Consider the following 115,343-nt stretch of genomic DNA (forward strand, 5'->3'; position numbering starts at 1 on the left):
TAATGAAAAGTGGTGAAAGCTCTGATGACCAAACGCTACCGTCTGCTTGCGCTTTTGTCGAGCATCGGCATGCTGCTGGTGCTTCTGAATGGGGCTCTAGTGACCAATACCGGCTCTGGCAGAGGGTGTGGAGACGACTGGCCGCTTTGTCATGGCAAATTTATACCGGCCTATACATTGGAATCCTTGATTGAATATACGCATCGCTTCGTCACAGGCATCGTCGGTTTGATCGTTGTCGCAGTCTTTGTGCTTACCGTCATGAAGTACCGTAAGTACAGAGAGGCTATGTATTATTCTGGCGGAACCTTGTTATTCACGATCGTCCAGGCGCTGCTCGGCGCAGCCGCTGTCAAGTGGCCGCAATCGCCCTACGTTATGGCGCTGCACTTTGGTATCTCGCTGCTGGCGTTTTCCTGCACGCTGATGCTGGTGCTGTGGACGAGAAGGCTGGAGGCGGGCAAGGCCGAACCGCAGCGCAATACGGTGCCGACTGCCATTTACAAGCTTTCCTTTGCTTTGTTTATCTACACTTACATTGTCGTCTACATCGGCGCTTATATCCGTCATACGAAGTCGGCAGGCGGCTGTATCGGCTGGCCGCTATGCAATGGCGAGATCATTCCGGAGCTGAGCGGTGCTACGGGCATTGTCTTTATGCATCGGGTGGCAGCGATTATTTTGGTGACCTGCGTGATTTTGCTGGATGTCTACATTCGCCGTCATACGACCCATCAGTCGATCCTCCGCATTAGCCGAATCAACGTCGTGCTGGTTGTGGTGCAGGTGTTCAGCGGCGCGCTGCTCACCTACTCCATTACGAATGAGAATGTATTTATTTTTACAGGTCTGTTGCACAACCTTATTATTTGCGGCTACTTTGCTTTTCTGGTCGACATCTGTATTCAGGCATGGCGCTCTCGAGCCGGGAGATTCAGCTCGTAAGTTGGCTCCTCTAACTGAATAGTGGTAAAATGGATGAAGCTGCGGTTATTTCAACTGAAATAATCCAGCTTCATCCTTGTTTCATTTGACGACAGCAGGCACGGCTTGCATCGAAGCATATAGATGATACCTAGACATGTGAAGGAAGGTGCTGGCAATGCTACGAATGATGTTTGGCGAGCCTCCACGCGAGCCGGAGGGCCGACTTGGAGAGACCCTTCAAATAATCAGGCGCTTTGTCTCGTTGCTGCAGGAGCGTAGTGCTGCAGGTTCAGGGCAGGAGATGCGCTACCGCAAATATGAGATTTATACGTTAGGGCTGCTCGCTTCACTGGATGAGCTGGAGGAGAGTCAATATGCGTCACATAAGTTTGCAGCACAGTTGACCACGCGCAGATTGTCTGCGATGTCGGAGGACGACCTGCTCAGTTACTATCGTCATGTCTATTTTGACAAAAATGCGTTCATCCGGGTGTTCTCTCTGCTGGATAAGCTGGGTACGTTAATGAACGATATGCTGCAACTGCGCACGGAGCGGATCAAGCCGCATTTTTCCTATTTTACCGTGCTGCGCAACATGAGGGAAAGAAATCTGCATCCCGCCTTATCCAAAACATTGAACGAGCTGAAGGAGCGCTATCGGGAGCCGATGTCCAGACTGCGCAAACGGCGCAATACCGAGATCCACTACATGAATTCCGAGCTGCAGGATGATCTGCGCCGGCTGCAGGGCATCGCTGGTCAGGATGCGGAACTGGAGAATATACAGGAGCAGCTAAACGATCTGGATCAAGGGTGCGAGATGGTAGTGGAGTCGCTGTATCATACCTTCCGTTACGCCTACGGGCAGCTTCGCTGACAGCTTGCGCTGCACGGAGCATAACGATACACGGTACACACTGGAGAGGAGAAGACCTGTGGAGTTGAAGGGGAAGACTGCATTAATTACGGGCAGCGCCAAGGGACTTGGAAAAAGCACGGCACTCATGCTGGCTCAGCATGGCTGTAACATTATACTCAATTATGTACACAGCCGTCAGGAAGCGCTTCAACTGAAGGAGCAGATTGAGGAGCTGGGGGTTCAGGCCACAGCACTGCAAGCCGATATATCAGACCCCCAGCAGGTGGAGCGGCTAGGGAAGCAGGCGGAGGATACGTTCGGCGGGATTGACATCCTGATTAATAACGCGGGGCCGTTCGTCCGTGAAAGAAGAGTGTTCCTTGAGTATCGTACTGAGGAAATCGTCAGTCTGCTCAATGGCAACCTGCTGGGTGTCATGCTGCTGGATCATCTTCTGCTGCCAGGCATGCGTGCGCGCCGCTGGGGGCGGATTATTCATTATGGCTTCGGTCATGCAGGCGAGGCGCGTGCCTGGCCGCATCGGGCGGTATACGCTGCTGCCAAGACGGGTCTAGTCTCCTTCACGAAGACACTGGCGGTGGAGGAGGCGGCGCATGGCATTACAGTGAATATGATCTGTCCGGGGGATATTCGCGGAGAGAACAAGGAGAAGCGGATCGATGATGTGGAGGGGCAACTGGATGAGGAATCGCCGCGCGGCCGACCGGGTACGGGCGAGGATGTCAGTCGGGCGATTCGGTTCCTGTGCGACGCCAAGTCGGACTTCATTACAGGCAATATCCTGGATGTAACGGGAGGGCTTGACCCGATCAAGCGAACACTCAAAGGATAGTGAATTGGAGGAGGAGGCGCCGGCCAGTCTGTGGTTGCAGGCTACCGGGTGCGCAGAGATGTCATCGGCAGACGATTGTGCAAAAAAAGAGTCTCGTCCCTAAGACGAGGCGCCTGTTGCGGCGCGACGTGCGGGACAAGACTCTTTGCTGATGTCTACGTATTAGAATACTTGAACGACCTCATGAATGCCTTCAACCTCTTCAACAAGGGCGCGCTCGATTCCAGCCTTCAGGGTAATCGTCGAGCTTGGGCAGCTACCGCAAGCGCCAACCAGCTTCAGCTTCACGATGCCGTCTTCTACGTCGACCAGCTCGACATCGCCGCCGTCGCGTTGCAGGAACGGGCGAAGCTTATCGAGCACATCCAGCACTTCATCATACATGGTGCTTTGTGCGTTATCGCTCATTGCCATTCACTCCTTTCTTTCTTTATTATAGTATAAAGCAACTCCATTGAAAATGGAACACAAGGTAAGGTGACGAGATGATTAAACCTATGATTGAATTTTGCGCTAGCAACATGCATCACGGCACCGACCGTATCATGCAGCTACTGGAGCAGAATCCCGAATACGAGGTAACGGAATACGGCTGTCTAGGCAACTGCGGCGAGTGCTACCTCTCCCCCTTTGCACTGGTTGAGGGAGAGATTGTTGCCGCGGACGATGTAGATGCGCTCTATGAGCAGATTATGCAGACGCTCAGGCGCCAGCAGGCGGACAGAGAAGCGCTGGACAAGCTCCTCGACGATCTGTAAGCTAACCGAGATGATGCTTGGATAACCATAGCACACCGCTCTTGAGTACACGCGGAACGTAGCCGATGATGGCGCGTTTGCCCATGAGGCCAAACCCGGACTTTTTGCCGAGAGAGCCGAGTACGCCCTTCAGCTTAATGCTGCCGAGCTTCGGCTCTTTGTTATGCCATGCGGCACGTACAACCTCGGCAATCTGCTTGCCTTGCGCCTCCGCCGCCTGGGCGCTTGGGGAGAAGGGCAGGCTAGCACAGTCCCCCACGACAAATACCTCAGGATGATCTGGAAGCTGATGAAGGTCATTAATGATGAGCCTCCCCTGATTATCCTTAGGCAGCTCCATTCGCTGCACGATCGGCACAGGCTGAATACCCGCTGTCCACACGGTTACATCGGTCAGGATCTCATGCCCCTGATCATACAGTACGCCTTGCTCCAGCCGATTCAGCGAGATGTGCCCCTGCATCTCAACATGATGATTGTTGAACCAGGAGGCGACGTACTTTTGCAGCTTGGTCGGAAAGGCAGATAATATATTCGGTCCCCGGTCCAAGATCCGAATGTTCAGATCAGGCCGGCTCTCCCGCAGCTCGGCTGCCACCTCTACGCCGCTCAAGCCGCCGCCAACAATCGTGACCTGACCGTAGGGCTTCACATCGCATAACTGGCGATACGTCTCGCGCGTAGCTGAGAAGGTCTGAATCGATGTCGAAAATTCGGCTGCGCCCTCGATGCCGTGATAGCGATCTGTACAGCCCAGCGCTATGGCAAGTCCGTCATATTCAATCGGGTCCTGCCCCTCCAGCTCGATGAGCCGACGCTCCAAGTCGACCTCGGTCACTTCACCATATACGAGCTTGAGCCTCTCATCCGACGGAAAGCTAACACGTAGCTCCAGATCGGACGCTGTGCCCGCAGCCAAGGCGTAATACTCCGTCTTCAAGCCTTGAAATGGCATGCGGTCAATCATGGTAATCGTCACATCATCAGGGATGTTGCTATCCTCCAGCAGGCTTTGAGCGATCGTCAGACCCCCGTAGCCGCCTCCTAAGATTACGAAACGTTTCATTTTGTATCCCAACCTTATCTGAAGCGCATGTTATAAGCGATACGTAACGGCTGTGGTTGCCGTAACAGGCTGAACGACATTTGCGTCATTAGTATGCGCCAAATTACTCGTACACTTTCACTTCATTATAAAAGGTATCTCGTTCCACAGGGATACGGCCAGCGCCCTTAATCAGCCAGACGAGATCCTCGCGAGTGATGCCCTCAGGGGTAAGCGCTCCTGCGGCATGGCTGATGCGTTCCTTGACGATCGTACCGTGTGCATCGCTAGCTCCCATCGTCAAGGACACCTGCGTCAGTTGGGTACCGATATTAATGAAGTACGCCTTGATGTGCTGGATGTTATCCAGCATGAGACGACTGATGGCGATCGTCTTCAGATCCTCGTAGGCCGAGTTGCGGCGGCGGATGCCGGCACGCGGATTAATCGGCTGCATGGATAGAGGGATGAATACCATGAAGCCATTCGTCTCATCCTGCAGCTCGCGAATCTGCATCATATGCTCAACCCGCTGCTGATGCGTCTCTATGGAGCCATACAGCATCGTGGTATGCGTGCGCAGACCCAGCTCATGTGCTGTACGGTGTACCTGCAGATATTCGCTGACATCGGCTTTGGTGACACGCATCTTCTTCCGATATTGATCCGACAAGATCTCTGCGCCGCCTCCGGTCAGCGTCCCAAGGCCTGCGCTCATTAGCTCCTGAAGCACTTCCTTATAGCTGAGTCCGCTAATCCGGGAGAAGAAATCGATCTCTGCCGCTGTATAAGCCTTCAGAGTCACCTCCGGGAATCGGTCGCGCAGCGCCTTCAGCGAATCAACATAATATTGAAACGGCACATGCGGATTATGTCCGCCTACGATATGGAATTCCCGTACACCGGGATGAAAATGCTGCTCGACATATTCGATCATTTCCTGTCCGCTCAGCGTATACGCGCCTTCATCGCCCTGATCCTTGCGGAAATTGCAGAACGCGCAATGCGCCTCGCAGACGTTGGTAAAATACAAGCTCATATTCTCGATAAAGTAGACCTTCTTGCCATTTTTGCGCAGGTTGGCCTCATTGGCCAGTTGGCCTACGCTAAGCAAATCATCGGTCTGGTACAGAAAGACGCCATCTTCGAGCGATAACCGCTCCCCATGGCGTACCTTCTCTGCAATCTCCTGCATTCGTTTCTCTGGTGTAGTCATGACAACATTCATGATGATAAACCTCCTTCGCTAATGCCTTGTTCATCAAGCCTTCAGCATGCATAATATTCGGTGGGCATGACAAGGCCGAGCTGATTCTGAAAGGAACAACCCGGCTATGTGAAAAAAGTAACAAATAATAATTGAAAGGAATGACTGTCCTCATTATAAACCCCTGTGCGGGCAGCGGCAACTGGAAAGTGGCAATTCGGTGTCGTTCGCTATGGTTGAGGGAAGTGAAAATGTGCAGTATACTAAAGGTAAGACAGTCAGGCTAGGAGGGAAATATCATGATTGAGATTAGCCCAGCGGCTACAGAGAAAATAAAAGAAATGTTGCTTGCAGAGGAGACGCCAGGCATGTTCCTGCGGGTCGGTGTCAAGGAGGGCGGATGCTCTGGATTTTCCTACGGCATGGGATTTGACGATGAGCAGCACGATAATGATAAAGAGATGCAGATTGACGGACTGAAGGTTGTTGTCGATGAAGACAGCCTCAAGTATCTGAACGGCCTGGAGATCGACTTCAAGGAGTCGGCGATGGGCGGAGGCTTCACCATCGAGAACCCGAACGCAACCGCAACATGCGGCTGTGGGTCCAGCTTCCGTACCGCTACAGCAGCGGGCAAGCCGAACCCGGAGCAGTGCTAAGCCATACACCTGTGGATTGGCTCATGTCATCATGAGCTGACTGCGGGTGTATTTTTTTAGCTCCAGCTCCAGAAGCCAATAGCCCGTTCGCCCTCCAATTGGGGGGGAACGGGCTCATGCCGGTTATTCTGCGGCAGAAGCTATGGGATGGCTTCCAGGCTGAGGCCTGTGGGCATAGGCGATGAGGATGATCTCTTCTCCGGTCGACTGTCGGCAATGCTCCTCGAACTGCCGCAACTGCAGCAGCAGATCGGGGGAGAGTTGGGCCGGGGAATACTCGCTGGATGCATTCATAGCAGATTAACGGCCCGCAGAGAGCTGCTCTTGGGCAATCTGCACCAAGCGACGGGTAATATATCCGCCAAGAGAGCCAGCATCACGTGTCGCCATATTGCCGTAGTATCCGTCTTGGGGAATCTGGATGCCTAGCTCCTGGGCAACCTCGTACTTCATTTGCTCCAGTGCTGCACGCGCTTGTGGAACGACCAGTTGGTTATTTCTCGCCATCATTGTACACCTCCTAATGGATTTACAGGTAGTATGCAACAGTATTGGATGTTTTATGCGAAAAAGGAACGCGCCCCTATTGCGGGCAATTCATATATTGAGGCGTCTGACAGGCGTCAATCATCCAAGAGATACCTGTCATGCGGACATACATATAGAAGTATATCCACAGGAGAGGAGAAGGTAAGAGATGGGCGAAGGTAATGGAAGGCAACTTGCCAGCAAGTGGGCCAAGACGGCTGCGCTGCTGTCCCATCCGCGCATTGCCCCGCATGTACCGGCTACCCGGATGTACAACAAGAGCAACCTGAGAAGCATGCTCGCCTCATATGGTATGGTTGTCATCAAGCCGGTGAGAGGGGCAGGAGGGCATGGGGTGATTAAGGTGAGCCGCACGGCGGGCGGCTATAGCTATACCTACTATGCGAACAAGAGAAGCTTCTCTACATTTGACGGTCTGGTCTCTGCTCTGTCCGGGCTGAAGAAAGGCAGAAGCTATTTGATTCAGCGAGGCATTCATCTAGCAACGATTAGCGGCAGGCCAATCGATTACCGTGTGAAGCATGTCAAGGCGGGAGAACATTGGGGCATCCGTTCCATGGTGGGACGATTAGCCAGGCATGGCCTGTTCGTTACCAACCTGTGCCGGGGTGGTTCACAGATGACGGCAGCCCAAGGCATTCGGCGCTCGCTGTCTGGGGGCATGGTGGTGCGCAAGAAGCAGGAGATGAGGGAGCTGACGCGAATCTCGACGCAGGTGCTGGAGAGTCGGTTTCCTGGCATCGGACAGCTCGGGTTTGATTATGGGCTCGACAAGAACGGGAAGATCTGGATTTTTGAAGTGAACACAAGGCCTCAATAATCGCTGAAAGCATAACTCTATAGATTAACGAATATGCATTTCTTTTTTTTATCACAGAACACATCTGGAAGGTTGTGTATAATTTTATCCACATTATCCTACTTTGTATTTCCTTGGTTTCTGAAGCGTGTCCACAAAGTATGCACATGATTTCCACATGATGATGTGGATAACGGAACGATTGTTCTTATATTAGGGGCATGTTAAGATGAGGAGGAAGAAATAGGGAAGGATGGTGTTTGGGATGGAGATCCTTTCAGATGAGCTGCTTGTAGACAGTTACAACTTGGCGCTTCAGTTAAATTTGGACCCCGAGTTTATTGGACTGCTCTTCGCAGAGATCAGAAAAAGAGAGATTGAGCCAACGAATCATCGACTAGGCGCATGACTGTCTGCTTCATTCACCCATTGACTCCCACTCATTGACCTGGAATTGTACTTCTAGCCCGCAATTTCTGCAATGGCAGCTATGCTCGCAGCAAGCTTCGTTGCAGGAAGAGGACAAGTGTCCGGTATTCTCACTTCGCGGCTGGTAGGGGGCATAGGGATCAGACTGATCCTGCACTCTGCCGTCGTCAATCAAGCTGGCCTCACAGACGGGACATACAGCGTTAAGCACACGAATACCATTACACACCGGACATAACACGGGTGGCACCCTCCTTTGGCTGTCAGATCAGCTCTGACGTAATATTGGCCAAGGGTAGGGTGCCCTGCTTTTGTTGCGGCCATGCGCATACATTGTGTGAACATTGTACGAGTGTGCCTGAGCAACGCATAAGCAGCTAACAGGCCGAGGCGTGATGCGATCTGTCAGCGTTAACGTTCACTGCATCTCAACACCATACCATATTTTACTTTTTTATTATGTGAAAAATATCACATACATATATATGAAACTGGTGTAGCATAGAGGTATCAAGAAGATCCAATACACGACTTCATCAGGCGCCCCAAGCATACGTTAAAAGAAGCTGCACTGCAGCATAATCAGACGGAATGAGGCTACCTGCATTGTCAAAGGAGGAGTAATCATGGCTGTTAAAGAGAGCAATCTGAATGCCCAACCTGCACAGGATGAGGTGAACCAGTTAGTCGCGCGAGCGAGAAAGGCGCAAGAGGCGTATCTCAAGCTCGATCAGGAACAGGTCAACCGAATTGTACAGGCAATGGCGCTGGCGGGACTGGATCGGCATATGTACTTGGCAAAGATGGCAGTAGAGGAAACAGGACGGGGTGTCTACGAGGACAAGATTACGAAAAACATCTTTGCGACGGAATATATATACCACCACATCAAGGGCAGCAAAACCGTCGGCGTAATTGAGGAAAATCCGTATGAAAGCTATCAACTGGTAGCGGAGCCGGTCGGCATCATCGCAGGGGTAACACCGGTTACGAATCCGACATCTACGACAATGTTCAAGACGCTGATCGCGACCAAAACCCGCAACCCGATCATCTTCGCCTTCCATCCATCCGCACAGAAGAGCAGTGCTGCTGCTGCACGGACGCTGCTGGAAGCCGCGGTTGCTAATGGCGCTCCTGCCCATTGCGTGCAGTGGATCGAGACGCCTTCGCTGGAGGCAACGCAACTGCTCATGAATCACCCGGATGTGGCGCTCGTGCTGGCCACAGGCGGAGCATCCATGGTGAAGTCGGCGTACAGCACAGGCAAGCCGGCGCTAGGCGTTGGCCCAGGCAACGTCCCTTGCTTCATCGAGCAATCGGCCAATCTGGGGCAGGCGGTAACGGATCTGATCTTGTCCAAAACGTTCGATAACGGCATGATCTGTGCATCCGAGCAGTCGGTTATCATCGAGGAACCGATCTATGATCAGGTGAAGAAGCTGATGAAGGAGAATGGCTGCTACTTCCTGAACAAGGCCGAGACTGAGCAAGTCTCCAAGCTGGTCATTAACAAGGAGAAATGCGCCGTCAATGCCGTCATTGTCGGACAGAGTGCCGTTAGCATCGCCGCTATGGCAGGTCTGCAAGTACCGGACAACACGAAAATCCTCGTTGCAGAGCTGCAGGGTGTCGGCGAAGCCTATCCATTGTCCGCAGAAAAGCTCAGTCCTGTACTGGCATGCTATAAGGTGAAGACAGCAGAGCAAGGAATCGAGCGCGCGGCGGAGGTTGTTGCCTTCGGAGGGCTGGGTCACTCCTCGGTCATCCATTCCAACAATCAGGACGTGATCGACAGCTTCGCCAAGCGGCTGCAGACCGGACGCGTTATCGTCAATGCTCCTTCCACTCATGGCGCGATCGGTGATCTGTATAATACGAACCTGCCGTCGCTGACGCTCGGCTGCGGCTCGTATGGACATAACTCGACGACCTCGAACGTATCGGCAGTCAACCTGCTCAACATCAAGCGTGTTGCCTTCAGAACCGTCAATATGCAATGGTTCAAGGTACCGCCTAAAGTATACTTCGAGAAGGATTCGACGCAATATCTGGAGAAGATGCCGGACATCTCGCGCGTGATGGTCGTCACCGACGAAACGATGGTGAAGCTGGGCTACGTCGAGAAGCTGGAATACTACTTGCGCAAGCGGACGAAGCCTGTATACATCGAGGTGTTCTCGGATGTAGAGCCCGACCCATCGGTTGACACTGTAGAGCGGGGACGGGCGATGATGGAGGCCTTCCAGCCAGACTGTATCATCGCACTCGGCGGCGGCTCGCCGATGGATGCGGCCAAGGCAATGTGGCTGTTCTACGAATACCCGGATACCAGCTTCCATTCGCTCAAGCAGAAGTTCCTGGATATTCGCAAGCGGGTGTACAAATATCCGCGCCTGGGTCGCAAAGCGAAATTCGTCGCCATTCCGACAACCTCGGGAACCGGCTCGGAGGTCACCTCGTTCGCGGTCATCACCGACAAGAACGAAGGCAATACCAAGTATCCGCTGGCTGACTATGAGCTGACGCCGGATGTGGCGATTATCGACCCGGCCTTCGTCTACAGCTTGCCGAAGACAGCGGTAGCCGATACTGGAATGGACGTTCTGACGCATGCGATTGAAGCCTATGTATCGGTAATGGCCAACGATTACACCGACGGTCTGGCGCTGCAGGCGATTCGTCTGGTGTTCCAGTACCTGGAGCCTTCGTACCATCAGGCCGATCCGCTGGCTCGCGAGAAGATGCATAATGCTTCGACGATTGCCGGTATGGCGTTCGCCAATGCCTTCCTGGGCATCAATCACTCGCTGGCTCATAAGTGGGGGGGTGAGTATCATACGGCGCATGGGCGCACCAATGCGATCCTTATGCCGCATGTCATCAAGTACAATGCACAGAAGCCGACGAAGTTCGCTTCGTTCCCGAAATATGCTCGCTTTATCGCCGATGAGCGTTATGCAGAGATTGCACGCATGTTGAATCTGCCGGCCAAAACAACGGAAGAGGGCGTGCGCAGCCTGATTGAAGCGATTCGCAAGCTGAACCGTTCGCTCGGCATCCCGGAGAGCTTCATCGAGCTGGGCTTTGACAAGACGGACTTCGAGGCGAAGGTGGACGGCTTGGCGGATCGGGCCTTTGAAGATCAATGTACGACTGCCAATCCCAAAATGCCGCTCGTTACAGAGCTGGCGGATGTATACCGCAACGCCTTCTACGGCAGGTTCTAAATCAGAAATAGCCAGGATGAGAGCCGCGAACAGGGGGGGGTGAACGTTTCCTCGCCTCTAGGGTCAGCGGCAAGCGACAATGATTCCGGTATTGCAACCTATAAGCAGGCGGGCGCTTGGGTCCGGTAAGCAGGCGTCCGCACCATCCAGCCGCAGCGCGGCAGCCGAGGGGAGTTCTAGCTGCCGCCAAGCGCTGGATCAGTACAGTTGCCGTCACAAGGTCAAACGAACACTTGGAGGTGCAAGACAATGGCAATGAAGGAACGGGAAGTGACAGAACGGGTCCAAGGACAGGAAGCCTGGCGCCGGTTCGCGGGAGAAGCATGGAGAAAGCATATCGATGTGAATGCATTTATCGAGCACAACATCACCCCGTATACGGGGGATGAAGCCTTCCTCGCCGAACCGACACGCAACACGCAGGAGCTGTGGAGCAAGGTAAGAGAGCTGATGCTGCAGGAGCAGCGCAACGGCGGTGTACTCGATATCGATGTGAATACGGTCTCCACGATTACCTCCCACGCTCCCGGCTACATCGACAAGGAGAAGGAGACGATCGTAGGTCTGCAGACCGATGCACCGCTGCGCAGGTCCGTGCAGCCGTTCGGCGGAATCCGCATGGCGGCCGATGCTTGCGAGGCTTACGGCTACAAGCTGCCGGAGGAGATGGAGCGGCTGTTCACCGAGGTACGCAAGACCCATAACCAGGGCGTGTTCGATGCGTATACGACCGAGATGCGCACCGCGCGCCGGGCGGGAATTGTGACCGGTCTGCCAGATGCATACGGCCGCGGCCGGATCATCGGCGACTACCGCAGAGTCGCGCTGTATGGCGTCGATCGACTCATTCAAGGCAAGAAGGAGGAGCAGCTCCAGCTTGAGGTAGACGTGATGAGCGAGGATGTCATCCGGCTGCGCGAGGAGCTGTCCGAGCAGATTCGCAGCTTGCAGGAGCTGAAGCGAATGGCGGCCTCCTACGGCTATGATATTTCCTTGCCTGCCACAACCGCCAAGGAAGCGATTCAATGGCTGTACTTCGCTTATCTGGCTGCAATTAAGGAACAGAACGGAGCCGCGATGAGTCTGGGCCGCGTATCCAGCTTCCTCGATATCTACATCGAGCGCGACAAAGCGGAGGGGACGCTTACCGAGGAGCAGGCACAGGAGATGGTGGATCATTTCATCATGAAGCTGCGGCTGGTCAAGTTTTTGCGGACACCGGACTACAACGAGCTGTTCAGCGGCGACCCGACCTGGGTAACCGAGTCCATCGGGGGCATGGGGCTGAATGGGAAGACAAGGGTAACACGCAACTCCTTCCGCTTCCTGCATACGCTGTATAACCTGGGCCCGGCGCCAGAGCCGAACCTGACGGTGCTATGGTCCAGCCAGTTGCCGGAGCAATTCAAGCGTTACTGTGCCAAGGTATCCGCAGAAACCAGCTCGATACAGTACGAAAATGATGATCTGATGCGCCCGCGCTTCGGCGACGACTACGGCATCGCCTGCTGTGTCTCCGCGATGCGGATCGGCAAGCAGATGCAGTTCTTCGGCGCTCGCGCCAACCTTGCCAAAGCGCTGCTCTACGCCATCAACGGCGGTGTAGACGAGAAGCTGGGCATACAAGTCGGGCCGCCGCTTGCACCGATTACATCCGAGGTGCTCGACTATGAAGAGGTAGCTGCCAAGTTCGAGATCGTGCAGGAATGGCTGGCCAGACTGTACATGAACACGCTCAACGTCATTCACTACATGCACGACAAGTATTCCTATGAACGGATCGAGATGGCGCTGCATGACCGCGATATTGTGCGCACGATGGCTTGCGGCATCGCTGGCCTGTCCGTAGCGGCAGACAGCCTGAGCGCCATCCGCTATGCGAAGGTGAAGCCGATCCGCAACGAGCAAGGCTTGGCGGTAGACTTCGAGATTGAGGGCGAATATCCGCAATACGGCAACAATAATGACCAGGTGGACAGCATCGCCGTTGGACTCGTAGAGGGCTTCATGAACAAGCTGCGCAAGCATAAGGCATACCGGGGAGCGATCCCGACGATGTCCGTGCTGACGATTACCTCGAACGTAGTCTATGGCAAGAAGACCGGCACAACGCCGGACGGACGCAAGGCAGGCGAGCCGTTCGCTCCGGGTGCGAACCCGATGCACGGCCGCGACCGCAAGGGAGCACTCGCATCGCTCAATTCCGTGGCGAAGCTGCCATATGACAGCAGCCTGGATGGCATCTCCAATACGTTCTCGATTGTGCCCAAGGCGCTTGGCAAGGAGGAGGAGGCTCGATTCTCCAACCTGGTGTCGATGCTGGACGGCTACACAACGAGCGGCGGCCACCATTTGAACATTAACGTGTTCGACCGGGAGCACTTGATTGATGCGATGGAGCATCCAGAGAAATATCCGCAGCTTACGATCCGCGTTTCGGGATATGCTGTAAACTTCAACAAGCTGACGCGCGAGCAGCAGTTGGATGTGATCAACCGTACCTTCCATGGTTCGGTGTAACGTAAGACCAATGATATAAGCAGCACGGACAGTCTGGCGGGTCGCCTTAGGATGGGCGCCCGCCAGCGCTGCAAGAGGGGGGCACAAGCCATGAAAGGACGAATCCATTCCATTGACACCTTCGGTACCGTTGACGGGCCGGGCATACGCTTTGTGTTGTTTATGCAGGGCTGTGCGCTGCAGTGCCAGTTCTGCCATAATCCTGACACATGGGATACAAGCATCGGCCGCCAGGTCACGGTAGACGAGATTGTCGCAGAGCTGGAGCCGTACCTGGTCTACTATCGTACCTCGGGGGGCGGTATTACCGTTACGGGCGGGGAGCCGACCCTTCAGGCCCCCTTTGTGGCAGAGCTGTTCAAGACGGTGAAGGAGCGCTTCGGCCTGCATACGGCGCTCGACAGCTCCGGGTTCTGCGAGCCGAGCCATGCGGAGGAGCTGATGAAATACACCGATCTGGTGTTGCTCGATCTGAAGCATATCGACAGTGCCAAGCATGAGGTACTGACGAGCCGGCCCAACGAGCGAATTCTGCGTTTTGCCAGATGGCTGGCGGAGAGGAATCAGCCGATGTGGATTCGCCATGTGCTGATTCCCGGCGTGACTGACAACTATAATGACTTGCATGCGCTGGGCCGCTTCATCTCCACGCTCGCCCCGGTGGAGCGCGTCGAGCTGTTGCCCTATCATAGAATGGGCGTATACAAATGGCAGCAGCTTGGTCGCGAGTATCCGCTGGAGGGCGTCCAGCCGCCGACGGTCAAGGAAGTGGAGCGAGCGCGGACGATCATCGACCGTGCGCGGGCGGAGGAGCCGCAGGCAGAGGGGAACGAGAGCGCTGAGCTGTGCGGCGGACAGACCGGAGAGGCGAGAGGATAGAGCCAGCATAGCCAGCATAGGCGAGAACGACAAAGAGAGGCGCAGTGAGTGCGCCTCTCTTTGTGCATTAGATGAGTGACTATATATTGCTCCATGGCACTTGTATTCCGGTCACCATTGCTCCGGTCATCCCTGCTGTTTCTGTGGAAGGAAGCTCATGCTGGTTATGGACGTCGCTTCGTCTGTGTGAGCCTTTGGGCCTAGCCTCTCCGAGGCGGCGTACAGACGCTAGCCAGACAGGCCGTCCATCAGCCTACAGCTTCATATTGCTGCTATGTCCTGGCGACAGCTTCGCGGACGGATCGATGTACACCTTCGCATTATTGATTGCTGTCGGCGCTTCTCCGAATCCGACAGCAATCAGCTTGAGCTTGCCGGGATAGGTCGTAATATCCCCCGCCGCAAAGATGCCAGGGATGCTCGTCTCCATGCGTGTATCGACAGCAATCGAGCCGCCCTGAATGTCGAGTCCCCATTCGGCAATGGGACCAAGCGAGGAGATAAAGCCGAAGTTGACCAAGACTGCATCAGCATTGATGATCTGCTCTTCACCCGTCTTGACATCGGCGATCGTGACGGCATGAATCCGTCTCTCTCCGTGCAACTGAGTGATCTCAGTCGGCGTCAGAATGCGAACGGATGATTGCAGCAGACGATGGACGCTATGCTCATGCGCCCGGAATTTGTCGCGGCGATGGATGAGGGTGACGCTTGCTGCGACAGGCTCAAGCATGAGCGCCCAGTCGACAGCAGAGTCGCCGCCGCCGCTGATCAGCACATGCTGACCCTTGAATTGATGCAGATCGCTGACGAAGTAATGCAGATTGCTGCCCTCGAAGGCTTCCGCTCCCTCCAGCTCCAGCCGACGCGGCTCAAAGGCGCCGACGCCCCCTGTAATGATAACAGCCCGAGCGAGATGAACCGCCTTGGAGGTGTGAATCTCGAAATGCCGTTCCCCTTGCTTGACCACATTGAGCACCTTTTCCCCCAGACATACCTCCTGTGTATGGGCGAAATGCTCCATCTGCGCCTTCAAATTGTTCACAAGCTCCTGGGCCGTCACCTTAGGGAAGCCTGCCACATCATAGATATATTTCTCGGGATATAGCGCAGCCAACTGGCCGCCGAGCTGCGGCATACTCTCGACAATTTTAATGGAAGCTTGCCTCATGCCCCCATAGAATGCTGCAAACATGCCAGCCGGCCCCCCGCCAATAATGGCAATGTCCACAAATTGATCGTTTGTTGCTTCCGTGTGATCCACGTAATGCACCTCCGTCAACATGATGTTATCCCCTCATTATAAGCTTACCAAAACTGAGATTGAAATAAAAATTTGTATGTTTTTCTAAAGTTTTTCGTACAAAATTCCCTTGAAAATTTATTGAAAAGCCGATATGATTTCAGTTGTATACGCGGAGAAGAGCCTGACGCAAAGGTCAAGAAGTATGAGGAGCAATATGGAGCGATTAACATAGACTAGAATAGAGAAAAATAAAGCTACAATCTGGTTTGTGTAATTTTTCACAAGGAATGGAAGGGATTAAGTAATGAGTAATATACCGAAGATTGTCATTCTTGGAGCAGGGTACGGCGGAATTCTCACTGCGCTTCGTCTGCAAAAAGAATTAAATTACAATGAAGCAGATGTGACCCTTGTTAACAAGCACGACTATCACTACATTACAACCCATCTGCATATGCCGGCTGCGGGAACGGATAATCCCGAGAACGCCAGAGTGAGCATTTCCAAGCTGATTGATGAATTCAAGATTGATTTTGTAAAATCGACTGTCGTACAAATTCGGCCGCAGGATAAAAAGGTGATTCTAGAGGATGGCACGCTGTCCTATGATTATTTGGTCATTGGCGTAGGTGGAGAGCCGGAAACATTCGGTATCCCGGGCATGATCGAATATGCGATGAACATTCGCAGCATCAACTCTGTCAGGCTGATTCGAGAACATATTGAGTATCAATTCGCACGCTACAAGCGCGAGCCGCATCGGTCGGATTATTTGACCTTCGTCGTAGGGGGCGCTGGCTTCACAGGCATCGAGTTCGTCGGTGAGCTGGCGGATCGTCTGCCAGAGCTATGCAAGCAGTTCGACGTTGATCCTTCAATCGTCAAGCTGTACAACATCGAAGCCGCTCCAACGGCTCTGCCGGGCTTTGATCCAGAGCTGGTGGAGTATGGTATGGAGGTGCTCCGCAAGAAGGGGGTCATCTTCAAGATCGGTACGGCGATCAAGGAGTGTACCCCAGACGGTGTCATCGTCGGCGAGGGCGAGGAGATCCGTTCGCAGACGATTATCTGGACAGGCGGCATTCGCGGTAACCGGCTGATCGAGGAGGCTGGCTTTGAGACGATGCGCGGCCGGGTGAAGGTGGACGAATATCTGCGCGCGCCTGGCACGGAGAATATCTACATTGTCGGAGACAATTCGCTCGTATTCAACCCGGAAGGGCGGCCATACCCGCCAACAGCACAGATTGCGATGCAGCAAGGGGTTATCTGCGCCCATAACCTGGTTGCTTCGATTCGCAAGCAGTCGCTGAAGACCTTCGAATTCAAGAACAAGGGGACAGTCGCTTCGCTTGGCAAGGGAGAAGCGATCGGCATCGCCTTCGGCAAGAAATATACAGGCCGCACCGCTGCCTGGCTGAAGAAGCTGATCGATCTGCGCTACCTGTTCATTATTGGCGGCATTCCGCTGGTGCTGCGCAAAGGAAAGTTCCTCTAATGAGGCATTGCAGTGTGCAGGTGCGCGGGCTGCTGACACGGGAGGAGCTTGATCGGTATAATGCGCTGATGGAGGTTGGCTCGTTCCTGGAATCACAGAACCGCTATGATCTGGCCTACACTGTTCAACAGGAGATCGATAGACTGATCGTGCCTGGTATTGAACGGTTGAAGGAGAAGGGGCGCGAGCGCGACCGGGCGACACAGCAATTTTTGGAAGAGATGAGAGGGGAAGCTGACTAACAGCTTCCTCTTTTCTGCTAGAGCAGACATTGTATTTGCGCGGCCCGCGCAAATACAATGTCTGCTGTTGAAACGATGTGAGCGGTGAGTACGTCTTATGTAGTATAAGGAGCATGAGAAGTGTCGTACTCTGGTACAAGGAGGAGTTGCAATGAGCAAGCAGCATGCGTTGATTATCGGAGCAGGGATCGGCGGCCTGAGTACCGCCGCCGCTCTGGAGCGGATCGGCTGGAGTGTCGCAATCTATGAACGGGCGCCTGCGTCGCCACGGAGTGGAGCGGGCATCGTGCTGGCGCCCAATGCGCTGGCTGTGCTGGAGCAGCTTGGAGCGGCGGGCAAGGTGCGAAATCGCGGGGCGAGGGTGGGATGCGCCGAGATTCTTCGTCAAGACGGCCGCCCGATTACGGCGGTGCCCGTGCAGCAGCAGGCGCAGCGCTACGGTACGTACAGCTATCTCATCCACAGGGAGACGCTGCAGAGCGTGCTGGCTGGTCAGCTTGAGCGAACGGCGGTGCATTACGGGAAGCAGCTTGTTGACCTGTACCAGCAGGAGGACGAGGTGACGGCCGTCTTCGCGGACGGCACGAGTGCCTGTGGACAACTGCTGATTGGAGCCGATGGTATCCATTCCACTGTGCGCCGCAAGCTGCCGACTACGGCGCTGCCTGCTGGCGGCGATGCGCTCCGGTATGCCGGCTTCACTGCGCTGCGCGGCATCTGCACGCTGGGGAATCTCCCCTACTCCTCCGAAGAGGGCGGGGGCTTCGAGGCTTGGGGCTCAGGCTTGCGCTTCGGGTTATCTCACCTGGGCGAAGGCAGAGTGTTCTGGTTCGCTGCACTGAATGCTGAGGCGGGCGGTCAACATTCGCCCGGCGCAGCGAAGGCGGCGCTGCTTGCACGGGTTCAGAATTGGTATGAGCCCGTTGCGCAGGCGGTATCAGCGACACCGGAGGCGGTGTTGCTGCAGCATGACATCTATGACCGTGCGCCGCTTCGCTGCTGGTCATTCGGCAGTGTAACCCTGCTCGGTGATGCCGCGCACCCGATGCTGCCCAATCTCGGACAGGGCGGGGCGCAAGCGCTGGAGGATGCCGCCCAGCTCGCCGCTTGTCTGCGCGAGCGTCCGGACGATGTACCCGCTGCGCTCGCAGCTTATGAGGCGGCACGCATTCCGCGTACCAGCCGAATCGTTCGGCAGTCGCGGCGTATGGGCAGGGTGGCGCAGCTAGAGAATCGATTAGCAGTATCCCTGCGCAATAGCGTACTGCGTGCGATGCCGAGCCCGCTCCAGCTTCAGCAGCTCGACTGGCTAATCGGCTATCGCCCGGCGGAGTTTCAGGATCATCCCCGCTAATGGGCCATCCGCCGGGGAGTCCAGGATCACCCCCGCTAATTGACTATCGTCCGGGGGAGTTCTACGCTACTCGGCTCGCTTCGTTCAAATTCAAGTAACGGGTGCCGTCACCCCTGAGGGGGAATCTCCGCCCGTTTGCCAAGAATTCTACAAGCTATAGCACAACAAAGCACCCTGGCTCGCAGGGTGCTTTGTTGTATAGAGTAGATGCCAGGATCGCTGTCAGGAATGACGTACCCTGCTTAACTCTGCTCACTCGGTATGGTTAGTTACACACGCAGCCACTGCGAGAGCTTGTCTGCGGTGAGCAGATTGCCGACATAGAAGTCCCCGAAGTCCCCGTAGCGCGCGCTCACTTCGTCAAAGCGCATCTCATAGACGAGCTTCTTGAATTGCAGCGCATCGTCAGCGAACAGCGTTACGCCCCACTCCCAATTATCGAAGCCGACCGAGCCGGTAATGATCTGCTTCACCTTGCCCGCATAAGAGCGGCCGATCATGCCATGGCTGCGCATCATAGTGCGGCGTTCTTCCATCGTAAGCATATACCAGTTATCAGCGCCATCGCGCCGCTTGTTCATCGGGTAGAAGCAGATATGCGCTGCTTTCGGCAGAATCGGCTTCAGTCGCGCCACCACCTCCGGGTTGTCCATCGGATTGCCTCCAGAGCCGGAAGCCAGGTAGTTGCTCAGCTCAACAACGCTAACATAGGAATAGACAGGATGTGTGAACTGGGCAATTGTTGACTTGTTGAAGGCGGTCTCCAGCTCGCTGAGCTCCTCCAGCGTCTCGCGCAGATGCATGAAGACGAAGTCGGCCTTCTGCCCTACGATGCTGTACACAGCCGTGCTCCCTTGCTTTTCCTGCTCGGTGGCGGCCCAACTGTTCAGGAATTGATGGAGCTCCTGCTCAGCGACGGCGCGTGTTTCCTCCGAGGCCAGTCTCCATGCCTCCCAGTTGATGGTGCGAAAATCATGAAGGGCATACCAGCCCTCTAATGTTTGTGCTGCTTCACTCATTGCATTCGCTCCCTTAACTATCTATAGTATGCTAACATTGTAGCGTATTCATGGAAATAAGAGCAAATGGCTTTCCTGTGACAATCGCCAAGCTATCAATTGACTTGCGGCTCTCCTTTTAATAAACTACATTATAGTAGCAAAATTTGTGCCAAGGTTTTGGGAAAGGGGAAGCCTCCATGCTCCAGATGATTATTGCCATGCTGCTGTTTTTTGTCATGATGTTCGGCATCGGCTTTATATTGAATATGCTTATGAAGACGACCTGGTTCCCGGTCTATCTGTTCCTGATCGTGCTGCTGCCGGTCGGCATCTACTATACATGGAACGACTCCATGGGATTTGTGGATAACCTGACCGCGTATACCTATGTCGACATTGCCCCGGCAATTACGGCTCTGATCGGGGCGTTGGTGAGCGGATACACGATTCGCGCACTGCGTCGCGGCGGCTACAAGATGTTCTAATCGGTGCAGCTAGGCTAGCGTGCTTGATAGCAGCATGTACGGTAAGGAACCACTGGCTTAAGTGAACTGCTCCCCCAATGTTAGTTGAGTCTGACAAAGGGGGCAATTCGCTTCTGGCTGGTGGTTTTTTGTTCATATCCCCTGTTTAAGTCTGCGATTGGTTGGTTTTTCTTTGGGCGAGCGCATCGAAAGGGCAGCCCATTTATGATAAACTAGATGGAAGGTGCATTGACAGAACGGATGAAGCAGGCAGCAAGGTCAAGAGGAAGAGAAAGAGGTGATGTGGTTGCGGATCGGCAATATACATGAGTTTACGGAGCATCACCGTTATTACATATATCGGGATTTTACGCTGGGCAGCATGAATATGAAGGTGCTTCAACTGATCTATCAGCCGATGGTGGGCGCAGTGGCGATCGGGCTCTATCAACTGCTCTATCATCAGGTGCCAGGGGAGCAGGTGGGGTATTCAGGATTGGAGCCGCAGCGCAGATTATTCCTCGGACTCGGGCTGGAGATGAACGAAGCCGGGCGCAGGCATCTGGCGCTCCAGGCCTCGAAGCTGGAGGCGGTTGGCCTGATGCAGACCTCGCGGCTGGCGCTGCCGCATGGCGAGGATGTGATCTATGAATACGAGCTGACAGCACCGCTCGGGCCAGAGGAGTTCTTCGAGAATCAGCATCTGGCGATGTACCTGCGGGACAAGATTGGCAAGTATGCGCTGATCTCGCTGCGGCAGCAATTTTTCGCACGCGAGCCGGATGAGCTGGCCTCCGCGCAACTGGAGAAGGAGAACATCTCGGTGCCGTTCTATGAGCTGTTCTCGCTCAATACGCAGGCGGTGGACAACGAGCTCGAGCAGGCGCTGTCCGAGGTCGCATCTACAAGGCCGAGCAGCACGCCGCCGCAGAGGGAGCATACCGCTACCGCAGGTATCCAGTACGGTGAGATTATATTGCGCTTTCCGCGCCATTCGGCAAATCGGCCTCATGTGGAACGGCTGCGCGGCGATGAGCGGCAGTTGGCTCGACTGAATTATGTCGCGTACAAGTTCAACCTGAGTGTGGTCGATCTGTGCCGACTGCTGGATGAGGACGGCATCTTCTCACGGTCGGGCGAGCTGATGGAGGAGGAGCTCCAGCTTCGCGCCAATCAGCTCTACCGTCAGGAGCGCAAGCGCGATGATGAGCGGAAGCGCAAGCTGGTCAAGATAACCGGGGCAGCAGCACAGGGCACAGACGCCGAAGAGGACGAGCTGCCACAGGAATATGCCGTGCTCGCGGAGGACTGGCTTGAGGTGCCGGTTCAACTGGCGGGACGCTGTGATAAGGCGCAATACAATATGCTGATGCGCAACGAGCCCTATACCCGTTTTCTGGCCCGGTTCTTCCCCGGCGCTATACCGGATTGGGTGGAGCGTGTGTTCGAGCGGATCGATATGAATTACAAGCTGCCGGAGGCTGTCATTAATGTGCTGATCCACTATGTGCTTGGCGCTGCTGACGAATCGCAGCGGGTAAGCAAAAGCTTCATCGATGCGGTGGCTGGCAATATGCTGGTCAAGCAGGTGGACACCTTTGAGAAGGCGGTCAGCTATGTGAGGGAGCAGAGCAAGGTGGAGGAGCGCCGCAAGCAGACCAGCCAGCGGACAGGCGCACCAGGGCGAGCTGGAGCGGGACGAGGCAGCCGTGGCAGCAGTCGCAAGCCGAGCCTCCCGATTATCGAGGATGTGCCGTCTGGCTCAGCAGCAACGCCGGAGGAGCTGGAGGAAATATTGAGGCTGGCCCGCAAGCTGGATGGCAAGAGGGAATAGGGGGTAGAGGATGATGGAATCGCTGAGCGATGTGCTCAAGCAATGGCATACAGGCAAGCAGATGAGAGGGCGCGCCAAGGAATTGCAGGATGAGCTGCTCGCGCATCCGCTCGTCGTCAAGCTGCAGCATAAATACCCTGAGCTGAATGAAGAGCTGATCCGGCTTAATCTGAACCGGGTCTATCAGTATACGAAGGAGCATGCGAATTGCTCGGACTGTCCGGGGCTGGAGCGCTGCCCCAATGACTTTGAAGGCCATTATACGATGCTGTCTGTCCAATCAGACAGCGACTTCCCGCAGTTGGTCGACCGCAAGGTGCCGTGCAAGAAGTTTCTGGCCAACCAGAGCGAGCGGCAGATTCGCAGCCGGGTCAAGAGCTTCTATGTGGACGAGCTGGCGCTCTCACGCGGCTACTCTGCGGAGGAGATTACCTTCAAGGATCTGGAGCGAGTGAAGGCGGTCAGACAGATTATGGAGTATATCGAGCAGACCCGACATGAGGGATTGCAGACTCGGGGGCTGTATCTGGCGGGCAAATTCGGCACCGGAAAAACGTTCTTGATGTGCTACATGCTCTATGAGCTCGCCAAGGCGGGCTACTCCGGGGTGATCGTCTACGTTCCTGAGTTTGTGGAGGATCTCAAGTCAATGTTCTCCGAGCCGCAGAAGCTCAAGGAGACGATTGAGCTGATGAAGTCCACCGACCTGCTCGTATTTGACGACATCGGCGCAGAGAATTTGAACCCATGGGTGCGCGATCATGTGATGGGAACGATCTTGAATTATCGCATGAATCGCAAGCCGACCTTCTACACCTCCAATCACGATCTGGACATGCTGGAGAAGCATTTCAGCTTTACGAGCAAGGACGGGGATGAGGCGCACAAGGGGCAGCGGCTGATGGATCGTGTTCGTCCGTTTGTCGATTATGTCGTGGTGAGCGGCGAGAACAAGCGCGGCAAGAGTTAAGATTCAGTGAGGGAACGCCCATTGCAGGTCAGCCAGCCATGTTCTAGGCTGTGTCCACCAGACTATAGGCAAAGAATCGCGCCATCCCCGGTCTCCAGCGAGCTGCAGGCCAGGGATGGCGCGATCTGTTGCAGGGCGATATAGCCGCTGCCTGGCCTTGACCAGGGTGTGTATGCAAACTCCGCAAGGAGCAAATGTTGCAGCGGCGTGCTAAGGATACAGATCATGCAAGGCCGCCAGCAACTGTGGACGGAGGCGCACATCCGGCCATAGCGCTTGTAATGTCGCTTGCGCCTCCTGCACCGTCGATGCGCCGCCAAGCCGGATGAGCGTCCCGATGGCGATACATCCGGTGCGGCTGCGCTCCTCGGAGCAATGAATGCCGATGCGATAGCCGCCTTCCGTAAGCTCGCAGATCCAGTCCACCGTCTCCTGAATAATCGTCTGCTGATGCTCCCCATCCTGCTCCAGCGGAATGCGCACATAATGGAGCGGATGCTCCTTGCCGGTAAGCACCTTCTCCGATCGCAAGTCCACAATAACGTGGCAGCCCTCCTTTTCGATCAGGGAGATCGTATCTCCGAGGCTGCCAATCCATACCTTCCCTTGTACAAGCTCCTTGTAGCTGTTAAATGCCGTATTGATCTCTGGCAAGCAGCCATCCCTCCATCGCTTCGCGGTGCATGATGCCGCGCTAGCATGATTTTGCAATGCCCATCATTACAAGTGTATTAATTTCCCTGAGCTTGCATGACCGCAACCTATTAGATTAGGTGATGATTTTAATCAGAAAAATTGAAATTTGTATTGACACTTCCCCCTGAATCCTGCTATTATCCATCCATAACCAACTAAACAGGTAGGGATATTAGATATTACGACCAGAGCAACTGGAGTAACACGGCCCATACAGACCTGATGATGAAGGTAACTAGTGGAGGGGGATTACAATATGAAACACAAGCTATCATTAACAGTACGATTGTTCACAGTTGCTCTGGCGTTGACTCTGGTCGTCACAGGTTGCGGCTCCGGCGGGGGCAATGGCAAAGGGGAGGGGGCAGCCTCGGCATCCACAGGTAAAGGTGCTTCCAATCAGCCAGCCGACGCGAGTCGTCCGGTCAAGCTGCTGAACGTATCCTACGATCCGACTCGGGAGCTGTATGAGCAATACAACAAAGCCTTCGCCGCCTATTGGAAAGACAAGACGGGACAGGAGGTCACGATCGACCAATCGCATGGCGGCTCAGGCAAGCAGGGGCGTGCGGTTATGGATGGCCTGAAGGCCGATGTGGTGACGCTGGCGCTGGGCTATGACATCGATGCCCTGGTGAAGCCAGGCCTGCTGGACGCAGACTGGCAGCAGCAATTCGAGCACAACAGCTCGCCCTACACCTCGGCAATCGTGTTCCTCGTTCGCAAGGGCAATCCAAAGGGAATTCATGACTGGGATGATCTCTTGAAGGACGGCGTGGAGGTCATTACGCCGAATCCGAAGACATCTGGCGGTGCACGCTGGAATTATCTGGCTGCCTGGGGCTATGCGCTCAAGCATAACAACAATGATGAGGGGAAAGCGTTGGAATTTTTGCAGAAGCTGTTCAAGCATGTACCGGTGCTTGATTCCGGTGCGCGCGGCGCGACGACCACGTTCGTTGAACGCAAAATCGGGGATGTGCTGCTGGCTTGGGAGAACGAGGCGCTGCTCTCGCTCAAGGAGTTCGATGATGGCGAGTTCGAGCTGGTGACGCCTTCCATCAGCATTCTTGCTGAACCTCCGGTGGCAGTTGTCGACAAGACGGTGGATGAGCGGGGCACCCGCGAGGTAGCCGAGGCCTACCTCCAGTATCTGTACAGCGAGGAAGGTCAGGAGCTGGCCGGGAAGAACTTTTATCGTCCAACGCTGCCCGCAGTAGCCGAGAAATACAAGGATCAGTTCAAGGAGCTGGAGCTGCTCCAGATTGACAAGGATTTTGGCGGCTGGAAGGCAGCACAGGAGAAGCACTTTAGCGATGGCGGCACATTTGACCAAATCTATACGCCAGGCTCCTAATCGTGCAGGCTGATACGAAAGGAGCTGACTTCTCATGAAAGGTTCCGTTATGAAGGTTAAGGCCAAAGCGAGCAGTGTGCTGCCAGGGTTTGGAATATCCTTGGGCTTTACCCTATTTTATCTCTGTCTCATGGTCATCATCCCGCTGTCCGCGATCTTCATCAAAACATCGGGCATGCCATGGAGCCAATTCTGGGATACAGTCACCCATCCGCGCGTGCTGGCATCCTACAGGGTCAGCTTCCTGACCGCATTCGCCGCAGCATCGATCAATGTCGTCTTCGGTCTGCTGGTTGCCTGGGTGCTGGTTCGCTACCGTTTCCCTGGCAAGCGAGTCGTCGACAGTTTGATCGATCTGCCCTTTGCGCTGCCGACCGCAGTAGCGGGGATTGCGCTCACAGCCATCTACGCGCCCACTGGCTGGATCGGGAAGTGGCTGGAGCCGCTGGGCATCAAGGTGGCATTTACACCGCTGGGCATTACGATCGCCCTCGTATTCATCGGCTTGCCGTTCGTTGTACGCACAGTGCAGCCTGTATTGCAGGATATGGAGAAGGATACGGAGGAAGCGGCCGTGATGCTTGGAGCGTATCGGCTGCGAACCTTCACCCGCGTCCTGCTGCCGGAGCTGATCCCGCCGCTGCTGACCGGATTTGCGATGGCGTTCGCGCGCGGGCTTGGCGAATACGGCTCGGTTGTCTTCATCTCCGGCAATATGCCGCTCAAGACCGAGATTGCGCCGCTGCTCATCATGACGAAGCTGGAGCAGTACGATTATATGGGGGCGACGGCCATCGCGCTCGTCATGCTGATCATCTCGTTTGTGATGCTGCTTATTATTAATGCGCTGCAATGGTGGTCTGGCCGCCGTGCAGTCGCAGCCTAGAGGAGGGGCTAGCATGGCTGGAGCGATTACCGCCCATCTCGATCATCAGGCGGCTCAGCGGCCACAGCATATTAACGAGTCTGGCCCGGTGAGGATCATCCTGATCAGCGTCGCCTTGCTATTTTTGACGCTCGTCGTGGTGCTGCCGTTGATGACGATCTTTGTGGAGGCGTTCAGGAAGGGCTTCGAGGTCTATCTGGCCTCGATTACGGATAAGGATGCGCTGGCAGCGCTGAGGCTGACGCTGCTGACAGCAGCGATCGCGGTGCCGCTCAACACGATATTCGGCGTAGCGGCAGCGTGGGCGATAACGAAGTTTCAGTTCCGGGGCAAAAATCTGCTCCTGACACTAATTGACCTGCCTTTTGCTATATCGCCTGTCATCTCGGGTCTGATCTTTGTGCTCTTGTTCGGCGCACAGGGCTTCTGGGGGCCTTGGCTTGATGAACGGGGGATTCAGATTATATTCGCCCTGCCGGGAATTGTGCTGGCGACGGTGTTCGTCACCTTCCCGTTCGTGGCGCGGGAGATCATCCCGTTAATGCAGGCGCAAGGGACACAGGAGGAGGAAGCGGCCGCGAGCCTTGGCGCGCGGGGCTGGCAGATATTCTGGCGCATCACGCTGCCTAATATCAAGTGGGGTCTGCTGTACGGGATCATTCTCTGCAACGCGCGGGCGATGGGCGAGTTCGGGGCGGTCTCTGTCGTCTCCGGACATATACGCGGACAGACGAACACATTGCCGCTGCAGGTAGAGATATTGTACAATGAATACCAGTTCGCCGCCGCCTTTGCCGTCGCCTCGCTGCTGCTGCTGCTGGCGTTTGTCACATTGCTCGTCAAATCCTTTGTGGAAGGGCGAAAAATAAATTCCTAGTATTTTGGTGTGAAAAGTGTTATATTGATAAAAAGAACATAACAGCAATCGGACATCGGACATTGTCGAAGGCTACAGTGCTCCGTATCAACCACTGATTTCAAGACATTCTCATTACAAATATAATGAAAGACTACAGGAGGCGGCGTTGCTGCATGGAGAGAACAATTACAATTAAAAGTGGACAATGGAATCTGGCAGCAACGCTGCATTATCCGGAGTTAACGCAGGACAGCCCGTCGCGTCTGCCGATCATCATTATATGCCATGGCTTCGTCGGCAGTCGGATCGGTACAGATCGGTTGTTTGTGAAGGCGGCGCGTACATTCAGCAAGGAAGGGTTCATCGTGCTTCGCTTCGATTATGCCGGCTGCGGCGAGAGCGATGGGGATTACGGCGAGACGGGTCTGGACTCGTTCATCGAACAGACACGCTATGTTCTGGACTACGCGCTCGATATGGACATTGTTGATCCAGAGCGGGTGATTCTGCTGGGACACAGTCTGGGAGGCGCGTCTGCGCTGCTGACAGGTGTCAAGGATAAGCGGGTCAAGACGCTGGTATTGTGGGCGCCAGTCGCTCATCCTTATACAGATATAGTGAAAATTACAGGCCGGGATGTGCATGATCAAGCGATGACACAGGGCGGAGCAGATTACCTGGGCTACACCTTCCGTCCGGTATTCTATGAATCACTGACCAAGCATCAGCCTTTGCGGGATTTGAAGGACTTCGGCGGAGATGTGCTGCTGGTGCATGGCACCTCCGATGATGTCATTCCGGTGGACTATACCTTCTTGTATCAGAAGCTGTTCTGGACTCGCCAGGATGGTCAATGCGACAAAGAGGTGATTCTCCAGGGAGATCATACCTTCTCCTCACAGGCGAGCGTAGCGGTTCTGTTCTCAAGCACGGTCAATTGGCTCAAGGATTTGGAGCGCAAAAAGCGGGATTGGAATGGCTGGGTCATATAAAATTTGTTACACTGAATAGTAAGGAGAGAGGAACCATGCCAAAGCCACTACAGATCGATTCATTGTGGACGGAGAGAATCTCTGATCAATTAAATGGTTTGGAATACGGATCGGTGCTGATCACTGTCCATGATGGAAGAATTGTGCAGATCGATCGTACAGAGCGCAAACGATTTGATCCATACTCAGAATCGCGCCGCGGTGCAGAGCAGCCTGTGAGATCGGTGACATAGCTGCAATGGGCGGAGCATTCAGGAGTACCCTCAGTAGTATCTTCAGGAGTGGGCAGGAACCGATGCAGTACCATTATTAATGAGGCAGGAGTGTGATCAGGGAATGGCCAAGATTGTAATCCTTACAGGGAGCCCATCCAGGAGCTCCAGACTATTCGGCATCGTAGACTATGCGACTCAAGCGCTGGAGCAGGCAGGCTTCGAGGTGTCTGCGATTCATGCAACGGATCTCCCGGCAGAGGATCTGCTGTTCGCGCGGTTCGACAGCCCCGCGATCCAGGGGATCGGAGCGGCAGTCGCTTCTGCGGATGCAGTGATCGTCGCATCGCCGGTCTATAAGGCTTCTTACACGGGATTGTTGAAGGCTGTGCTGGATTTGCTGCCGCAAAAAGGGCTTGTCGGCAAGCCGGTGCTGCCGCTGTTCATCGGCGGGACGATCGCTCATTTCTTGAGCATCGACTACGCCTTGAAGCCGGTGCTGTCTGCGCTGGGCGCGCGTCACTTGCTGACAGGCGTGTTCGCTGTCGATTCGCAGGTGGCGCGCAATGAGCAGGGCGAAGCCGTGCTGAACGAGGAGCTGCGCACCCGTCTGGATGTGGCATTGACAGAATACGCAGAGATTGTGAAGCTGCTTGCTGGCAGGGCGCAGCAGATCGAGAGCGGGAATATCTAATCGCAGTCGCCATAATAGAGTATGGGGCCAGCCACTTGGGCTGGCCTGTTTTTGTTGGTACTGCTTCGCTAACCGCAAATATCAGGGGAAGGGGTTGACTCTTGAGCGGAAGCACTTGATAATGACTAAGAACTAGGACGTCTGAAAACCTTGAACGGATGAATTATTGTTCCAGGAAAGGCGCTTTTGCGAAGGCGTACTGGGGCTACGTCAAGAAAAGGCAACGCAGCATGGGGCGAAAAGGCGGGGAGAGATGCCCCTGAACGTTTTTTTCGACACGCCCTAAATGACGACAAAAGAAGGCATGCGTGTATGGAACGACTCAAGATTGTAGACAGGCCGCTGGTATTGATGCTGGCGGTCACCTTTATTGCATATCAGCTCACTCATTGGACACTGCTCGGCTATGCTGTCGGCTGGCTGGCTCTGGCGGCAATCGGGGTGCTGCTGCGCCATCTGCGTGGAACAGCGCTCTACCTTAGCCTTGTGTTTATGATCGTAGGCACGGTCAGCCTGATACTTCAGCAAGCTCCGCTTGCCGCGTGGCTTCAGGCCGCATCGATGAATGCGACCTTGGTGACGCTGTTTGTCTTTGCACCGTTATTCGGTATCCCGGTTCGGTTGCCGGAATACTATGCTGCACTGGAGCGCTTCTATGAGCGGCGCTTGCGCAGCACGGGGAGTCTGTTGGTGGGCACCCAACTGCTGACACAGCTTCTTGGCGCTTTTATTAATGTGGGTTCTATCCCGGTCGTCTATTATCTTGTCTATGTGAAGCCGCGCGCCCCGGCGTTATCAAGCTTGCTTGCGGCGGCGATGAACAGAGGGTTTGGCGGAGCCATCTTGTGGTCGCCGTATTTTGCAGCGATGACGCTGGTTGCCAGCTCACTGCATGTAAGCTGGTCGGTGCTGCTGCCGCATCTATTAGTTCTGTCGCTGTTGAGCGTGGCTATTAGTCTGCTGGTGGATGCCCCCAAGCTGCGCCAGGCCTCGGACGCGATGCCGCATGTCACCAATGAAGAGGGCTTGCCGCAGTCTGATGCCGATACGATACGGCTCAGCCAGACTCCAGCGCCTCCACTGCCTGCGGAGCGGACCATCGCCGCAGGAGAGGACAAGCCAACAACGTCAGGCTTCCCTCCCGGGCTCGCCGCCTACCTCATACTGGCGATCGGTGTCATCCTGCTGCTGGAGCGGTTGGTGGATTTGCCAATGGTTATCATTACGTGCTTGGCGGCCTCGGTGTTCCCGTTGCTATGGTGTATGCTCAAGCGCGAGCTGCCAACCTTTCGGCAAGGCTTGACGAACCATTTCCGGGTTACCTTGGGTTCGCTGCAGAAGGAGATGACGCTGTTTTTGGCGGCGGGCTTTTTCAGTGGGGCGATTAGCGGCATCGGGTTCGGCCCGGCGATCCCGGAGCTGCTGGGACAACTGCCGCTGCCGGTCGCGTTTTCCTTCTCGTTGCTTACCGTTGCTGCTGTTGGCCTCACCTCGCTCATTGGCCTGCATCCCATCGTTACCGTGACGGTGCTTGTGACGAGTATCGACCCGGCAAGTGTGGGGCTAAACACAGTTTCCTTCGCGATCCTGCTGCTCGGCAGTTGGTCGCTATCCAATCCGGTATCCCCGGCTTCGGCGGTGAATAACCTGCTTGCCGGTCTGCTCAAGCAGCCAGTGTTCCGCTTGACGCGCGCCAATTATCGCTTTGCAGCGGTTATGGCGCTTGCATTGCTGCTCTATGTGCTGCTTGTAGCCATCTGAACAACCGTCCCCGGCCGTTGAGGGTATCCTGCCCTACATCGACCGGGGACGGTTGTTTTCGTTGACAGTCGCCATGCCTTACGGCATGGTGCGGTACGAACGGCCGTATGTGGCCGCCGAATCTTCGTGCTATGCGGCAGCGCTGTCCGCTGTGTCTGCGCGACTGTGTCTGCGCGCCAGCGTCTGTGCGCTGTGTCTGTACGCCAGCGTCTGTGCGCTGTGTCTGTACGCCAGCGTCTGTCCGCTGTGTCTGTACGACTGCGTCTGTGCGCTGTGTCTGTACGCCAGCGTCTGTCCGCTGTGTCTGTACGACTGCGTCTGTGTGCTGCGGCTAGGAGCCCGTGGAACGGTAATGCCGAACTCCGATATTCCATATGAGCAGGCAAGGGAGGATGAAGGCGATGCCAGCGGTCGGTGCAAGCATGTAGAGCCAGCTATCTTCGCCAGACTTGCCTAAGATGTAGAGCAGCGGCACGTAATTGACACAGCCAAACGGGATGACGAAGGTGAAGAAGCGCTTCACCCATGTCTCATAGATATGAAGCGGATACTGTGCCATCTCCCGCCCGCCATCGGTGAAGATGTTGGCGACCTCCAGACCTTGAACAGTCCAGAAGCATAGTGTCGCTGCAAGCATGAAGATTCCGGTAAAGATAAACACGCCGCTCGCGATCATGAAGCCGAGCGTGAGCGCCTTGGGAATCGTCCACGCCATCTCCAGGGAAGACACGGCATAGATGAGTACAAGCACGCTCTGCACGAGCCGTCCGACTCGCGTGAATTCGAAGCTGGAGCCCAGCACCTGCAGCACGGTGCCGCGCGGACGGACGAGCAGCCGGTCGAAGTCGCCTCGCCGGATCAGCCCGGAGAAGCTGTCGAAGCCGCGAGCGAAGCATTCGCTAATGGCAAACGACATATGAATGACGGCAAAGCATAGTGCAACCTCCGGGAAGCTCCAGCCCTTGATCTGGCCGAATCGCTCGAACAGGAAATACACCCCGGCGAAGATGGAAAACGGCACAAGAAATTGGCCTAGCGACAGCAGGAGGAAGGAAGCACGGTATTGTAGTTGTGATTTGAATAAGATAGTCATATATTTCCAATACAGTTGCATCGTCTATCCCCCCTGTACCACGACGCTGCGCAGCGCCAATTTCATGAGCCACTTGCCTAGCATAACGAGTACAGCCAGCCACACCAGTTGAATGCCGATCCCGGTCAGTGCATCCAGCGTCCCGATATGGCCGGAGTAGACGCGAAACGGGAAGTCTGCACTCCAGCGAAAGGGCAGTACATAGATGATCTGCTGCAGCCAGGCTGGCATGAGCGGCACCGGAATGACCATTCCCGCGCAAAATTCACCCAGCACGCCGAACATAAGAAGCGAACCGGCAGGCGACAAGGTAACGAAGACGCTGATATAGATCAGCATCGAGATAGCAACGATCAGAGCCAGGCCAATCAGCAGCGAGAGGAGGAACAAGGCCAGCGCTGCTCCATCTGGGGGCAGCATAAGGCGATAGCCCCCAGGCAGCAACATCGCGGCAACAAGTATCGGACCGCTGCGCAGAGCAGCTCCAGCCAAGCGCTGGGCGAGCAGCTTCGCGTACCAGAATCCGTAGATGCCGCTCGGGCGGCATAGCTCATACGCGATATTGCCTGTAGTAATCAGATCGAATAATTCGTTGTCGCGGAACCAGAGCATAATCAGGGCCAAAAATGCCTGCTGCAGCCAGATGTACGCGGTCAGCTCCTGAAGGGAGATCGGCTGGCTGCCCGCAGTCTGGTGATAGAAGGCCTGAAATACCATAAGGATGATAAAGCCCCAGAAAAACTGTGTCGCTATGCCTGCCAGCGCCGCTGTGCGGTATTGCAGTCCGGTGTAGAGCCGCAGCTTGAAGACGGACAGATACATTCTCATAGCAGCTCATGCTCCTTATAGAGCTGCATAATCAAGTCCTCGATCGGCTGGGCATCGATCGACACATCAAGCAGCTCGACCTGCTCGGATAATGCCGCCAGGATGGTCGAGATCGCGACCTGGCTCGTGTCCACCTGGAATTCGGCGCGCTCAGACGACCAGGAGAGCGTCGTGGCGCCAGCGATGATGGCCGGAGCGCTAGCAGGGCGGAACTCGGCGGTAATCGTCTTGATCGCACCGAATTGGCTGCGAAGCGCTTGCAAGCTTCCGTCATGCAGCAGACGCCCCTTGCCAATGAGCAGGATGCGCGAGGCAAGCGCTTCGATGTCGCTCATGTCATGGGTCGTCAGGATGACGGTGACGCCTCTCTCCTTGTTAATCATTCGGATGAACTCCCGCACAGCGAGCTTGGACATCGCATCGAGGCCGATCGTGGGTTCATCGAGGAACAGCACGCTGGGGCTATGCAGCAGCGAGGCGGCAATCTCGCAGCGCATCCGCTGGCCCAGACTGAGCTGGCGGACAGGTGTCCCCAGCATCGGCTCCAGCGCGAGCAGCTCTGTCAGCAGTGCCAGATTGCTGCGGTACTCTGTCTGTGGCACCGCATATATATCGCGCAGCAGCTCAAAGGAGTCGATGACCGGAACATCCCACCATAGCTGGGAGCGCTGTCCGAACACGACACCGATATGCTTGACATAGCTGACGCGCTGCTCCCATGGCGTATAGCCCATAATGGAGCAGGTGCCTTGATCGGGGACGAGTATGCCGCTCATTACCTTGATCGTGGTCGATTTGCCTGCCCCGTTCGGGCCGATGTAGCCGACGATCTCGCCCTGCGGGATGGTGAAGCTGATGTCCTTCAGGGCTTCAACGGTTTTGTAACGTGGATGAAATAACGACTTGAAGGCTTGCCCCAGGCCGGATGAGCGCTCCGCTACCCGGAAGGTCTTACTCAAGTCTTGTACAGTAATCACGATTGCTATCCTCCGTTTATGTAGTAGGAAGGAAGATATTATCATTGCTACCTGATCACTGTCAATACTTGATGCAAAAATACTTGTCAGCGCTCATTTTTTGCTTGAAAATAGAAAAATAGGATGACAGAGAACCAGGGGGATGAATCGTTGGCACTGCAAAAGATCGAGCTGTTCAGCAAGCTCTCGAATCTGGAGCTGGCTCGGCTGTTGGGCAAGCTGAACAAGGAACGCTATACACCCGGAGAGACGCTGTTCAATCAGGGTGACCCGGGAGACCGGATGTATATTATCATATCTGGCAGGATCGAGCTGTACGCGGCATCGGAAGGCGGAGAGCGCAGGCTGTTAGCCGTGCTTGGCGAGGGAGATGTGCTGGGCGAGATGGCACTGCTGACCGGAGAGACCCGTTCAGCAGCGGCTGTCGCCGCCCAGCCTACGGAGCTGTACAGCATTGATTCGCCTACACTGGATCAGTTGCTAACAGACCACCCGGCGATTTCCTCCTATTTCATCCACCAGCTATCGCAACGGTTGGTGTCGACCAATAACCGGCTGCAGGCTGCCAAGGAGGAGCAGGCTTCGAAGCTGCAGGAGCAATTGCTCCAACTCCCGAAGCAGGCGCGGGAGCTGGTTGTTCGCTGTGCGCTGCTCGGCAGCATGCCGGAAGCATTGGCACAGCATGCAGGCTTGCTGGCAGAGGGGGAACGCTTGCAGGAGGCGGCGCTGTGGCTTCCCTGGGTGAGTCTGGGCAGCGGGCAGAGTGATGCCCTTGAGAGTTCTCGTCTCGTGTTCGAGACGGAACGGCGCCAACTGGTGCTGGAGCTGGGCAAAAGCCTGTATGGGCATCAGCAACTGGAGGACTGGCTGCAGGAGGCCCGGACGTTCTATGCGCATGCAGGACTGTGGAAGGAGCTGCTGCTGCTGTATCTCGACCAGGAGGAATGGGCAGCGGCGCTTGAGCTTCTGGGTAGCCATGGCTTGGCCGCAGCACCGCTCCCACCCCAACCAGCTAAGGGGCAATCTGCCAGACTTGCCGGAGCAACGGCGATAGCACGGGGAGCGTCTGGTGCCCGCTCTGTTCCCTGGGACGATATATCGCTAAACGGGGCGGGTGTGGAGCGAGGAGCTGCCACGGAGCTGAAGCCGCCGAGGATGGAGCCTGGGGCGGAACCAGGGATGGAGCTAGAGCCGGAGCTGCTGCGGACGCTGGCTGCTCTCCCTGCCCAGCAGTATGCCGGCCGCTTGAGCAGCCTGGTAGCTGTGCTGCGCAGTGCGCTGGAGCATGACCCCGACCAGGGCGTATCGCTGCTCGAGCGGGTGCTGGAGTCTGGCGAGGCCGCCTTCGCACCGCCCGAACGCCTTGTACTCTACAGTCTGGGTGCGGAGCTGGCGCTCAAGGCGGGGCGAGAGCAACAGGCGCAGCGCTATCTTCAGCGCGGGGAGGCGGCTGCGGCGTCAGAGAGCGAGCTAACGAGCTATGGCCTATCCAGGCTGAAGCTCGCCATGCAGCGCAGCCAACTGCTGGGGGCGGGAGCCGGCAGGCTGCTCCAGGGTCATCGGCTGATGGAGACCTTCTTCGTGCTGCTGGCGTTGACCTGCATCGTGTTGTTCGTTTGGCTCGAGCCTGTTGGCGGACTGTCCCCGGAGGCGATGCGATTCATCGGGATAGCGATCGCTGCTGTCATTCTGTGGATCATTAATGTCATCCCCGACTATCTGGTGGCGCTCGGCATGGTGATGCTCTGGATAACCGGCGGTCTGGTGACGCCAGAAGCGGCATTGTCGGGCTTCGGCTCGACAACCTGGCTATACATGATCTTTATTATGGCGATGAGTGCGGTCATTACGAAGTCGGGGATTCTGTACCGGCTGGCGCTCAATGCGCTCAAGCGATTCCCTCCAGGATACCGGGGGCAGCTATGGGGCATTATTATCGGGGGCTTGGCGATGAATCCGCTTATTCCTTCGTCCTCCGTTAAGGTGTCGCTGGGTGTTCCGATCGCCCGCACCTTGTCGGAGTCGATGGGGCTTGCCGATCGCAGCAAAGGGGCGGCAGGCTTCGGCCTGGCGGCAATGATCTTCTACGGCTTTACCGCGCCGTTCGTATTGACAGGCTCTTATACGAATGTGATGGCCTACGGTCTGGCTGGCGGCAAGCACCCGGTGTCCTGGCTCGCCTGGCTGGTCTATGCTATTCCTGCTCTGGCCGTCTTCGCCGTGGTGATGATTGCACTGCTGCTGCGCATGTTTGGGCGCACAGAAGCGCTGCGTCCCATCTCGCCGGAGGTGCTCGATCAGCAGCTTGGGCTGCTTGGGCCCCTGTCGAAGCTGGAACGGATTGCGCTGTTGACCGTGGTATCCTGCATCTTGCTCATGATCGCTCAGCCGCTGCACGGCGTGGACAGCACCTGGATCATGCTGGGCGGCTTTGGCGTGCTGATCGTGACGGGCGCGCTGGATCGGCGGACGCTATCCACTGGCATAGACTGGACCTTTCTGCTCTTCCTTGGGGTAGCGTTCAGCTTCGCCGCTGCGGTAGAGCAGCTCGGTATAGCGGAGGCTATGTCGGGCTATCTGAGCGGTCATATGGGAGTGTTCGCTGCTTCACCGCTGCTTTTTTTGTTGGCAGTCATTGTACTGTCGTTCGCCGTGACGCTGGTGATTCGGGATGATCCAGCGGTCATATTGCTTATTACCGCGCTGCTGCCTATTTCGACGGGGCTGGGTATACATCCCTGGGTGCTTGTTTTCGTCATTTTGCTTGCGACCGATCCGTTCTTTTTCACCTACCAATCACCGACATATCTCACGGCCTATTACAGCTCGGAGGGCAAGGCATTCAGCCACCGGCAAGGCCAGCAGATTGCTCTGGCGTATGGGGCCGCAGTGTTGCTGGCGGTGATGGTCTCCATTCCGTTCTGGCATTGGCTGGGACTTATTCGATGACCTGCCCTGGCTGCTTCCCTGCTGAGGAAGGCCGTCGTCTGCTCGCGTGATAACAGCACAAAAAAGATGGAGCCACACGGCGCTAGGTGCGCCATGCGGCTCCATCTCTCTTAATAATGATGAGCGTGCTCCCAACATCAGCCGAGCGGGCGGATGATTAGGAAATGACAAACTTAATGATAACAGCCAGAGCAAATATAACGGTCATAAACCCGGCCATACCGACAAACCCCATCACAACATCCGTGAAGTCATGACGTGGTTCTTCATTAAAATGCTCGCGCGGATCTCTTACATTCTCCATCCTATATCCTCCTCAGTACGACAGGTGCAGCAGGGCACAGCATCAGATGGCCGCTATGCGACGATCAGAAGAGCCGTCTGCCTCTTAAACGCTGTCATCCATTGATCATGATCTCATATTTAGCTTATCCTAGTATACCCAACTTCATGAGCGCTTGTAAAGGAAAATAAGCTCTTGAATCCGCTCTAATTTGGGAGAGAGTGGCGGGGTACGCCCGACAAATAAAGGCGGGAGGTTGCAGGGCTGTGCTACAATAGAGGAAGCAGAGTCAAGCTCAGGGGGGAGAAGCATGCAAGAGCCAACGACAGAGCATGGCCGGGCGGCCGCAGAGGAGCTGATTCGCAGCAAGCTGGCGCTACTGCCTGACCAGCCGGGCTGCTACCTGATGAAGAATGGTGAGGGCACCATCATCTATGTTGGCAAGGCCAAGGTGCTGAAGAACCGGGTACGTTCTTACTTCAGCGGCAGTCATAATGGAAAAACGCAGCGTCTCGTTTCCGAGATTCGCGATTTTGAATATATTGTCACCAGCAGCAACATGGAGGCACTCATCCTGGAGTGCAACCTGATCAAGCAGTATCATCCACGCTATAATGTATTGCTCAAGGACGACAAGACCTTTCCTTATCTGAAGATTACGCATGAGCCGCATCCGAAGCTTGAAGTGACTCGCAGAGTGTTGAAGGACAAGGCCAAATATTTCGGCCCGTATCCGAACGGCTACGCCGCGCAACAGACCAAGAAGCTGCTCGATCGTCTCTATCCGCTACGCAAGTGCAATACACTGCCGGATAAGGTCTGTCTGTATTATCATATGGGACAGTGCGTCGCGCCTTGCGAATATGAGGTGGATCAAGCGGTCTATGATGAGCTGGCTCAAGGCATTGCACGCTTTCTGAACGGTGGGCATGGCGAGGTCAAGGAGCAACTGCGCGCAAAAATGGAGGAGGCGGCAGAGGCGCTGGAGTTCGAGCGGGCCAAGGAATACCGCGACCAGATGATGGCGATCGATGCCATGATGGAGAAGCAGAAGATTACGTTGACCGATACGCGCGATCGGGATGTGTTCGGGTACGCAGTGGACAAGGGCTGGATGTGTGTGCAGATTCTATATATGCGTCAGGGCAAAATGATTGAGCGGCATGCGACCACCTTCCCGTATTATGGGGAAGCGCATGATGACTTTATGACATTCGTCGCGCAGTATTACAGCGACAATCCGGCCTTGCCGCACGAAATTTTGCTGCCGCAGGCACCGAAGCTTCGGCAGCCGGAAGAAGCTGTGCTCCTAGCTGGCGAAGCGTCACCCGCAGAGGAATCGGCTGCCGCTTCGCCTTCCAACAGCGGCTCCTGGTCTGATGAAGCGGCTGCGGTTGCCGAGGACGCTGCGGTCAGCGCGGCGGAGGAGAGCGGACAGTTGCTTCAGAGCTGGCTGAAGGTCAAGGTGCTGCTGCCGCAGCGCGGACGCAAGCGCGAGGTCGTCGAGATGGCCAATGAGAACGCCCGCGTGGCGCTGGATGAGAAGTTCAAGCTGATTGAGCGCGATGAGGAGCGCAGTGTGCTCGCAGCAAGGGGGCTGGCGGCTTACCTGCAACTGCCGTCCGCCAGCCGGATCGAGGCGTTCGACAACTCCAACATCCAGGGCACAGACCCGGTGTCGGCCATGGTGGTGTTCGTGGACGGCAAGCCGGACAAGAAGGAGTACCGCAAGTACAAGGTGCGTACCGTCCAGGGGCCGGACGACTATGAGACGATGCGCGAGGTGATTCGCCGCCGTTACGAGCGGGTGTTGAAGGATGGGCTGCAACTGCCCGATCTGATCGTCGTGGACGGCGGCAAGGGTCAGATCTCCGCGGCTGTCGATGTGCTGGAAAATGAACTCGGACTCTATGTGCCGGTATGCGGCATCGTGAAGGATGCCCGTCACAAGACGGCGCAGCTTATGACGGGCGACCCGCCGGAGATTGTGCCGCTCCCGCGGGACAGCCAGGAATTTTATCTGCTGCAACGGATACAGGACGAGGTGCACCGCTTCGCGATTACATTCCACCGCGAGCAGCGGGGCAAGTCGATGGTTGCTTCCAGATTGGATGCCATCCCTGGAATTGGCGAGAAGCGCCGCAAGCTGCTGCTCAAGCATTTCGGCTCCATCAAGAAGATCAAGGAAGCCAGCATTGAAGATTTTCGTCCTCTATCGATAGGTGATAAGCTAGCTGCTACCATATTGGAGCAGCTCCATAATGAACCGTGACGTTCAGTCGAAGGGTCGCTCTCTGGCAACATAGGGGGCGGCCCTTCCTGTATCTGGTTATATCCGGAATTTCTCAATCAGTGTATGCACAGCATGGATAACGGCATCTGGGTGCTTTTGCGGAATCATATGGGCGGATTGAGGGAGCACGGTAAGCTCGGCATGAGGCAGCTCACGGTAGAGCCTGTAGCTATGCTCTCTTGTGGGGAAAGGGTCAAGCCCGCCGACTACAATCATCGTTGGAGTTTCCATGAAGGCGATGCGCGGCTCCATATACTCTGCTGCGGGAACAAATTGAAGCACATCTTCCCGATTCGCTCTGAATTGCGACGGCCGAGGCCAGAATGCACGAATTTCCTCTTCATAATCTGCAGGTACCTGCTCCGGGTCAAAGGTAGCCTTCATTACACTACGGGCCATAATCCGCCCCAGTGGCGCCAGAAGGATGTTCATGATGAAATCGCCAATCCAAGGTGTGGTCACTATCCTGGAGATCGGGTCGCCTTTTTCTGCGGGGTACCCCTCCTTATACATCCCGCCGGCTACGGTGACCAGCCCCGCCAAGTGATCAGGATATAACGAGGCATAGACCAATACTAACAATCCGCTCCAGGAATGACCAACAAGAATGGGCTTTTCTACACCGAGCGCCTGCAAGGCACGATGAAGCAGCTTGGCTTGATCGATCACGGTGAAGGGCTTCTTGCGATCTACCGGGCGTCCGCTGTAGCCATATCCAGGCCGATCGAAGGACAGCATACGGTACCCTTTGGCCATCCCAAGCTCCATAACTTGATTGTAATCATTTCCTCTAAGAACTCCGCCATGCAATAAAACGACCGGCCGCCCTGTGCCTCGCTCCATATAGTGTAAGGAAATGTTATCCACCTGTACAAATTTTCCCGCAGGGGGGAACTGAGCTTCTCCGATCTTAAAGGTCAATCGGTTGTATATATATAACACGACAATCAACCCGAGCACTAGCATGGCGTACATTATCATCCATCCCCTCGAAATATGATATTAACGAACTGATTAGTATGTTGTAGTGATAATACAAGGCTTCAATCCTGAAACAGATGAAGCCTTATATTCAATAGCGAATGTATAGCGCGCATCACCAAATATGGTCTTCTACATCTACGTGAAACGAAGCGTTGCCCATCAAGCAAGGACAGCGTCAGCCGTGTATCCTTAGCTCCTGAGTTACGGTATCGCCAAGCTGCTCCAGAGCAATCGAGCCGCATCATGGGCAAATAAGTCGAGCTTCATACCCCCAGGCGCCATGAGCCAGGATAGCACAAGACCGCTAAGGAGCGACTGAATGAACAGTGCCAGCGAATCAGCCCCCATATCCCTTCGAATCAACCCTTGCTCTTGCAGACCGCGAAACAAGCGTGTTATCTCCTCATAGAACGCTTCAAACAGTCTACGCAGCTTTTCCTTATCCTCCGAATTACGGCTGGAGGTATAGAAATCGACAAACAGTAAAGCTCCTCTAGGCATAATCATACAGCCCGCCAGGTGCTCCTGCAGCCAGGCAGCGAGCGCCTTCACACGATCCTCCGCTTGGATCATGCTCTGAATTTGCCGGGGGAGCGCAGCCGACTGCTGCTTCAGATTTCGCTCGCATATCGCTAAGTACAGGTCATTTTTGTTCGTAAAATGCCAGTACACCACACTTTTCGTCTGCCCGGCTTCAACAGCGACCTGTTCCAGTGTTGCGCCATAATATCCGTGTGTGGCGAATACCTTAATGGCCGCATCCATCACCCGAGTACGTGTATCCGCATGCAGCTTCCCTTGCTCAGGCTGCTTGCGGCTCAGAAGCTGCTGCAACGCTTGCTTATCGCCTACATAGCGTCTCACTGTGGTCCAATGGACGCCTGCTTCCTGGGCAATGCTGGAATAGCTGATCTGATCGATGGGATACCGCGCAGCAAGCTGCTCGGCTACCTGCATAATCTTGTCATAATTTTTCATACAGCGTACATCCCTTTAATTAATCTGTGTGAACTGATAGTTACAAACTTATAGGTATGTTATTATCATATTTCGGATGTATGATTTTGTCAAACTAGGGCGTGTCTGAACACTCTGAACGGATCAGATCTGGCCGAATTTTCGTTCCAGGCAAGGCGCTTTTTCGCGGGCGTACCGGGGGTACGTCAAGAAAGACGGAGCGCATGGCGTAGCCGCCACACGCTCACAGAGCTGTCAGCCTGGAAGGAGCCGCCGGTGGAGGGCGCGAAGCCCCCAGGCGATGCAGACCGGCAGTGCCAGATAGACCAGGGAGGCGATGATGTTTACGGCTGAGCCCAGGAACAGCAGCATGATGCACATCATAATCGTATTAAAGATGGCATGGGTGAACACGGCAGTCATGAAGCCGAACCGCATCAGAATATAGCTGAACAGCAGGCCGATAATCGTCAGCTCGATCAGTCGGGTGCTGGAAGGATACAGCGGGTAGGTTACATGGCCAAACGCCCAGATAATAGAGGGGATGAGCGAGGCGATGAACATATTTTTGACCCATTTGCGCAGCAGTCCGATACCGAACAGACGGTAGACAGCCTCTTCCGAGATAGCGGCACACCAGGCGACAACAGGAAATAACCAGGGCATGCTCATGTTGTAGGGGGATTGTGTAACATCAGAGGCAGACCATACGCCAAGCAGCCATTGTAGCACGAGCAATATGATGGTCTGTACCCCCAGCAGCATCAGCGCCAGCAGGTAGCCTTGCTGCATGCTGCGCCACACCTGCTGTTCGAAGCCCTCCTCGCTGAAGCGAAGCCATAGCTTGTAGCCCATCTGCCGCCACAGCCCGTCCCCGGCGATCAGGGCGAAGTAGATGGAGGCTGCCAGCATCATCGTCAGCAAGCTGGTAACAATCAGTCCCATCGTCACATTGACCTCGGCCTCCGGGTCCTCCCCAAAGCTCGCGAGGATGCCATCTGCCATGTTGTAGTTAATCAGGATGTAGAAGATGGCGAACAACGCCGTCATAATCAGTCCGCGGCGAAATGAGGTATGCTGTCTATACAGCACCGCGTAGATGATGGACAGGATGAACAGCAGGGCTGTCATGATGAAGTACCCCCACATCGACATAGCGCCAGCCAGCTTATCCTGCTCCGAGACGAGCGAGGCGTAGGCGGCCGGGACCTTGAATGCCGGCTTATACGTCAGGATTTGCACAGCACCGCCGGGCATGCGCACGGGCTGAACGCGTAATTGAAGCTGAGCTTCACCGATCGCTGTACCTGCTACCTGAAGCACGATCGTGTTGCTGCCATCCTCTAGCTGCGGCATCACCTCGAGCTGTGCGGCCTTGAAGCCCTGCTGTTCTGCGAAGGCTATGACCGCCCGCTCAGCCTGATCATGATCGGTGAGCCGCTCCTCCTCATCAATCAGTGCGCCCAGACGGTTCCAGGCGATGATTGCTCCGCTCTCCATATGTACATACACATAATAATGCGTCTGCGATCCGGCACTATTGATGCGGGGAGATGTCACTTCGACCTGATACGCATCTACAGGGAAACGATCGCCATAGTCCTTCGCATATTGTTCTGTTAGCTTTTCCTTGGCCAAATATCCGGTTAATAGCTTGTTTGACTGGTACACCGCATGGGAGGTCAGCACCTCCTGGCCGAATTGCTTCTGGATGAAGGCAATAGCCCGTTCCTCAGCATTGGCCCTGGTTATGGTCGTCAGGCCAACGCCGGAAGACGCTGGATGAACGAGCGAAGGGATCACTTGCACCAGTATATATAGCAACAGGCCGGACAGACCGAGCATCGTCCACCGCTTGACCGGCCAGTTCGTTTGCAATGAATTCATAGATAACACCTCTGGCTTGGATTTAGGTTCAATGAATCGTATACATGTACGATAACATAGTTTTTGCTGATTCTCACGAATCCAGACTCCGTTATTCATCATCCGGCGCAGTTAATAGGCCAAGAATCCTCTATAATCGGGTGTTTTGCTGCCAATTTCCCGTAATGCTGCCATTGCAGCGCCTTTTTCGAAGCAAATTACGCTTTGTACCGTAGCAATTATCCATTATATAATCATACAGTTCTCATAGAGTAATTAGAAACAGGCTAGAGGAGCGACTACGTTTGAAAAGCAGCCAATTTGTTATTATCGGCCTGGGCCGATTCGGTTCAAGCATTGCTAAGGAATTGATGACCCTCGGACATGAGGTGCTCGGTATCGACAGCGACGAAGAACGAGTGGACGAGATGAGTCCTATTTTGACCCATTGTGTAGTTGCTGATTCAACAGATGAGGAAGTGCTGCGTTCATTGGGCGTCCGCAATTTTCATTGTGGTGTCGTATCGATCGGCGACGATATTCAATCCAGCATATTAACTGCTATATTATTGAAGGATCTGGGTGTGAAGCAGGTTGTTGCCAAAGCGATGAACGAGCTGCACGGCAGAGTGCTCGAGAAAATCGGTGTGGATCGAGTCATCTACCCCGAGCGGGATATGGGCATTCGTGTGGCACATCAACTGGTATCACCCAATCTGCTTGATTATATTGAGTTATCCAAGGAATATACCATCGTCGAGCTAGCCGTGCCCAAATGTCTATCCGGGATGACTCTCCATAACCTTAATCCGCGGGCTCGCTTTGGCTGCAGTATTGTCGCCATCCATAAGCCTCAGGGCATGATCATTGCCCCTGCGGCGCAGGACGTGCTTGCTGAGAAGGATGTGATGGTCATCATCGGCACCAATGAGCAGATCGAGCAATTCGAGCAGAGCGTGATCCGGTAGGTGAAGCCTCTGCAAGCAGTCAGGGAGAGCGGCAGAGACGGCGGCAGAGAGCGGTGTGCCGCGGACCCAATTTAGAGCGGCTGCTGCTCAGGCTGGCGGCGCTTGCTCTCTTCCCGCTGGCGAGATCGATGAGGGGAAGGAGCAGGCGGAATGGAAAGGCGCAATCCTGGTGATGCTGTTATTAATGCACGGAGAAGCTGTTGAGCAACCATCAAGCCTGCACTAGCCGGAATCTGGACTTGATCTCCTCAATCCAGAGCGGCAGCGAGCCGGGAAGCTCCGCAGAGCGGTTGTAGATCAGCGAGGTCGTTCGTTTCGTGTGCTCCAGTCCGTCCACCTCCAGCACGCTCAGATCATTGTCCCTCAGCATCTGCTCGCGCATATAGGATTTGGGGAGGAGCGTGGCGGCCCGGCATGTATGCAGCAGACGCAATATCGCCTCGAACGAATCGATCTCCATGCGAACATCGGGCGACAGGTTATGGGTTAAGAACAGCTCGTCTGTTAATATGCGGTACCACGTTCCCTTGGAGAACAGGATCATCGGCATCCCGTTGAGGATGCTGATCTCGGCTCTGCCCTTGTCCATAATAAAATGATTCTTCGGCACAACAACCTGCAGATGATCGTCGAACAGCGGAATACAGTGCAGGCTGGCTTCATGGATCTCCGAGGCGACGATGCCCAGATCCGCTTTTTGCTCGCGGACAAGGGATACAATCTCATGCGTCTTGCCCGTGACTGCCTTGATCTCCAGATCAGGCGCTGCCTGGCTCATCACTTGAATCAGGTCGGGCAGCGTCGTCTGCAAGGTCGTCAGGCTGGCGCCGATCGTCAGCAGCGTATGTCGCGCAGCCTTGAATTCATTCACGCTCTGTAGATAACGAAGCTGCAGCTTGCGCAGCTCCAGGGCAAATTCATATGTAATCCGGCCGATCCGGGTAAGCTCGAGCCGCTTGCCAACACGCTTGAACAGCTCCACGCCAAGCTCCTCCTCGAGCTTGCTGATTTTGCGGGAGAGCGCCGGCTGCGTCACATTAAGCAGGGCAGAGGCGCGGTTCAGGCTGGATTGCTCGACGATGGTGGCAAACACATGCATTTCTTCGAGCATGCTGACCTCCTTATGATTTATGCTGATAAGCATAGTATAAGCTTTATTGCCAAATAGTAAAAAGAAATATGCTTGAGCTCTATTCCGCTTATGCATTTTACTTATAAGTGATTATACGGAATAGGCAATTCCATTATAAGCGAAAAAGGAGTAGGATAGGAACTGTGACTATTGTGTGACCGTCAAATTCAGACCGTATAGTTATTGACGCTGCTCTGAGGCGGGAGTACAATGGAGTTTGGTTTAATTCTAAAAATGGAAGAGTTTTAAAAAAAGCACGCTCAGTCTGGAAAGGAGAAAGCTAAAGTTATGAAAGGAAATTCGTATCTGTCACGCAAGCTGCATTCCCTGCTCGGCGTGATCCCGCTCAGCCTGTTCATCATGACCCATGCGCTGACGAATTTTGCTGCTGCGGAGGGAGGTTCAGAGCGCTTCAAGGCCGCGGTTAGTTTTATTAACAGCTTGCCGTTGGTTAATTTTCTGGAGATATTCGGCATATTCCTCCCGCTGTTATTTCACGGCGTATACGGCTTGTACATTGCGTACCAGTCCAATCTGAATACAGGTCAATTCTCTTATGGACGTAACTGGGCGTTTGCGCTGCAACGCATTTCCGGTGTAATTACGTTTATTTTTGTGTTCTGGCATGTGTACCAGACCCGCTTCCAGGTAGCGATTGGGGAAGTGACCCATGAGCAGCTCGGCATGACAATGCATAATATTGCAACCAACCCGCTGTTCTTCACACTGTACGTAATTGGCGTTCTGGCTTCGACCTTCCACTTTGCGAACGGCATGTGGGCATTTCTTGTTAGCTGGGGCATTACTGTCGGACCGAGAGCTCAACGGATTTCTTCATATATTTGGATGGCGGTATTCGTCATCGTATCTGCGATGTTCCTGCTCTCGCTGAACGCTTTCCGCGGAGATGAGTTCAAGGAAGCGGCTGCTGCGCTGGATGTATTCCGCACAATCGGTTAAGGCGTACTGAACCAGTAGTTTTGAAGACAAGGAGCGATTTGAATTATGGCTAAAAATAAAGTTATTGTCGTAGGCGGCGGTCTGGCAGGCTTGATGGCAACCATCAAGGCGGCTGAAGCAGGCGTGCACGTCGACCTCTTCTCAGTTGTACCAGTAAAGCGTTCTCACTCCGTATGTGCTCAGGGCGGCATCAATGGCGCTGTCAACACGAAGGGGGAAGGCGATTCCCCATGGGAGCACTTTGACGATACCGTATATGGCGGCGACTTCCTCGCTAACCAGCCTCCAGTCAAGGCGATGTGCGATGCTGCGCCAGGCATTATCCATCTGATGGACCGGATGGGCGTCATGTTCAACCGTACACCGGAGGGCTTGCTTGATTTCCGCCGCTTCGGTGGCACGAAGCATCACCGCACGGCTTTCGCAGGCGCTACAACCGGCCAGCAACTGCTGTACGCGCTGGACGAGCAAGTGCGTCGTTGGGAGACTGCAGGGCTTGTGACCAAGTATGAATTCTGGGAGTTCCTCGGCGCTGTAATCGATGACGACGGCGTATGCCGTGGCGTCTCGGCTCAGGACCTGCGCTCGATGGAAGTGCATACGGTATCTGCTGATGCCGTTATTCTCGCAACAGGCGGCCCTGGCATTATCTTCGGCAAATCGACAAACTCTGTCATCAACACTGGTACGGCAGCGAGCGCCGTGTACCAACAGGGCGTTGATTATGCGAACGGCGAATTCATCCAGATTCACCCGACAGCCATTCCGGGCGATGACAAGCTGCGTCTCATGTCTGAATCCGCACGCGGCGAAGGCGGCCGCATCTGGACGTATAAGGACGGCAAGCCATGGTACTTCCTGGAGGAGAAATATCCGGCCTATGGCAACCTGGTGCCGCGCGATATTGCAACGCGCGAGATTTTCAGTGTGTGTGTGGACATGAAGCTGGGCATCAACGGCGAGAATATGGTCTACCTGGATCTGTCTCACAAGGACCCTAAGGAACTGGATGTCAAGCTGGGCGGCATCATCGAGATCTATGAGAAATTCATGGGCGATGACCCGCGCAAAATCCCGATGAAAATTTTCCCTGCTGTTCACTACTCGATGGGCGGCATGTGGGTTGACTATAACCAGATGACGAATATCCCTGGCCTGTTCGCTGCAGGCGAGTGCGAATACCAGTACCACGGCGCGAATCGCCTGGGCGCGAATTCGCTCGTATCGGCAATCTATGGCGGCATGGTAGCAGGGCCGAAGGCAGTGGAATACATCAAGGGACTGAGCAAGTATGCCGATGATGTATCCTCCAAAGTATTCGACCGCGAGAAGAAGCGCCAGGTTGACAAATACGAGAGCATTACCAAGATGAACGGCAACGAGAATGCTTACGTTCTTCACCGCGAGCTGGGTGAATGGATGACGAACAATATGACCGTTGTGCGCTACAACAAGAAGCTGGAAGAGACGATCGGCAAGATCAAGGAGCTGAAGCAGCGCTACGGCAAGATCAACATTAACGACAGCAATAACTGGAACAACGCAGGCGTAGCGTTCACACGCCAACTGTGGAACATGCTGGAGCTGGCCGAAGCGATGACACTGGGAGCGCTGCTGCGCAACGAGAGCCGCGGAGCGCACTACAAGCCGGATTTCCCTGAACGCGACGATGATCACTTCATGAAGACGACCAAGGCCAAGTGGACAGCAGACGGCCCGAAAATCTCGTATGAGGATATTGATGTATCCCTCATCACGCCTCGTAAACGCGACTATACAACGGATAAGAAGAAGTAAGCGAAGCTGCAGGAAGGAGAATGAAGATGGCTGAAACGACAGTGGACAAAAAGACAATCAAGTTTGTGATCACCCGGCAGGACAAACCGGACTCGCAGCCTTACAAGGAAACATTTGAAATTCCGTATCGTCCCAATATGAACGTCATCAGCGCACTGATGGAAATTCAGCGCAATCCGGTGAAAGATGACGGGCAGAAAACCGCTCCGGTCTGTTGGGATTCCAACTGTCTGGAGGAAGTGTGCGGCGCATGCTCGATGGTTATCAACGGTAAGCCAAGACAGGCCTGTACGGCGCTGATCGATAAGCTGGAGCAGCCGATCCGTCTGGAGCCGATGAGAACCTTCCCGGTTGTGCGCGACCTGGTCATTAACCGTGACCGGATGTTCAACGCGCTCAAGAGGGTCAAGGCATGGATTCCGATTGATGGCACCTATGATCTGGGGCCTGGGCCACGGATGAAGGAAACGAAGCGTCAATGGGCTTACGAGCTGTCCAAGTGCATGACCTGCGGCGTCTGCCTGGAGGCATGTCCGAATGTGAATGACCGCAACAGCTTTATCGGCCCTGCGGCGATCTCCCAGGTGCGTCTGTTCAATGCGCATCCGACAGGTGAGATGAACAAGGAAGAGCGTCTCGAGACGCTTATGTCCGATGGCGGGATCGAAGGCTGCGGCAACTCGCAGAACTGTGTGCGCGCCTGTCCGAAGGGCATTCCGCTCACGACCTCGATCGCAGCGATCAACAAGGATACGACCAAGCAGCTATTCAAGCAATGGCTCGGTATGTAGTCATCAATAGAAGAAGCCGTGAACATCCCTCCTCGGGCGGTTCACGGCTTCTTTAATAGTATTGCGCTATATTCCCGCTGTGTGGGGCAGAGGGCGTATCTCAGTCACCCTCTATAGACCCGTGAGCAAAAAAGGCCAGCAGAGGATTTACATCCAATGCTCGCCCCAATCCTGGATGGACAGGATAACAGGCTCCAGTCCGTGTCCTTTATCTGTCAGTTCATATTCGATACGAACCGGCATTTCAGGGTATACAGTTCGTTTTACAATGTCGAGCGTCTCCAGCTCCTTCATCCGGTCAGTCAACATCTTGTCGCTCATCTCCGGAATCTGTTCCTTTATTTCTTTGAAGCGTTTAGGTCCGCCAAGCAGCACTCGGATAATTAACCCAGTCCATTTCTTTCCTAACAATTCGATGGCGGATTCGTACTTCGGACACATCTTTGAATAGTCCACGGTATTCACCCCACTTATAGCTTATATTGTATCACGATGAAGCGGAAAAGGTAAGTCAGTTTTAACAAAAAGCAATAAACTATAAAAACAATATTAACTTTATTAAGATGCCCATAATAAAGTGGATTAATTACTGCCTTTTTATGCCTAGAGGTGTTGCCGCGTGAGCGGTTCTACTATATAATGATACTGAGAATTATTATCATATAATGCTGTCATCATAGTAAAGGTGGTCGTCATGTCTTCAGAATTAGAACAAGCCTCCTCGGCCTCGGCACCGAAGCTGAAGTCGAGGCCCGTAGCTGCTTCCCTGATCATCATCGGGGGGCTAATTGCACTGGCGCTTGGGATGGCGGCTTCGATCGCTTTCGGAGCCAAGCAAATCCCACTATCCATGGTATGGGAATCATTAACTCACTTTAACCCGGACAGCTCAGAGCATCAGATCATCCATGAGCTTCGCATGCCTCGCGCATTGGCTGCGGCACTGGTGGGCGCCGGTTTTGCGGTTGCCGGGGCGATCATGCAGGGCATGACACGCAACCCGCTTGCTGACTCGGGTCTGCTCGGCATTAACGCGGGAGCTGCATTTGCCATGGTGCTCTGCTTTGCCTTTTTGAAAGGGCTGCCGTTTCTGTATCTCATGTTCTTCTCATTAGCTGGAGCTGCGTTCGGGGCTGGTCTGGTCTTCGGCATCAGCTCGCTGGCGCGCGGCGGATTAAGTCCCGTCAGACTGGCGCTTGCCGGAGCTGCGGTCAGCGCATTGCTGGTCGCGCTGGGCGAAGGCATCTCCATCCATTATAACATTGGACAAGATCTGGCCTTCTTCTACGCAGGGGGAGTCGCCGGAGCCAAATGGATACATATCAAAGTGGTACTGCCTTGGGTCATTGCCGCACTGCTGGGGGCAATGGCATTATCCCGTTCGATCACACTGCTCAGTCTTGGCGATGATATTGCTACCGGCCTGGGTCAGCGCACACGTCTGGTGAAGATCATCGGCATGATCTTTGTATTTGTATTGGCTGGGGCCGCGGTATCGCTCGTCGGCTCGATCGGATTTGTCGGGCTGATCATTCCGCATCTCACCCGCTTCCTCGTGGGAGTGGATTACCGTTGGGTGATTCCCTGCTCCGCCATTCTCGGTTCGCTGCTCATGGTTACCGCAGACCTGTCTGCACGGTTGGTCAATCCGCCAGCCGAGACGCCTGTAGGCGCATTGATTGCGGTTATTGGCGTGCCCTTCTTCCTCTATCTTGCCAGAAAGCAAAGGAGGGAGATGTAATGCAGCCTCAACAAGCCTTATCTGAGAAAGCCCGTTCGCGGCGAGCCGTTCTGGTCATGTCTGCACTCGGAGCCTTCCTGCTGGTCATGTTTATTGTCGCTATTAATTCAGGAGAGATCAAGCTTGGGCCATGGCAAGTCATTAAGACGCTGTTCGGCTTCGGGGATGACCGGCAACGACTTGTCATTATCGACTTTCGTCTGCCGCGGATTGTGATCTCCATGCTGATCGGGGCTTGCTTTGCCGTGTCTGGCTGCATCCTGCAAGGCATTACACGCAATGCGCTTGCCGACTCCGGCATTCTCGGCATTAACGCCGGGGCAGGGCTGGTCGTCGTGCTCTATGTATATCTGTTCCCGCTCAAGACCTCGGCCTCGCCGTTTATGATGCCGTTCCTGGCGTTATTCGGAGCAGGGGTGACGGCATTGCTCATCTATATGCTGGCGTTCAAGCGCCATCAGGGCTTGTCGCCGATCCGGCTGCTGCTTGTCGGCATCGGGGTGCAGGCCGGCATCTCTGCGGCCATGATTATCTTGACGATTCGTCTTGACCCGAACCAGTTCCAGTTCGTGCAGGTATGGATTGCGGGCAGCATCTGGGGGACGAAATGGGATTTCGTCTTTGCGCATCTACCCTGGTTTCTCATCCTCGTGCCGCTGGCGTTCTCCAAGGCGAAGACGCTCAATATTCTGTCGCTGGGCGAGCAGACAGCTACGGGATTGGGCGCCCCTGTGGAGAAGGATCGGCTTATTATGCTAGCTGTCGCCGTAGGTCTGGCGGCAAGCAGTGTCGCCGTAGGCGGAGGAATCGGCTTCGTCGGCTTGGTAGCGCCGCATCTGGCACGCAGGCTGGTGGGGCCGCAGCATCAATTCTCGTTGCCCGCCTCAGCATTGATCGGCGCCTTGCTCGTGCTGGTCGCGGATACGATCGGGCGGACGATCAGTGCGCCCTCCGAGATTGCGACAGGCATTGTCGTAGCCGTTATCGGCGCACCGTATTTCCTCTATCTGCTTTCCCGTTCGCGCGTGTAGGACAAGAGCAGAGGGGTCTCCCATTAGCCATAGGTGAAGTTGGCTAACAGGAGACCCCTTCTGTATGTTAACGAGCCCGTAGGCTTGTTCTGTGACCTTCTGGCGGCCGGCTACAGACGGATGATAACCAGGCCGACCATCATGCAGAGCAGTGCCGCTAACTGCAACAGACTCAATCGCTCGCGGTACAGCACGATAGCTCCTACTGCAACGACAAGACTGTTGGTGGCGAAGATGGGCGCAGCCAGATTGGACGGGCCCGTCTCCAAAGCGATCGCGTACAGTTGAAGCCCGCCATAGGAGAAGATGCCGGATAGCAGCCCCCATACCAGACCCGTCCGCAGCTTGGCGAGGAAACTGGAGGAGGGCTGTCGTCTCCATATCGACCACTCTCGCCAGGCGGGAGGGAAGAACCAGATGATGGATAGCAGGTAGGCAATGAACAAGACGGAAGCGGAGGCCATATGAAGCTCCTCGGTCACTTTCAGCCCGCCATTGCGCAGGGCGAATAAGATAATGGCGACGGCTACATAGATATACCAACGCTTGTGAGGCGCAGAGAGCGACTCTTTACGGCGAATTGAGATGAGCGCAACGGCAAGCAGCAGCAGTGCAATGCCAGTCGTCTCCATCCAGTTCAGCGACTCGCCATATACCCAGGTGCCCATCATGACGACCAGAACAATGTTGATATTAGTGAGAGGGGAAGTCAGTGAGGCCGGTCCGTAGTCCAGCGCCTTCATGAACAGCGCGTTGCCCCATGCAGAGCCGGCACCAACGATTGCGCCAGCCATCCAGTAGCGCCAGTCCAGCAGCGCGGCGAATAGTACGCCTTGGGTGATGGCATGAATGGCAAAGCCAAGTGTTCCTGTCATATACAAGCCCAACAGCAGCGTATGTACAGAGCCTTGCTTCATTTGGGATACTTTCATCCATAATCCGGTCAATCCGAACAGCAGCGCACTGCTGATGGCGATCCAAAGCCACATGTTCGATGTCATCCTTTGCATTCATTATGATTTGTTACACAATTGAAATCTTTCTGTTATCGTCTTTTCATACTGATGGGCTATTATAATAACCAAGACCCCCTTTTTTAATATAGAACGTCTTGGGACCCGCTGATGTGGGTCCACTTTTTTTGCCCTGATGACCGCGGTCGAATCATCAAGCCATAAATAATGGCTGATCCAACGCCACCTGTTAAGGAGCGACGCGAATCAGCCATATGTAGCCAGGTCGTGTCAGACACGACCTAGAGTTGGACTGTAACCGGGTGCTTCTGTCGGAAGAAGACCCAGCTTGTATAGCCGATCTCTCTCAATCGGGTGCGGACAAGCTCAAAGTCGTCGCCGATGCGCGAGGGCAGGTGAGCATCGGAGCCGAACGTCACGGTAACGCCAAAATGGCACGCTCGCTCCAAAATATCATCTGACGGGTACCAGCCGCCGGCATACTTCGTCTTGCCCGATGTATTAATCTCGATCGCGACACCGGCATCTGCAATCGTCCGCAGCGCCTTGTCAATCGCCTCAGCAGCAGGAATATCGGAGAAGGCGGGATAATAGCCCTTCATTGCATCGATATGACCTAGGGACTGGAACAGGCCGCAGCGAGCGGATTCGGCGATCAGATGATAGTAATGCTCCTTCTCCCTGATCTTCTCCTTCTCACTCAGGTTGTTCCAGCGCTTCTTGTTGAAGATGCTGACTCCGCGTGTCTGGTGAACCGAGCCGATGATATAATCCATGGGATAGTTGTTATATTCGGCCTTGTAGATGGGCCACAGCTCGGGATAATAATCGGACTCCACGCCGAGCAGCACCTCGATGCGCCCTTCGTATTTGGCCTTTAGCTCCAGCACCTCCCGCACATAGTTGGGAAATTCGCTGCGCGCCATGGCAATATGCGGCAATGGCTGATCCTTATCGCTGGCGAAATAGGGTGAATGATCCGAGATGCCAATGACCTGCAATTCGGCCTGAATCGCGGCCTGAATATAAGCCTCAATCGCTCCGTCAGCGTGTCCGCATCGTTCATGATGGGTGTGCAGATCAAATTTCATCGCGTTGCTCGCCCTCCTCCTGTAATTCATCCATGATGCTATTCGCTGCCAATAAAATGATACTCCGGCATTCCCTTCAGATCGCTGAGAAATTGCTGCATAGCCGAGCTCAGATAGCGACCGGACTTGTAGGCAACGCCGATGGGATGGGTTAGCTCCAGCTCGTTGATGTTGATCATCTTGAGCGAGCCGCGCGACAGCTCAGTTGAGATCGACAGCTTGGACACAATGGCCACGCCAAGATCCAGCTCCACCATCCGCTTAACCTCCTCACTGCTGGACAGCTCCATGACAATGTTGGGCTCAATGCCGTAATTACGGAACATTTTGTCTATGAAGCGACGTCCATACGTGTCTGGAGAGAGCATAATAAAGGGAATATCCTTTAGCTTATCCACTGTCGTATGTTTTAAAGCGCTCAGTGGATGGGCAGGGGACACCACAAGCTCATATGTATCATAGTAGAGGATGGAGGTCTCAATGTTGGGATTGCGCTCCGACAGATAGGTGATGCCGATGTCTACCGCGCCTTTCTCCACACTGGTCAGCACGTGGGAGGAGGGCATGGAATGGATCGTTGTCTTGATGAGTGGGAACTGATCCTGGAAGTAGGACAGCACCCGAGGCAATATCTGAATCGCTATCGAGGTCGTTGTGCCGAGCACAATATGCCCCTGCGGTGTCTGATTCAGGTCATACAGCTTCTGCTTCAGCTCCTCGACAACGCTCAGTATCCGCTCGGCATGATCGAGAAATACTTGTCCGCGATCTGTCAGCGTGACCGGCTGGCTGCGGTCGATCAGGACCGTCTTGAATTCTTCCTCCAGGCTCTTGATTTGGGCAGAGACGGCGGGTTGCGTCAGATTAAGCAGCTCGCCTGCTTTCCGAAAGCTCATCGTCTTGGAAATAGCGAGCAGCGTTTCAAGCTGGCTAATGTTCATTACATTCCTCCCGGGATTCGTAATAATGAATTCAGACGTCACATGAAACGTTATCTCTATTATAGGGGAACGAACGCGCTGCGGCAAAGCGCAAGAGGTCTTAGAAGCGGTTGCAGGATAATTGGGCGAGCTAACTTATAAAAAGGGAACCAGGGACGACGCCCCGGTTCCACGCAAGCAACTACAGCCAACCCTTTTTGCGAAATAGAAAGAACATGCCCAGGCCAACCAGCAGCATAAAGCCTAATAATACAAAGGAGGCGCCGGGAGCATGCAGGCCGGGAATATAATCAAAGTTCATGCCGTAGATGCCCGTAATAAAAGTGAGCGGCATGAAAATGGTGGTCAGCGCCGTAAATACTCGCATGATCTCATTGGCGCGGCTGGCGATGGAGGACTGATAGGCTTCACGCAGGTTGCCCATCAGGTCGCGATACGTCTCAAAGGCTTCGCTGATCTTCACAGCGTTCTCGTAGATATCACCGAAATACTTTTGCAGCTTCTCGTCGATCAGCCTCAGCTCTTTCTTGTTCAAGGTAGCGACCACTTCCTTTTGCGGGCCGAGCGCCTTCTTGAGCCATAGAATCTCACTTCGCAGACCGATGATCTCATTGAGATGCGTCTTCTTGGTGTTCATCAGAATATCTTCCTCAAGCTTCTCGATTCGAGCCTCGATCCGGTCGCTGACGATGAAGTAGTTATCGACAACCAGATCTATGAGGTGATAGAGAAAACGGTCAGGACGGTTGACCTCCTGCTCCCACAGTATAGGCTTGAGAGAGCGCAGCTCGTTGATACGTTGCTTCGTGACGGTAATGATATAATGCCGCCCGAGGAAAATATTAAGCGCCCGCAGGAAAATCTCCTCATCATCGAAGCGAATGCTGTTGACAACTATAAAATAATGGCTTTCATGAATTTCAATCTTAGGACGCTGCTCTTCATCATGGATACAATCCTCGACAGCCAGATCATGCATGCCGAACAACGGCTGCAGCACAGCCAAGTCCTCAATGTCGGCATCGATCCAGTAAAAACCTTGTGCGGGCGGGGTCACCGCCACCTCGATGTCTTCAATTACTTCAAACACGCCATTGTTAACCAGCCGAATCTTCACTGGTATCACTCCCTTCGCTTCCTTCATGCTGCACAGCTAGCAGCAGGCACGAGGACAGCGCACAGCGAAGCATTGCGGCTCTTATGGCACACTATGCCACAACGAGAGGCAATAAGCGCAAAAAGCCGCGGCGCATCCGGGGCTGCTGTTCGTACCGGCTGTATGGGTAAATCTTGCTCGTCTTGGGCCTCGGTCGATCGCCTTCCATGCGGCTTACGCACCCCTTTCTTTGCCAATAGTCATTGGACAATCCTTGTCTAGTATACTCTGTACATCCCGTTACATTCAAGATATAAATCAGTCGCCCTTCTATTATGTATGGTATGCATCTGGACACCGGCCTGTGTGCAATATCGGGGAGGCGAGCGTGCTGGCTTCTTCTCGGCTTATCCTGCGCCAACCTAGCGAAAAAAGCCTCAACAAGGTTCCTGATGGGTACTTGACGAGGATAACGGAATACGATAAAGTTAAAAATAGCAGTGTGGGCTGTATGGTCTGCAATTGCTGATGAGGCGCGCAATTGAATAGCAAGCATTTCTTATCAAGAGCAGGCGGAGGGACTAGCCCTATGAAGCCCGGCAACCGGCATAATGCACGGTGCTAATTCTTGCGGAGACATCCACGGTGTCTCTGACAGATGAGAGAGGCGTGATAACAAGTATACGACCCTTTCTCATGCTATGGAGAAAGGTTTTTTTGATATACAAGAATGTATAAGTGCTGTCCGCCTTATATGTGCTTCTATATCTACGCGAAACGAAGCTTAGCCGTCAAGGACGGGAACAGCCGTTACGTGTATATGCCTTTCGAACTGGAGCTGAAACTATACTGAACAATGAAGGAGTGAGCAACATGCCGATCAAGATTCCAGACGGTCTTCCTGCGAAGGAAGTATTAACGAAAGAGAATATATTTGTGATGGATGAGAGCGTGGCGTATCATCAGGATATTCGTCCGCTCCAAATTGTAATATTGAATCTGATGCCGACCAAGGAGACGACCGAGACACAGCTTTTGCGTCTGATTGGCAATACTCCACTGCAGGTCGAGATGGTGCTGCTTCATCCCAAAACACATGTGTCCAAGAACACATCGGCGGACCATCTGGAGAGCTTCTATAAGACCTTTGACGAGATTGCCCACAAGCGCTTCGATGGCTTAATCATCACGGGAGCTCCTGTCGAGCAATTGGAGTTTGAGGAGGTCAACTACTGGGAAGAGCTTAAACAGATTATGGATTGGAGCATTAGCAATGTCACCTCGACCTTCCACATATGCTGGGCTGCACAGGCGGGGCTGTACCATCATTACGGCATTCGGAAGTATGATCTGGACGAGAAAATATTCGGCGTCTATCCGCATACGGTCAGCAAGCGCAATGTGAAGCTGCTTCGCGGCTTTGATGAGCTGTTCAACGTGCCGCAATCCCGCCATACCGAGGTAAGGCGCGATGAAATTGAACAGGTTGCAGACCTGGAGATTTTGTCTGAATCGGAGGAGTCCGGCGTCTATATTGTGGCTTCCAAGAACGGGCGGCAGTTCTTCGTTACCGGCCATTCGGAGTATGACCCGACAACCTTGAAGTTTGAGTACGACCGTGATGTTGCCAAGGGAATGAAGGTCAATATTCCTAAGAACTATTATCCGGGCGACGACGCCAGCCGTCAGCCGCTGTCTACCTGGCGTGCTCATGCCAACCTGCTGTTCTCCAACTGGCTGAACTACTATGTGTATCAGGAGACGCCTTACGAGCTGGGAGCAGGCATATAGTCTTCCTGAGGCAGTTTCGAGGCAGTCCGTCAGGCTAATGGCCAAGGCTGTATAGTGTGCGGTGGTCTTGATATATTTAGGGCGTGTCCTAAACGTGCTCAAGAGCCATCGTTCACCGCTAAATACGACGGCGGCAGCCGTTGTGCGCGCAAGAAAGTAGCTGTTCTATCCATTCCAATTATGTGTTGCAAAGGAGAGCTCTTCATTTTATGAGAATAGAAAGCCGTTTGGCCCAAATTGGTTCCATCAAAGAGCCCGTCACCGGGGCGGTTAGTTTTCCGATCTATCAGGCTACTGCTTTCCGTCATCCCAAGCTGGGGGAGAGCACGGGATTTGACTATGCGCGCACCAAGAGCCCGACACGCGCTGTTCTGGAGGAGGCAGCAGCCGAGCTGGAATCAGGCGATGCCGCCTTCGCTTGCAGTACCGGCATGGCCGCGGTGCAGACCATACTCACGTTGTTCAGTCAGGGCGACCATCTCATCGTCTCGCTTGATCTGTATGGCGGCACCTACCGCTTGCTGGAGCAAGTGATGTCGCGTTTTGGGGTCAGTGCCTCCTACGTCGACACGAACGATATGGATGCACTTGCGGCAGCATGTCGCGACAATACGAAGGCGCTGCTCATCGAGACGCCGACCAACCCGCTGATGATGATTACCGACCTGGCCAAAGTATGTGGCTGGGCGAAGGAGCGCGGCTTGTTGACGATTGTGGACAACACGCTGCTGACGCCTTATTTCCAGCGGCCGCTGGAGCTCGGAGCGGACATCATCATTCACAGTGCGACCAAATATTTGGGCGGACATAATGATGTGCTGGCCGGTCTGATCGTCACCAAGGGCAAGGAGCTGTCCGAGCAGATAGCGTTTCTGCATAATTCGATTGGAGCGGTGCTCGGGCCGCAGGACAGTTGGCTGCTGATGCGCGGGATGAAGACACTCGCCCTGCGTATGGAGCGTCATCAGCATAATGCGACGGTACTGGCGAATTATTTGCAGGAGCATCCTGCGATCGATGAGGTGTTCTACCCAGCGCTGCCGTCTCATCCCCATCACCATATTCAAAATGCGCAATCCTCAGGCAACACCGGCATTTTCTCGTTCAAGGTCAAGGACGCTCGCTACGTGGAGCCTGTGCTGCGCCATATTCGGCTGATCGCGTTCGCGGAGAGTCTGGGCGGTGTCGAATCGCTCATGACCTATCCGGCGGTTCAGACCCATGCAGATATTCCATTGGAGATTCGCCAGCAGGTGGGCGTGGATGACCGGCTGCTGCGCTTCTCTGTAGGGATCGAGCATGTCGATGACCTAATTGCCGATCTGAAGCAAGCACTGGAAGCAGCCAGGCTGGAAATTGAGGGGGCTTAATCAACCATGAATGAATCCAATTCGAATCAACGAGACAAGCAGTTTGCGACCAAGCTGATCCATTTCGGCGCGGAGGTGGACAAGACCACCGGAGCCTCCAGCGTGCCGATCTATCAAGCCTCTACCTTTCACCATCATGATATATTTAATCCGCCGGAGTATGATTACAGCCGCTCTGGCAATCCGACACGTCAAGCGCTGGAGGATTACATTACCTTGCTGGAAGGCGGCACGCGCGGCTTCGCGTTTGGCTCGGGAATGGCAGCTATCTCTGCTGCATTGATGCTGCTGTCGGCGGGAGAACATATTATTGTCACAGAGGATGTATACGGCGGCACCTATCGGCTGCTCACGACCGTGCTGACACGCTTCAACATCGAATCGACCTTTGTCGATATGACCAACTTTGATGCGGTGCGCGATGCGCTCCAGCCTAATACGAAAGCGATCCTGATGGAGACGCCATCTAACCCGACGCTGAAGATTACTGATATTGCGCAGGTAGCCAGTTGGGCGAAGGAGCATGGGCTCATCACAATGCTGGACAATACGTTCATGACACCGTACCATCAGCGACCGATCGAATTGGGCGTCGATCTGGTGCTGCATAGCGCGACCAAGTTCCTCGGTGGTCACAGCGATGTGCTGGCTGGTCTGGTCGTAGCGGCCGATGAGAGCCTCGGGCGGCGCGTGAAGCAGCTTCAGAACGGCATCGGGGCGGTGCTGGGGCCGCAGGATAGCTGGCTGCTGATGCGCGGCATGAAGACGCTGCAGGCGCGTATGGAGCATAGCGAGCGCAGCGCACATAAGCTGGCGCATTGGCTGAGCAGTCAATCCGAAGTAGCACAGGTGTACTACCCTGGGCTGGAGAATCATCCTGGCCGCGCCATTCATGAGAAGCAGTCAGCGGGCTATGGCGCAGTGGTCTCGTTCGATGTCGGCAGCGGCGAGCGGGCCAAGGCCGTGCTTAGTCGGGTCAAGCTGCCGATTGTTGCCGTTAGCCTCGGGGCTGTCGAGAGCATTCTGTCCTATCCAGCCATGATGTCACATGCGGCGATGCCTAAGGAAGTGCGGCATGAGCGTGGTATTACTGACGGGCTGCTGCGCTATTCAGTCGGTCTGGAGGACATCGACGATCTCATTGCAGATCTGGAGCAAGCGCTCCGATTCTAGTTTGCTGCATGGCTCGCCATGTACCTATTATTTGGCGGACTCCCTCTTGCGTGACGGGGGTCCGCCATTTGTGTTACACTAATAGGAACAGGGGATTCAGGTTAGCTAGCCATAATATAGACTGAGCTCATTCATAGATGTAATATTGACAGCTTATAGATGGGAAGGAGCGGCAGAGCAATGACTGTAGATCAGATACTGAACAAAGCGCTGCAGGGGCAAAGACTCAACGTGGAGGATACGATTACGCTCTTCGAGTCAGATGAAATCGAGAAAATGGGGCATGCAGCAAATCAGATCATGCTGAGGCATCACCCCGAACCGATGACAACCTTTGTCGTTGGCCGCAATGTCAACTATACGAATGTTTGCGATGTATATTGCCGTTTTTGCGCATTTTATCGGCGTCCAGGCTCTGAGGAAGGATATGTGCTGGACGATGAGGTCATCCTCAATAAAATTCAGGAGACTGTCGATGTAGGCGGCACGGAAATATTGATGCAGGGCGGCACGAACCCCAATCTCAAGTTTTCGTATTACACCGACCTGCTGCGCAAGATCAAGCAGCGCTTTCCGAATATTACGATGCATTCCTTCTCTCCAGCCGAGATTCACAAGATGAAGGAAGTATCGGATGGACTGACACTGGAGGAGGTTATTCGCCAGATTCATGAGGCGGGACTCGACTCCTTGCCAGGCGGGGGAGCGGAGATTCTGGATGACCGCACGCGTCGCAAGATCAGTCGGTTAAAGGGATCGTGGACAGATTGGATGGACGTGATGAAGACGGCGCACCGGATCGGGATGAATACGACGGCTACCATGGTGATTGGCTTCGGTGAGGAGATGGAGGAGCGGGCGCTCCATCTGCATCGTGTGCGCGATGCACAAGATGAATGTCTGGAGAATGGCTATTCGTCCAAGGGCTTCCTTGCCTTCATTCCGTGGACCTTCCAGCCGGATAATACGAACATGAAGCGAGAGAAGGCAACACCTGAGGAATATCTCAAGACGCTTGCGATCAGCCGGATTACATTGGACAACATTCCGAACTTCCAATCCTCCTGGGTAACGATGGGGCCAGAGATTGGCAAGCTCTCCTTGTCCTATGGATGCAATGACTTCGGCAGCACAATGATTGAAGAGAATGTCGTCTCCGCGGCAGGCACCACGCACAAGGTCAATATCGACCTGATTTTGCAGCTCATTCGCGAGGCTGGCAAGGTTCCGGCGCAGCGCGATACCAAGTATAATATTTTGAAGGTGTATCACGAGACGGAGAAAGCGTCGAACGATTTTGTGATGCAGAACTGATAGATACGAAGAACCGTGCACGCTCCATTGGCTGCACGGTTTTTTGCTGTCTATATTTTATTTGCAAATTGGACGAGATCGTCGGACATTCGATTGATCTCATCCATGGATGCATTCACTTGCTCGGTCAACGCAGCCTGAGACTCGGTCAATATCGACATACTGCCGATATGGTATTGGATCTGTTCCATTAGTTCCTTCATACCATTGAGGCTGGCCTCAATGTTCACCGTGGCCTCCGAGCTGTGAACGGCCAGCTTGCGGACCTCATGGGCTACGACCTCAAAGCCGCGGCCAAGCTCGCCCGCCCGGGCCGCCTCAATCGCCGCGTTCAGTCCTAACAGGCTAGTTTGGTTGGCAAGCTCGCGAATGAAGATCGAGATCGATTTAATATCCTCTGTGCTCTGGCTCGCTTCTGTGGCGGCGCCAGCCGATTTCTCTTGGGCGGATGCCAGCTCCTGAGCCTGCATGGTGACGGATTGGATGGCGCTCGCCATCTCGGTAATCGAGGCCGCAAGCTGCTGGGTCTTCTCATTCATCTGTTGGACAACCTGCTCTTTATTTTTCTCATATGTAATATCCCGAATCGTTCCCGCTACCCGCAGAGGTACACCAGCCACATCCCTTACCGTCGCCCCTCCGGCCTGGAACCAGCGATATTCCCCGTTCTTCAGCATGATTCGATATTGAACCTCATACGGGGTTTGACCGCTATAATCGTTCAGGTGATCAGCAAAAGCGGCTACCGTCTTATCATGATCCTCGGGGTGTAATCGCGAGCTCCAACTATTGAAGACGTTCGGGAAATCGTTCTCGTCCTGAAAGCCCAGCGTCTTGCGGAACTGGGGAGACCACCAAAACTCATTGTCAGGGTTTACGACATCCCCTGCGACCACGGTCATATCCCATGGCGCCTCCACAAGCGCGCGATTGATCAGATCATAGCGTACAACGAGTGATTCAAGCTCTTGCTCCTTTAACTTTTTCTCATGAATATCGAATAAAGCGCCCACTACGCGCAATGGCACACCTTGCTTGTCCCGCTCTGTCGTACCTGTAGCCCGGAACCAGCGGTAGGTTCCATTCTTCAGTTGGAGCTGATATTCAATGTCGTAAGGCGTTCGGCCCGAGTGGTCATTCAGGTGATCGGCGAAGGCCTTCAGCGATACTTCCTTATGATCGGGATGCAGTCTGGAAGCCCAGCTATCCAATATGTTGGGGAAATCATTCTCATCCGAGAAGCCTAGCATATGACGGAACTCGGTACTCCATTGGAATGTATTATTGGGATTGACAGGGTCACCAGCGATCACGTCCATATCCCATAAGCCAACCTGAATCGCTGAGGTCACGAGCCTCAGACGAAGCTCCGCGTCTTCGGCCTGATGCTGCAGAAGCTCCAGTGACTGATTCAAGCTGGTGATGAGATCGCCTAACAGCTCACTGGAGACATCGGATGCTGCGGCCAGACGCGGATGAGAATCACCAGCCTCAATGGCCTGTGCCAGCCGGCGACTATCCTCCAGCAAAGACTGAAGGGGGATGTTCGATGCAGATTTCTTGAACATAGGTCTCTCTCCTTTATGTAGACGAGCATGAGTTATGATCGTATTATCGCAGATAAAATAATAAAATACCATGAATTTCTACATTATTCTACATCATTCGTCAAATCTGCTGCCACATCCTTCATCGTATATCCCCCATCTCCTGACCATATACTGAATAGGGAAGAAGGGGAGTGTGGATATGGAGCTATTTTCTGCTTGCCTGACATCACGCGACGGGCAGGAGGTTTGGAAGCTATCCCGATATTTAAGCGAAGCCTTTGCGCCGCTGCATACCGCGAGCGGAGCAGATGCGTTGGAATGGGATATTGATGCCAAGCACGGGCGAATTCGTTGTCTGGAGCTTTCGGACAAGGGGACATCCCCATTGTCCAGACATGAGATCATCCGCCATGCGGCTGATGGTCTGGCTAATTATATCCTGCATGAATTGGAGCCTGGCCTGCTGCGATCAGTACTGCGCAAAGAATCCGGCTACACAGAAGCAGATGAATTGGAGAAGCTGGAGAAAATATGCCGCCAACTGCTGTACGGGGAGAAGGAGAAGCCTACTCCTGTTCAGGATGAACAACTGGCAGACTGGATGAGGCGCCACAGCAAAATTACCGAGGAGCTACAGATGTTCATGAAGGACAGTCCCTTCATCCATGTGCAGGGCTTCGTTGCATTCAGACTGTCGCTGTACTGGCGTATGCTTAAGGAAACCGTTGAGTACGCGGTGGATGAATATATAATGGAGAAGCAGTATCAGGATTTTATTTCATTGCTGCGTTATTTTGTTGGCTTGCAGGATACGAAGACAACGGTCGTTCACCTGTTCCAACTGGATGACGGACAGTTTCAGCTATGCAACTATCAGTTAAGACCGCTGGAATACAAGCACTCGGATCGGATCGTCGCAGAGATGCTTGAGGCGGAGATGAATGTCGAAGATCGTGTAGTCAGCTCGCTCATTGCGGCATCTCCCAGACAGATCGTCATTCATTCCAAGCTGCATGACCAGCAGGTGATTCGAACAATCCAATCGATCTTTGGCGACCGTGTTATGCTATGTGCCAGTTGTGTGAGCTGCCAGGCATTTTACGAAGTGTAGTGGGCTATTGACTTATACAAAAGCCGCCAAGTATAATGGAACCATTATGAAGCTTTCATCATCTATGATGAAGCGGCGAACAGCTATGACAAAGATAAGGCATGCCGGCGGACACGGCTCAGAGAGAGGAAACTTGGCTGCGATTTCCCCCCGATGACACGGCATTTATGCTACCCCTTTGGAGCTGTATGGCGGAAGCTTGACGTAGTGTGTATGCCATGCCGGATCATCCCCGTTACCGGATGACTCAAGGATACGGCAAGCGGATATTAATGTGCCTCTGCTACGCCGGTCGAATGAGGGTGGAACCACGAGTGATAAGCGCTCGTCCCTTGATGGGACGGGGGCTTTTTTATGTTGCACTAGTCTTTTGTGCCCGTTCGGTTAGATCGAGGGGAGAGTGTTTCATAAGCGATGTCGCCTGCTGTTCGTTGGCTTATGTTCGTAGATGATGTGGAGATACCAGGAAGGAGAAATAACATGTTGCAGATTACATTCCCAGACGGTGCCGTGAGGGAGTACGCGGCTGGAGTTACTGTGGAGGAAATTGCTGGTTCGATCAGCTCTGGCTTGAAGAAGAATGCAATTGCAGGGAAGGTAGATGGGAAGGTCATCGATATCTATACCCCGATTCAGGAGAGTGCCAGCGTAGAGATTGTTACACTGGACTCGGCTGACGGGCTGGAGGTATATCGTCATAGCACCGCCCATCTGATGGCTCAGGCGATCAAGCGCATCTATGGAAACCAGGCGGTTAAGCTGGGCATCGGGCCTGTGATTGAAGATGGCTTCTATTATGATATTGATATGGAGCAATCGCTTACTCCTGACGATCTGGAGAAGATCGAGAAGGAAATGAATGCGATTATTAAGGAGAATCTCGACATCCGTCGCCGCGAGGTTAGCCGCGAGGAAGCGCTGGCGATCTATACCGAGCTGGAAGATCCGCTGAAGCTGGAGCTAATCCGCGACCTGCCGGAGTCTTCCGTAATTACGATCTATGATCAAGGAGAGTTCTTTGATCTATGCCGCGGGCCGCATCTGCCGTCCACTGGCCGCATCAAGGCCTTCAAGCTGCTCAGTGTCGCTGGCGCGTATTGGAGAGGCGATTCCAAAAATAAAATGCTGCAGCGCATCTATGGCACAGCGTTTCCAAAGAAGTCACAGCTAGATGAGCATCTGCATCTGCTGGAGGAGGCCAAGAAACGCGATCACCGCAAGCTGGGACGCGAGCTGAAGATGTTCACCTTCTCCCGCGAGGTTGGGCAGGGCCTCCCGCTATGGCTGCCTAACGGCGCCAAGGTTCGCCGCACGATGGAGCGCTATATTGTGGATCTGGAAGAAAAGCTGGGCTACGATCATGTCTATACGCCTGTGCTGGCTAATGTGGACCTCTACAAAATCTCCGGTCACTGGGAGCATTACTCGGAGGACATGTTCCCTAAGATGGAGATGGACAATGAGGAGCTTGTATTGCGCCCGATGAACTGCCCGCATCATATGATGGTATACAAAAGCGACATGCGCAGCTACCGTGATCTGCCTGTCCGTATTGCAGAGCTGGGCACCATGCATCGTTATGAGATGTCCGGCGCGCTGACTGGTCTGCATCGCGTGCGAGCGATGACGCTGAACGATGCGCATATCTTCTGCCGTCCCGATCAGATCAAGGAGGAATTCTCTCGCGTCATTCAATTGATTCGCAAAGTATATGAGGACTTCGGCATTAAGGAATATCGCTTCCGCCTGTCCTATCGTGATCCACTGGATACGGAGAAATATTTCCAAAATGATGAGATGTGGGAGATGTCACAGCGCATGCTGCGCGAGGTAGTGGAGGAGCTGGGTCTGCCATTCTTCGAAGCAGAGGGCGAAGCAGCCTTCTATGGTCCTAAGCTGGATGTGCAGATCAAGACCGCACTTGGCAAAGAAGAGACGCTGTCGACAGCTCAGCTTGATTTCCTGTTGCCTGAGCGGTTCGAGCTCGAGTATGTCGGGGATGATGGCAAGAAGCATCGTCCGGTCGTTATTCACCGGGGGATTATCAGCACGATGGAGCGGATGACTGCCTTCCTGCTTGAGAACTTTGCAGGTGCGCTGCCATTGTGGCTCTCGCCGATTCAAGCGCGTGTGATTCCAGTATCCTTGGCCTATGAGGAATATGCGAAGAAAGTTGAGGAGCAGCTTCAGCTTGCCGGAATTCGCGTGGAAAATGATGTTCGTAATGAGAAGCTGGGCTATAAAATTCGCGAAGCACAGTTGGAAAAAATTCCATACATGCTGATTGTCGGAGAAAATGAAGCAAGCAGCGAAGCGGTATCGGTGCGTAAACGGGGCGAGGGTGACATCGGCTCACTGCCGATTAGCGAGCTGATCGCCAAGCTGCAAGGCGAGATCAGCAGCAAGGCCATCTAAGTATAAATGGAGTCGTTCGGGGGGAACCTTCTGTACAGGGGGGACTCTCCGAAATGATAAGGAAGCTGATCAAAACGCTGGAACTGCTGCCCTTGCTTGCTATGGTCTGGACGGGGGCCGGCTGTGACTCTGTTCAAGCAGCGAATGGCCAGCTATCACTGCAGCTTGATATGGAGCCGGCAAGTCTGCCAGCCATGCAGGCTAAGACGCATAGCGGGCCGGTCAAGAGGGTGCAGGTGGTAGCCACCGGCTATACTGCTGGAGTCGAGTCAACGGGTAAGAAACCGGGTCATCCGCAATACGGTATAACATACAGCGGGGTGAAGGTCAGGCGTGACTTCGTGTCGACAATTGCTGCTGATCCGAGTATATTCCCGATTGGAACGCTACTCTATATTCCAGGTTACGGCTACGGGGTTGTAGCGGATACAGGCTCTGCGATTAAGGGATATAAGATCGATCTATATTTTGACACGATCAGTCAAGTGTATCAAGAGTGGGGCAAGCGTTCTGTAGAGGTGGAGATTGTATACAAAGGCAGTGGCAAAATGACAGAGGATTGGCTGCAACAGATCAATCAGACTGTGAAAGCAGAGCAGCCAATACCGCAGTCGATGTTTGCATCCTAGGGCGTTGAACGAGTTTTCAGATACGCCCTAGACAACTATGCTGAGCTACAGTCCATCTGCACGCAATGCGTTCAGAAATCGAGTCTACGATTCATATCGTGTTACATAGCTTATAGACCATAACTATAAAAGATATGGGTTTGATGGGAAAAAGCTCTACAAATAATGACAAATCTTCTTTTTTATTTTGGTTTTTTGTGGTATAATTATACTGAATTGTAAACGTTATCAGCAGTGGGGCGGTAGAGATGGATAAATGGTTGTCTCAGAGTCATGATCCGAAGGGCATGGAGCTTGAACAATATGAAGTCTTGCTGCGTGATTTGTACAATCAGATGATTCGTGTTGCCTACTCCAAGGTCCGTAACAAATCGGATGCACATGATGTTGTTCAAGAGGCGTGGGTACGAATGCTGTCCAAGCGGGAGACGCTTAGGGAGCAGAACAAGCTGTGTGCTTGGGCGAAGACGATAACAGCTAATGTGGCTTACAATGTGAACAGGTATTATGGGCGATCCTCTGATGGGTGGTTTGAGCCACAGGAGCCGTCTAGTTCGCTGCGCACAGAAGCCGAGTTGATGCTGGAGATTTCCGAATTATTGGGGGCACTCGACCCCAGATCAAGAACAATGATGCTGTACAAGTTCTACTATGGATTTAAGGATCAGGAGATCGCGGATGCCATGAATATGCCGGTTGGCACGGTCAAGGCACGGATTCATCGAAGCCGCGAGCGCTTGAAGCATTGGACGTAATTTTTCCTTATTTTTCTTATTTCCTCATACATAATGTCCTCCCCCTCTTTCCATACTATTGGATGGACGGGGAGGTGAGCAGAACATGGCTAAGAACAAGAATGTCAAGGCGAATGAAAACAACAACCAATACAATGCCGAGTTTGCTGAGGAAATGAACCAGCAACAGAACCTGAACAACAAAGCGGCGAACAACAATGCCGCCACTGAAAATGCAAATAAATAAATGATCGTAAGAGGCCAGGAGCGTTCCTGGCCTCTTTATAATTACCTATGTCGTGCGGATGAGGTTATGCAAAGCTGTGCCGCGACAAGCTTTGATGTCAGCTAAACTGACCTTTAGAAAAACGGAAAATAAATGTAAACGGTTAATTATATATTTTTTTTAACTTACCTATTGACGAATAGAGACAATGTGAGTATTATTAACACATAACAACTGGTATAGACAACTACTTAACTATACTCCGCAGGGGGGAGAATATGAGAGACACGAAGCCTGTAATTGACCGACATAGTGTCATTCCGCTTTATCATCAAGTCAAAGAATTTTTGCGGAACGAGATTCAGACCCATCGTTATCGCCCTGATGAGCTGATTCCTTCAGAGCGCGAGCTATCGGAGGAATTTGAAATCAACCGGCTAACTGTCCGCCAGGCGATCAATGAGCTTGTGCAGGAAGGGCTTTTGTACCGCCAGCGAGGAGTGGGAACCTTTGTATCGACACCCAAGATCGAACAGCCGCTCGCTAGGTTGACAAATTTCAGTACGGATATGCTGAATAGGGGCATTGTGCCTGGCGCGCAAGTCGTTAGCTCAATGATTATCAAGGCGAGCAAGCTGGTGGCGACGCAACTGCAAATCGATACCGATACAGAGGTACTCGAACTGGTACGTGTGCGGACTGCCAATGGCGAGCCGATGGCGCTGGAGCGATCTTATCTCATTTATGCCAAAGTCAAGCCGCTCTATGGCATGAACATGGAAAATGAATCGTTGTACCAAATGCTCGAGGATGTATGCGGAATTAAGCTTGTCAAGGCCATTCAAACGATCGAAGTCGCATCCGTATATCCCGACGAAGCGGGCATACTGGAAATCGGACAACACGAATCGGCCATGCTTGTTCAGCGGACCACGTATGAAGAAGGTGCGGAAAAGCCACTGGAATATGTGCGATCCCTGTACAGAGGAGACCGCTATAAATTTACGATTGAAATGAATATCTAGTGCAAGAATAAGTTGCGATGATTCCAGATGTTTCGACAAATTGAAGGAGGCGCAATACAACATGAGCAATCATTTGAAATTGTCGTTTGAGATTTGGCCCAACATGCCTTGGGGTCGCTTGGAAATCGCCGGACCGGCCTGGAATTCATGGGGGGACAAGCCTCTCGAGTGGTGTATCCGGCAGATTGCTTCCTATGGCTACGAAGGGTTCGATGTCATCTATCCGAAAATCCAGGAAATCCTGCCGCATGAATATGATGACAGCATCAAAAAAGTACGCAAGGCAATGGATGAGACAGGGTTGGCCTTTTCTTCAATCGGCTGTCATACGACCTTCGTGACGCCGCGATATTTTGATCGTGATGCCGGTATTGCCAAGTTCAAGCGGGCAATCGACGCTGCCGCGGACATGGGCGCGGAGACGGTTGTGACATTGATCGGGGACGGTTATTACGATCCCCCGCTATACAATTTGATGACGCGCAAGGAAGCCTGGCATCAGGTTGTCACCGCTACCCGCGAAGTCGCGGACTACGGGATGCAAAAAGGGATTGATGTCAGCATTGAGCTGATTCAGGGAACATTAATCAACAACATTGACGATTTGCTCAAATTGTTCGAGCTAGTCGATCGGCCCAATGTGTATGCTTGCGTAGATGTTGGCACCTTCTATACGACGGTCAAGCCACGTATGCCGATCAAGGAAGCGATTCGCAAGCTGGGCGATCGTATCAAGGTTACACATGTCAAGGACGAAGTCGGCTTTCCGAATATTATGCAATCTCAGCATGTGTGGTTTGGGGCGGGCTTTGTTGATTTTCGCGAAATGGCGGATGCGCTTAAAGAGGTTGGCTTTAGTGGCTACAACTCCGTGGAATGGGAAGGCTTCCAAACCGGCGGCCTGTACGGCGTCGGTGATCCGTCCGGCGTCAGTATGACCGACTTCGACCGGGTTGCCGAGGAGTCGAAGGAATATCTGGAGGAATTCGGATGGGGCAAGCAGGGCTGAACGCAGAGCAGAGAATGCGGCGCACGCTAGCGGCAGTCGCACAAGAAAATACCGAACGGTTGCTGTCAGAGCTGATTGCCATAGAGAGCCACAGCGAAACGCCCGGGGAAGAAGCAAGGCTGGGAGCGTTTATCCGCAACTGGCTTAGCGAACGGGGCATCCATTGTGAGCTTCATGAAGTGCTGCCCGGACGAGCCAATCTATTGGCTCGGCTGGACGGTCCCAAGCAGGGGCCGTCGCTGCTGCTCAACGGTCATCTCGACACCGTTCCGCCTTACCAGATGTCTGTACCGTTCCAGGCAGTCAAGCATGAGGGGAAAATTTACGGGCGGGGCACCGTTGATATGAAGGGTGCGCTTGCAGCAATGATGATGGCAATGGCGGCCATTCAAGCGTGTGGTGGTCTGGAGAGTGGTACCTTGTATTTCGCTGCTACCGTGGGAGAGGAGACGTACAGTCCTGGGGCATGGCAGCTTAGCCGCAGCGGATTTGCAGCGGATTATGCTATTATCGGGGAACCGACGGAGCTGCGGGTCGGTGTAGCGCACAAAGGCGTTGGATGGTACGAAGCCGAATTCCCCGGCACAGCGGCTCACGGCAGCGTCCCGGAGCGCGGGGTTAATGCGATTTATCGGGCGGTGCGCTGGATTGCGCATCTGCAGGATGTTTATATACCGCAGTTGCGCTCCCGCTCCCATCCGCTGCTTGGCTCCCCGAGCTTGAACGTCGGCGTCATCGCCGGGGGGACGCGGCCGGTCATTGTGCCTGGAAGCTGCTCCGTTCAGTTCGAGCGCAGGCTTATTCCTGGCGAGACAGCGTTGTCCGCATTGCATGAACTGGAGCAAACGCTGGAGGAGACAGCACGGGTCTATCCGGATTTTGCTGGAAATGTCAGGATTGCTGACAACTTTCACGGCGTGCCGCATGGCCCGCTTGCCACTGATCCTGCTGCTCGGTTGGCGGTTAGTCTGATTGAAGCGTGTGAAGCAGAGCGGATAACAGATTCGTCATCTCCATTAACGAACGAATCAGCAGGTCCGATCGGCTTGCAGTTTTGGACGGACGGCGCGCTTCTGCAGGAGTGCTGTGGCCAAACCGTCGTCTGTGGTCCAGGAAGCATCGCTCAGGCTCATTCAGACGACGAATATATTGAAGTAGGTCAGCTTCATGCGGCCGTCAATATTTATATTCGCGCCGCATTTACGCTGTGCACACCTGAAGAGGACTCTACGAATCGGGATGACGGGGCAAGTGGGCAAGAAGGAGGCGGTATATGAGGACAGACGAAAGCAAAAAAGTGGACAATAGAACGGTCAAGCCTGCTGCGGACTATGAACTGGGGCGTTTGTCCGGCACTGCCGCCGGACAACGACCGTTCCGAGCTGTATGCTGGGACTGTGGCTGCGCCGCTGAGAGCGAGCCTGCCTATCTCTGCCTGCATTGTGGCGGTAGCCTTGACATTCATTACGACTACGACCAGTTGTTGGATAGGAAGCCCTTCGGCAAGGATACCGCCGCCGCCGGCATAGCTAGCGAAGCGATAAGCCCGGCTCCGGTTAATCAAGCCAGCTCGCATGAGTCTGGAATATGGCGTTACCGAAGTCTGTTGCCAATCGATGCGGAGGTTGAACCTGTTTCGCTTGGCGAAGGATGTACACCTTTGTTAAATATTCGCAATATTCAGAATATTTTGATGGGCAACAACGAAGGAAATACAGAGCACATTGCAGGCAACACCAATAATGTATCGCGATCTCCGGCGTTATATTTAAAGATGGAGTCGCAGAATCCGACGCTTGCCTTCAAAGATCGTCCGCTCGCAGTAGCGCTCACAGCCGCTAGAGCATTTGGCTTCAATAAGGTTGTGTGTGCTTCCACCGGAAATACCGGGGTGTCGGCTTCGGCCTACGCCGCCCGGGCCGGATTGGCTTGCACCGTCTATGTGCCCGCCGCAACACCGCAAGAGAAGCTTGCAGCCATGCAAGCTTACGGCGCCTGCATCGAGCCGGTCGAAGGAAGCTTCAGTGACGCTTATGCCCGATCAGCGGCGGTGGCAGAAGTAGAAGGCGCGTTCAATCTCACCTCGACTTATCTGAATCCCTATGCGGCCGAGGGAGACAAGACGGTCGCCTACGAGCTGGCGGAGCAACTGGAGGGTCGCGTGCCTGACTGGATTATCGTCCCTATTGGGGCAGGGCCGCTGCTCAGCAGCATTTACAAGGGTTATCGCGAGCTGCTTTATGCCGGGGCCGTATCGCGTCTGCCCCGCATGGCAGGCGTGCAAGCGCTTGGCTGTGCACCGATTGCTGCGGCCTACGAGGACGGACTCGACCATGTGGCGGCATGGGACGAGCCGATTGCCTCCGCTGCTTCCGGCATTGCCGACCCGCTATCGAGTTATCCGGCTGACGGCACGCGCACGCTTGCAGTTATTCGTCAGTCTGGCGGGGTTGCGCTGGCGATAGGCGACGATGAGCTGTTGCATTGGCGCAGTGAGCTTGCGATGCGCGAAGGCATATTGGCTGAGCTATCGTCAGTAACGAGTGTAGCGGCTGCATCCCGCCTGGCCGCAGAGGGCATTATTAAAAAGGATCAGCTTGTTGTAGCAATTGTCACCGGGCATGGACTCAAGGACATGTCCGTTGCAATAAATAATACCACTATGGGAGTGAGACAACAGTGAAAAGAACAAAAGGGATCGTCTTGCTGGTGTTTATCTTGATGCTGTCATCTGTACTTGCGGCTTGTTCCTCCAACAGCGGAGGCGGCAGTACAAACGGTAATACCGGAACGAACGGCGGTGGCAATTCTGAAGGCAGCATCACCGAGCTGACATTATGGCACATGGAAGAGCCGCCGAATCGCGTTGCGCGCTTCAAAGAAGTGATAGACAAATTCAATGCATCTCATCCCGATATTAAAATTACACCTCAGGTGCAAAGCTGGGGCGATGCGTACTCCAAGTTTCCAGCCGCGATTCAGGCTGGTAATGGACCGGATCTGCTATTCACCATCCCTGATTACACGACGCTCATCAAACAACTTGGTGTCGTGCAGCCGGTCGATGACATTATAGCTTCAATTAATGAGAAACACGGCTTGCTCGACACGTCCTTGGCGCCGTATACCTATGAAGGCCACACGTGGGCGGTTCCATTATACGGCATGGTGCAGGTGCTCTGGTATCGCGCCGACCTGCTGAAAGAAGCAGGCATTACACCGCCGACCACCTGGGATGAGCTGAAATCGGCTGCTGAGAAGTTAACTGGGGGCGGCAAGTACGGCATTGCGCTGCCAGCTTCCAAATCGATGGCGACAGACCAGGTGCTTTATAGCTTTCTTGTAACCGCAGGAGCCAAAAACATAATTAACGGCAGTAACGTAGTGACATTTAACAATGAAAAAACGGTTGCCGCTTATCAAATGTACAAGGATTTGCTGAAATTCTCGCCACCGGATAGCAACACGTACCAGTGGGGCGAGCCGCAGGCCCAGTTCAATACTGGCGCAGCCGCGATGGCGATCGAGAAAGGGCAATACCTGTCCACGTTCGAGTCGGAATCCGGTCGTCCTGCAGAGGATTTGGGCGTTGTGCCCATGCCGGTCGCTTCTGGCGGGGAACAAGGCAGCATCTATTATTCCAACGGCGTCATGATGCTGACGGACAACGCTGCGAAGAAAGCAGCGATTGCTAAGTTTTTTGAGTATCTGTTCGAGCCGGAAACATACGGCAGCTTCGTCAACGCCGAGCCAGGCCTGTTCTTACCGGTAACTGAGGACGGCAGCAAGGCTGAAAGCTTCTGGAATGACCCGGTGATTAGCAAGTACCGTTCACAGGTGGAAGTGTTAATTCAAGCTTCAAACAACGGCGCATTGTTTGGCTTTACCGATGGCGTTTCGCCTAAGATCGGCCAAATCGCAGGACCGAACTACATGGCGCAAACCTTGGAGCAGATGAATAGCAACGGGTTGTCCGCAGAGAAGGCAGTTAGTTGGGGGCAGGCTCAAATGGAAGAAGCAGTGAAGTAACAGCAAACAGAGGGAACAAGGAGGGTCTGTCGGGATCATTGCAGGCGGCAGGCCCTCCGGCCTTGTGGGGAGTGAATGTGCATGGATGTGTTGGGAAAAGGAAGAACGATGGCCAAAGTGCTGCCTTATTTGCTGGTAGCCCCAATCGTAATCTGGATCGTCGTCACTATATTTATACCGTTGCTCAGCGTGTTTAAGGAAAGCTTGTACAATACCGGCTTTGTCGGAACGCAAGGCAGCTTCGTCGGTCTGGACAATTATGCGAGCATGCTGCAATCCTCGACCTATTGGGCGGCATGGGGCAAAAGTCTGATTTGGGTTTTAGGCAATGGCTTTTCCCAGACGCTGCTTGCTTTCGGTATCGCATTGATGCTTAACAAAGCGACCCGTTTCAATAACTGGGCGCGGACCTGGATGATTATTCCCTGGGTTATACCGACGATCGTCGTCACGATTTTTTGGCAGTGGATTTTTAACGGATCATACGGAATCTTTAATCATGTATTGATGTCGCTTCATTTGATTGAACAGCCGCTTAATTTGATTGGCCACAAAACATGGTCGCTGCCGATTATTATTTTTATCAATACATGGCATTGGTTTCCGTTCATGGCGGTTATCGTGTTGGCTGGCTTATCCACCATATCCGTTGAAATCTACGAGGCCGCCGACGTGGACGGCGCAAACAAATGGCAGCAATTTTGGACAATTACGTTCCCCTCGCTGGGCAGAATTACGTTTGCGCTGGGTCTTGTTGGCACATTGTGGTCCTTCAATATATTTGACACGATATACATCTTGACTGGCGGCGGACCAGCAGGCGCAACGACAACCGTTCCCGTCATGATTTATCAGCAAGCGTTTGAATCGTATCGGATCGGCCAGGCATCCGCAACCTCCATTATTACGGCGGCGTTCCTTGGCGTATATGCCTTTTTCTTCATTAAATACTTCGCGCCCAAGGAAGACTGACGGCTCCCGCCAAGAGGAAAGGAAGGTGACAACGATGAAAGCAACTCGTATTATCGTCGGCATTTTGCTGACCTTTATCATTGCATTCCCGTTTTATTGGATTACCATCTCGTCCTTCAAGCCAGCGGATCAGATTTTGAAGCCGGACTTGTTTCCGAAGTCCTTCACGCTCATTCATTATAAAGAGCTGCTTCAAAGTACCTCGTATCTTACGAATCTTAGCAACAGTGCAATCATTTCGTTTGGTACGATGGCGGTTTCGGTGCTGATCGTTGTGCCTGCTTGCTTTGCATTGTACCGGATGAAGTTTCGCGGACGACATTTTGTCAGCCGCTTGATTTTGGCGACCTACGTGTTTCCTGCTATTTTGCTGCTGGTTCCCGTGTACCAACTGATGGCCGGGCTGCATCTAGTGGATACGCTGCTGGGACTCGTTATCATTAATGTCACGTTTGCCGCGCCATTCTCAGTGTGGCTGATGCACGGGTTTTTTGATGCGGTGCCGCTAACGCTCGATGAGGCGGCGGCAATCGATGGAGCTGGACGGATGCGTACAATGCTGCAGATCGTGCTGCCGCTCATCGGGCCGGGCATTGCGACCATATCGATTTATGCGTTTATTATGGCATGGACAGAGTTTGCCTTTTCCTCGGTGTTGATCAGCAGTGAGCGCTTGCAAACACTGCCGATCGGACTCAATGCCATTATGGGACAATACACTGTCCGGTGGGGCTGGACGACAGCAGGCGCGGTATTGACCCTATTGCCAGTCGTCATTTTCTTCGCCTTTGTAGGCAAATACTTTATCAAGGGGCTGACGGCAGGCGCTGTCAAATAATGTGCCGCCAGGCAAGGAGGTGAATGGGATGACTCAATCACTGCGCATTGGCTTGATCGGCGCAGGCCGGTTCGGCCGACTACATCTGAAGGTGCTGCAGCAGCTCGCTGGCGTCGAGGTTGCTGCGTTGGCAGATGTCAGCTCGGAGGCGCTGGCTGCTGCCGCCGAAGAAGCCAATATTGGTGTTGAAGCATGTTACACCGACCCGCTTGCGCTTATTGAGCTGGACGATCTCGATGCCGTTGACATCGTATCGGACGAAAGCTCGCACGGCCCGCTGGCATTGGCCGCACTGCGAAGCGGCAAGCATGTAATCGTGGAAAAGCCGCTCGCCGTGACATTGCAGGAAGCAAAGGCTATTCAAGCGGCGTCCGAAAAAGCAGGCCTGCAGGTGCTTGTGGGCAATATTTCGCGGTTTTCGCAGCCTTACTTTACGATTAAGCGCAATCTGGATGAAGGCTTGCTGGGACGGGTCGCAGCGATTCGCACGAAGCGGAACTTCAGCCGCGACTGGTTTCATAGCTTTGGCAGCCGTGTCCACCCTGTCTACGAATCGGGCGTGCATGAGCTTGATTTGCTGGTCTGGTATGCGGGTGCACGCTGCAAGTCCGTAGCTGCGTTTGAGCGCTATATGAGTGGGCATGCGTTTCCCGATCTGTTTGCAGCGACGCTGCAGTTCGAGAATGGTGTTGTCGCCTCATTGGATTCCAGTTGGCTGGTTCCTCCCGGCGGGCCGCGAAATTTGGTGGATACCTTGGAGCTAGACGGCACCATTGACGCCCAGATTGAAGTCATCGGAGAGCGGGGAACGGCACAGTACAGACTTAGTCATGCTGGCTTGTCAATATGGACCGCGGAGCGCGTGCTGCAACCGGAGGTGACGCTCTGGCCGACCGGGCCGGACGGCAGCGTGGGCGGCGCGATAGCGGCGGAGCTGGCGCATTTCATCCGGGTTATCGCAGAGAATCGTCCATCCCCCATCATGCCCTTGACCGATTCGGTGCACGTAATGGAAATTGCCGATGCCATTGTAGCTTCAGCTCGTGAGGGACGTATGGTCACGCTAGGGCATGAAGGAGAAAGTGAGTGAAATGGATATCTCTAGAGAAGGGAAGCCATATTTAGGGACAGGGGTTGAGTGGCGATGTCGATCGAACAGCGTTTAAAGGAATTGAATATAGCCATTCCAGAAGTGAAGCCGCGTTTTCGATTTGTACCCGGAGTGCAGGTAGGCAATCTGCTGTTTATATCCGGCGCGACACCTGAGATCGACGGGGTCATGCAGATGCCCGGAAGGCTCGGAGCCGAGCATGACGTTGCTGCGGGCAGGAAGGCTGCAAGGCTGGCTGCTCTGAATTGTCTGGGAGAGATACAGTCATGTCTGGGCAGTCTTGATCGGGTTGAGCGGATTGTACGTATGATGGGTTACGTCAGGTCCGCCGACGGATTCGGGGAACAGCCGCTTGTGATTGACGGGGCGTCGGAGCTGCTGGTCGAGATCTTCGGCGAGGCGGGCAAGCATGCGCGAGCTGCGCTGGGCACCAGCGAGCTGCCATTCGGTGCAGCGGTGGAGCTGGAGATGATTGTTCAGGTGAAGGCATAATGCGTCTTCGACAAGACCTTTACCTGCTGGCAAGCGGTGATCTTGGGTTCAGTTGGACCCATCCTGCCGATTGCAATGTATACGCTGTTGATACGGGGGCAGGCCTTGTGGTGATTGATTGCGGCACGGGCGAATCGATTGGTGAAATTATCCGCAATCTCGGGGAACATGGGTATGATGCTGCAGCGGTGGGCGATATTTTATTGACACATCTGCACGCGGATCATTCCGGCGGCGCTGCGGCGCTGCGGGAGGCGACCGGTGCTCGCATTCATATGCTGGACGAGGCTGCCGAGATTTTCGAGCAGGGAGATGAAGCGGCAATCAGCTTGCAGCAGGCGCGTGACGCCGGCTTTTACGACGCTGATTATGAATGGCGGGCTTGCAGGGCGGATCAGCGGCTGCGCGATGGCGATAGATTGCATCTTGGGGAGTGCAGGTTTACGGTATTCCATACGCCAGGGCATTCACGATTTGATACTTGCTTTCTGATGGAGAGAAACCATTATCCCTCCGTCTTGATTAGCGGAGACACGGTTATGTACGGCGGGAAAATCTCCATGCTGAGCACTTATGATTTTCAATTACAGGCGCTTGCTGCAAGCATTGAACGACTGGCCGGTCTTGCGCCGGACGTGCTGCTTCCGGGACATGGGCAGCCCGTGTTGTCGAGGGCCGCGAAGCATGTGGAAAGAGCCTCTAGCATTTTTCGAAACTTGGGTGTACCGGCGAACATTGGCTAATGAAGGTTGTAATTCGGAAGGAGAATTGCGGTATGCTGGCAAATGAATTTGTAGACAAAATTACATGGCACATTGAATTAATTAAACAGGAAGAACAAGAATCCATTGCACAAGCAGCGGAGTGGATTGCCGAGTCGGTGGCAAAGGACGGTCTGCTGCATCTATTTGGCTGCGGTCATTCGCATTTGCTGGTGGAGGATTTTTTCTATAGAGCAGGCGGACTGGTTCCGGTCAACGCCATATTGGAAACAAGCGTCATGCTTCATGAAGGAGCAGTCAAAAGCTCAAGGGTGGAGCGGATGACGGGCTACGCGGAGCATATATTGGACAACTATGAGGTTGCGCCAGGGGAGGTTATCATCGTCATCTCCAACTCGGGAATCAACTCACTTCCGGTTGAGATGGCGTTGGCCGCAAAGGGAAAAGGGTTGAAGGTGGTAGCTCTGTGCTCGTCCTCCTACTTCGGGGATGAGACCAGACATCATTCCGGCAAGCGGCTCAGTGACATCGCAGATCTAGTTATTGACAACCATATGCCGCACGGCGATGCGTTGGTCGGCATTCCGGGCACGGAGTTGAAGATGGCATCCGGCTCGACGGTCATTGGCAGCATCATTCTGAATATGGTTATGACCAGCGTGGCTGAGCGTCTGGTGGCACGCGGGGTTGAGCCTCCAGTGTATATCAGCGGTAACATTCCCGGCGGCTTTGAGCGCAATCGGTCTTATATCGAAAAATACCGCAAGCGAATCAAACATCTGTAGCGCTGGGTTTGAACAGAGAGATTACAAAAACGGCCGTATGGTGGAGACGATGGGAGGGATTCGATGTCAACGAATAGCCGGACAGCGGCACGTGAACTGGTGCTGAGCGTCGATGTCGGCTCGACAGCGGTCAAAGTCGTGGCCATGACGAGGGAAGGGCAGATTGCCGCCACTGCCTCGCGCCATTATGCCAGCGATTCACGGCGTCCCGGTTGGGTGGAGCAGCATCCACAGCAATGGTGGGAGGGCGCTTGCGCTGCCATTCGTGAGTGTGTAGCGAACATCGGCGCTGCCGGGGGAGTCCTCCTCGGCGTGTCCTTCTCTGGACATATGAGTGCGCCGGTGCTGCTTGGCAACGATGGTCATCCGGTGATGCCAAGCATCATGATAGCTGACGCCAGATCATCCGAAGAAACCGCCTTGCTGCGGCAAGAATACGGAGAGACCTTCGTGGCGATGACAGGCAACATGCCGATTGACGCCTTCACGGTCTCGAAGCTTCTGTGGATCAAAAATAACGTGCCCGACGCGCTTCGACGTGCAGCCACGTTGTTGTTTCCAAAGGACTTTATCCGTTACCGCCTAAGCGGTCACTTGCTGACCGATCCCACCGATGCAGGCAACAGCTTGCTCTATGATGCTGTGTCGGGCAGGTGGTCGGCGGAACTTATTCGCGAGCTGGGCTTGCCCGAGCGGCTCTTCCCCGAGCTCCAGCCCTCGCATGGCGAAGCTGGGCGCGTCAGCCCGGAAGCCGCAGCCGCAACCGGTCTGCCGGAAGGCTTGCCTGTGTTTACAGGGGCAGCGGATATGGCGTGCAGCCAGCTTGGCACTGGCGCATCGGAGGATGGCATATTAGCGGTGACGCTGAGTACGTCCGGGCAGGCGGTGATGCGCGTGAAAGGGATCGTGTCCGAGGCTGTCGGCAAGCTGACATTTCATCCTTCGGCGATTCCTGGTACCCTATATGCAATGGGCAGCATCTTTACCGGGGGGCTAGGAGTGGATTGGGCATACCGTATGCTCAGTGACAAAACGCAGTTGCAGGCTGAGGATTACGAGGCGATAGGCATATTGTCCCGCAGGATGGATGGCATCCCTCCTGGTAGTGATGGATTGCTTTTTTTACCATTTTTAGTTGGGAGCGGGACGCCGCACTTCGACGCCGTCGACCGCGCTTCCTGGCTCGGGCTGGCAACAGGCCAGCCGAAGGAGCTGCTCCTGCACTCCGTCATGGAGGGAGTGGCGTATAATATTCGGGAAGCGATGGAGCTGTTCGAAGCCAGCGGCTATCCTGCCAAGCGCCTGCACCTGGGCGGAGGTGGCAGCAAGAACGAGGTCTGGTCGCGCATGATTGGCGATGTGCTTGACCGTCCACTGGCACGGCTGCATCATCGCGATGCGTCAGCGGTGGGAGCCTCGCTGCTGGCGGGCTTAGGCTGCGGCTGGTATACATCGGTCGACGAAGCGGCGCGCATAGTTGTCTCGGCCAGCGAGCCTACACAGCCGAATGAGGGGCGGGCGCAGGCGTATGGGCGAATCTATGGCCATTACCGTGAGGTATACCATTCACTCAACCGCTATTATCGCGCGACGGCGGCGGAGAATGGGCTATCCGAAAAGCTCTAAATAAAAAAGTTGGGCGGAAAACGTAATGTTTCCCGTCCAGCTTTTTTGCTTCTGTTGGAAAGTGACGAGGCGGATTGCCCCCATACAAAACAGTCTATTGACAAAATAGTAGTAGTTTTATGTATCTGACAGTGTATAGCTTAGGTGCATCAGATTTTTTTCTTTAATCTAATAATTGTATAGGTCGCCACAGTGAATAAAAGTGCGGACATCAATTGAAATGGAATAATCAAGATCATCCAATATAGTGTAGTGGAGTCATACTCGGATTGGAACACATCTGTGAAATAATAAGGATAGAAAGCTATTGAAATGCAAACAAATAGGCTCATATTAATTAGGGGTGAAAACCAAATTCGTTGAGGTCGAAATATATAATAACCTATACAACAAATTACAGGATTAATCAGAAAACAAAGAATCATATAGAGCTCTTGTTTATAGTCGAAATAGGGTACCAAATAGCGAACCTCCCCTAACAACAATTAATTGGACTTTACCAAATATACCACCAATTCATGACAACTGCCAATTTGTAAGATGTTTACTTGGGTTTAGTGATCTCCGTCTCGAGACGGAGATCAAATTCAATCCAGCGGCTGTATCGGGCTTTATGCGTACTCGGTTATACTAAGTGTACAGCAAGCACAGGCCGTGCAATAAATACAATAAAGCTGCGAAGGATGTTATGGCGCAGAACAGTGAAATGGGGGATTGAAATGTATAGATCGATGTTAAGGCGGCTAGTATGGGGCATGTTGATTGTTTTTGTTGGGGTCATCATGTTGGTGGCTTACGTCGGGAATGGATATGGCCTGGGCGACCTAATCGGTATATTCTGGCCGCTCTTCCTGGTCGCATTGGGACTCGATGGCATTATAAGCCATAAGAAGGATGATCATTGGTGGGGCTGGTTGATGGCGGGTCTGGGGGTCTATTTTCTCACCCGTAACTTAGGCTTTCACTATCTATCTGTAGGAGAGCTCATCAGCTGTGCGATTCCAATCATCATCATCTGGTATGGCCTCAAGATGATCTTCAAGCCGAAGAGCAAAGGGAAGCCCAAGGAGAATGACGATTGGAAATCCTATCCTGGGGATGCGACTATGCCGCCCCCGCCGCCGTTGCATCCCGATCCGACCAAGATGAACCATGCTGGGCAATCGGGACGACCAGACGAGCAGGGCCACTCACATTTCGCTGATAAGAGCAGCGATGCTTCGATGAACGATCATGATTATGAAGATGGCATGGATTTCAAGAGCTATAAGGAGCAGTACAAATACTATAAAAAGGAATATAAAGAATACAAGAAGAATTACAAGGATAGCAAGAAGGAGCGTGTTGAGTGGTGGGATTCTGATCCAGGTGCCCAGAACCGTTCCAGCTTTATCGGGGATGTCTATATCGGCTCGGATTATTGGGAGCTGCGGCCGATGAATGTATCTCACTTTATTGGCGACACCGTCATCGATCTGACCAAGGCGCAAATTCCTTATGGGGAGACAAAGCTGACGATTTCGTCCTTCGTTGGCGATGTGAAAATCTATCTGCCCAACGACTACGAGGTCGGCATACAGGTGATCACGCATGCATTCGCTGGGGACACGAAAGTAATGGATCGCAAGGATAGCGGCATGTTCCGCAATAGCAGCTTGTCCAGTCCGGCGTATCATGAATGTGATAAACAAATCAAGCTGGTCGTCAGCACCTTCATTGGAGATGTAACGGCGACGCGGGTAGGGTGAGGGAAGCGTGGTAGTCAGACTGCTAAGAAGTACCAAATGGGAGCTTATACTGTTCTTTATCATGGCGGCTTGTGCGTCGCTCATTATCTATAACGTTCTGCCCTCATGGCTACAGGGCTCTATTAAAGCGAGCGAGATGTATCTCATCACGCTCGCGCTTGTGTTGCTGGTGAACATAGGGGCCGGCTACTGGGCAGCGCAGCGCATTATGAATCAGATCGATACCTTGCATCTGGGACTGAAGCAAGCGGCTAATGGCAATCTGGATGTGCGGCTTCCAGAGCAACAGGCAGGCTCATTCTCTCCGGCGCATACCGAATTTAACCGCATGGTGTCTGCAATGGAGGAGAGGCTGCATCTGATTCAGCAGCTAGGTGAGGAGCAGGTGATGCAACACGGCGCATCGGTTGAAGCTGCTGTAATGGAAGAGCGCAAACGGCTGGGGCGCGATCTGCATGACACCGTCAGCCAGCAGTTGTTTGCGATACATATGTCGGCCTCGTCACTGCCGAAGCTGCTGGAGCTGAATCCGGGTAAAGCCGGGGAAGTGATGGAGCAATTAATCCAGATGTCGTCGCTGGCTCAGCGTCAGATGAGAGGGCTGATCGCCAAGCTGCGACCGCTTGAACTGGAGGGCAGATCGCTGCAGCAGGCGCTGGACAAATGGTTCCCTGACTATTGCCGGCAAAACGGGCTGCAGGGTATTCTCGACTGGCAGCTTGCTACGGCGCTTACGGAGGCGAAGGAGCATCAATTTTTCCTGATCATACAGGAGGGGATGGCCAATATCGTCAAGCATGCTTCAGCCAAGACGGCAACGCTAACCGTTCGAGAGACGGAGCGGCAGCTCATGCTCATCCTGCAGGATGACGGGGGCGGCTTCCGTGCCGATCAGGTGCAGCGCGGCTCCTACGGACTGTCGACGATGAGAGAGCGGGCGCAGCGTCTAGGCGGAGATGCGGAAATATTGAGCAAGCCGGGCGGGGGCACGATCGTGCGCGTGACCGTTCCGAAGTTAAACCGCAAGGAGGAAGCATAACATGAGTCAGCAAAGCTCACGCATTATGATTGTAGATGACCACGATATGGTAAGAGCAGGGCTAAGAACGTACCTTATGCTTGAGCCGAGTTTTGAAGTGATAGCGGAGGCGGCCAATGGTCAGCAGGCGGTGCAATGGCTGGAGGCTTGCCCCGTCGAGCAGCGGCCGCAGATTGTGCTGATGGATCTGATGATGCCGATAATGGATGGCGTAGCCACCACCAAAGCGATGATGAGCGTCGATCCTAGCCTAAAGATCGTCATGCTGACCAGCTTCTTGGAGGATGAGAAGGTGGTTGCGGCGATTGAGGCTGGTGCCGTCAGCTATGTGCTCAAGACGGTCTCGGCGGAGGAGCTGATCTATGCCCTCCAAGGGGCAGTCAAGGGTATGCCGGTGATGACCGCCGATGTCTCTCAAGCGCTGACACGCGGCCTGCGGCAGTTATCGGCTCAGGGCTCGGATGAGAACCTGACGGAGCGGGAGAAGGAAGTGCTGTATCTGATTGCTGAGGGGCGGACGAACAAGGAGATTGGCGAGGAGCTGCATATCGGCATCAAAACGGTGAAAACACATGTCAGCAATCTGCTGATGAAGTGCGAGGTAGAGGATCGGACGCAGCTCGCTGTGTATGCGCATCGCAAAGGCTGGGTGCGGAGCACATAAAAAGAGGAGCTTCTGGTTACACTAGAAATAGAAGAAACGTTAAGCGGCGGCTGACGGTCACTATTTCGATTGTAAAGGAGACGCATCCCCTATGATCCCACTATCGTCCAAGCTTGAAGCGCGTGAACAAGAGTTTGTGGAGATAATGAAAATGCTGGAGGAGCACCAGTTTGCCTTGGGAGGCAACTGGGATTACAAGCATGGCTCCTTCGACCGCTATCTGGATGAGGCGCATAAGGTATGGCTGCGCATCCCCTTTGATGTCATCAATGGCAACCTGGATGGAGAAACCGAGGAGAATGATGCGAAGATTCGGCTAGGTCAGCCCTACGTACTGAAGCATGTATATAATGAAGGCCTGGACCCGGAAGCCCAGCCGCGGACATTGGGCGGGCTAGTGGATCAGTTCCAGCCTCCGCTTGACCCGGATGCTCCTGTAGAGCAGAAGTGGATTGAGGAGGCTCGCAGCAAGCTGGAGCAGGTGGAGCAGTTGTTTCCTAATGGATAGGTTTCTCCGATATGAAGAATTTCGTTGTGCACCGCACAGGAAATTCTTTTTTATTTCGGTTTAAAATGCTAATAATATCCATTAATGGTAGCCCCCGGTACGCCTGCGAAAAAGCGCCTAGCTAAGAAGAAACACAGTGACATAGGTTTAAGCCCTTGAGAATTATCTCTGGGCTTTTTAAGTTTTCACTGTCTTAATTGTTTTTCAGAGGGATTATAGGGGAATGCTAAATATTAAAGATAGGGTGAAATACCACGGAGATGAGGGTATTTTGATGTTTTAATTATGCCCACTTTCTGCCCACAATCCGTACAGGCATGCCAGCGCGCAGCAACACGTAGCAGCACGCTAAACCCTTGATTTTACTGGGTTTAGGCATGCAAATACTTTATTTTGATTTTATGGTTTTTTAATATTCGTTTAAGGTACATTGTGCAATATATAAGCATAACAACTAACCACTTTGCTTGATATAGATTGAGGAGGAATGAAGCATGGACGACAACAACAAAAGAAACAATTATGATGATTTTTTCGGCAAACGTTCAGACGACAATGGAGAGCGGCAGGAGCGCAATGAGCCATCGGAGTCTCATTCCCCTGGCCAAGAGGAAGAGAAGCCATCCTATTATTATTCCTATGGGCCATTCAAGCGGAGCATAGATAGCGACGCGATGCAGGAGGCTTCCTCTGCAGGCACGGAGCGGTCGGATCGATCGGAGCCGTCCTATAGCTCGCATAGCTCCAGCTACAACACGCCCCCTGCCTCACGCTTTGCCCAGCCGTTGCCGTCATCGCAGGTGGAGGTTACGCCTCCAGATCAGACTCGAGTCTATCACCCGGATGCCGCACCAGCAACCAAGCCTCAGCCGACGGCGAATTGGAAGGCGAGCAAGGAGAAGCGCGGTACCTCTTTCAAAACCATGTTCGCCGCGTTTATGGCGGGAGTCATCGTGGTGGGCTCGCTAATGGCAGTGGCAGACAATCAGAACTGGTTCACCTTCAATAATAACGCAGCGGTTGCCAGCCACTCGGAGAGCGCAGTGAAGGCCAGCGCGTCAGGTGCAGGGGGAACGGTATCCAATGCACTTGATGGCACACGGCCCAACAATATTGCACAGATATTTAATCAGGCAAGCCCGGCCGTTGTGAAGATTAACACCTATGTGAATGCACGTTCCAGCTCCAGTAATTCGCTTGATCCGTTTTTCCGCCAATTCTTTGGCGATAGCTATACACCTCGGGGCTCCGAGAGAGGGAATGACAACAATGGCAATGGCAGCGACAGCAATGGCGGCCTGGTAGAGAATGGCCTGGGCTCCGGCTTCCTCTTCGAGAGCAATGGCTACATCCTGACGAATCAGCATGTTATTGCCAATTCGGACAAGATTGAGGTGACGGTGCAGGGCTATGCGACACCGTTCGAGGCGAAGCTGCTTGGCTCGGACTACAATCTGGATCTGGCCGTATTGAAGATTGAGGGCGAGGGCTTCCCGAGCCTGAAGCTGGGCAGCTCCGACTCCATTAATATCGGCGATTGGGTAGTAGCGATCGGCAACCCGCAAGGCTTTGACCATACGGTAACGGTCGGTGTACTGAGCGCCAAGGAACGTCCAATCTCGATCTCTGATCAGGATGGCACGCGCAACTACGAGCATCTGCTTCAGACGGATGCTTCCATTAACCCGGGCAACTCCGGCGGCCCGCTGCTGAACACCAGCGGCGAGGTGATCGGCATCAACACTGCCATTAGCTCGAGCGCTCAGGGCATCGGATTTGCGATTCCGACGAGTACGATTAAGGACGTGCTGGATAATCTGAAGAATAACAAGGAAATTCCGAAGCCGTTCATCGGTGCTGATCTGATGGATCTGACGGACGAATACGCCAAGCAGCTCGGCTTGAGCTCTACAGAGGGCGCACTGGTACGCAATGTGTACTATAACTCCCCTGCCTACAAGGGCGACCTGCGCCAGTTCGATGTGCTGGTCGGCATTAACGGTACGAAGTACAAAACGAAGGAGGAGCTGATCGCTCAGATCAAGAAGCAAAATGTGGGCGACTCGATCACGCTGAACATTATGCGCGGCGGACAGGCGATGGACTTGACAGTCGAGATTGGCGACAGCACCACCTTCAATATGATGCAATAAGCTGCTGCGCAGCAGACTAGCAGGCAACGGCAGACAGGCAGGTATAACACCTGCCTGTTTTGTATTCATGTTCTGTTCACACCTGTAGTTGCTCTGACTGAATCAGGGCTGGGACATGCTCTTTAAATAACATATAGACTTGTATATAATGGATGAAAAACGGGGATGAGGACAAAACGTGAGACCACAAATCATGGTGATCGATGATGATGAGAAGATTACTTCGTTGCTTAGGCGAAGCCTTGCCTTTGAAGGGTATGAGGTCGTGACCGCACCCAATGGCTTGGAAGGACTGAAGCAGATGATGACGGCTGATCCGGATCTGCTGATCCTGGATGTGATGATGCCGCAGGTAGACGGCTGGGAGGTCGCGAAGCGAGTGCGTGAGGGAGGAAGCTCCGTGCCGATCCTGATGCTGACCGCGAAGGATGAGGTGCAGGATCGGGTGCGGGGACTTGACCTGGGGGCGGACGATTACCTCGTCAAGCCGTTCGCACTGGAGGAACTGCTGGCCCGTGTTCGCGCATTGCTGCGCCGCAAGACGGACAAGACAGAGACGAGCAGCAGCCGGCTGACCTATGAGGACCTGGTGCTTGATCTGGATTCGCGGGAAGCGATCCGGGCGGGGAGAACCTTCGAGCTGACAAGCAAGGAGTTCGACTTGCTGCATCTCTTCATGCAAAATCCGCGCCGGGTGCTCACCCGCGAGACGATTATGGAGAAAATATGGGGATACGACTTCAGCGGCGAGTCGAATGTGCTGGAGGTTTATATCGCCATGCTGCGCCAAAAAACTGAGGATGGGGGCGGCAAACGGTTGATTCAGACCGTGCGCGGTACAGGCTATGTGCTAAAAGGGGAGGTCGGCTGACATCATGTCTATCCGTCTTAGGCTGACAATGTGGTATTCAGGGCTGTTGGCGATTACCCTCATCGGCTTGGGAATATCGATATTTTTCCTGGTGCAATATTTTACGTATAGTACGGTCAAATCCCAAATTGAACAGCAGGTCAACAGCATCGGAATCTCGGGAACGAGAGATTTCTTTGAACGGCTGAGGCTGAATGTGAATCCGAATACAATCAAGGGCGAGGAGCTGTACATCCAGGTGGTCAATTACCAGACCAACACCAGATCGACGACGACGAATCTGCGTGGGGTTGATTTTCCGTACCCGGATAATAGTCTGCATCTGCAAGAGGGCTATGTGACGACCAGTGTACAGGATGTGCCGTTCCTGGTCTATCAGCGTCCGCTCGTGCTGCCGGACACGGGAGAGACGGTAGGGCTGCTCCAGGTGGCCGCCTATACCGGACGTGAGGAGCGTCTGCTGAGCCATCTCCAATCCATTCTCACCCTGTCCATTTTGACAGCGATATTGATCGCCTTCAACTTCGGTCTGTTTCTGGCTCGCAAGGCGCTGCGTCCGATCGAAAATGTCATTCAGGCGACCAATAAGATTGAGAATGGCTCCAATCTGAGCGTTCGCATCCCGCGCGGCAATCCGAATGATGAGATGGGGCGACTGACAGATACGCTCAACGGGATGCTGTCCCGGCTCGAGACGACCTATAACGAGCTGGATGAGGCCTATAAGGCACAGCGGCGCTTTGTGTCTGACGCCTCGCATGAGCTGCGTACACCGCTCACCACGATTCGCGGCAATATCGATCTGCTGGAGAAGATGTGGCAGCCTCGTCTGGAGGAGATGAACCAGGAGGGCAAGCAGGTTGTGCTGCACGCGGAGCAGGCGGAGATGTCGCTGGAGGCGATGCGCGATATCTCGGATGAGGCGAAACGAATGACGCGTCTTGTGAGCGATATGCTGTCCCTTGCCCGTGCGGATGCTGGTTATGTGATGGAGAAGACCTCTGTCGAGCTGCTGCCGCTGGTAGAGGAGGTCGCCCGGCGTGCTCAACTGCTGCCGCGCACTGTTGAGCTGCGGATCGGGGATCTGTCGCCGCTGCGGGCGGTGCATGTCATCGGCAATGAGGATTACTTGCGGCAGCTACTGTTCATTTTCATTGAGAATGCGTTCAAGTATACCCCGGAGGGCTATGTGGAGCTGGAGGCGATGACCGCACAGAATCAGGCGGGCATCTCGGTAAGGGATACGGGCATCGGCATGAACTCGGATGAGATTCCGCATATCTTTGATCGCTTCTACCGTGCTGACCTGTCTCGCGGCAAGACGGCGGGCACCGGCCTTGGCTTGTCGATCGCCAAATGGATCATCGACGAGCATGGCGGCTCGATTGAGGTGAAGACCCGTGAAGGGGAAGGGACGACATTTTTGATCTGGCTGCCCGTCAGCTTTCCTCAGGAGGGTTAATTAGGGTATAATGGAGCCATCAGACTCGAATGGGCCAAGACAACGATGATGAGCCGATTCTGTCAGAAAGCAGGTGGCATTCCAAGTGGATATTGTGAAAATATCGCCGCGCGGCTACTGCTATGGTGTTGTGGATGCGATGGTGCTTGCGCTGCAGGCAGCCAAAAATCCCGATTTGCCGCGTCCGATTTATATTTTGGGCATGATTGTGCATAATTCCCATGTAACCGAAGCCTTCGAGCGCGAAGGCATCATTACGCTGGATGGAGAGAACAGGCTGAATATTCTGGAGCAGGTGGAGAAGGGGACGATCATTCTCACTGCTCATGGCGTCTCGCCCGAGGTGCGCAAGCGTGCCCGCGAGAAGGGATTGACGATTGTCGATGCGACCTGCCCCGATGTGACCCGTACCCATGATCTGATTCGGGAGAAGGTTGCTGAGGGCTATAAGATTATCTATATCGGCAAGAAGGGGCATCCTGAGCCGGAAGGGGCGATCGGCATCGCGCCGGAGGATGTATACCTCATCGAGAAGGAAGCTGAGATCGAGCGGCTGGAGCTGGCGCATAGCAAGCTCTTGATTACCAATCAGACGACGATGTCGCAATGGGACATCAAGCATCTGATCAGCCGCCTGCAGGACAAGTATCCAGAGGCCGAGGTGCATAATGAGATCTGCCTGGCTACCCAGGTGAGGCAGGAGGCTGTTGCAGAGCAGGCAGGGCAGGCAGATCTGTGTCTGGTCGTCGGCGATCCGCGGAGCAACAACTCGAATCGGCTGGCGCAGGTGTCGGAGGAGATTGCCGGGGTCACCTCCTACCGCATCTCCGATCTGAGTGAGCTGAAGCTGGAATGGCTGGAGGGCGTCCGCACAGTGGCTGTGACCTCCGGTGCGTCAACGCCAACGCCCATTACGAAGGAGGTTATTGCGTTTCTGGAGCAATATAACCCGCTCGTCCCGTCGACCTGGGAGCTGAAGCGAACGATTGATATGGAGAAGCTGCTGCCACGGCTTCGGACGAAGTCCAAGTCCTAACCGGCTGGCAATAAGCCGCCATCGATTTTCCCCACATACGTCTGCAACGGTTGCTTGCTGCTGCTGTGGAATTAGGGGTTGACGAGGGCGGTTTTTTCTTGTATATTTACTTTAACGAATAAAAGCATAAAAGCGTAGAAGCTAAAAAGCATCGAAGCATAAAAGCGTACAAGCGTTAAAGTGAAAAGGAGAGAATGAACGATGATCGTAATTACAAAATCGGATGTAACAGAAGAACGGATCGCTGAAATTGTGGAGCATATTGAGAAGGGCGGCGTGCAGGCTCATGTATCGCGAGGCACCGACCGGACGGTCATCGGCATCATCGGCAAGGCAGAGCCGACGCTATCTGAGCATCTGCGTCAACTGAAGGGTGTGGAAGAGGTCATCAAAATCTCCAAGTCCTACAAGCTGGCCAGCCGCGACTTCCATCCGGACGATACGATCATTGATATTAAAGGTGTCAAGATCGGTGGTAGCCATCTGGTCATTATGGGCGGTCCATGCGCAGTGGAGTCGCCCGAGCAGATCGACGAGATTGCGCGGCTCGTTAAGGCTGCGGGGGGCCAGGTGCTGCGTGGCGGGGCGTTCAAGCCGCGTACAGGGCCGTACAGCTTCCAGGGCGTAGGGGTAGAGGGCTTGAAGATGATGGCGGAGGCAGGGCGCAAGCACGGTCTGCTGACGATTACAGAAGTGATGACGCCGGAATACGTAGATATTTGCGCGGAATACGCTGACATCCTGCAGGTGGGCACGCGCAATATGCAGAACTTCGATCTGCTCCGCAAGCTGGGCACGATTCAGACGCCTGTGCTGCTCAAGCGTGGCTTCAGCTCCACATACGACGAGTTCCTTAACGCAGCAGAATACATCCTCGCGGGCGGCAATCCGAACGTGATGCTGTGCGAGCGTGGCATTCGTACCTTCGAATCCTACACGCGCAATACGCTGGATCTATCCGCTATCCCGGTACTTCAGCAGTTGAGCCATCTTCCGGTCATCTCGGACCCGAGCCATGGCACAGGACGCAGGGAGCTGGTAGAGCCGATGTCCAAGGCGTCTGTGGCGGCCGGAGCGAATGGCTTGATTATCGAGATGCATACGGACCCGGACAACTCGATGACTGGCGATGGCGTGCAATCGCTGTTCCCGGATCAGTTCGCAGCGCTGCTCAAGGATTTGGAGAAGCTCGGGGCGCTGGTTAACAGAAACTTCAATACAGAGAAAGCGCCGGCTGAGGCATTTGCCACTTGGAAAAAATAATAAGGATCGATCAGGCTGTAGAGATGACCCTCTGCAGCCTGTTTTTTTTGCTCGCTCTCCTGCGAGGCGAAGCTTTGCTGCCAAGGATGCGTTGGCCTGGATGCTCCGATCTGACCCCTATGTCCGGCTTAACCCGTCAAGGGCGGGCGGGCATAGCCGTTCATGGTGGCGTATTGGATGCCATGGGCTTAATAAACGAACATTCTTCATTTTTGTAAATATATCCATTAAATGATTATCAAGGAAATAATACTTGGATACATAACTTGAAATCGCTCTCAATAGGCAGATTCAAGTAGATGTCAAGACATATCTATGGCTAATTTGTGAAAATATCCATAAAAGTGTAAGGATACCTGACATGGGCTCAAAAAATACCTTACATAGATATTGACGAACGTTCGGGGAGAGTTTTATAATAACGACATGGTTAAAGCAAAACTTGAACAATAACAGTTCAGATCAATGCTAACGTTCGGAAATGGAGGAAATATAAGATGTCAGTTCAAAAGGTTTTAGACACAATCAAGGAAAACGATGTTCAGTTTGTTGATTTTCGTTTTGTAGATCTTTCCGGTCGCGCACACCATATCTCGCTTCCTGCTACAGAGGTGGAAGCCGAGACGTTTGAGAACGGTGTTGCATTTGACGGATCTTCCATTCCAGGCTTCCGTGGCATTGAGGAATCTGACATGGTCATGATGCCAGACACAGAAACTGCGTATATTGATCCCTTCACAGCACATCCTACACTGATTATTATGTGTAACATTCATACACCGGATGGCGAGCGCTATGATCGTGACCCGCGCAGCATCGCGCAAAAGGCAGAAGAATTTCTGCAGAGCAGCGGCGTAGGCACAGCAGCATTCTTCGCGCCTGAGTCCGAATTCTTCATCTTCGATGATGTTCGCTATGAGAGCGGCATGAACACGTCCTTCTTCTCGGTGGATTCCGAAGAAGCGGCTTGGAATACTGGTCGTAAGGAAGAAGGCGGCAACCTGGGCTTCAAAATTGGCGTAAAAGGCGGCTATGTGCCGGTTGCTCCAGTTGATACCCAGCAAGACATCCGCAGCGAGATGGTTCGACTGATGCAAGAAGCAGGACTGCGTGTCGAGCGTCATCACCATGAGGTTGCGACTGCGGGTCAAGGCGAAATCAACTTCCGCTTCGACACACTGACCAAAACCGCTGACAATCTGTTGAAATATAAATACATCATTCATAATGTAGCTCGCCAATATGGTAAAGTAGCGACATTCATGCCGAAGCCGATGTTTGGCGACAACGGTAGCGGAATGCACGTTCACCAATCGATCTTCAATGGCGATTCTCCGCTCTTCTATGAGAAAGGCGGCTACGCTAACCTGAGCAAGATGGCTCTGAATTACATCGGCGGCATTCTATACCATGCTCCAGCATTGATTGCATTGACTAACCCGAGCACGAACTCGTTCAAGCGTCTTGTTCCTGGCTACGAAGCACCGGTGAATCTGGTATTCTCCAAAGGAAACCGTTCTGCTGCAGTTCGTATTCCGGTAGCTGCTGTAACGCCGAAAGGCTGCCGCATCGAGTTCCGTACACCGGACTCCACTGCGAATCCATACCTGTCCTTCGCGGCGATGCTGCTGGCTGGTCTGGACGGCATCAAGCGCAACATCGATCCGTCGGCTCTGGGCTATGGTCCTTATGACAAAAATATCTATGATCTGTCTGATGAAGAGAAAAAAGAAATTCGCAGCGTGCCGGGCACACTGGACGAGGCGCTGGATGCTCTCGAAGCGGATTCCGTCTTCTTGACAGAAGGTGGCGTATTCTCCCAAGACTTTATCGACAACTATGTTGCGTTTAAGCGTCAAGAAGCAAAAGCCGTATCCATCCGTGTTCATCCACATGAATACAGCCTTTACTTTGACTGCTAATCTCGATTCCTGGTATAATTCGGTAGGCTCCCTAAGGGGGCCTACCTTGTGTTTTATCGGCCAAGATACGACGCCGTGTTCAAAGCTCCGACATATATCGTTGCTTTCTGTCTAATGGGATCAAAAACCTTACTTGATGCAGAACGCTAAACTTGCTATCATAGCCATATCATAATTTATGAAAAAGACAGGGAGTGTTTCAATTGACGAACAGAGCATTAAATTTTAATGCCGGACCGGCGGCGCTGCCGCTTGAGGTGCTGCAGCAAGCACAAGAGCAATTCGTGGATTATCATAGTGCGGGCATGTCTATTATGGAAATGTCGCACCGCAGTGCTGCTTTCGAGCAGGTCAATAACGAAACACAAGCGCTGATGCGCAAGCTGTACGGAATTCCTGACAACTACAAGGTGTTATTTCTGCAGGGCGGAGCCAGCACCCAGTTCTCCATGATTCCACTCAATCTGCTGCAAGCAGGCAAGCCTGGCGCTTACGTGAACACGGGCAGTTGGGCGATCAAGGCGCTCAAGGAAGCACAGCTAGTGGGAGAGACGGTCATCGCAGCAACATCTGAGGCAGACAAGTTTAATCGCATCCCTGCCCTGGACAGCATCGAGGTGCCGGATAACGCCTCCTATCTTCATATTACCTCCAACGAAACGATCGAAGGCACGCAATTCGCGCAATTTCCGACATTGAGCCCGGAAGTGCCGCTTATTGCCGACATGTCCAGTGATATTATGTCCAGACCTGTCGATATTAGTCAATTCGGTGTCATCTATGCCGGTGCACAAAAAAATCTGGGCCCCTCCGGCGTAACCATCGTCATCATTCGCGACGATCTGGCAGCCTCCAGCCCGAAGCATGTCCCAACGATGCTGCGTTATGATACACATGCCAAAGCCGATTCCCTGTACAATACACCGCCTTCCTTCTCGGTCTATATGGTTAATCTGGTATTGAAATGGATTGAAGCCAAGGGTGGCGTAGCAGCACTGGAGCAATACAATCGTGACAAGACGAAGCTCATCTATGATACAATCGATCACAGTGGCGGCTTCTATCGCGGGTTTGCCCAGGCGGACAGCCGTTCTGTCATGAACATTACGTTCAGACTGCAGACGGAGGAGCTGGAGAAGCAATTCGTGAAGGAATCCGAGCAGCAGGGCTTTGTTGGCCTGAAGGGCCATCGCAGTGTAGGCGGTCTTCGTGCTTCCACCTACAACGCCGTTCCACTTGAGAACTGCAAGGCGTTGGCCGAATTTATGACTGATTTCCAGCGCCGCAACGGATAATTCGACATCTCTGGGCCGCTGGTCTCATTTATGGGCGAGCGGCCTTTTCATACTAACGGATTACCGTGCGAACGGAAGCCTAGTCTGTCAAGGATGGCAAAGCCGTTGCGCTTGCTCAATTCAACATGCAAGGAGTTGCTGGTGTGGCGTTTCATATTGTGCTGGTGGAGCCGGAGATTCCGGCTAACACTGGAAATATAGCTCGAACCTGTGCAGCCACCGGCACGCACCTTCATCTGGTCAGACCGCTGGGATTTCGCACGGATGACCGGACGCTGAAGCGGGCTGGGCTTGATTACTGGCATGCGGTTCAGGTTCATTATTATGATTCGTTTCAGGAGGTGGTGCAACAACATTCAGATGCCCGCTTCTTCTTTGCTAGTACGAAGGCGGACAAACTATATTCCGAATTCAGCTATCAGGATGGAGATTTTTTGGTTTTCGGCAAAGAAACCAAAGGACTTCCGCAGGAGCTGCTCGATTCTAACCCGGGATGTCTAATGAGGATGCCGATGACCGATAAGGTTCGTTCTCTGAATTTGTCGAATTCCGCGGCTATTATTGTCTACGAAGCGCTTAGACAAACCGGATTTGTGGATTTGAACTAACAGTAAGGTGTGTTAGCGGGCCTGCGACTGTTTCAATCGGGGGCTTGCAGGGTAATAATGCGGTATTAATTCCACATTTATTGCCCATAAGAGGTTAACGCCAAACGGCGATTCGCCGAGAGGCTCAAAAAAAGCATTGCAGCATAGTATGAGAACATTGGTTGTCATCTTTCCTATACCTCTTAGTTCTATAATTGCAGAATACTAAGAAAGTTGACCAAGTCAGCAGGAAATAAGCCAGAACCATCGAATGTTAATAAAGCAATGGTTTCTCAGAAATGACTTGCAATTCTAGACACAGGAGAGGTGAAAATCGGTGAAACCAGCAGGAGTAGTAAGAAAAGTTGACCAATTGGGGCGTATTGTCCTACCCAAATCCCTTCGTAAAAGATACCAGATGAATGAGGGCGACCCCGTAGAAATTCTGGTGCAGGGAGATCATATTATTTTGGAGCGTTACCGTCCTAGATGTGTTTTTTGTGGATCTATGGAAGAGGTGCGCGAATTCAAAGAGCGTTACTTGTGTGCGTCCTGCATTCAGGATATGTCCCAATTGCGCCGAGCGTAATGGGCATGGGCCAGCGGCTTCTATAGTCGGCTAACTGGCCTGTTCCGTTGCAGCTACGTCACTCCATTATACAATGACGGAATCAACATACGTCGTGTTGCCGCAGCTTCATTCCGCAGTTGTTCTGGTGGATCGGGGAATCAACGGAGTTGTCCTGATGTTGCAGCGTGTTGCGGCATAGAAGAAGGAGCCTTCCAGATGGAGGGCTCCTTTTCTTATAGGCCTTTTGTCTTATCTTCGTTGTAGGACGCCGTGAACATAGCGGTCAAAAACAGAGCCATCACAATCATGATAATGACGAAATTCAATGAGATTTCCATCGTACACACCTCCAAAAAGCATTGCCTATATTATACCCAATCCCTTTGTAAAAGAAAACGCATAAAGTTGTGAACAGATTGTTACATTTCCTCCGAATAGGTTGACGCAGTCGATCGAGCGTTCCTAGCGAGAGGTTACGAACAGGCAAGCAGCAGCGTATACTGTGGCAGATGGGGGGCGATGAGCGGTGGGGATGGAGCAAGGTAGCGGCGAGGCTAGTAAGAGACGGGCCGGAGCGGGACTTCATGAGCTGCTTGCGGCTGCAACTGCTGGGATAACGTGCGAATGCATCTCGTTGGCAGAGGATTCGTTGTATGACCGTCTTATTATATCCGCAATTCATGAAGACGACCGTCAATTGTTGTGCTGCCTGAAGGAGCAAGATGGAGAAATAGGGACAAATCTGTTACTTGCAGGTGAGATCAATGCTCACATGAGACGCTGCCATGGTACGGGAATCACTCGGCACAGCCAACTTCTGGTCGCCAAGGAAAGACTGTCTGCGTTGGAATGGGTGCTGAGGACGCTCATAGACCGCGAGGGAGGGGGAGCGGTGCTGGTGCAAGCCCGAAGCTGCAGGCGCAGCATGAAGTTGATGCGCACGCTAGGGTTATCCATCGTACCGATGGACTGCGGCGATCCAACTGGACAGGGTGGGGCAGAGCGCGACATGCGACGGATCGGGGCGCAGCTAGCCAGACTGCGTCCGCTGTGCATCTATGTGATGCCGGATCTCCACCCGGCGGACGGCTCCAGTTGGGATAGCGAATGGCGCGAGAGTCTGCTTCATCTGGCCGCGCGCAGCGGCGTCCCGATAATAGAGGATCATCCATACAGCGGTCTAGCGCTGAATGGGAGCTTGCCGAAGTCATCGCTGCTGGCAGGCTCCAAGGCCGCGTATGAGGCGCATGGAGCTCGTCTGGCTGCGCGTGCGACCCAGAGCCCGGACGACACTGCGGCGAAGTGGAGCGGTGTCATCCACATCGGCTCCTGGGGCGCGCTGGCTGCGGAGCACAACGCGCCAGTCCTGCAGGCGGCCTGGATCATGACTGCAACGCCGCTGATCCCGTCGCTGGCGGGCGGAGCGCATCGCTACGCCCTGCCGCTTGGGCAGCAGTTGACCCTTGGCAGGCTGCTGCCCAAGCTGAAGCTGGCGGAGCAACTGAAGCGGCTGGCGGCAGTCTGCTCCAGGCGGCTGCTGCGCACGAAGGCGCTGCTGCGCGATCATGCGCCCGCTCTGCGCTGGGAGGAGCCGCGCGGCGGGATGTTCCTGTGGCTGCGGCTCCCGCCGGGACTGGCAGCCACGGCGCTGCTGCGCGAGGCGGAGCGCTGCGGCGTGCTGCTGGCGGCTGGCGCATTATTCGAAGCGGGGCGGCAGCAGGCAGGCGATGGACAGCAGCAAGGCGGAGCAAGCGAGCAAGGTGAAGGTTTGCGCCTTAACTACTGCCAGACGTCAGAGGAGCAGTTGGAGGAGGGAGTGCGGCGTCTCGGGCAGGCGGTGGCGGCATTCACTGCCCGCAGCTAATGGCTTGGCGGCAGTACAGCTCTGCCGGATGCCTCGAGCCAGGCAGCTATGACCGCAGCATGCTCCGCTAGCGCCTGCTCGCCTGGCGAGCGCAACTGGTACACGCCGCGCGCACTCCGCTCGAACCAGCCGTAATAGTTGTTGCGCAGCACAGCGCCGGCTTGACTGACATCGGTGTGAGCGGCAATCGCACGCGGCGCGGACGGGCCGAGCTGCTGGAGCGCCCAGGCGCAGCGCAGCGCCTTCTCCTTGTAGGCGGTCATCAGCTTGCGTCCGGTGACACCGCCCGTATTGTAGTCGCCGGAGCGCTCCTTGAACTCCCGCAGCGTGCGGCTGGCGCGGGCGCGCCGCATCGTTCTGCGCGGCGTGTCGCCCGGCTCGCACAGCATCTCAATCTGCGGCTGCTTCGTCTTATAGAAGGTGACGGTCATCAGCCCCAGTCCCAGCATCCGGCATAGCTCGGCAAGCTCGCCGAAGCGCTGGTTATGGGCGCCTCTCTTGGAGCGGTTGCGCTCTACAGCCAGCACGACCTGACACGACAGGCGCAGACGTTCGACGCCCTGCAGCAGCAGAGCGAGATTGAACGTCTTTTTCATTTCCACAATCAGCATGTCCTCTTCGCTGTCCGTTCCCTCCCGAATGGCGACCAGATCACAGCGCAGCACCTCTCCTTTGACAGTATAGCCACGCTGTTCATAGTATTGCTTGATGGGCTCATAGAGCTCGCTTTCGTGCTTGATGGCCAAGCTTGCTCTCTCCTTATGTAAAAGTTAAGTATAGCAACCAGTATACCATAAGCTCTGTTGCGGCGGGTGCCCATGCTTGTAGCCCGGGAGTCGCTGATTACTAGGAGATAGCGGCTGCGGTTGACGATGTTATTTTGCAGATACGCACAAAAAAATGGGGCAACTTCCCCTCTCTCAATGCATAGGAATGTATTACTCCATAATTTTGGGCATCAGCTTAATCCAATGTGGCCATCTATAGGGTTCCCCTATAGAGTAATTTGAATTTCTGAGCGATGACTGTACGGTGCTGCTCATCGGACGGCATCGCCGGTGGCTATGCGGTTGGCTGTGGGGCAGGGCGGCGGCGTAGGGCGTATAGAGTGAATCAAGTGTCTGCTGTCTGATCCGTGGAGGGCGGGTCTTTGGGGCTTGACCGCACGGAACAGGCAATGAAGTGCTGGGGAGAACAGAAGATGCACGCAGCGGGAGCGATGGGAGGAGACAGGGCGCATGGATATTTTTGAACGCATATCGGCTTACAAAGCAGAGAATGAGAAGCTCGCTTGGACAGGGACTTTCAAGGACTACATCGAGCTGTTGAGGGTAGATCCAACTCCGGCGATGACAGCTCATGCACGAGTCTATGAGATGATCAAGTCTTATGGGGTCGATGAGGTCGGGGGCGTCAAGCGCTACAAGTTTTTTGAACAGGAGATTTTTGGGCTTGACCGGGCCATCGAGAAGCTCGTGGAGGAATATTTTCATTCGGCTGCGAGGCGGCTGGATGTGAGAAAGCGGATTTTGCTGCTCATGGGGCCCGTTAGCGGCGGCAAGTCGACATTAGTCACGATGCTGAAGAAGGGGCTGGAGAGATATTCGCGCACGGACAGCGGGGCGGTCTACGCCATCCAGGGCTGCCCGATGCATGAAGATCCGTTGCATCTCATTCCACATGAGCTGCGTCCCTATATTGAGCGGGAGCTGGGGGTGAGAATCGAGGGCAATCTATGCCCTTCCTGCCAGTTGCGTCTGAAGACGGAATATGAGGGGCAGATTGATCAGGTTGCGGTGGAGCGGGTGCTCATCTCCGAGGATAACCGGGTCGGCATCGGCACGTTCAGTCCATCTGATCCGAAATCGCAGGATATAGCTGATCTGACAGGCAGCATCGACTTTTCGACCATTACCGAATATGGCTCGGAATCCGACCCGCGGGCATACCGGTTCGATGGCGAGCTGAACAAGGCGAACCGCGGGCTGATGGAGTTCCAGGAGATGCTCAAGTGCGATGAGAAGTTTCTGTGGAATCTGCTCTCATTGACCCAGGAGGGCAACTTCAAGGCAGGGCGCTTCGCCCTCATCTCGGCCGATGAGCTGATTGTGGCCCATACAAATGAGACAGAGTATCGATCGTTTATCGCCAACAAGAAGAATGAAGCGCTGCAGTCGCGGATGATTGTCATGCCGGTGCCGTATAATCTGAAGGTGTCTGAGGAGGAGAAGATTTATTCCAAGCTTATCGGCCAGAGCGATATGAAGCATGTCCACATTGCACCGCATGCGCTGCGCTCCGCCGCGATCTTCTCGATCCTCACGCGCCTCAAGGAAACGAAGAAGCAAGGAATGGATCTGGTCAAAAAAATGCGCATGTATGATGGCCAGGAGGTGGAAGGGTATAAAGAAGCGGATCTGAAGGAGATGCAGAGCGAGTTCATCGAGGAGGGCATGACTGGCATCGATCCGCGGTATGTCATCAATCGCATATCCAGCGCCTTGATCAAGCAGGATCTACAGTGCATTAATGCGCTGGATGTATTGCGCGCGCTCAAGGATGGCATGGACCAGCACCCGTCGATAACGAAGGAGGAGCGGGAGCGATACTTAAACTTTATCTCAGTGGCGCGCAAGGAGTATGACAGCCTGGCGAAGAAAGAGGTGCAAAAGGCGTTTGTCTACTCGTTCGAGGAGTCAGCGCGCACGCTGTTTGAGAACTATCTGGACAACATCGAATCGTATTGCAACTGGACGAAAATCAAGGACCCGCTGACGGGAGAGGAGATGGAGCCGGACGAGAGGCTGATGCGCTCCATCGAAGAGCAGATCGGCATTTCGGAGAATGCCAAGAAGGCGTTCCGGGAAGAGATTCTGATCCGTATCTCCACCTACTCGCGCAAAGGACGGAAATTCGATTATGCCAGCCATGACCGGCTGCGGGAGGCGATCGAGAAGAAGCTGTTCGTGGATCTGAAGGATATTGTCAAAATTACGACCTCGACGAAGACGCCGGATGAAAATCAACTCAAGCGCATTAATGAGGTGACGAAGCGGCTGATGGACGACCACGGCTACTGCCCGGTCTGCTCGAATGAGTTGTTAAGATATGTAGGCAGCTTGCTTAATCGATAGGTGAATTGTTACACGGCGGAGCGCCCTTCGGAGGGGGATGCTCCGCTGTGTTTCATTGGGCTATGAAATATTGACAGATACCATTCATTGCGTCACAATGCCATTATTAGTCTTAATCTTATCGTTGCCAGGGGGCATGCGTGATGTCAAGGATAAATGTTACTCCAGAGCGTGAAAAGCAATTGAAATATACCGGAATTGGCGAGGATGATTTAAAGCTGCTGGAAGATTACCGTCCCGTATTTGAGCAGGTGGTGTCTGAGGTCGTAGACCGCTTCTATGAAAGGGTAGAGCAGGTTCCACATCTGCGCGAGCTGATTGGTCGGTTCAGTACGCTCGAGCGGCTGAAGGGGACACAGAGGGATTACTGGTTATCCCTAACGGATGGCATGATTGACTCCGCATTTATAGATAATCGGGTAAGAATTGGACAAGTCCACTCTCGAATCGGCTTGACGACAGATTGGTACTTGGGTACCTATATGATCTATCTGGATATTGCGACCCAGGTGTTTGCGCGGGTGCTGCCTGGCGAATGGCAACGGATTCTGTTCACAGTGAGCAAGATGTTCAATCTGGACTCCCAACTGGTGCTGGAAGCTTATCAGAGAGAGGAGCAGCTTGCGCTGCAGGGTCTGGCCAACAACCAGCAGATGATGCTGGAGGCCGTCACCTCGGCAGTCCAGGAGCTCGCGGGAATGATTGTACAGCTCGATACGAGTACCAAGTCCATCGCCCAGACGGCGGTTGCGACGGCAGAGGCGCAGGAGAGCTCACATCAGTTGCTTGGCGAGCTGAAGGGAGAGATTGAGCAGATTGCCGAGATGGGCTCGCTAATCAAGGGGATATCCGATCAGACGCATCTACTCGGTCTGAATGCGGCGATTGAGGCAGCACGGGCAGGCGATCATGGACGAGGATTCGAGGTTGTGGCCAATGAGGTGCGCAAGCTGGCAGCTAACTCAAGAGTAGCGCTAAATGAAATTCAGGAGCGACTTGACTCGATAGAGCATAAAGTGTCCAGTGTACGTTCCGAGTCAGAGAAGACAAGTGTGCAAGCCCGCAAGCAAGCGGCCAGCTCTGAGGAGTTAGCTGTGTTTGTGCAGATGATTGACAAGGTCAGCAAGGAACTGGAGGAGTTGAAAAAATAAGCAAGCGTTAACATGTTACATCTAGTGTTACATATTCAAAATTATCAGAATTATATGTTAATTTTATTGACATAAATAGGCGATGCCAGTATGATTGAAAGTAATAAATCATGCTGGTATCGCCTATTTAATATTTTTGTTAAATAATATTACATTCATCGTGTAGGTTGGTCATTTGTGGAGGAGGCGGTAGGCATGTCGACAGCTCGAAAGTCGCAGCCGTATTACTATGATGCTCATTCATTCTTTGATGAAATGTTCATGCCGGATATGACGGTGAGAGCGCATTATGAGCCCATTCACCGGCAATTCTCCAGGCTGAAGGCTTCGGAGCTGTCCTATAGACAGCAGGCGCTGGAGCAACGAATGCTGGAGGAGGGCATCACCTTCACCCTCTATTCGCCCAATCAGCGGGAGCCGCTGGAGCGAACGATTCCTTTCGATTATATTCCCCGTGTCATTCCGGGAGCGGAGTGGCGCATGGTGGAGCAGGGAATCAAGCAGCGTGTGCGGGCGCTCAATGCTTTCACCTGCGACATCTATCATGAGCAGCGGATTGTAGCGGACGGGCTGATTCCGCGGCGGATGATTGTCGGGAACACCTATTTTCGACCGGAGATGGTGGGCTTTGATGTTCCCTGCAACGCTTATATGACCACATCAGGCATCGACCTGATTCGCGATGAGCGGGGACAATATTATGTGCTGGAGGATAATTTGCGTTCGCCTTCAGGATTTTCCTATCTCTATAAAGGCAGAACGTTGATGAGCGAGCTGTTCCATGACTTGTACTTCTCCTGCTCGGTGCAGAACATCGAGCACAGTCTGAATCACTTCCTTCGCTCGCTGCGAAGTCTGGCGCCTTCGGGCAAGAAGGATCCGCTCATCGTGCTGCTGACGCCGGGGAGCTATAACTCGGCTTATTACGAGCATACCTTCTTGGCGCAGCAGATGGGTATTCATCTTGTGGAGGGCAGGGATCTGGTCTATCACAACCACAAGATCTATCTCAGGGATCTGCGTGGTCTGCGGCAAGTAGATGTTATCTATCGCCGCATCGATGATGACTATCTTGACCCGCTCGCGTTCCAGCCTGACTCGCTGCTGGGCGTGCCCGGTCTGATGAATGCGTACCGCGCCGGCAATGTCGCGATCGCGAATGCACCTGGCACCGGGGTCGCAGATGACAAGGCGGTATATGCTTACGTGCCCGATATGATTCGTTACTATCTGGGCGAGGAGCCGCTGCTGAATAATGTCCCGACGTATCTGCTCTCCCGCAAGGAGGACAGGGCATTCGTGCTGGAGCATCTGAGCGAGCTGGTGGTCAAGGAAACGTCCCTGTCGGGCGGTTATGGGATGCTGATCGGCCCGGCGTCTACAGCGAAGGAGCTGGCGGCCTTCAGAGAAGCGATCATCGCTCATCCGGAGCGCTATATTGCCCAGACGACGATGATGCTCTCGCGAGCGCCGGTGATGCAAGGTGGTGCGATGGCGCCGCGACATATCGATCTGAGAGCCTTCGCCTTGATGGGCAGCGATCTGCATGTCATCCCGGGCGGACTGACGCGCGTGGCGATGAAGGAGGGCTCGCTGGTTGTCAACTCCTCACAAGGCGGTGGAGTGAAGGATACCTGGGTGCTGCAAGACGAATAAGGAGGAGATCGAAATGCTGAACCGCAATGCAGAAAGCTTGTTTTGGGTCGGGCGTTATATGGAACGGGCGGAAAATCACGCGCGGCTGATTGATGTGCACTACCATCTGCAATCGGAGGCCGACCATTCAGCAGCGGACACTGAAGAATTACAGCAGCGCGCGGCACAGCGCTGGATTCGCATCGTGGACGCGCTCGGCTGCCGATCGATCTATGAGCAGCGCTACAGCGGCTATACAGAGAGCGACGTGCTGTACTATGTCACACATGACCGCGAGCACGCCAATTCGCTGATTTCCTGTATCCAACACGCCCGCGGCAATCTTCGCACCTTGCGTGAGAAGGTGCCTACCGAGATGTGGGATGCGATCAATACATTCTATCTATGGCTCCGTGACAAGCGTCAGGAGGAGCTGTCCGGCGAATCTCCGCATCAGTTCTATATTCGGATCAAGGAGTGGACGGCGCTCTTCCTTGGGATCAGTCAGTCGGTTATGCCGCGCGAGAACGAATGGTACTTCATCGAGTGTGGTCGCTACCTGGAGCGTGCGGAGAATACGCTGCGGATCATTCAATCCGCTGTGGGCGCGGGGGGAGCAGAGGAACAGAGCAGCTACTCCTATCTACAGGCTCTGCTCAAGTCGGTCAGCGGCTATCAGGTGTTCCGCCGCTATTATGCCGATGGCGTGTCGGTCGAGGCTATTAACGAATTTCTTGTCCTGCACCCGGCATTTCCGCGCTCGGTTCACTTCTCCTTGCTGGAGATGCACCGCCATCTGAGCGGCATCCAGTTCCAGGATGCCCAGCTCAAGGCGAACCACGCCCGCATGATCCGCCAGGCAGGGCGGATGATTGCTGAGCTGTCCTGCATGGAACGCGAGGACATCGGCAACGGTGGAGAGATTGTGGGCGAGCTGCTGGAGGACTGTCAGGAGCTGGGGGTGGCCTTCGCCAAGACGTTCTTTCGGCTGGGGGAGGCGAGTGCATGAAGCTGAAGATTGCTCATGTGACCGAGTACAGCTACGGTCATGCCGTCACGGACAGTGTCAATGAAGTGCGGCTAAGTCCCTGTACAGACGAGAAGCAGTCCTGCTACCAGCATGCGATTGTAGTGGAGCCCAATGCCTCCTTGTTCAGCTATGAGGATTACTTCGGCAACCGTGTGCATGCCTTCTCTGTCAATGCGCCCCACACCAAGCTGACGATCAGGACGCAGATGACCGTAGTGACGCGGGAGGTGGATAAGGCGGAGCGGGCTCGCCGCCAGTCGCTTGGAACCAAGCACTGGGTATGGTATGAGAGCGAGGAGGCGCATAATCGGTTCGCGGAGTATCTGCTGCCCACAGGCTACACGACGTTCACGCAGGAAGTGGAGCAGTTGGCGGGCGATTGGCGCGGCTGTGGCGTCTATGAATGGCTGGCTGGTCTGTCATCACGCATTCGCTCCGAATTTGTCTATGATCCGCTGGCAACCAATGTGCAGACGACGGTGGCGGAGATGGTCATCTCTCGGCGCGGAGTATGTCAGGATTTCGCTCATCTGATGATCTCCGTCTGTCGTCACATCGGTGTGCCGGCGCGCTATGTGAGCGGCTATCACTTTATTGGCGACCTGCAGGGCGGCAGCACAGACTTTCAGCATGCCTCTCATGCCTGGGTAGAGGCCTATGTGGCAGGCGCCGGATGGTGCAGCTTCGATCCGACGAATGAAGCGCCTGTCGGCGAGCGCTATGTGAAGCTGGGGCATGGCCGCGATTATAAGGATATTGTACCCGTCAAGGGTCTATACCGCGGAACTGGCGTGCAGCAGCTTCATGTTACGGTTGATGTGCAGCGGTTGAAGGAGTAGGCCTGCCAGGTTTGCTGAAATTTATAGTAGCGCACAACGCAGGAGCTATCTTGACGATTCTTGCGGTCTGGTGCTGCCCCGCGCTCAAAAAAAGGCAAGCCGGTCACGTAAACGGCTTGCCTTAACTATATCGAAGATAATGTCCAATGTCAGAGGAGGTGCAGACTCTTATAGAAACTTGCGGCTCGTCTTGCCTCCATCGCAACTGAAGGCGATCGCCTTGCCCTCAATGACGGTCTCCAGATGGACGTTCTTGCCCCATAGTTTGACCACATAGGGGAGGGTGCGCTCCACATATTTCAGATCCAGCTCGATGCCCTCATACTGATGCTTCAAATACAACTCGGAGGCGCGATTGAAATCGCCGTCAACGACCATCAAGGTCGGAAAACCGCAGTTGACACGCGAGCCGGAAAGCTGATCGCGAATCGACTCCCATGTTTTGTCGGTAATCTTCCATTCCGGCCCCTTCTTCTCGAAGATATACAGATCGAGCTCCTCGACGAGCTGCTTGGTCAAGTAATTGCGCAGGAAGGACTGGTCAGATTCCGTCTCGCGTACCTCGAACATCTTGTCACGCCCGCTCCCCGGCTGACGCCCCAGCTTTTCCCGTTCCTCCTCGGTGGGGTTATCCCAGCGCTTCTCGATGTCCTCGAATAGCTTCAGGCCAAGATAATAAGGATTCAGGCTTTGGCGTGACGGCTGGACGACAGCCGAGTTGAGCTTGGCGAATTCAATCGTCTCCTCGCTGGTAAGGTCCAGCTCGCGGATGATTCGCTGATGCCAATAGGATGCCCAGCCTTCATTCATAATCTTGGTCTCCATCTGCGGCCAGAAGTACAGCATCTCATCTCGCAGCGTAGAAATAATGTCCCGCTGCCACTCCTCCAGCGATGGAGAATATTCCTGAATGAACCACAGAAGATCCTTCTCGGGCGCAGGAGGGAACCGTTTGCCAGCGGGCTGCGACTCCTCTTCGCGCTGGCGGTCATCCAAGTCCCACAGATCATCATAGGGGCTCTCGTGCTGCTGGTGCGAGGAGCGCTCCTGCTCCTGCTTTTTTTGCAGCTCCATATACCGGCGCTTGTCGAGCTGGTAGGGCTTGATCAATGTCGGATCAACATGCTCCTGAATGGCCAGGACGGCATCAATGAAGCGCTCGACCTTGGCGGCTCCATAATCCATCTCATACCTAGCAATTCGCTCCGCCGTGGCAGACATGCTCTCAACCATATGGCGGTTGGAGCCTGAGAAGCGGGCATTGTTCTTGAAGAAGTCGCAGTGCGCCAGCACATGCGCAACGATCAGCTTGTTCTGGATCAGCGAATTGCCGTCAAGCAGGAAGGCGTAGCAGGGGTTGGAGTTGATGACGAGCTCATAGATTTTGCTGAGGCCCAGGTCATACTGCATCTTCATCTTGTGGAATGTCTTGCCGAAGCTCCAATGCCCGAAGCGGGTCGGCATCCCGTAGGCGCCGAAGGTGTAGATGATGTCAGACGGGCATATCTCATAGCGCATCGGATAAAAGTCAAGGCCAAAGCCAGTCGCAATCTCGGTAATCTCGCTGATCGCTCTCTCCAATTGTCGGATCTCATCCTGATTCACTTGCGCATCCCTCCGGGAATCGTGTTTTCCTATATATGTATGGGATGTTGGAGAGGATTATGCGGTCAAGCGAGAGAGGATGAGGCTAGGCGGCTCCTATTAAGTCAACAATACACAGATAAGCGCGAGCGCCGCCGGAAGCCCCTGCTTCAGCAGGATGGACTTATTGGAGGTCAATGCGCCGAAGATCGCAGCGACCAGCACACAGATCAGGAAGAACAACTGCAACTGGCGGCCGAAGGCGTCATCTGGATGGAGCAGTCCAAAGATTAAGCCTGCAGCGAGAAAGCCGTTGTACAGTCCTTGATTCGCTGCCAGTCCCTTCGTCTGCTGGGCGAAGGAGGGGGTCAGATTGAAGGTGCGGAGCGCTGCCGGCTTGGTCCACAGGAACATCTCCAATATGAGAATATATACATGCTCAATCGCGACGATGGCGACGAGAATTATGCTTGCTATCAGCATCCTGTCATCCTCCTTATATTTTGTACGAGTTATTATAGCACGGCCGTTCCATGATTCCAATCGTCATGGCAGCGAGCGATCAGAGGGGACATAGGGGGAGTCATCCAGTCATGTCGTAGCCACGATTCAGACAGGGGCTGCGTGACGGGCACAGGTAGCAGTTAAGGATTGAAACGATGGTTTATGGAAACCAATCTCGCTTGCTTGCGTATTATTGGCATAGATAGGAGGGGAAATATGGGGAGAACAGCCTTTATATTGGTATTGATAGGAGCAGCCTTGGTCGTCTGGTTTATGATTGCTAGAAGGAACCGTGAAGGTCAACAGCGCGATGGCTTCATTGTCACGCGGTCAGGGAGGCTGGGAGGCGGCAGAGCTGAGGAGAGCTGGCCTGATGAGACAGAGCTGCCGGGAACCTTAGGCATACCGCTCGGACATCCTGCCCGAGCAGCAGCACAGCGGCTGGAGGCGGCGCTCGATGGCGAGTATGTGAAGCGGGTGAAGCAGCGTGTGATGAGCGCTAACCCGCGGATGTCCGAGCAGGAGTGGGGCTGGGTATGGCAGGAGCTGAAGCGGTATTTTCTCATGAGCGCCCTCTGTGCCAAGGTGCCGATGTACAGTGCGCGTGCAGATGCGATCTGGCATGAAATGCTCATGTTTACGAGAGAATATGAGCAGTTCTGCCACCAGTTCTGCGGCGATATGATCCATCACGCCCCGCATGGGGAGGGCAGTCGTCCGGTGGAGGGCGAGCGTGCCTGGTTCGACTGGCTGTACGGGGAGCTGTTCCCCTTCACTCCGGCGAGTGTCAAGGTGTGGGGCGCCTTCTACCGCACAGCATTGCCCAAGCACCGCCTGCAGGAGCTGGAGGAGAGCAATCGCGCAGAGCTGCTGGCGAGCTGGTTCCATTCGGCTCGTCTGGAGCGATATAGCGATCTGCGGGAGACGGCAGACTACTTGCTGGGACGCATGCAATCCCAGATGATGGCTTCTCATAGCGGCGATACGGTTCGCAGGCCGCTAACAGGCGGCGATGACAGCTTTCCGGTCGCGCTACCTGTGGCTGGTATATTGTCAGGGCTGCTGATCTATCACTCGCTCTATAACAATGAGCAATTCGAGCAGCAGATGGACGAGTCGCTCGATGAGGCACAGCAGCAGGCGCGCGATAGCGACGATACGGCTCTGCTTGCCAGTCTGTCCAGCCTGCAAGCGACCGATGACAACGTTCACCAGGAGCGTAATTCCAACTGCAGTACCGATTCCCCGACATGGGGAGGCTCCTCCGACAGCCACAATAGCCACGATAGCGGTTCGGGAGGCGGCTCGGACGGAGGCAGTTCGGATGGAGGCGGCTCGTCCTGCAGCTCATGTGGCTCCTGCAGCAGTTGATGGAGGTGGCATCGTACAGCCAGCAATCAGCGGCGGTTGCGGATCAAGCGGTTCGGACAGGTTGAGAAGAAGGAGCGCTTGCCAGGGCGGCTGGAAATGCTCCGCCCCGGCAAGCGCTCGCCTGTCTTCGTTGCATCGGTAGTACACATGCTGTGACTCCAGACTGAATTACGTGGCGGGAGCTTCGGCGAAGAAGGTTTTGAGCGCCTTGTAGACCTCGCCTTTCTCACGGATAATGGAGTACAGAAACTTTTTGTTGCTAATATGCTTATAGGCTGACATGAGCGTGCTGCTGCGGTTATATTGGTTCACTTCCCCGTAGCCGAACAGATTGGCGCGTTGCATCAACTGCTCGATCAGCTTGACGCATTTCTCGTTGTCTGAGGTCAGATTGTCGCCATCGGAGAAATGGAACGGGTAGATGTTCCAATTCGCCACCGGGTAGCGGCTATCTATAATGTCCAGCGCCTTCTGATAGGCGGAGGAGCAGATGGTGCCCCCGCTCTCGCCGCGTGTGAAGAACTCCTCCTCGGTCACTTCCTTTGCCTCTGTATGGTGGGCGATGAACACAATTTCTACATGCTCATACTTGCGCCGCAAAAATTTCGTCATCCAGAAGAAGAAGCTGCGGGCTACATATTTCTCAAAGGAGCCCATGCTCCCGGATGTATCCATGAGCGCCATCACTACGGCATTGGAATGCGGCTTGACGACCTCCTCCCACGTCTTGAAGCGCAGGTCGTCAGGGGAGATGCCGGAGATCCCGGAGACGCCGCGGCTGGCATTGCGTCGCAAATTTTCCATGATCGTGCGTTTCTTATCGATGTTGGACATGATTCCTTTCTTGCGAATGTCGTGGAAGACGATGTCCTCGGCCTGCATCTGCTCCTTCTGCTTGTCTTCCAGGTTGGGCAGTTGCAGCTCCTCGAACAGCATATCCTCCAGCTCGGCCATACTGACTTCGGTCTCGAAGTAGTCGTCGCCGGGCTGGTCGCCTGCGCCCTGGCCCTTGCCGGGGCCTTTCTTCGTCTGGGGATCGACGCCGAGCACGTCGCCGACCTGGGAGTCGCCATCGCCCTGGCCAACATGCTTCTGCTTGTTATGATTGTAGACGAAGCGGTATTCGTCGACACTTCTGATCGGCACCTTGACGATCTGACGGCCATCGGACATGATGATGCTCTCGTCAGTCAGAATATCGGGAAGATTCTGCTTGATGGCCTCCCGCACCTTCTCCTGATGACGAGCCTGATCCTCATAGCCCTTGCGGTGCAGCGACCAGTCCTCGCGCGATACAATGAACAGTGGTTCTGCCATAGATGAACCCCTCCCGTGTGAATAATGGCGTAGTACTCAATATATTCATGCGATTCCCAGTTATGTGAGGCGGTCTGTCCAGCGACCAGTATAAAAGGCGGAGCTCAGAAGCAGGCCTTGCCGCACGGTTCGTTGCAGGGGTGAGATTGGAAGATGTTGCAGTCAAGTGAATTATTAGGAGTACATAGGATTCTGGGGGTTGAAGAGCGAATTAGAACATTTACCGATGAAGGAGTGGATGGCAAGGATGAAATTGTTGCATACTGCCGACTGGCATCTAGGCAAGCTGGTGCAGGGTGTCTATATGACGGAGGACCAACGGTATGTGTTGGAGCAGCTCGTGGATGTGGTGAAGGCGGAACGGCCAGATGCAGTCATTATCGCAGGCGATCTGTATGATCGGGCGATACCGCCGACAGAGGCGGTGGAGCTGCTGAATGAGCTGCTGGAGCGGCTCGTCATCGAGCTGAATACGCCGGTGCTCGCCATTGCGGGCAATCATGACAGCCCGGACCGGATTGCCTTCGGCACACGGATGATGCAGCGGCAGGGACTCTATCTGTCCGGCCAGTTGCAGGCAGAGGTGGAGCCCGTCGTGCTGCGCGATCCGGCGGGCGAGGTGCATCTCTATCTGGTGCCTTACGCCGATCCGGCGCAGGTGCGTCATGTGCTCGGCGATGATTCGATCCGCACTCACGATGACGCGATGCGGGCGGTGGTGGAGCGGATCGGGCAGCGGTTGAAGCCGCAGGCGCGCCATGTGCTGATTGGACATGCCTTCGTTACGCCAGGCGGCGAGCCAATGGCGAACACGAGTGAGTCGGAGCGGCCGCTGTCGATCGGCGGGGCGGAGCATGTGCGTGCGGAATATTTTGCTCCGTTTCATTATACGGCTCTCGGTCATCTCCATCAGGCGCATTACGTAGGATCGGAGCGTATTCGCTATGCCGGGTCGCCACTGAAATATTCGATCTCGGAGGAAAAGCATAACAAAGGCTATTATATGATAGAGCTGGGGCCCAAGGGCGAAGTGCAGGTGGAGAAGAGAGAGCTCACGCCCCGCCGCGACCTGAGGCGCATTACAGCTACACTGGAGGAGATGGAGCGGCATAGCCGCTGTGACGATTATGTGTTTGTCACCCTGCTTAGCGACCATCCGGTGCTGTTCCCGATGGAGAAGGTGCGTGCCATCTATCCGAATGCGCTTCATGTGGAGCGCCGGGCAGCCAGCCAGATGACAGCCGCGGAACGTATGCAGCCGCCCGCTGAGCGGCGAACGGCAGACCCGGTAGAGCTGTTCGGTCATTTCTATGCGGAGGTCAAGGGTGTGGCGCTTGACCGGGAGAAGCAGCAGTTGTTCGCGGAGGCGTTCGCTAAGGTGCTGCGCGAGGATGGGGGTGCGGTATGAGGCCGCTGGCGCTTACGATGAAGGCCTTCGGGCCCTACAGGGATACGGAGACGATCGATTTCCGTCAGTTGGGACAGCATCGGCTGTTCGTCATCTCCGGCAATACGGGAGCGGGCAAGACGACGATCTTCGATGCGATCTGCTATGCGCTGTACGGCTCGGCAAGCGGCGAGGATCGCTCGGACCCGCGGATGCTGCGCAGTCACTTCGCACGGGAGGATCAGCATACATCGGTGGACTTCACCTTCCAGACCGGGAGCCGTATCTTCCGCATCTTCCGTCAGTTGGCGCATCGCAAGGGCAGCAACAAGAGCGAGACGGGAGGCAAAATCGAGCTGTATGAGCTGACCTCGGGCGAGGAGGTGCCGGCAGTTGACCGCTTCGCTGTACAGGAGGTATCTGGCCGGATCGAGCAACTGCTCGGGCTGAACAAGGATCAGTTCAGCCAGATCGTCATGCTGCCGCAGGGCGAGTTCCGCAAGCTGCTGACCTCGGACACGGAGAATAAGGAGGATATATTGCGGAGGTTATTCCGCACAGGGCTGTACCGTAAGCTGGAGGAGGGGTTCTACCAGCAGACCCGCGAGCTGCGCGAGCAGTTGAAGGAAGGGCTGCTCCGCCTGCATGTCTATGCCAAGCAGGCGCGGGAGACGCTGCCGGAGCGCGTGGACAGCGAGCTGGCTGTTACGCTGGCACAGGAGCATCAGAGCCCGCTGCAGCTTCTGGAGGGTCTGCGGCTGGAGCAACTGCATTACGAGCAGCAGCTCGACGCGGGACGCGAGCGCCAGCGTCAGCTTGCGGCGCAGCTTGCGGAGCGGGAGAGCGAGCTGCGCGCAGCCGCAGCGCTCAATGAGCGCTTCGCAGAGCTGGCGCGCAAGCAGGAGCAGCAGCAAGCCTTGCTGCTGCGGAAGCCTGAGATGGCGGCGCAGGAGCGGCGCGCCGCAGATGCTGAACGCGCGGCAAGGCTCGCGCCGTATGAGGAGCAGGCGACGCGGCTCGGGCAGCAGTTGGCGCTTCGGCGCGGCGAGCTGGAGCAGGCGCAGCGGCGGCTGGCGGCAGCAGAGCAGGCCGAGCAGGCGGCGCGGGAGCGGCATAGCCGCGAGCAGGAGCGGGAGCCGCAGCGGCGGCAGACCGCGATCGAGCTGGCGCGGCTCGCCGAATGGGAGCCTGCGGTGGCGACGCTCGCTGCCCGCCGCAGCGAGCTGGAGCAGTTGCAGGCGGCCGAGCGCGCCGCGGCCGCTCAGCTTGCGGCGCAGCAGGAGCAGCTTGCTGCGCTCAAGCAGCAGCGCCGCGAGCGACAGGAGCGGCTCGCGGCGCAGGAGAAGGAGGCGGCCGCGCTGCCGGAGCGCCTGCGCGAGCTGGAGCAGGCGCGCGCCCGCTACAAGCTGCTCAAGGAGCTGCTGGAGCTGGACAAGCGCTATGCGGCCTACTGCGAGCAGGCGGCGCAGCAGGAGCGCCAGCTTGCTGCCGCGCAGGCGGAGCTCGACCGGCAGGAGCGGCGCTGGCTCGAGGGGCAGGCTGGACTGCTGGCTGCCCATCTGCATGACGGTCAGCCCTGCCCGGTCTGCGGCAGCGAGCAGCATCCGCGCAAGGCGGAGCAGGCTTGGCAGGTGCCGGCGCGCGAGCAGTTGGAGCAGGCGAAGGCGGTGCTGAGCCGCGCCATGAGCGAGCTGAGCCAGGCCGCGGCGGAGGCGGCTGCCGCCCAGGCCGGGCGCGAGAGCCGCGAGGCGGAGCTGGCCGCTCTCGGGCTGGCGCAGCGGCCGGACGAGGCGGCGCTCGCGCAGGCCGAGGCCGAGGGGCGGCGGCTGCGCGCCGAGACGGATCGGCTACAGCAGGTCGCAGCCGCGCTCAGCGCGCAGCGCGAGGAGCTGCAGCGGCACGAGCGCGAGCTGGAGCGGCAAGACGGGCTGCGCGAGCGCCAGGCCGAGGCGCAGCGCGAGGCTGCTGCCCAGGCGGAGCGGCTGCAGGCACAGCTCGCGCAGGAGCTGGCGCGCATCCCGGCCGAGCTCGCAGCGCCCGAGCGGCTGGCCGCAGCGCGCCGCGAGCTGGCCGCCCGCGAAGCGGGGCTGGCGGCGGCGTGGGAAGCGGCGCAGCAGGAGCTGGCGCAGGCGCTAACGCAGAGCGCCAAGGAACGCGCGGTCGGCGAGCAGCTCGCCAGCCAGCTACAGGAGCTGGAGGCAGGCGCGCGCGAGGCGGAGCAGCGGCTGGGGGGCGAGCTGCGCAAGGCGGGCTTCGAGCGACGGGAGCACTATGCGGCAGCGTTGCTGCCGGAGGCGGAGCTGGCCGAGCTGCAGTCGGAGCTGAAGCACTATGCGGACGCGCTCGCATATCTGGCGCAGCAGCTAGCGGAGCTGCAGGCGGAGCTCACGGGCAAGGAGGAAGCGGAGCTAGCTGGTCTGGAGCAGGAGCTGGCACGCTTGAAGGTCGAGCAGGAGGCGGAAGCATCGGAGCTAGTCCGCACCGAGCAGCTCGCGCAGACTGCGCAGCGGCTGGGTGAAGCGATCGCGGAGACGGCGGCAGGAACGGCGGAGCTGGAACGCCGGTTGGAGCAGGTGCTCGATATATACCAGATGCTCAAGGGGGATAACGCGCTGAAAATTTCCTTCGAGCGCTATATTCTGATCGAATTTCTGGAGCAGATTCTGGTGGCGGCCAATGAAAGGCTGCAAGAGCTGACAGGCGGGCAATTCTCGCTTCAGCGCAGCGATCGGCTGGAGGTTCGCGGCAAGCAGAGCGGGCTGGGACTGGATGTCTATGATGCGTATACCGGTCAGAACCGCGATGTCAAGACACTCTCCGGCGGAGAGAAGTTCAATGCATCGCTCTGCCTGGCGCTGGGCATGACGGATGTGATCCAATCCCATCAAGGCGGAATATCTATTGAGATGATGTTTATTGATGAGGGGTTCGGTTCGCTGGATGAGGAATCACTGCATAAGGCTATTCATACGTTGGTCGGATTGCAGCAGGCGGGTCGGATGATCGGCATCATCTCCCATGTGCCGGAGCTGAAGCAGGCTTCGCCTGCTGTGCTGGAAATAACGAAGACGCGAGAGGGCTACAGCCGCGCGGCGCTCAAGCTGAAGTCGTAACAAGAGGAGCCGCCTGCTGTCTCGCAGTGAGCCGACGTTCCGGCCGCCCCGCGAGCAGTAGCGAAGACAAGCGTCCTCCCGGCTGCCCCGCGAGCAGTAGCGAAGACAGGCGTCCTCCCGGCCGCCCCGCGAGCAGTAGCGAAGACAAGCGTCCTCCCGGCTGCCCCGCGAGCAGTAGCGAAGACAAGCGTCCTCCCGGTCGCCCCGCGAGCAGTAGCGAGGACAGGCGTCCTCCCGGCTGTCCTGCGAGCAGTAGCGAAGACAGGCGTCCTCCCGGCTGCCCCGCGAGCAGTAGCGAAGACAGGCGTCCTCCCGGCTGTCCCGCGAGCAGTAGCGAAGACAGGCGTCCTCCCGGCTGTCCCGCGAGCAGTAGCGAGGACAGGCGTCCTCCCGGCTGTCCTGCGTGCGTTGCGAAGACAGGCGTGCTCCCAGCCGCCCCGCGAGCAGCAGCGAAGACAAGCCGTCCTTCCGGCTAGCAGTGTCTGCTGCTTCGCACATCAAAGACCCGCAGGCCAGTCTGCCTGCGGGTTCCCTACTGCAGATAGGGAGGAGATATATGGTAGTCGTTCGTCTTCTCGTTCGTCCTCTACCCTAGCATCACCTTGGAGGAGAGGAACATAAGCAGGAAAGAGGCGAGCAGCAAGCCGTTCAGGACGACGCCGACGATGGCGAAGGCTTTGCGGCGATGCTTGACGGCAAGGCCGATGATGCCCAGTACAAGCCCGACAGCACTCATAATGAGGATCAGCAGAATCAGCAGTCCGCCGATGACGAGCGGCATATACTCCGCTGCGTTTTCTTCGGTGAAGTTGGGAATGCTGCCATCTAAGGGCAAGGCCGG

At 54.5% G+C, this 115,343-nt stretch carries 101 protein-coding genes and 1 riboswitch (1 of these 102 cut by a window edge); of the genes, 74 read left to right on the plus strand and 27 right to left on the minus strand.

Annotation, left to right across the window (positions count from 1 at the left end; translation table 11 throughout):
* Positions 1–24: 24 nt before the first annotated feature.
* The 3 genes from ACY1JZ_RS09340 to ACY1JZ_RS09350 all read left to right on the plus strand — a co-directional run bounded on the left by ACY1JZ_RS09340 (position 25) and on the right by ACY1JZ_RS09350 (position 2,639).
* Positions 25–945, plus strand: coding sequence for a COX15/CtaA family protein (locus tag ACY1JZ_RS09340; RefSeq protein ID WP_462628971.1), 921 nt, complete (start codon positions 25–27; stop codon positions 943–945).
* 157 nt (positions 946–1,102) lie between these two features.
* Entirely contained in the window at positions 1,103–1,804 is a 702-nt protein-coding gene (locus ACY1JZ_RS09345; RefSeq protein WP_270165058.1) for a Cthe_2314 family HEPN domain-containing protein, read from the plus strand.
* Between the two features lie 64 nt (positions 1,805–1,868).
* Positions 1,869–2,639, plus strand: coding sequence for an SDR family oxidoreductase (locus ACY1JZ_RS09350; protein ID WP_270172589.1), 771 nt, complete (start codon positions 1,869–1,871; stop codon positions 2,637–2,639).
* 162 nt (positions 2,640–2,801) lie between these two features.
* Here the strand turns inward: ACY1JZ_RS09350 and ACY1JZ_RS09355 are convergent, their stop codons facing one another.
* Positions 2,802–3,047 (minus strand): NifU family protein, encoded by a 246-nt coding sequence (locus ACY1JZ_RS09355; RefSeq protein ID WP_270165056.1) that lies wholly within the window; start codon positions 3,045–3,047, stop codon positions 2,802–2,804.
* Positions 3,048–3,127: 80 nt separating this feature from the next.
* On the opposite strand from ACY1JZ_RS09355, the gene ACY1JZ_RS09360 reads away from it, so the two are divergent.
* Positions 3,128–3,397: a YuzB family protein gene (locus tag ACY1JZ_RS09360; RefSeq protein WP_270172587.1), complete on the plus strand. Its 270-nt coding sequence runs from the start codon at positions 3,128–3,130 to the stop codon at positions 3,395–3,397.
* A 1-nt stretch (position 3,398) separates the two neighbouring features.
* Here the strand turns inward: ACY1JZ_RS09360 and ACY1JZ_RS09365 are convergent, their stop codons facing one another.
* Complete coding sequence (locus ACY1JZ_RS09365; RefSeq protein ID WP_270165054.1) at positions 3,399–4,463, minus strand: NAD(P)/FAD-dependent oxidoreductase; 1,065 nt, start codon at positions 4,461–4,463, stop codon at positions 3,399–3,401.
* Positions 4,464–4,566: 103 nt separating this feature from the next.
* Complete coding sequence (gene mqnE, locus ACY1JZ_RS09370; RefSeq protein WP_462628972.1) at positions 4,567–5,670, minus strand: aminofutalosine synthase MqnE; 1,104 nt, start codon at positions 5,668–5,670, stop codon at positions 4,567–4,569.
* 278 nt (positions 5,671–5,948) lie between these two features.
* Here mqnE and ACY1JZ_RS09375 point away from each other — a divergent pair, with 278 nt between their 5' ends.
* Complete coding sequence (locus ACY1JZ_RS09375) at positions 5,949–6,308, plus strand: HesB/IscA family protein (RefSeq protein WP_270165050.1); 360 nt, start codon at positions 5,949–5,951, stop codon at positions 6,306–6,308.
* Positions 6,309–6,608: 300 nt separating this feature from the next.
* On the opposite strand, the gene ACY1JZ_RS09380 is transcribed toward ACY1JZ_RS09375, so the two are convergent.
* Positions 6,609–6,815, minus strand: a complete 207-nt coding sequence (locus tag ACY1JZ_RS09380) for an alpha/beta-type small acid-soluble spore protein (protein WP_270172585.1) — start codon at positions 6,813–6,815, stop codon at positions 6,609–6,611.
* Between the two features lie 190 nt (positions 6,816–7,005).
* Here ACY1JZ_RS09380 and ACY1JZ_RS09385 point away from each other — a divergent pair, with 190 nt between their 5' ends.
* The 5 genes from ACY1JZ_RS09385 (at position 7,006) to pflA (ending at position 14,714) form a co-directional block, all read left to right on the plus strand.
* Positions 7,006–7,677 carry a YheC/YheD family protein gene (locus ACY1JZ_RS09385; protein WP_270165049.1) on the plus strand — a complete coding sequence of 224 codons (672 nt, stop codon included), beginning with the start codon at positions 7,006–7,008 and terminating at the stop codon, positions 7,675–7,677.
* 244 nt (positions 7,678–7,921) lie between these two features.
* A complete protein-coding gene (gene sda, locus ACY1JZ_RS09390) occupies positions 7,922–8,065 on the plus strand; it encodes a sporulation histidine kinase inhibitor Sda (RefSeq protein ID WP_270165048.1) in 144 nt (47 codons plus the stop codon).
* 646 nt (positions 8,066–8,711) lie between these two features.
* Positions 8,712–11,315, plus strand: a complete 2,604-nt coding sequence (adhE, locus tag ACY1JZ_RS09395) for a bifunctional acetaldehyde-CoA/alcohol dehydrogenase (RefSeq protein WP_270165046.1) — start codon at positions 8,712–8,714, stop codon at positions 11,313–11,315.
* 249 nt (positions 11,316–11,564) lie between these two features.
* Entirely contained in the window at positions 11,565–13,835 is a 2,271-nt protein-coding gene (pflB, locus tag ACY1JZ_RS09400) for a formate C-acetyltransferase (protein ID WP_270165044.1), read from the plus strand.
* Between the two features lie 90 nt (positions 13,836–13,925).
* A complete protein-coding gene (gene pflA, locus ACY1JZ_RS09405) occupies positions 13,926–14,714 on the plus strand; it encodes a pyruvate formate-lyase-activating protein (RefSeq protein WP_462628973.1) in 789 nt (262 codons plus the stop codon).
* A 253-nt stretch (positions 14,715–14,967) separates the two neighbouring features.
* Here the strand turns inward: pflA and ACY1JZ_RS09410 are convergent, their stop codons facing one another.
* On the minus strand, positions 14,968–15,999 hold the full coding sequence (locus ACY1JZ_RS09410) for an NAD(P)/FAD-dependent oxidoreductase (protein ID WP_270165041.1): 1,032 nt from the start codon (positions 15,997–15,999) through the stop codon (positions 14,968–14,970).
* Between the two features lie 265 nt (positions 16,000–16,264).
* Here ACY1JZ_RS09410 and ACY1JZ_RS09415 point away from each other — a divergent pair, with 265 nt between their 5' ends.
* From ACY1JZ_RS09415 to ACY1JZ_RS09425, 3 genes are all read left to right on the plus strand, one after another.
* The gene (locus ACY1JZ_RS09415) at positions 16,265–17,458 is read left to right on the plus strand and encodes an NAD(P)/FAD-dependent oxidoreductase (protein WP_270165039.1); all 1,194 of its coding nucleotides are present in this window, start codon (positions 16,265–16,267) and stop codon (positions 17,456–17,458) included.
* Positions 17,458–17,700, plus strand: coding sequence for a hypothetical protein (locus tag ACY1JZ_RS09420; protein WP_270165037.1), 243 nt, complete (start codon positions 17,458–17,460; stop codon positions 17,698–17,700). Before ACY1JZ_RS09415 ends, ACY1JZ_RS09420 begins: the two co-directional genes overlap by 1 nt.
* 151 nt (positions 17,701–17,851) lie before the next feature.
* Complete coding sequence (locus ACY1JZ_RS09425) at positions 17,852–19,054, plus strand: FAD-dependent monooxygenase (protein WP_462628974.1); 1,203 nt, start codon at positions 17,852–17,854, stop codon at positions 19,052–19,054.
* Positions 19,055–19,323: 269 nt separating this feature from the next.
* On the opposite strand, the gene hemQ is transcribed toward ACY1JZ_RS09425, so the two are convergent.
* Complete coding sequence (gene hemQ / locus ACY1JZ_RS09430; RefSeq protein WP_462628975.1) at positions 19,324–20,073, minus strand: hydrogen peroxide-dependent heme synthase; 750 nt, start codon at positions 20,071–20,073, stop codon at positions 19,324–19,326.
* Positions 20,074–20,252: 179 nt separating this feature from the next.
* Between hemQ and ACY1JZ_RS09435 the strand changes: the two genes are divergently transcribed.
* The 3 genes from ACY1JZ_RS09435 to dnaI all read left to right on the plus strand — a co-directional run bounded on the left by ACY1JZ_RS09435 (position 20,253) and on the right by dnaI (position 23,323).
* Positions 20,253–20,540: a YuiB family protein gene (locus tag ACY1JZ_RS09435; RefSeq protein WP_462628976.1), complete on the plus strand. Its 288-nt coding sequence runs from the start codon at positions 20,253–20,255 to the stop codon at positions 20,538–20,540.
* 286 nt (positions 20,541–20,826) lie between these two features.
* Positions 20,827–22,353: a replication initiation and membrane attachment family protein gene (locus ACY1JZ_RS09440; protein WP_462629067.1), complete on the plus strand. Its 1,527-nt coding sequence runs from the start codon at positions 20,827–20,829 to the stop codon at positions 22,351–22,353.
* 13 nt (positions 22,354–22,366) lie between these two features.
* The gene (dnaI, locus tag ACY1JZ_RS09445; protein ID WP_462629069.1) at positions 22,367–23,323 is read left to right on the plus strand and encodes a primosomal protein DnaI; all 957 of its coding nucleotides are present in this window, start codon (positions 22,367–22,369) and stop codon (positions 23,321–23,323) included.
* Positions 23,324–23,533: 210 nt separating this feature from the next.
* Here the strand turns inward: dnaI and ACY1JZ_RS09450 are convergent, their stop codons facing one another.
* Complete coding sequence (locus tag ACY1JZ_RS09450) at positions 23,534–23,977, minus strand: protein-tyrosine phosphatase family protein (RefSeq protein ID WP_270165029.1); 444 nt, start codon at positions 23,975–23,977, stop codon at positions 23,534–23,536.
* Positions 23,978–24,275: 298 nt separating this feature from the next.
* Here ACY1JZ_RS09450 and ACY1JZ_RS09455 point away from each other — a divergent pair, with 298 nt between their 5' ends.
* The 7 genes from ACY1JZ_RS09455 (at position 24,276) to ACY1JZ_RS09485 (ending at position 30,780) form a co-directional block, all read left to right on the plus strand.
* Entirely contained in the window at positions 24,276–25,376 is a 1,101-nt protein-coding gene (locus ACY1JZ_RS09455; RefSeq protein ID WP_462628977.1) for a sulfate ABC transporter substrate-binding protein, read from the plus strand.
* A 34-nt stretch (positions 25,377–25,410) separates the two neighbouring features.
* Positions 25,411–26,262, plus strand: a complete 852-nt coding sequence (gene cysT, locus ACY1JZ_RS09460) for a sulfate ABC transporter permease subunit CysT (protein WP_462628978.1) — start codon at positions 25,411–25,413, stop codon at positions 26,260–26,262.
* Positions 26,263–26,275: 13 nt separating this feature from the next.
* Positions 26,276–27,139: a sulfate ABC transporter permease subunit CysW gene (gene cysW, locus ACY1JZ_RS09465; protein ID WP_462628979.1), complete on the plus strand. Its 864-nt coding sequence runs from the start codon at positions 26,276–26,278 to the stop codon at positions 27,137–27,139.
* 155 nt (positions 27,140–27,294) lie between these two features.
* The gene (locus ACY1JZ_RS09470; RefSeq protein WP_270165021.1) at positions 27,295–28,113 is read left to right on the plus strand and encodes an alpha/beta hydrolase; all 819 of its coding nucleotides are present in this window, start codon (positions 27,295–27,297) and stop codon (positions 28,111–28,113) included.
* 35 nt (positions 28,114–28,148) lie between these two features.
* Entirely contained in the window at positions 28,149–28,346 is a 198-nt protein-coding gene (locus tag ACY1JZ_RS09475; RefSeq protein WP_462628980.1) for a YezD family protein, read from the plus strand.
* A gap of 103 nt (positions 28,347–28,449) precedes the next feature.
* Entirely contained in the window at positions 28,450–29,019 is a 570-nt protein-coding gene (gene ssuE, locus ACY1JZ_RS09480) for an NADPH-dependent FMN reductase (protein WP_270165018.1), read from the plus strand.
* Between the two features lie 312 nt (positions 29,020–29,331).
* Positions 29,332–30,780, plus strand: a complete 1,449-nt coding sequence (locus ACY1JZ_RS09485; RefSeq protein WP_462628981.1) for a hypothetical protein — start codon at positions 29,332–29,334, stop codon at positions 30,778–30,780.
* Positions 30,781–31,111: 331 nt separating this feature from the next.
* On the opposite strand, the gene ACY1JZ_RS09490 is transcribed toward ACY1JZ_RS09485, so the two are convergent.
* From ACY1JZ_RS09490 to ACY1JZ_RS09500, 3 genes are read right to left on the minus strand one after another with little or no spacing between them, the layout of a single operon-like run.
* The gene (locus ACY1JZ_RS09490; protein ID WP_462628982.1) at positions 31,112–31,894 is read right to left on the minus strand and encodes an ABC transporter permease; all 783 of its coding nucleotides are present in this window, start codon (positions 31,892–31,894) and stop codon (positions 31,112–31,114) included.
* A 3-nt stretch (positions 31,895–31,897) separates the two neighbouring features.
* Complete coding sequence (locus ACY1JZ_RS09495) at positions 31,898–32,701, minus strand: ABC transporter permease (protein WP_270165010.1); 804 nt, start codon at positions 32,699–32,701, stop codon at positions 31,898–31,900.
* Positions 32,698–33,678 carry an ABC transporter ATP-binding protein gene (locus ACY1JZ_RS09500; protein WP_462628983.1) on the minus strand — a complete coding sequence of 327 codons (981 nt, stop codon included), beginning with the start codon at positions 33,676–33,678 and terminating at the stop codon, positions 32,698–32,700. Before ACY1JZ_RS09500 ends, ACY1JZ_RS09495 begins: the two co-directional genes overlap by 4 nt.
* A gap of 150 nt (positions 33,679–33,828) precedes the next feature.
* Between ACY1JZ_RS09500 and ACY1JZ_RS09505 the strand changes: the two genes are divergently transcribed.
* Positions 33,829–36,627 carry an SLC13 family permease gene (locus tag ACY1JZ_RS09505; RefSeq protein WP_462628984.1) on the plus strand — a complete coding sequence of 933 codons (2,799 nt, stop codon included), beginning with the start codon at positions 33,829–33,831 and terminating at the stop codon, positions 36,625–36,627.
* A gap of 157 nt (positions 36,628–36,784) precedes the next feature.
* Here the strand turns inward: ACY1JZ_RS09505 and ACY1JZ_RS09510 are convergent, their stop codons facing one another.
* Positions 36,785–36,931: a YqzM family protein gene (locus ACY1JZ_RS09510; RefSeq protein ID WP_270165003.1), complete on the minus strand. Its 147-nt coding sequence runs from the start codon at positions 36,929–36,931 to the stop codon at positions 36,785–36,787.
* Positions 36,932–37,220: 289 nt separating this feature from the next.
* Here ACY1JZ_RS09510 and uvrC point away from each other — a divergent pair, with 289 nt between their 5' ends.
* Positions 37,221–39,182: an excinuclease ABC subunit UvrC gene (gene uvrC, locus ACY1JZ_RS09515; RefSeq protein WP_462628985.1), complete on the plus strand. Its 1,962-nt coding sequence runs from the start codon at positions 37,221–37,223 to the stop codon at positions 39,180–39,182.
* A gap of 57 nt (positions 39,183–39,239) precedes the next feature.
* On the opposite strand, the gene ACY1JZ_RS09520 is transcribed toward uvrC, so the two are convergent.
* The 3 genes from ACY1JZ_RS09520 to ACY1JZ_RS09530 form a co-directional block, all read right to left on the minus strand.
* A complete protein-coding gene (locus ACY1JZ_RS09520; RefSeq protein WP_270165001.1) occupies positions 39,240–40,178 on the minus strand; it encodes an alpha/beta fold hydrolase in 939 nt (312 codons plus the stop codon).
* A gap of 210 nt (positions 40,179–40,388) precedes the next feature.
* Positions 40,389–41,165, minus strand: coding sequence for a TetR family transcriptional regulator (locus tag ACY1JZ_RS09525; protein WP_270165000.1), 777 nt, complete (start codon positions 41,163–41,165; stop codon positions 40,389–40,391).
* A 234-nt stretch (positions 41,166–41,399) separates the two neighbouring features.
* The gene (locus ACY1JZ_RS09530; protein ID WP_462628986.1) at positions 41,400–43,031 is read right to left on the minus strand and encodes a CPBP family intramembrane glutamic endopeptidase; all 1,632 of its coding nucleotides are present in this window, start codon (positions 43,029–43,031) and stop codon (positions 41,400–41,402) included.
* A 284-nt stretch (positions 43,032–43,315) separates the two neighbouring features.
* On the opposite strand from ACY1JZ_RS09530, the gene ACY1JZ_RS09535 reads away from it, so the two are divergent.
* Positions 43,316–43,978, plus strand: coding sequence for a potassium channel family protein (locus tag ACY1JZ_RS09535; protein WP_270164998.1), 663 nt, complete (start codon positions 43,316–43,318; stop codon positions 43,976–43,978).
* Positions 43,979–44,189: 211 nt separating this feature from the next.
* On the opposite strand, the gene ACY1JZ_RS09540 is transcribed toward ACY1JZ_RS09535, so the two are convergent.
* A complete protein-coding gene (locus ACY1JZ_RS09540) occupies positions 44,190–45,089 on the minus strand; it encodes a LysR family transcriptional regulator (RefSeq protein WP_462628987.1) in 900 nt (299 codons plus the stop codon).
* Between the two features lie 309 nt (positions 45,090–45,398).
* Between ACY1JZ_RS09540 and ACY1JZ_RS09545 the strand changes: the two genes are divergently transcribed.
* Genes ACY1JZ_RS09545 through sdhB form a run of 3 tightly spaced genes read left to right on the plus strand, consistent with a single transcriptional unit; the run spans position 45,399 to position 48,658 of the window.
* On the plus strand, positions 45,399–46,070 hold the full coding sequence (locus tag ACY1JZ_RS09545) for a succinate dehydrogenase cytochrome b558 subunit (RefSeq protein WP_462628988.1): 672 nt from the start codon (positions 45,399–45,401) through the stop codon (positions 46,068–46,070).
* A gap of 45 nt (positions 46,071–46,115) precedes the next feature.
* Entirely contained in the window at positions 46,116–47,867 is a 1,752-nt protein-coding gene (gene sdhA / locus ACY1JZ_RS09550; RefSeq protein WP_270164994.1) for a succinate dehydrogenase flavoprotein subunit, read from the plus strand.
* Positions 47,868–47,893: 26 nt separating this feature from the next.
* A complete protein-coding gene (sdhB, locus tag ACY1JZ_RS09555) occupies positions 47,894–48,658 on the plus strand; it encodes a succinate dehydrogenase iron-sulfur subunit (protein WP_270164992.1) in 765 nt (254 codons plus the stop codon).
* A 147-nt stretch (positions 48,659–48,805) separates the two neighbouring features.
* Here sdhB and ACY1JZ_RS09560 read toward each other — a convergent pair whose 3' ends face one another.
* Positions 48,806–49,114: a winged helix-turn-helix transcriptional regulator gene (locus ACY1JZ_RS09560; RefSeq protein WP_270164990.1), complete on the minus strand. Its 309-nt coding sequence runs from the start codon at positions 49,112–49,114 to the stop codon at positions 48,806–48,808.
* A gap of 238 nt (positions 49,115–49,352) precedes the next feature.
* On the opposite strand from ACY1JZ_RS09560, the gene ACY1JZ_RS09565 reads away from it, so the two are divergent.
* Both ACY1JZ_RS09565 and ACY1JZ_RS09570 read left to right on the plus strand, forming a co-directional pair.
* Positions 49,353–50,399, plus strand: coding sequence for a FecCD family ABC transporter permease (locus tag ACY1JZ_RS09565; RefSeq protein WP_270164988.1), 1,047 nt, complete (start codon positions 49,353–49,355; stop codon positions 50,397–50,399).
* Positions 50,399–51,430 carry a FecCD family ABC transporter permease gene (locus tag ACY1JZ_RS09570; RefSeq protein WP_462628989.1) on the plus strand — a complete coding sequence of 344 codons (1,032 nt, stop codon included), beginning with the start codon at positions 50,399–50,401 and terminating at the stop codon, positions 51,428–51,430. Before ACY1JZ_RS09565 ends, ACY1JZ_RS09570 begins: the two co-directional genes overlap by 1 nt.
* Before the next feature lie 110 nt (positions 51,431–51,540).
* Here the strand turns inward: ACY1JZ_RS09570 and ACY1JZ_RS09575 are convergent, their stop codons facing one another.
* The 4 genes from ACY1JZ_RS09575 to corA all read right to left on the minus strand — a co-directional run bounded on the left by ACY1JZ_RS09575 (position 51,541) and on the right by corA (position 55,553).
* On the minus strand, positions 51,541–52,419 hold the full coding sequence (locus ACY1JZ_RS09575) for an EamA family transporter (protein WP_462628990.1): 879 nt from the start codon (positions 52,417–52,419) through the stop codon (positions 51,541–51,543).
* A gap of 266 nt (positions 52,420–52,685) precedes the next feature.
* Complete coding sequence (locus ACY1JZ_RS09580) at positions 52,686–53,495, minus strand: histidinol-phosphatase (RefSeq protein WP_462628991.1); 810 nt, start codon at positions 53,493–53,495, stop codon at positions 52,686–52,688.
* Positions 53,496–53,533: 38 nt separating this feature from the next.
* Complete coding sequence (locus tag ACY1JZ_RS09585) at positions 53,534–54,436, minus strand: LysR family transcriptional regulator (protein ID WP_270164980.1); 903 nt, start codon at positions 54,434–54,436, stop codon at positions 53,534–53,536.
* A 181-nt stretch (positions 54,437–54,617) separates the two neighbouring features.
* Complete coding sequence (gene corA, locus ACY1JZ_RS09590) at positions 54,618–55,553, minus strand: magnesium/cobalt transporter CorA (protein WP_270172579.1); 936 nt, start codon at positions 55,551–55,553, stop codon at positions 54,618–54,620.
* 535 nt (positions 55,554–56,088) lie between these two features.
* Positions 56,089–56,197: riboswitch (SAM riboswitch) on the plus strand.
* A gap of 208 nt (positions 56,198–56,405) precedes the next feature.
* On the opposite strand from corA, the gene metA reads away from it, so the two are divergent.
* The 4 genes from metA to mqnC all read left to right on the plus strand — a co-directional run bounded on the left by metA (position 56,406) and on the right by mqnC (position 61,180).
* On the plus strand, positions 56,406–57,323 hold the full coding sequence (gene metA / locus ACY1JZ_RS09595) for a homoserine O-acetyltransferase MetA (RefSeq protein ID WP_462628992.1): 918 nt from the start codon (positions 56,406–56,408) through the stop codon (positions 57,321–57,323).
* A gap of 209 nt (positions 57,324–57,532) precedes the next feature.
* Complete coding sequence (locus ACY1JZ_RS09600; protein ID WP_462628993.1) at positions 57,533–58,693, plus strand: aminotransferase class I/II-fold pyridoxal phosphate-dependent enzyme; 1,161 nt, start codon at positions 57,533–57,535, stop codon at positions 58,691–58,693.
* Between the two features lie 6 nt (positions 58,694–58,699).
* Entirely contained in the window at positions 58,700–59,866 is a 1,167-nt protein-coding gene (locus ACY1JZ_RS09605; RefSeq protein WP_462628994.1) for a trans-sulfuration enzyme family protein, read from the plus strand.
* A gap of 180 nt (positions 59,867–60,046) precedes the next feature.
* On the plus strand, positions 60,047–61,180 hold the full coding sequence (gene mqnC, locus ACY1JZ_RS09610; RefSeq protein ID WP_462628995.1) for a cyclic dehypoxanthinyl futalosine synthase: 1,134 nt from the start codon (positions 60,047–60,049) through the stop codon (positions 61,178–61,180).
* 50 nt (positions 61,181–61,230) lie between these two features.
* Here mqnC and ACY1JZ_RS09615 read toward each other — a convergent pair whose 3' ends face one another.
* On the minus strand, positions 61,231–62,748 hold the full coding sequence (locus ACY1JZ_RS09615; protein ID WP_462628996.1) for a methyl-accepting chemotaxis protein: 1,518 nt from the start codon (positions 62,746–62,748) through the stop codon (positions 61,231–61,233).
* 181 nt (positions 62,749–62,929) lie between these two features.
* On the opposite strand from ACY1JZ_RS09615, the gene ytxC reads away from it, so the two are divergent.
* The 31 genes from ytxC to ACY1JZ_RS09770 all read left to right on the plus strand — a co-directional run bounded on the left by ytxC (position 62,930) and on the right by ACY1JZ_RS09770 (position 97,437).
* On the plus strand, positions 62,930–63,841 hold the full coding sequence (gene ytxC / locus ACY1JZ_RS09620; RefSeq protein ID WP_270164972.1) for a putative sporulation protein YtxC: 912 nt from the start codon (positions 62,930–62,932) through the stop codon (positions 63,839–63,841).
* Between the two features lie 480 nt (positions 63,842–64,321).
* Complete coding sequence (thrS, locus tag ACY1JZ_RS09625) at positions 64,322–66,256, plus strand: threonine--tRNA ligase (protein WP_270164971.1); 1,935 nt, start codon at positions 64,322–64,324, stop codon at positions 66,254–66,256.
* A gap of 53 nt (positions 66,257–66,309) precedes the next feature.
* Positions 66,310–66,885 carry a 3D domain-containing protein gene (locus tag ACY1JZ_RS09630; protein WP_462628997.1) on the plus strand — a complete coding sequence of 192 codons (576 nt, stop codon included), beginning with the start codon at positions 66,310–66,312 and terminating at the stop codon, positions 66,883–66,885.
* A 248-nt stretch (positions 66,886–67,133) separates the two neighbouring features.
* A complete protein-coding gene (locus tag ACY1JZ_RS09635) occupies positions 67,134–67,640 on the plus strand; it encodes an RNA polymerase sigma factor (RefSeq protein WP_270164968.1) in 507 nt (168 codons plus the stop codon).
* Between the two features lie 85 nt (positions 67,641–67,725).
* Entirely contained in the window at positions 67,726–67,866 is a 141-nt protein-coding gene (locus tag ACY1JZ_RS09640; protein ID WP_270164965.1) for a hypothetical protein, read from the plus strand.
* A gap of 257 nt (positions 67,867–68,123) precedes the next feature.
* Positions 68,124–68,870, plus strand: a complete 747-nt coding sequence (locus ACY1JZ_RS09645; RefSeq protein WP_270164963.1) for a GntR family transcriptional regulator — start codon at positions 68,124–68,126, stop codon at positions 68,868–68,870.
* Between the two features lie 61 nt (positions 68,871–68,931).
* The gene (locus ACY1JZ_RS09650; protein ID WP_462628998.1) at positions 68,932–69,879 is read left to right on the plus strand and encodes a sugar phosphate isomerase/epimerase family protein; all 948 of its coding nucleotides are present in this window, start codon (positions 68,932–68,934) and stop codon (positions 69,877–69,879) included.
* Positions 69,861–71,156: a M20 family metallopeptidase gene (locus ACY1JZ_RS09655; protein ID WP_462628999.1), complete on the plus strand. Its 1,296-nt coding sequence runs from the start codon at positions 69,861–69,863 to the stop codon at positions 71,154–71,156. The genes ACY1JZ_RS09650 and ACY1JZ_RS09655 overlap by 19 nt, the downstream gene beginning before the upstream one ends.
* Complete coding sequence (gene thrC / locus ACY1JZ_RS09660; RefSeq protein WP_462629001.1) at positions 71,153–72,562, plus strand: threonine synthase; 1,410 nt, start codon at positions 71,153–71,155, stop codon at positions 72,560–72,562. The genes ACY1JZ_RS09655 and thrC overlap by 4 nt, the downstream gene beginning before the upstream one ends.
* On the plus strand, positions 72,559–73,908 hold the full coding sequence (locus ACY1JZ_RS09665) for an ABC transporter substrate-binding protein (protein ID WP_462629002.1): 1,350 nt from the start codon (positions 72,559–72,561) through the stop codon (positions 73,906–73,908). Before thrC ends, ACY1JZ_RS09665 begins: the two co-directional genes overlap by 4 nt.
* Before the next feature lie 81 nt (positions 73,909–73,989).
* Positions 73,990–74,880, plus strand: a complete 891-nt coding sequence (locus tag ACY1JZ_RS09670) for a carbohydrate ABC transporter permease (protein WP_270164952.1) — start codon at positions 73,990–73,992, stop codon at positions 74,878–74,880.
* Between the two features lie 34 nt (positions 74,881–74,914).
* Positions 74,915–75,718 carry a carbohydrate ABC transporter permease gene (locus ACY1JZ_RS09675; protein WP_270164950.1) on the plus strand — a complete coding sequence of 268 codons (804 nt, stop codon included), beginning with the start codon at positions 74,915–74,917 and terminating at the stop codon, positions 75,716–75,718.
* Between the two features lie 28 nt (positions 75,719–75,746).
* Positions 75,747–76,808 (plus strand): Gfo/Idh/MocA family protein, encoded by a 1,062-nt coding sequence (locus tag ACY1JZ_RS09680; RefSeq protein ID WP_462629003.1) that lies wholly within the window; start codon positions 75,747–75,749, stop codon positions 76,806–76,808.
* A 54-nt stretch (positions 76,809–76,862) separates the two neighbouring features.
* A complete protein-coding gene (locus tag ACY1JZ_RS09685) occupies positions 76,863–77,321 on the plus strand; it encodes a RidA family protein (RefSeq protein WP_270164945.1) in 459 nt (152 codons plus the stop codon).
* Complete coding sequence (locus tag ACY1JZ_RS09690; RefSeq protein ID WP_462629004.1) at positions 77,321–78,064, plus strand: MBL fold metallo-hydrolase; 744 nt, start codon at positions 77,321–77,323, stop codon at positions 78,062–78,064. Before ACY1JZ_RS09685 ends, ACY1JZ_RS09690 begins: the two co-directional genes overlap by 1 nt.
* A gap of 32 nt (positions 78,065–78,096) precedes the next feature.
* On the plus strand, positions 78,097–78,828 hold the full coding sequence (locus tag ACY1JZ_RS09695; protein ID WP_462629005.1) for a sugar isomerase domain-containing protein: 732 nt from the start codon (positions 78,097–78,099) through the stop codon (positions 78,826–78,828).
* Positions 78,829–78,891: 63 nt separating this feature from the next.
* Positions 78,892–80,454, plus strand: a complete 1,563-nt coding sequence (locus tag ACY1JZ_RS09700) for a xylulokinase (protein WP_462629006.1) — start codon at positions 78,892–78,894, stop codon at positions 80,452–80,454.
* Between the two features lie 719 nt (positions 80,455–81,173).
* Positions 81,174–82,202, plus strand: a complete 1,029-nt coding sequence (gene liaF, locus ACY1JZ_RS09705) for a cell wall-active antibiotics response protein LiaF (protein ID WP_462629007.1) — start codon at positions 81,174–81,176, stop codon at positions 82,200–82,202.
* Between the two features lie 7 nt (positions 82,203–82,209).
* Positions 82,210–83,241, plus strand: a complete 1,032-nt coding sequence (locus ACY1JZ_RS09710) for a sensor histidine kinase (RefSeq protein ID WP_462629008.1) — start codon at positions 82,210–82,212, stop codon at positions 83,239–83,241.
* Position 83,242: 1 nt separating this feature from the next.
* A complete protein-coding gene (locus tag ACY1JZ_RS09715) occupies positions 83,243–83,905 on the plus strand; it encodes a response regulator (protein WP_270164934.1) in 663 nt (220 codons plus the stop codon).
* A gap of 91 nt (positions 83,906–83,996) precedes the next feature.
* Complete coding sequence (locus ACY1JZ_RS09720; protein ID WP_270164932.1) at positions 83,997–84,413, plus strand: YugN family protein; 417 nt, start codon at positions 83,997–83,999, stop codon at positions 84,411–84,413.
* Positions 84,414–84,907: 494 nt separating this feature from the next.
* Positions 84,908–86,566 carry a S1C family serine protease gene (locus ACY1JZ_RS09725; protein ID WP_462629009.1) on the plus strand — a complete coding sequence of 553 codons (1,659 nt, stop codon included), beginning with the start codon at positions 84,908–84,910 and terminating at the stop codon, positions 86,564–86,566.
* Between the two features lie 178 nt (positions 86,567–86,744).
* On the plus strand, positions 86,745–87,437 hold the full coding sequence (locus ACY1JZ_RS09730) for a response regulator transcription factor (protein ID WP_270164929.1): 693 nt from the start codon (positions 86,745–86,747) through the stop codon (positions 87,435–87,437).
* A gap of 4 nt (positions 87,438–87,441) precedes the next feature.
* Entirely contained in the window at positions 87,442–88,899 is a 1,458-nt protein-coding gene (locus tag ACY1JZ_RS09735) for a sensor histidine kinase (protein ID WP_462629010.1), read from the plus strand.
* Positions 88,900–88,984: 85 nt separating this feature from the next.
* Positions 88,985–89,935 (plus strand): 4-hydroxy-3-methylbut-2-enyl diphosphate reductase, encoded by a 951-nt coding sequence (locus ACY1JZ_RS09740; protein WP_270164926.1) that lies wholly within the window; start codon positions 88,985–88,987, stop codon positions 89,933–89,935.
* A 201-nt stretch (positions 89,936–90,136) separates the two neighbouring features.
* Complete coding sequence (aroF, locus tag ACY1JZ_RS09745) at positions 90,137–91,198, plus strand: 3-deoxy-7-phosphoheptulonate synthase (RefSeq protein WP_270164924.1); 1,062 nt, start codon at positions 90,137–90,139, stop codon at positions 91,196–91,198.
* Positions 91,199–91,695: 497 nt separating this feature from the next.
* Positions 91,696–93,120, plus strand: coding sequence for a type I glutamate--ammonia ligase (gene glnA / locus ACY1JZ_RS09750; protein ID WP_462629011.1), 1,425 nt, complete (start codon positions 91,696–91,698; stop codon positions 93,118–93,120).
* Between the two features lie 203 nt (positions 93,121–93,323).
* On the plus strand, positions 93,324–94,415 hold the full coding sequence (serC, locus tag ACY1JZ_RS09755) for a 3-phosphoserine/phosphohydroxythreonine transaminase (RefSeq protein WP_462629012.1): 1,092 nt from the start codon (positions 93,324–93,326) through the stop codon (positions 94,413–94,415).
* A 143-nt stretch (positions 94,416–94,558) separates the two neighbouring features.
* The gene (trmL, locus tag ACY1JZ_RS09760) at positions 94,559–95,023 is read left to right on the plus strand and encodes a tRNA (uridine(34)/cytosine(34)/5-carboxymethylaminomethyluridine(34)-2'-O)-methyltransferase TrmL (protein WP_462629013.1); all 465 of its coding nucleotides are present in this window, start codon (positions 94,559–94,561) and stop codon (positions 95,021–95,023) included.
* Between the two features lie 316 nt (positions 95,024–95,339).
* Positions 95,340–95,591, plus strand: coding sequence for an AbrB/MazE/SpoVT family DNA-binding domain-containing protein (locus ACY1JZ_RS09765; protein ID WP_270164917.1), 252 nt, complete (start codon positions 95,340–95,342; stop codon positions 95,589–95,591).
* 508 nt (positions 95,592–96,099) lie between these two features.
* On the plus strand, positions 96,100–97,437 hold the full coding sequence (locus tag ACY1JZ_RS09770; RefSeq protein WP_462629014.1) for an aminotransferase-like domain-containing protein: 1,338 nt from the start codon (positions 96,100–96,102) through the stop codon (positions 97,435–97,437).
* On the opposite strand, the gene ACY1JZ_RS09775 is transcribed toward ACY1JZ_RS09770, so the two are convergent.
* Positions 97,434–98,183 (minus strand): DUF2161 family putative PD-(D/E)XK-type phosphodiesterase, encoded by a 750-nt coding sequence (locus ACY1JZ_RS09775; RefSeq protein ID WP_462629015.1) that lies wholly within the window; start codon positions 98,181–98,183, stop codon positions 97,434–97,436. The two genes, ACY1JZ_RS09770 and ACY1JZ_RS09775, sit on opposite strands and share 4 nt — an antisense overlap.
* 492 nt (positions 98,184–98,675) lie before the next feature.
* Between ACY1JZ_RS09775 and ACY1JZ_RS09780 the strand changes: the two genes are divergently transcribed.
* The 5 genes from ACY1JZ_RS09780 (at position 98,676) to ACY1JZ_RS09800 (ending at position 105,226) form a co-directional block, all read left to right on the plus strand.
* On the plus strand, positions 98,676–100,571 hold the full coding sequence (locus tag ACY1JZ_RS09780; RefSeq protein WP_462629016.1) for a PrkA family serine protein kinase: 1,896 nt from the start codon (positions 98,676–98,678) through the stop codon (positions 100,569–100,571).
* 143 nt (positions 100,572–100,714) lie between these two features.
* Positions 100,715–101,722 (plus strand): globin-coupled sensor protein, encoded by a 1,008-nt coding sequence (locus ACY1JZ_RS09785; protein WP_270164911.1) that lies wholly within the window; start codon positions 100,715–100,717, stop codon positions 101,720–101,722.
* 195 nt (positions 101,723–101,917) lie between these two features.
* Complete coding sequence (locus ACY1JZ_RS09790; protein WP_462629017.1) at positions 101,918–103,378, plus strand: circularly permuted type 2 ATP-grasp protein; 1,461 nt, start codon at positions 101,918–101,920, stop codon at positions 103,376–103,378.
* 13 nt (positions 103,379–103,391) lie between these two features.
* Positions 103,392–104,366 (plus strand): alpha-E domain-containing protein, encoded by a 975-nt coding sequence (locus ACY1JZ_RS09795; protein WP_270164907.1) that lies wholly within the window; start codon positions 103,392–103,394, stop codon positions 104,364–104,366.
* On the plus strand, positions 104,363–105,226 hold the full coding sequence (locus ACY1JZ_RS09800; RefSeq protein ID WP_462629018.1) for a transglutaminase family protein: 864 nt from the start codon (positions 104,363–104,365) through the stop codon (positions 105,224–105,226). The genes ACY1JZ_RS09795 and ACY1JZ_RS09800 overlap by 4 nt, the downstream gene beginning before the upstream one ends.
* A 168-nt stretch (positions 105,227–105,394) precedes the next feature.
* Here ACY1JZ_RS09800 and ACY1JZ_RS09805 read toward each other — a convergent pair whose 3' ends face one another.
* Positions 105,395–106,831, minus strand: coding sequence for a SpoVR family protein (locus tag ACY1JZ_RS09805; protein WP_270164904.1), 1,437 nt, complete (start codon positions 106,829–106,831; stop codon positions 105,395–105,397).
* A 99-nt stretch (positions 106,832–106,930) separates the two neighbouring features.
* The gene (locus tag ACY1JZ_RS09810) at positions 106,931–107,293 is read right to left on the minus strand and encodes a DUF1304 domain-containing protein (protein WP_270164902.1); all 363 of its coding nucleotides are present in this window, start codon (positions 107,291–107,293) and stop codon (positions 106,931–106,933) included.
* Positions 107,294–107,530: 237 nt separating this feature from the next.
* Here ACY1JZ_RS09810 and ACY1JZ_RS09815 point away from each other — a divergent pair, with 237 nt between their 5' ends.
* Complete coding sequence (locus ACY1JZ_RS09815) at positions 107,531–108,685, plus strand: UCP032817 domain-containing protein (protein ID WP_462629019.1); 1,155 nt, start codon at positions 107,531–107,533, stop codon at positions 108,683–108,685.
* Positions 108,686–108,711: 26 nt separating this feature from the next.
* Here ACY1JZ_RS09815 and ACY1JZ_RS09820 read toward each other — a convergent pair whose 3' ends face one another.
* Both ACY1JZ_RS09820 and yhbH read right to left on the minus strand, forming a co-directional pair.
* Positions 108,712–108,834, minus strand: coding sequence for a hypothetical protein (locus ACY1JZ_RS09820; RefSeq protein WP_462629021.1), 123 nt, complete (start codon positions 108,832–108,834; stop codon positions 108,712–108,714).
* A 19-nt stretch (positions 108,835–108,853) separates the two neighbouring features.
* Positions 108,854–110,002, minus strand: coding sequence for a sporulation protein YhbH (yhbH, locus tag ACY1JZ_RS09825; RefSeq protein WP_270164899.1), 1,149 nt, complete (start codon positions 110,000–110,002; stop codon positions 108,854–108,856).
* Positions 110,003–110,249: 247 nt separating this feature from the next.
* Between yhbH and ACY1JZ_RS09830 the strand changes: the two genes are divergently transcribed.
* Both ACY1JZ_RS09830 and ACY1JZ_RS09835 read left to right on the plus strand, forming a co-directional pair.
* Entirely contained in the window at positions 110,250–111,410 is a 1,161-nt protein-coding gene (locus tag ACY1JZ_RS09830) for an exonuclease SbcCD subunit D (protein WP_462629022.1), read from the plus strand.
* Complete coding sequence (locus tag ACY1JZ_RS09835) at positions 111,407–114,502, plus strand: AAA family ATPase (protein ID WP_462629023.1); 3,096 nt, start codon at positions 111,407–111,409, stop codon at positions 114,500–114,502. Before ACY1JZ_RS09830 ends, ACY1JZ_RS09835 begins: the two co-directional genes overlap by 4 nt.
* 586 nt (positions 114,503–115,088) lie before the next feature.
* Here ACY1JZ_RS09835 and ACY1JZ_RS09840 read toward each other — a convergent pair.
* Positions 115,089–115,343, minus strand: the 3' portion of a protein-coding gene (locus ACY1JZ_RS09840; protein ID WP_270164893.1) for a hypothetical protein. The gene runs 156 nt beyond the window's last position; the window shows 255 of its 411 coding nt (coding positions 157–411); the start codon falls outside the window, past its right edge; it ends in the stop codon at positions 115,089–115,091.

Source organism: Paenibacillus sp. J5, from assembly GCF_054955055.1.

Coding starts and splice junctions, on each gene's coding strand:
- metA (WP_462628992.1), top strand. CDS start 56,406: ATGCCGATCAAGATTCCAGACGGTCTTCCTGCGAAGGAAGTATTAACG.
- ACY1JZ_RS09815 (WP_462629019.1), top strand. CDS start 107,531: ATGGGGAGAACAGCCTTTATATTGGTATTGATAGGAGCAGCCTTGGTC.
- ACY1JZ_RS09605 (WP_462628994.1), top strand. CDS start 58,700: ATGAATGAATCCAATTCGAATCAACGAGACAAGCAGTTTGCGACCAAG.
- ACY1JZ_RS09700 (WP_462629006.1), top strand. CDS start 78,892: ATGTCAACGAATAGCCGGACAGCGGCACGTGAACTGGTGCTGAGCGTC.
- ACY1JZ_RS09735 (WP_462629010.1), top strand. CDS start 87,442: ATGTCTATCCGTCTTAGGCTGACAATGTGGTATTCAGGGCTGTTGGCG.
- ACY1JZ_RS09835 (WP_462629023.1), top strand. CDS start 111,407: ATGAGGCCGCTGGCGCTTACGATGAAGGCCTTCGGGCCCTACAGGGAT.
- pflA (WP_462628973.1), top strand. CDS start 13,926: ATGAAAGGACGAATCCATTCCATTGACACCTTCGGTACCGTTGACGGG.
- ACY1JZ_RS09355 (WP_270165056.1), bottom strand. CDS start 3,047: ATGAGCGATAACGCACAAAGCACCATGTATGATGAAGTGCTGGATGTG.
- sdhB (WP_270164992.1), top strand. CDS start 47,894: ATGGCTGAAACGACAGTGGACAAAAAGACAATCAAGTTTGTGATCACC.
- yhbH (WP_270164899.1), bottom strand. CDS start 110,002: ATGGCAGAACCACTGTTCATTGTATCGCGCGAGGACTGGTCGCTGCAC.
- ACY1JZ_RS09830 (WP_462629022.1), top strand. CDS start 110,250: ATGAAATTGTTGCATACTGCCGACTGGCATCTAGGCAAGCTGGTGCAG.
- ACY1JZ_RS09375 (WP_270165050.1), top strand. CDS start 5,949: ATGATTGAGATTAGCCCAGCGGCTACAGAGAAAATAAAAGAAATGTTG.
- ACY1JZ_RS09810 (WP_270164902.1), bottom strand. CDS start 107,293: ATGCTGATAGCAAGCATAATTCTCGTCGCCATCGTCGCGATTGAGCAT.
- ACY1JZ_RS09385 (WP_270165049.1), top strand. CDS start 7,006: ATGGGCGAAGGTAATGGAAGGCAACTTGCCAGCAAGTGGGCCAAGACG.
- ACY1JZ_RS09565 (WP_270164988.1), top strand. CDS start 49,353: ATGTCTTCAGAATTAGAACAAGCCTCCTCGGCCTCGGCACCGAAGCTG.
- ACY1JZ_RS09680 (WP_462629003.1), top strand. CDS start 75,747: ATGACTCAATCACTGCGCATTGGCTTGATCGGCGCAGGCCGGTTCGGC.
- ACY1JZ_RS09340 (WP_462628971.1), top strand. CDS start 25: ATGACCAAACGCTACCGTCTGCTTGCGCTTTTGTCGAGCATCGGCATG.
- thrS (WP_270164971.1), top strand. CDS start 64,322: ATGTTGCAGATTACATTCCCAGACGGTGCCGTGAGGGAGTACGCGGCT.
- glnA (WP_462629011.1), top strand. CDS start 91,696: ATGTCAGTTCAAAAGGTTTTAGACACAATCAAGGAAAACGATGTTCAG.
- ACY1JZ_RS09510 (WP_270165003.1), bottom strand. CDS start 36,931: ATGGAGAATGTAAGAGATCCGCGCGAGCATTTTAATGAAGAACCACGT.
- ACY1JZ_RS09635 (WP_270164968.1), top strand. CDS start 67,134: ATGGATAAATGGTTGTCTCAGAGTCATGATCCGAAGGGCATGGAGCTT.
- ACY1JZ_RS09545 (WP_462628988.1), top strand. CDS start 45,399: ATGAAAGGAAATTCGTATCTGTCACGCAAGCTGCATTCCCTGCTCGGC.
- ACY1JZ_RS09580 (WP_462628991.1), bottom strand. CDS start 53,495: ATGAAATTTGATCTGCACACCCATCATGAACGATGCGGACACGCTGAC.
- ACY1JZ_RS09795 (WP_270164907.1), top strand. CDS start 103,392: ATGCTGAACCGCAATGCAGAAAGCTTGTTTTGGGTCGGGCGTTATATG.
- ACY1JZ_RS09780 (WP_462629016.1), top strand. CDS start 98,676: ATGGATATTTTTGAACGCATATCGGCTTACAAAGCAGAGAATGAGAAG.
- mqnC (WP_462628995.1), top strand. CDS start 60,047: ATGACTGTAGATCAGATACTGAACAAAGCGCTGCAGGGGCAAAGACTC.
- ACY1JZ_RS09455 (WP_462628977.1), top strand. CDS start 24,276: ATGAAACACAAGCTATCATTAACAGTACGATTGTTCACAGTTGCTCTG.
- mqnE (WP_462628972.1), bottom strand. CDS start 5,670: ATGAATGTTGTCATGACTACACCAGAGAAACGAATGCAGGAGATTGCA.
- ACY1JZ_RS09380 (WP_270172585.1), bottom strand. CDS start 6,815: ATGGCGAGAAATAACCAACTGGTCGTTCCACAAGCGCGTGCAGCACTG.
- ACY1JZ_RS09720 (WP_270164932.1), top strand. CDS start 83,997: ATGATCCCACTATCGTCCAAGCTTGAAGCGCGTGAACAAGAGTTTGTG.
- ACY1JZ_RS09540 (WP_462628987.1), bottom strand. CDS start 45,089: ATGCTCGAAGAAATGCATGTGTTTGCCACCATCGTCGAGCAATCCAGC.
- ytxC (WP_270164972.1), top strand. CDS start 62,930: ATGGAGCTATTTTCTGCTTGCCTGACATCACGCGACGGGCAGGAGGTT.
- ACY1JZ_RS09785 (WP_270164911.1), top strand. CDS start 100,715: ATGTCAAGGATAAATGTTACTCCAGAGCGTGAAAAGCAATTGAAATAT.
- ACY1JZ_RS09585 (WP_270164980.1), bottom strand. CDS start 54,436: ATGAACATTAGCCAGCTTGAAACGCTGCTCGCTATTTCCAAGACGATG.
- ACY1JZ_RS09495 (WP_270165010.1), bottom strand. CDS start 32,701: ATGAGAATGTATCTGTCCGTCTTCAAGCTGCGGCTCTACACCGGACTG.
- ACY1JZ_RS09820 (WP_462629021.1), bottom strand. CDS start 108,834: ATGTGTACTACCGATGCAACGAAGACAGGCGAGCGCTTGCCGGGGCGG.
- sda (WP_270165048.1), top strand. CDS start 7,922: ATGGAGATCCTTTCAGATGAGCTGCTTGTAGACAGTTACAACTTGGCG.
- cysT (WP_462628978.1), top strand. CDS start 25,411: ATGAAAGGTTCCGTTATGAAGGTTAAGGCCAAAGCGAGCAGTGTGCTG.
- ACY1JZ_RS09640 (WP_270164965.1), top strand. CDS start 67,726: ATGGCTAAGAACAAGAATGTCAAGGCGAATGAAAACAACAACCAATAC.
- aroF (WP_270164924.1), top strand. CDS start 90,137: ATGATCGTAATTACAAAATCGGATGTAACAGAAGAACGGATCGCTGAA.
- ACY1JZ_RS09570 (WP_462628989.1), top strand. CDS start 50,399: ATGCAGCCTCAACAAGCCTTATCTGAGAAAGCCCGTTCGCGGCGAGCC.
- pflB (WP_270165044.1), top strand. CDS start 11,565: ATGGCAATGAAGGAACGGGAAGTGACAGAACGGGTCCAAGGACAGGAA.
- cysW (WP_462628979.1), top strand. CDS start 26,276: ATGGCTGGAGCGATTACCGCCCATCTCGATCATCAGGCGGCTCAGCGG.
- sdhA (WP_270164994.1), top strand. CDS start 46,116: ATGGCTAAAAATAAAGTTATTGTCGTAGGCGGCGGTCTGGCAGGCTTG.
- liaF (WP_462629007.1), top strand. CDS start 81,174: ATGTATAGATCGATGTTAAGGCGGCTAGTATGGGGCATGTTGATTGTT.
- ACY1JZ_RS09475 (WP_462628980.1), top strand. CDS start 28,149: ATGCCAAAGCCACTACAGATCGATTCATTGTGGACGGAGAGAATCTCT.
- ACY1JZ_RS09470 (WP_270165021.1), top strand. CDS start 27,295: ATGGAGAGAACAATTACAATTAAAAGTGGACAATGGAATCTGGCAGCA.
- ACY1JZ_RS09490 (WP_462628982.1), bottom strand. CDS start 31,894: ATGCAACTGTATTGGAAATATATGACTATCTTATTCAAATCACAACTA.
- ACY1JZ_RS09365 (WP_270165054.1), bottom strand. CDS start 4,463: ATGAAACGTTTCGTAATCTTAGGAGGCGGCTACGGGGGTCTGACGATC.
- ACY1JZ_RS09525 (WP_270165000.1), bottom strand. CDS start 41,165: ATGAAAAATTATGACAAGATTATGCAGGTAGCCGAGCAGCTTGCTGCG.
- ACY1JZ_RS09655 (WP_462628999.1), top strand. CDS start 69,861: ATGGGGCAAGCAGGGCTGAACGCAGAGCAGAGAATGCGGCGCACGCTA.
- ACY1JZ_RS09420 (WP_270165037.1), top strand. CDS start 17,458: ATGAGGCATTGCAGTGTGCAGGTGCGCGGGCTGCTGACACGGGAGGAG.
- ACY1JZ_RS09685 (WP_270164945.1), top strand. CDS start 76,863: ATGTCGATCGAACAGCGTTTAAAGGAATTGAATATAGCCATTCCAGAA.
- ACY1JZ_RS09695 (WP_462629005.1), top strand. CDS start 78,097: ATGCTGGCAAATGAATTTGTAGACAAAATTACATGGCACATTGAATTA.
- ACY1JZ_RS09575 (WP_462628990.1), bottom strand. CDS start 52,419: ATGTGGCTTTGGATCGCCATCAGCAGTGCGCTGCTGTTCGGATTGACC.
- ACY1JZ_RS09415 (WP_270165039.1), top strand. CDS start 16,265: ATGAGTAATATACCGAAGATTGTCATTCTTGGAGCAGGGTACGGCGGA.
- ACY1JZ_RS09345 (WP_270165058.1), top strand. CDS start 1,103: ATGCTACGAATGATGTTTGGCGAGCCTCCACGCGAGCCGGAGGGCCGA.
- ACY1JZ_RS09520 (WP_270165001.1), bottom strand. CDS start 40,178: ATGTACGCCATGCTAGTGCTCGGGTTGATTGTCGTGTTATATATATAC.
- ACY1JZ_RS09425 (WP_462628974.1), top strand. CDS start 17,852: ATGAGCAAGCAGCATGCGTTGATTATCGGAGCAGGGATCGGCGGCCTG.
- ssuE (WP_270165018.1), top strand. CDS start 28,450: ATGGCCAAGATTGTAATCCTTACAGGGAGCCCATCCAGGAGCTCCAGA.
- ACY1JZ_RS09690 (WP_462629004.1), top strand. CDS start 77,321: ATGCGTCTTCGACAAGACCTTTACCTGCTGGCAAGCGGTGATCTTGGG.
- ACY1JZ_RS09800 (WP_462629018.1), top strand. CDS start 104,363: ATGAAGCTGAAGATTGCTCATGTGACCGAGTACAGCTACGGTCATGCC.
- ACY1JZ_RS09715 (WP_270164934.1), top strand. CDS start 83,243: ATGAGTCAGCAAAGCTCACGCATTATGATTGTAGATGACCACGATATG.
- uvrC (WP_462628985.1), top strand. CDS start 37,221: ATGCAAGAGCCAACGACAGAGCATGGCCGGGCGGCCGCAGAGGAGCTG.
- ACY1JZ_RS09485 (WP_462628981.1), top strand. CDS start 29,332: ATGGAACGACTCAAGATTGTAGACAGGCCGCTGGTATTGATGCTGGCG.
- ACY1JZ_RS09725 (WP_462629009.1), top strand. CDS start 84,908: ATGGACGACAACAACAAAAGAAACAATTATGATGATTTTTTCGGCAAA.
- hemQ (WP_462628975.1), bottom strand. CDS start 20,073: ATGAGTGAAGCAGCACAAACATTAGAGGGCTGGTATGCCCTTCATGAT.
- ACY1JZ_RS09615 (WP_462628996.1), bottom strand. CDS start 62,748: ATGTTCAAGAAATCTGCATCGAACATCCCCCTTCAGTCTTTGCTGGAG.
- ACY1JZ_RS09675 (WP_270164950.1), top strand. CDS start 74,915: ATGAAAGCAACTCGTATTATCGTCGGCATTTTGCTGACCTTTATCATT.
- ACY1JZ_RS09630 (WP_462628997.1), top strand. CDS start 66,310: ATGATAAGGAAGCTGATCAAAACGCTGGAACTGCTGCCCTTGCTTGCT.
- ACY1JZ_RS09530 (WP_462628986.1), bottom strand. CDS start 43,031: ATGAATTCATTGCAAACGAACTGGCCGGTCAAGCGGTGGACGATGCTC.
- ACY1JZ_RS09790 (WP_462629017.1), top strand. CDS start 101,918: ATGTCGACAGCTCGAAAGTCGCAGCCGTATTACTATGATGCTCATTCA.
- ACY1JZ_RS09410 (WP_270165041.1), bottom strand. CDS start 15,999: ATGTTGACGGAGGTGCATTACGTGGATCACACGGAAGCAACAAACGAT.
- ACY1JZ_RS09435 (WP_462628976.1), top strand. CDS start 20,253: ATGCTCCAGATGATTATTGCCATGCTGCTGTTTTTTGTCATGATGTTC.
- dnaI (WP_462629069.1), top strand. CDS start 22,367: ATGGAATCGCTGAGCGATGTGCTCAAGCAATGGCATACAGGCAAGCAG.
- ACY1JZ_RS09645 (WP_270164963.1), top strand. CDS start 68,124: ATGAGAGACACGAAGCCTGTAATTGACCGACATAGTGTCATTCCGCTT.
- ACY1JZ_RS09670 (WP_270164952.1), top strand. CDS start 73,990: ATGGATGTGTTGGGAAAAGGAAGAACGATGGCCAAAGTGCTGCCTTAT.
- ACY1JZ_RS09650 (WP_462628998.1), top strand. CDS start 68,932: ATGAGCAATCATTTGAAATTGTCGTTTGAGATTTGGCCCAACATGCCT.
- thrC (WP_462629001.1), top strand. CDS start 71,153: ATGAGGACAGACGAAAGCAAAAAAGTGGACAATAGAACGGTCAAGCCT.
- ACY1JZ_RS09600 (WP_462628993.1), top strand. CDS start 57,533: ATGAGAATAGAAAGCCGTTTGGCCCAAATTGGTTCCATCAAAGAGCCC.
- adhE (WP_270165046.1), top strand. CDS start 8,712: ATGGCTGTTAAAGAGAGCAATCTGAATGCCCAACCTGCACAGGATGAG.